The sequence below is a fragment of the Duganella sp. Dugasp56 genome, from assembly GCF_047304105.1.
GTDB classification, from domain to species: Bacteria; Pseudomonadota; Gammaproteobacteria; order Burkholderiales; family Burkholderiaceae_D; genus Rugamonas; species Rugamonas hordei.
This window is the reverse complement of record NZ_JBGLYQ010000028.1, coordinates 1-102,651: the sequence shown is the minus strand read 5'-3', so window position 1 is coordinate 102,651 and position 102,651 is coordinate 1. Positions and strand designations below refer to the sequence as shown.

General features: G+C 64.9%; 94 protein-coding genes and 1 tRNA gene. 35 read left to right on the top strand and 60 right to left on the bottom strand.

The genetic code is table 11. From position 1 onward, the window contains the following. Positions 1–149: 149 nt before the first annotated feature. Positions 150–794, bottom strand: coding sequence for a porin family protein (locus ACCD07_RS20075; protein ID WP_176652962.1), 645 nt, complete (start codon positions 792–794; stop codon positions 150–152). A gap of 139 nt (positions 795–933) precedes the next feature. On the opposite strand from ACCD07_RS20075, the gene ACCD07_RS20070 reads away from it, so the two are divergent. Further along, complete coding sequence (locus ACCD07_RS20070) at positions 934–1,695, top strand: helix-turn-helix domain-containing protein (RefSeq protein WP_176652963.1); 762 nt, start codon at positions 934–936, stop codon at positions 1,693–1,695. On the opposite strand, the gene ACCD07_RS20065 is transcribed toward ACCD07_RS20070, so the two are convergent. From ACCD07_RS20065 to gpmA, 17 genes are all read right to left on the bottom strand, one after another. Further along, entirely contained in the window at positions 1,685–3,937 is a 2,253-nt protein-coding gene (locus ACCD07_RS20065) for a patatin-like phospholipase family protein (RefSeq protein WP_413448357.1), read from the bottom strand. The genes ACCD07_RS20070 and ACCD07_RS20065 overlap by 11 nt on opposite strands. A gap of 11 nt (positions 3,938–3,948) precedes the next feature. Beyond that, on the bottom strand, positions 3,949–4,554 hold the full coding sequence (locus tag ACCD07_RS20060; RefSeq protein ID WP_176652964.1) for a type II secretion system protein N: 606 nt from the start codon (positions 4,552–4,554) through the stop codon (positions 3,949–3,951). 21 nt (positions 4,555–4,575) lie between these two features. After that, positions 4,576–5,796: a type II secretion system inner membrane protein GspF gene (gene gspF, locus ACCD07_RS20055; protein ID WP_176652965.1), complete on the bottom strand. Its 1,221-nt coding sequence runs from the start codon at positions 5,794–5,796 to the stop codon at positions 4,576–4,578. A gap of 10 nt (positions 5,797–5,806) precedes the next feature. Further along, positions 5,807–7,228 carry a type II secretion system ATPase GspE gene (gene gspE / locus ACCD07_RS20050; RefSeq protein ID WP_176652966.1) on the bottom strand — a complete coding sequence of 474 codons (1,422 nt, stop codon included), beginning with the start codon at positions 7,226–7,228 and terminating at the stop codon, positions 5,807–5,809. A 12-nt stretch (positions 7,229–7,240) separates the two neighbouring features. Next, positions 7,241–9,496, bottom strand: a complete 2,256-nt coding sequence (gene gspD / locus ACCD07_RS20045) for a type II secretion system secretin GspD (RefSeq protein ID WP_413448356.1) — start codon at positions 9,494–9,496, stop codon at positions 7,241–7,243. A 14-nt stretch (positions 9,497–9,510) separates the two neighbouring features. Continuing rightward, positions 9,511–10,284, bottom strand: coding sequence for a type II secretion system protein N (gspN, locus tag ACCD07_RS20040; RefSeq protein WP_413448355.1), 774 nt, complete (start codon positions 10,282–10,284; stop codon positions 9,511–9,513). Between the two features lie 16 nt (positions 10,285–10,300). After that, positions 10,301–10,819 carry a type II secretion system protein M gene (gene gspM, locus ACCD07_RS20035; RefSeq protein WP_176652969.1) on the bottom strand — a complete coding sequence of 173 codons (519 nt, stop codon included), beginning with the start codon at positions 10,817–10,819 and terminating at the stop codon, positions 10,301–10,303. Continuing rightward, the gene (gene gspL / locus ACCD07_RS20030; RefSeq protein ID WP_413448354.1) at positions 10,816–12,072 is read right to left on the bottom strand and encodes a type II secretion system protein GspL; all 1,257 of its coding nucleotides are present in this window, start codon (positions 12,070–12,072) and stop codon (positions 10,816–10,818) included. The genes gspM and gspL overlap by 4 nt, the downstream gene beginning before the upstream one ends. 51 nt (positions 12,073–12,123) lie before the next feature. Further along, positions 12,124–13,092 (bottom strand): type II secretion system minor pseudopilin GspK, encoded by a 969-nt coding sequence (gene gspK / locus ACCD07_RS20025; protein ID WP_353403909.1) that lies wholly within the window; start codon positions 13,090–13,092, stop codon positions 12,124–12,126. Beyond that, a complete protein-coding gene (locus ACCD07_RS20020) occupies positions 13,089–13,682 on the bottom strand; it encodes a type II secretion system protein J (protein WP_353403908.1) in 594 nt (197 codons plus the stop codon). Before ACCD07_RS20020 ends, gspK begins: the two co-directional genes overlap by 4 nt. After that, positions 13,679–14,059 carry a type II secretion system minor pseudopilin GspI gene (gspI, locus tag ACCD07_RS20015; protein ID WP_176652973.1) on the bottom strand — a complete coding sequence of 127 codons (381 nt, stop codon included), beginning with the start codon at positions 14,057–14,059 and terminating at the stop codon, positions 13,679–13,681. The genes ACCD07_RS20020 and gspI overlap by 4 nt, the downstream gene beginning before the upstream one ends. Position 14,060: 1 nt before the next feature. Next, a complete protein-coding gene (locus ACCD07_RS20010; protein WP_353403906.1) occupies positions 14,061–14,528 on the bottom strand; it encodes a GspH/FimT family pseudopilin in 468 nt (155 codons plus the stop codon). A 29-nt stretch (positions 14,529–14,557) separates the two neighbouring features. Beyond that, positions 14,558–15,001, bottom strand: coding sequence for a type II secretion system major pseudopilin GspG (gene gspG, locus ACCD07_RS20005; RefSeq protein ID WP_176652975.1), 444 nt, complete (start codon positions 14,999–15,001; stop codon positions 14,558–14,560). A 114-nt stretch (positions 15,002–15,115) separates the two neighbouring features. Next, positions 15,116–15,871, bottom strand: a complete 756-nt coding sequence (locus ACCD07_RS20000) for a HesA/MoeB/ThiF family protein (RefSeq protein WP_353403905.1) — start codon at positions 15,869–15,871, stop codon at positions 15,116–15,118. Between the two features lie 28 nt (positions 15,872–15,899). Continuing rightward, entirely contained in the window at positions 15,900–17,453 is a 1,554-nt protein-coding gene (locus tag ACCD07_RS19995) for a S41 family peptidase (protein WP_176652977.1), read from the bottom strand. Between the two features lie 15 nt (positions 17,454–17,468). After that, positions 17,469–18,929: a murein hydrolase activator EnvC family protein gene (locus tag ACCD07_RS19990; RefSeq protein ID WP_413448358.1), complete on the bottom strand. Its 1,461-nt coding sequence runs from the start codon at positions 18,927–18,929 to the stop codon at positions 17,469–17,471. Between the two features lie 48 nt (positions 18,930–18,977). Then, the gene (gene gpmA / locus ACCD07_RS19985) at positions 18,978–19,724 is read right to left on the bottom strand and encodes a 2,3-diphosphoglycerate-dependent phosphoglycerate mutase (RefSeq protein WP_413448353.1); all 747 of its coding nucleotides are present in this window, start codon (positions 19,722–19,724) and stop codon (positions 18,978–18,980) included. A 107-nt stretch (positions 19,725–19,831) separates the two neighbouring features. Here gpmA and ACCD07_RS19980 point away from each other — a divergent pair, with 107 nt between their 5' ends. The 5 genes from ACCD07_RS19980 (at position 19,832) to ACCD07_RS19960 (ending at position 22,758) form a co-directional block, all read left to right on the top strand. Then, positions 19,832–20,233 (top strand): rhodanese-like domain-containing protein, encoded by a 402-nt coding sequence (locus tag ACCD07_RS19980; RefSeq protein WP_176652979.1) that lies wholly within the window; start codon positions 19,832–19,834, stop codon positions 20,231–20,233. 15 nt (positions 20,234–20,248) lie between these two features. Continuing rightward, positions 20,249–20,509 (top strand): glutaredoxin 3, encoded by a 261-nt coding sequence (gene grxC / locus ACCD07_RS19975; protein WP_176652980.1) that lies wholly within the window; start codon positions 20,249–20,251, stop codon positions 20,507–20,509. 150 nt (positions 20,510–20,659) lie between these two features. Next, a complete protein-coding gene (gene secB / locus ACCD07_RS19970) occupies positions 20,660–21,142 on the top strand; it encodes a protein-export chaperone SecB (protein ID WP_176652981.1) in 483 nt (160 codons plus the stop codon). Positions 21,143–21,235: 93 nt separating this feature from the next. Then, positions 21,236–21,679: an SH3 domain-containing protein gene (locus tag ACCD07_RS19965; protein WP_176652982.1), complete on the top strand. Its 444-nt coding sequence runs from the start codon at positions 21,236–21,238 to the stop codon at positions 21,677–21,679. Between the two features lie 38 nt (positions 21,680–21,717). After that, positions 21,718–22,758 carry an NAD(P)H-dependent glycerol-3-phosphate dehydrogenase gene (locus ACCD07_RS19960; protein ID WP_176652983.1) on the top strand — a complete coding sequence of 347 codons (1,041 nt, stop codon included), beginning with the start codon at positions 21,718–21,720 and terminating at the stop codon, positions 22,756–22,758. A gap of 22 nt (positions 22,759–22,780) precedes the next feature. On the opposite strand, the gene ACCD07_RS19955 is transcribed toward ACCD07_RS19960, so the two are convergent. From ACCD07_RS19955 to mscL, 3 genes are read right to left on the bottom strand one after another with little or no spacing between them, the layout of a single operon-like run. Continuing rightward, the gene (locus ACCD07_RS19955) at positions 22,781–23,473 is read right to left on the bottom strand and encodes a DUF2461 domain-containing protein (RefSeq protein ID WP_176652984.1); all 693 of its coding nucleotides are present in this window, start codon (positions 23,471–23,473) and stop codon (positions 22,781–22,783) included. A 10-nt stretch (positions 23,474–23,483) separates the two neighbouring features. Beyond that, on the bottom strand, positions 23,484–24,653 hold the full coding sequence (locus ACCD07_RS19950; protein WP_176652985.1) for a Do family serine endopeptidase: 1,170 nt from the start codon (positions 24,651–24,653) through the stop codon (positions 23,484–23,486). 37 nt (positions 24,654–24,690) lie between these two features. Then, positions 24,691–25,128 carry a large conductance mechanosensitive channel protein MscL gene (gene mscL, locus ACCD07_RS19945; RefSeq protein ID WP_413448352.1) on the bottom strand — a complete coding sequence of 146 codons (438 nt, stop codon included), beginning with the start codon at positions 25,126–25,128 and terminating at the stop codon, positions 24,691–24,693. 371 nt (positions 25,129–25,499) lie between these two features. Between mscL and petA the strand changes: the two genes are divergently transcribed. The 9 genes from petA to ACCD07_RS19900 all read left to right on the top strand — a co-directional run bounded on the left by petA (position 25,500) and on the right by ACCD07_RS19900 (position 31,493). Next, entirely contained in the window at positions 25,500–26,108 is a 609-nt protein-coding gene (gene petA / locus ACCD07_RS19940; protein ID WP_176652987.1) for a ubiquinol-cytochrome c reductase iron-sulfur subunit, read from the top strand. 3 nt (positions 26,109–26,111) lie between these two features. After that, positions 26,112–27,524, top strand: a complete 1,413-nt coding sequence (locus ACCD07_RS19935) for a cytochrome b (RefSeq protein ID WP_176652988.1) — start codon at positions 26,112–26,114, stop codon at positions 27,522–27,524. Positions 27,525–27,556: 32 nt separating this feature from the next. Next, on the top strand, positions 27,557–28,321 hold the full coding sequence (locus tag ACCD07_RS19930; protein WP_176652989.1) for a cytochrome c1: 765 nt from the start codon (positions 27,557–27,559) through the stop codon (positions 28,319–28,321). Between the two features lie 114 nt (positions 28,322–28,435). Next, positions 28,436–29,047, top strand: coding sequence for a glutathione S-transferase N-terminal domain-containing protein (locus tag ACCD07_RS19925; protein ID WP_008443913.1), 612 nt, complete (start codon positions 28,436–28,438; stop codon positions 29,045–29,047). A 91-nt stretch (positions 29,048–29,138) separates the two neighbouring features. Beyond that, the gene (locus ACCD07_RS19920) at positions 29,139–29,630 is read left to right on the top strand and encodes a ClpXP protease specificity-enhancing factor (protein ID WP_176652990.1); all 492 of its coding nucleotides are present in this window, start codon (positions 29,139–29,141) and stop codon (positions 29,628–29,630) included. A gap of 26 nt (positions 29,631–29,656) precedes the next feature. Then, positions 29,657–29,732 (top strand) — tRNA-Thr (locus ACCD07_RS19915). 152 nt (positions 29,733–29,884) lie between these two features. Next, positions 29,885–30,223 carry a type II toxin-antitoxin system RelE/ParE family toxin gene (locus tag ACCD07_RS19910; RefSeq protein ID WP_176652991.1) on the top strand — a complete coding sequence of 113 codons (339 nt, stop codon included), beginning with the start codon at positions 29,885–29,887 and terminating at the stop codon, positions 30,221–30,223. Next, positions 30,220–30,501, top strand: a complete 282-nt coding sequence (locus ACCD07_RS19905; protein WP_413448351.1) for a helix-turn-helix domain-containing protein — start codon at positions 30,220–30,222, stop codon at positions 30,499–30,501. Before ACCD07_RS19910 ends, ACCD07_RS19905 begins: the two co-directional genes overlap by 4 nt. 107 nt (positions 30,502–30,608) lie before the next feature. Beyond that, complete coding sequence (locus ACCD07_RS19900; RefSeq protein ID WP_413448350.1) at positions 30,609–31,493, top strand: dienelactone hydrolase family protein; 885 nt, start codon at positions 30,609–30,611, stop codon at positions 31,491–31,493. Between the two features lie 3 nt (positions 31,494–31,496). Here ACCD07_RS19900 and ACCD07_RS19895 read toward each other — a convergent pair whose 3' ends face one another. Together ACCD07_RS19895 and ACCD07_RS19890 are read right to left on the bottom strand one after the other, a co-directional pair. Then, positions 31,497–32,240, bottom strand: coding sequence for a substrate-binding periplasmic protein (locus tag ACCD07_RS19895; RefSeq protein ID WP_413448349.1), 744 nt, complete (start codon positions 32,238–32,240; stop codon positions 31,497–31,499). 53 nt (positions 32,241–32,293) lie between these two features. Beyond that, entirely contained in the window at positions 32,294–33,289 is a 996-nt protein-coding gene (locus ACCD07_RS19890; protein WP_413448348.1) for an alpha/beta fold hydrolase, read from the bottom strand. 286 nt (positions 33,290–33,575) lie between these two features. Here ACCD07_RS19890 and ACCD07_RS19885 point away from each other — a divergent pair, with 286 nt between their 5' ends. Then, positions 33,576–33,767 (top strand): hypothetical protein, encoded by a 192-nt coding sequence (locus tag ACCD07_RS19885; protein ID WP_176652996.1) that lies wholly within the window; start codon positions 33,576–33,578, stop codon positions 33,765–33,767. 25 nt (positions 33,768–33,792) lie between these two features. After that, on the top strand, positions 33,793–34,566 hold the full coding sequence (locus ACCD07_RS19880; protein ID WP_176652997.1) for a GIN domain-containing protein: 774 nt from the start codon (positions 33,793–33,795) through the stop codon (positions 34,564–34,566). Between the two features lie 83 nt (positions 34,567–34,649). Here the strand turns inward: ACCD07_RS19880 and ACCD07_RS19875 are convergent, their stop codons facing one another. From ACCD07_RS19875 to ACCD07_RS19825, 11 genes are all read right to left on the bottom strand, one after another. After that, positions 34,650–35,354, bottom strand: coding sequence for a LytR C-terminal domain-containing protein (locus ACCD07_RS19875; protein ID WP_413448347.1), 705 nt, complete (start codon positions 35,352–35,354; stop codon positions 34,650–34,652). A gap of 9 nt (positions 35,355–35,363) precedes the next feature. Continuing rightward, a complete protein-coding gene (locus ACCD07_RS19870) occupies positions 35,364–36,302 on the bottom strand; it encodes a type II secretion system F family protein (RefSeq protein WP_413448346.1) in 939 nt (312 codons plus the stop codon). Positions 36,303–36,313: 11 nt separating this feature from the next. Then, complete coding sequence (locus ACCD07_RS19865; protein ID WP_413448345.1) at positions 36,314–37,291, bottom strand: type II secretion system F family protein; 978 nt, start codon at positions 37,289–37,291, stop codon at positions 36,314–36,316. 5 nt (positions 37,292–37,296) lie between these two features. Continuing rightward, positions 37,297–38,643, bottom strand: coding sequence for a CpaF family protein (locus ACCD07_RS19860; RefSeq protein ID WP_413448344.1), 1,347 nt, complete (start codon positions 38,641–38,643; stop codon positions 37,297–37,299). A gap of 41 nt (positions 38,644–38,684) precedes the next feature. Continuing rightward, positions 38,685–39,857, bottom strand: coding sequence for an AAA family ATPase (locus tag ACCD07_RS19855; RefSeq protein ID WP_413448343.1), 1,173 nt, complete (start codon positions 39,855–39,857; stop codon positions 38,685–38,687). Positions 39,858–39,866: 9 nt separating this feature from the next. Then, positions 39,867–40,145: a hypothetical protein gene (locus ACCD07_RS19850; RefSeq protein ID WP_413448342.1), complete on the bottom strand. Its 279-nt coding sequence runs from the start codon at positions 40,143–40,145 to the stop codon at positions 39,867–39,869. A 13-nt stretch (positions 40,146–40,158) separates the two neighbouring features. Beyond that, positions 40,159–41,580: a type II and III secretion system protein family protein gene (locus tag ACCD07_RS19845; RefSeq protein WP_413448341.1), complete on the bottom strand. Its 1,422-nt coding sequence runs from the start codon at positions 41,578–41,580 to the stop codon at positions 40,159–40,161. A gap of 7 nt (positions 41,581–41,587) precedes the next feature. Further along, entirely contained in the window at positions 41,588–42,430 is an 843-nt protein-coding gene (gene cpaB / locus ACCD07_RS19840; RefSeq protein ID WP_413448340.1) for a Flp pilus assembly protein CpaB, read from the bottom strand. After that, positions 42,427–43,809, bottom strand: a complete 1,383-nt coding sequence (locus ACCD07_RS19835; RefSeq protein ID WP_413448339.1) for an ATP-binding protein — start codon at positions 43,807–43,809, stop codon at positions 42,427–42,429. Before ACCD07_RS19835 ends, cpaB begins: the two co-directional genes overlap by 4 nt. A 96-nt stretch (positions 43,810–43,905) precedes the next feature. Next, positions 43,906–44,436 carry a prepilin peptidase gene (locus ACCD07_RS19830; protein WP_413448338.1) on the bottom strand — a complete coding sequence of 177 codons (531 nt, stop codon included), beginning with the start codon at positions 44,434–44,436 and terminating at the stop codon, positions 43,906–43,908. Between the two features lie 58 nt (positions 44,437–44,494). Next, positions 44,495–44,668: a Flp family type IVb pilin gene (locus ACCD07_RS19825; protein WP_413448337.1), complete on the bottom strand. Its 174-nt coding sequence runs from the start codon at positions 44,666–44,668 to the stop codon at positions 44,495–44,497. Between the two features lie 117 nt (positions 44,669–44,785). On the opposite strand from ACCD07_RS19825, the gene ACCD07_RS19820 reads away from it, so the two are divergent. Further along, positions 44,786–45,112 (top strand): hypothetical protein, encoded by a 327-nt coding sequence (locus ACCD07_RS19820; protein WP_413448336.1) that lies wholly within the window; start codon positions 44,786–44,788, stop codon positions 45,110–45,112. A gap of 19 nt (positions 45,113–45,131) precedes the next feature. Then, positions 45,132–46,175 carry a GGDEF domain-containing protein gene (locus tag ACCD07_RS19815; protein ID WP_413448335.1) on the top strand — a complete coding sequence of 348 codons (1,044 nt, stop codon included), beginning with the start codon at positions 45,132–45,134 and terminating at the stop codon, positions 46,173–46,175. 67 nt (positions 46,176–46,242) lie between these two features. On the opposite strand, the gene ACCD07_RS19810 is transcribed toward ACCD07_RS19815, so the two are convergent. After that, entirely contained in the window at positions 46,243–47,463 is a 1,221-nt protein-coding gene (locus tag ACCD07_RS19810; RefSeq protein ID WP_176653010.1) for an HD-GYP domain-containing protein, read from the bottom strand. Between the two features lie 132 nt (positions 47,464–47,595). On the opposite strand from ACCD07_RS19810, the gene ACCD07_RS19805 reads away from it, so the two are divergent. The 3 genes from ACCD07_RS19805 to icmF all read left to right on the top strand — a co-directional run bounded on the left by ACCD07_RS19805 (position 47,596) and on the right by icmF (position 55,654). Further along, positions 47,596–48,528, top strand: coding sequence for a LysR substrate-binding domain-containing protein (locus ACCD07_RS19805; RefSeq protein WP_413448334.1), 933 nt, complete (start codon positions 47,596–47,598; stop codon positions 48,526–48,528). 203 nt (positions 48,529–48,731) lie between these two features. Then, positions 48,732–52,295, top strand: a complete 3,564-nt coding sequence (locus ACCD07_RS19800) for an indolepyruvate ferredoxin oxidoreductase family protein (protein WP_413448333.1) — start codon at positions 48,732–48,734, stop codon at positions 52,293–52,295. Positions 52,296–52,354: 59 nt separating this feature from the next. Continuing rightward, complete coding sequence (icmF, locus tag ACCD07_RS19795) at positions 52,355–55,654, top strand: fused isobutyryl-CoA mutase/GTPase IcmF (RefSeq protein WP_413448332.1); 3,300 nt, start codon at positions 52,355–52,357, stop codon at positions 55,652–55,654. A 10-nt stretch (positions 55,655–55,664) separates the two neighbouring features. Here icmF and ACCD07_RS19790 read toward each other — a convergent pair whose 3' ends face one another. From ACCD07_RS19790 to ACCD07_RS19770, 5 genes are all read right to left on the bottom strand, one after another. Next, entirely contained in the window at positions 55,665–56,675 is a 1,011-nt protein-coding gene (locus ACCD07_RS19790; RefSeq protein ID WP_176653014.1) for a substrate-binding domain-containing protein, read from the bottom strand. A gap of 9 nt (positions 56,676–56,684) precedes the next feature. Then, positions 56,685–57,953 carry an MFS transporter gene (locus ACCD07_RS19785; protein WP_413448331.1) on the bottom strand — a complete coding sequence of 423 codons (1,269 nt, stop codon included), beginning with the start codon at positions 57,951–57,953 and terminating at the stop codon, positions 56,685–56,687. Positions 57,954–58,052: 99 nt separating this feature from the next. Next, a complete protein-coding gene (pgmB, locus tag ACCD07_RS19780; protein ID WP_176653016.1) occupies positions 58,053–58,694 on the bottom strand; it encodes a beta-phosphoglucomutase in 642 nt (213 codons plus the stop codon). Continuing rightward, a complete protein-coding gene (locus ACCD07_RS19775) occupies positions 58,691–61,015 on the bottom strand; it encodes a glycoside hydrolase family 65 protein (protein ID WP_413448330.1) in 2,325 nt (774 codons plus the stop codon). The genes pgmB and ACCD07_RS19775 overlap by 4 nt, the downstream gene beginning before the upstream one ends. Positions 61,016–61,110: 95 nt before the next feature. Continuing rightward, positions 61,111–62,118 (bottom strand): LacI family DNA-binding transcriptional regulator, encoded by a 1,008-nt coding sequence (locus tag ACCD07_RS19770; RefSeq protein ID WP_176653018.1) that lies wholly within the window; start codon positions 62,116–62,118, stop codon positions 61,111–61,113. Positions 62,119–62,308: 190 nt separating this feature from the next. Here ACCD07_RS19770 and ACCD07_RS19765 point away from each other — a divergent pair, with 190 nt between their 5' ends. Together ACCD07_RS19765 and ACCD07_RS19760 are read left to right on the top strand one after the other, a co-directional pair. Next, positions 62,309–64,786: a TonB-dependent receptor gene (locus tag ACCD07_RS19765; protein ID WP_413448329.1), complete on the top strand. Its 2,478-nt coding sequence runs from the start codon at positions 62,309–62,311 to the stop codon at positions 64,784–64,786. A 133-nt stretch (positions 64,787–64,919) separates the two neighbouring features. Further along, positions 64,920–65,258, top strand: a complete 339-nt coding sequence (locus ACCD07_RS19760; protein ID WP_353403879.1) for a hypothetical protein — start codon at positions 64,920–64,922, stop codon at positions 65,256–65,258. 93 nt (positions 65,259–65,351) lie between these two features. Here ACCD07_RS19760 and ACCD07_RS19755 read toward each other — a convergent pair whose 3' ends face one another. Continuing rightward, on the bottom strand, positions 65,352–66,431 hold the full coding sequence (locus ACCD07_RS19755) for an MBL fold metallo-hydrolase (RefSeq protein WP_413448328.1): 1,080 nt from the start codon (positions 66,429–66,431) through the stop codon (positions 65,352–65,354). 89 nt (positions 66,432–66,520) lie between these two features. Between ACCD07_RS19755 and ACCD07_RS19750 the strand changes: the two genes are divergently transcribed. Continuing rightward, positions 66,521–67,126, top strand: a complete 606-nt coding sequence (locus ACCD07_RS19750; protein ID WP_353403877.1) for a TetR/AcrR family transcriptional regulator — start codon at positions 66,521–66,523, stop codon at positions 67,124–67,126. Here ACCD07_RS19750 and ACCD07_RS19745 read toward each other — a convergent pair. After that, positions 67,123–68,211: a WD40/YVTN/BNR-like repeat-containing protein gene (locus ACCD07_RS19745; protein ID WP_413448327.1), complete on the bottom strand. Its 1,089-nt coding sequence runs from the start codon at positions 68,209–68,211 to the stop codon at positions 67,123–67,125. The genes ACCD07_RS19750 and ACCD07_RS19745 overlap by 4 nt on opposite strands. A 1-nt stretch (position 68,212) precedes the next feature. Continuing rightward, on the bottom strand, positions 68,213–68,482 hold the full coding sequence (locus tag ACCD07_RS19740; protein ID WP_176653024.1) for a MoaD/ThiS family protein: 270 nt from the start codon (positions 68,480–68,482) through the stop codon (positions 68,213–68,215). A 70-nt stretch (positions 68,483–68,552) separates the two neighbouring features. On the opposite strand from ACCD07_RS19740, the gene ACCD07_RS19735 reads away from it, so the two are divergent. Beyond that, the gene (locus ACCD07_RS19735) at positions 68,553–68,873 is read left to right on the top strand and encodes a hypothetical protein (protein ID WP_176653025.1); all 321 of its coding nucleotides are present in this window, start codon (positions 68,553–68,555) and stop codon (positions 68,871–68,873) included. Here the strand turns inward: ACCD07_RS19735 and ACCD07_RS19730 are convergent. Further along, on the bottom strand, positions 68,870–69,406 hold the full coding sequence (locus tag ACCD07_RS19730; RefSeq protein ID WP_176653026.1) for a carboxymuconolactone decarboxylase family protein: 537 nt from the start codon (positions 69,404–69,406) through the stop codon (positions 68,870–68,872). The two genes, ACCD07_RS19735 and ACCD07_RS19730, sit on opposite strands and share 4 nt — an antisense overlap. A 112-nt stretch (positions 69,407–69,518) precedes the next feature. On the opposite strand from ACCD07_RS19730, the gene ACCD07_RS19725 reads away from it, so the two are divergent. Beyond that, the gene (locus tag ACCD07_RS19725) at positions 69,519–70,418 is read left to right on the top strand and encodes an AraC family transcriptional regulator (protein WP_353403874.1); all 900 of its coding nucleotides are present in this window, start codon (positions 69,519–69,521) and stop codon (positions 70,416–70,418) included. On the opposite strand, the gene ACCD07_RS19720 is transcribed toward ACCD07_RS19725, so the two are convergent. The 5 genes from ACCD07_RS19720 to ACCD07_RS19700 form a co-directional block, all read right to left on the bottom strand. Next, positions 70,363–70,683, bottom strand: coding sequence for a 2Fe-2S iron-sulfur cluster-binding protein (locus ACCD07_RS19720; protein ID WP_176653028.1), 321 nt, complete (start codon positions 70,681–70,683; stop codon positions 70,363–70,365). The two genes, ACCD07_RS19725 and ACCD07_RS19720, sit on opposite strands and share 56 nt — an antisense overlap. Before the next feature lie 63 nt (positions 70,684–70,746). Beyond that, on the bottom strand, positions 70,747–72,420 hold the full coding sequence (locus tag ACCD07_RS19715) for a methyl-accepting chemotaxis protein (protein WP_413448326.1): 1,674 nt from the start codon (positions 72,418–72,420) through the stop codon (positions 70,747–70,749). 200 nt (positions 72,421–72,620) lie between these two features. After that, positions 72,621–73,547: an ABC transporter permease gene (locus tag ACCD07_RS19710; protein WP_413448325.1), complete on the bottom strand. Its 927-nt coding sequence runs from the start codon at positions 73,545–73,547 to the stop codon at positions 72,621–72,623. Next, positions 73,544–74,632: an ABC transporter permease gene (locus tag ACCD07_RS19705; protein WP_176653031.1), complete on the bottom strand. Its 1,089-nt coding sequence runs from the start codon at positions 74,630–74,632 to the stop codon at positions 73,544–73,546. The genes ACCD07_RS19710 and ACCD07_RS19705 overlap by 4 nt, the downstream gene beginning before the upstream one ends. Then, entirely contained in the window at positions 74,619–76,160 is a 1,542-nt protein-coding gene (locus ACCD07_RS19700) for an ABC transporter ATP-binding protein (protein WP_413448324.1), read from the bottom strand. Before ACCD07_RS19700 ends, ACCD07_RS19705 begins: the two co-directional genes overlap by 14 nt. A 252-nt stretch (positions 76,161–76,412) precedes the next feature. Here ACCD07_RS19700 and ACCD07_RS19695 point away from each other — a divergent pair, with 252 nt between their 5' ends. The 7 genes from ACCD07_RS19695 (at position 76,413) to ACCD07_RS19665 (ending at position 82,575) form a co-directional block, all read left to right on the top strand. Beyond that, positions 76,413–77,213, top strand: coding sequence for a GntR family transcriptional regulator (locus ACCD07_RS19695; protein ID WP_413448323.1), 801 nt, complete (start codon positions 76,413–76,415; stop codon positions 77,211–77,213). A 105-nt stretch (positions 77,214–77,318) separates the two neighbouring features. After that, the gene (locus tag ACCD07_RS19690; RefSeq protein WP_176653033.1) at positions 77,319–78,173 is read left to right on the top strand and encodes an outer envelope protein; all 855 of its coding nucleotides are present in this window, start codon (positions 77,319–77,321) and stop codon (positions 78,171–78,173) included. Between the two features lie 33 nt (positions 78,174–78,206). Next, complete coding sequence (locus ACCD07_RS19685; RefSeq protein ID WP_413448322.1) at positions 78,207–79,289, top strand: BMP family ABC transporter substrate-binding protein; 1,083 nt, start codon at positions 78,207–78,209, stop codon at positions 79,287–79,289. 29 nt (positions 79,290–79,318) lie between these two features. Further along, positions 79,319–80,296, top strand: a complete 978-nt coding sequence (locus ACCD07_RS19680) for a Rieske 2Fe-2S domain-containing protein (protein ID WP_413448321.1) — start codon at positions 79,319–79,321, stop codon at positions 80,294–80,296. Then, positions 80,293–80,772, top strand: a complete 480-nt coding sequence (locus tag ACCD07_RS19675) for a nucleoside deaminase (RefSeq protein WP_413448320.1) — start codon at positions 80,293–80,295, stop codon at positions 80,770–80,772. Before ACCD07_RS19680 ends, ACCD07_RS19675 begins: the two co-directional genes overlap by 4 nt. An 82-nt stretch (positions 80,773–80,854) precedes the next feature. Continuing rightward, positions 80,855–82,132, top strand: a complete 1,278-nt coding sequence (locus tag ACCD07_RS19670; protein ID WP_413448319.1) for a S10 family serine carboxypeptidase-like protein — start codon at positions 80,855–80,857, stop codon at positions 82,130–82,132. Positions 82,133–82,173: 41 nt separating this feature from the next. Then, positions 82,174–82,575 (top strand): EF-hand domain-containing protein, encoded by a 402-nt coding sequence (locus ACCD07_RS19665; RefSeq protein WP_413448318.1) that lies wholly within the window; start codon positions 82,174–82,176, stop codon positions 82,573–82,575. Between the two features lie 9 nt (positions 82,576–82,584). Here ACCD07_RS19665 and ACCD07_RS19660 read toward each other — a convergent pair whose 3' ends face one another. The 5 genes from ACCD07_RS19660 to ACCD07_RS19640 form a co-directional block, all read right to left on the bottom strand. Beyond that, positions 82,585–83,787 carry an ATP-binding protein gene (locus tag ACCD07_RS19660; RefSeq protein ID WP_413448317.1) on the bottom strand — a complete coding sequence of 401 codons (1,203 nt, stop codon included), beginning with the start codon at positions 83,785–83,787 and terminating at the stop codon, positions 82,585–82,587. Next, positions 83,787–84,398, bottom strand: coding sequence for a chemotaxis protein CheB (locus ACCD07_RS19655; protein WP_413448316.1), 612 nt, complete (start codon positions 84,396–84,398; stop codon positions 83,787–83,789). The genes ACCD07_RS19660 and ACCD07_RS19655 overlap by 1 nt, the downstream gene beginning before the upstream one ends. A gap of 1 nt (position 84,399) precedes the next feature. Continuing rightward, positions 84,400–85,218, bottom strand: a complete 819-nt coding sequence (locus ACCD07_RS19650; RefSeq protein ID WP_413448315.1) for a CheR family methyltransferase — start codon at positions 85,216–85,218, stop codon at positions 84,400–84,402. Between the two features lie 18 nt (positions 85,219–85,236). Next, the gene (locus ACCD07_RS19645) at positions 85,237–88,734 is read right to left on the bottom strand and encodes a response regulator (RefSeq protein WP_413448314.1); all 3,498 of its coding nucleotides are present in this window, start codon (positions 88,732–88,734) and stop codon (positions 85,237–85,239) included. Positions 88,735–88,832: 98 nt separating this feature from the next. After that, positions 88,833–89,597 (bottom strand): TauD/TfdA dioxygenase family protein, encoded by a 765-nt coding sequence (locus ACCD07_RS19640; protein WP_413448313.1) that lies wholly within the window; start codon positions 89,595–89,597, stop codon positions 88,833–88,835. A gap of 105 nt (positions 89,598–89,702) precedes the next feature. Between ACCD07_RS19640 and ACCD07_RS19635 the strand changes: the two genes are divergently transcribed. Beyond that, positions 89,703–90,611 (top strand): LysR family transcriptional regulator, encoded by a 909-nt coding sequence (locus tag ACCD07_RS19635; protein WP_413448312.1) that lies wholly within the window; start codon positions 89,703–89,705, stop codon positions 90,609–90,611. Here ACCD07_RS19635 and ACCD07_RS19630 read toward each other — a convergent pair. From ACCD07_RS19630 to ACCD07_RS19605, 6 genes are all read right to left on the bottom strand, one after another. Continuing rightward, on the bottom strand, positions 90,599–93,325 hold the full coding sequence (locus tag ACCD07_RS19630; protein WP_413448311.1) for a TonB-dependent receptor: 2,727 nt from the start codon (positions 93,323–93,325) through the stop codon (positions 90,599–90,601). The two genes, ACCD07_RS19635 and ACCD07_RS19630, sit on opposite strands and share 13 nt — an antisense overlap. A 34-nt stretch (positions 93,326–93,359) precedes the next feature. After that, positions 93,360–94,718, bottom strand: a complete 1,359-nt coding sequence (locus tag ACCD07_RS19625; RefSeq protein WP_413448310.1) for a glycoside hydrolase family 5 protein — start codon at positions 94,716–94,718, stop codon at positions 93,360–93,362. 74 nt (positions 94,719–94,792) lie between these two features. Beyond that, positions 94,793–96,205, bottom strand: a complete 1,413-nt coding sequence (locus tag ACCD07_RS19620) for a glycoside hydrolase family 30 protein (RefSeq protein WP_413448309.1) — start codon at positions 96,203–96,205, stop codon at positions 94,793–94,795. A 554-nt stretch (positions 96,206–96,759) separates the two neighbouring features. Beyond that, positions 96,760–98,166, bottom strand: a complete 1,407-nt coding sequence (locus tag ACCD07_RS19615; protein WP_413448308.1) for an efflux transporter outer membrane subunit — start codon at positions 98,164–98,166, stop codon at positions 96,760–96,762. Beyond that, positions 98,163–101,456 carry an efflux RND transporter permease subunit gene (locus tag ACCD07_RS19610; RefSeq protein WP_176653046.1) on the bottom strand — a complete coding sequence of 1,098 codons (3,294 nt, stop codon included), beginning with the start codon at positions 101,454–101,456 and terminating at the stop codon, positions 98,163–98,165. Before ACCD07_RS19610 ends, ACCD07_RS19615 begins: the two co-directional genes overlap by 4 nt. Before the next feature lie 10 nt (positions 101,457–101,466). After that, positions 101,467–102,651: efflux RND transporter periplasmic adaptor subunit (locus tag ACCD07_RS19605; RefSeq protein ID WP_413448307.1), on the bottom strand; the 1,185-nt coding region annotated here is incomplete at its 5' end.

The following is a 102,651-nucleotide window of genomic DNA, read 5'->3' as shown; positions in this document are numbered from 1 at the left end:
CCCCCCCCCCCCCCCCCCCCCCCCCCCCCCCCCCCCGGCCCCGCCGGCCCCCACCGCCGGGGGGGCCCTCCACACCCCTCCCCCGGCCCCCGCACGCCCGTACCCCCCCCGGGGGGGGGGGGGGGGCCCCCCGCGCTCGGGTTAATTCGTCAGAAGTTGTAGCCGACGCCGAACGAGACCATGTCGACGTGGGTTTTGTCGTTGGCGCCCAGCTTGACCGGCGTGCGGCGCCAGTCGACGTTCACCGACCAATTCTTGTCCACCGCGTAGGACAGCCCCAGGCCGTAAGTCAGGCCGAAACGGTTGTGGCGCACGCTGCCCGCCGCGCCGTAGTTGTTCAGCGTGAAGGCGTCCGCGTACTGGACGCTGCTGCGCGCCATGCTCAAGCCTGCCCTGCTGACCAGCGACAGCCTGTCGCTCAGCTTCAGCCGCGATGCGTAGTCCAGCGCCAGTCCATACACCTTGCTTTTGGCCGGCAGATGACCGCCATCCGGCGACGACTGCACCACGCTGCGGACATTGCCGAATTCAAAAGTGCTCAGCTCCACCGAGTTGCTGTTGTCCTTGCCGAATACGACGTTCGAACCGAAGGTGTAGCCCCCATAAAGCCGGCCGCTGCGGCCGGCGATGTCGTCGCAGCCTGTCCCATTCCAGCATTCCAGTTTGTACTTGGTGTGGATGCCGAGGTCGGCGCCCACGTAGTAAGGGGACAACTCCTCGGCGCCGGCGCAGCTGCCGGCGGCCAGGGCCACACCGATCAATGCGCCGCACAGACTTTTGAATATTGGGGACATGGTTTTCCTTGGGGATGAGTGAACGTGGCGCAGTGTCCCCCACTTCGGCGCGATGTACTACCTGATTATTCCAAGCCGTGCTTTTCACGCTGGCGGGTACCGTGTTACGATACCTTTTGTTTTTTTACCAAGGCAAGCCATGAGTTCACCGGAATTGCTGCTGCAAGTGCTGCGGACCCAGATGCGGGCCGCCGGCGTCACCTACAAAATGCTGGCCGAGCGCATCGCGATGAGCGAATCGAGCGTCAAGCGCATGTTCGGCCAGCAGGACATGTCGCTGTCGCGCCTGGCGCAGATCTGCAAGGCGGCCGGCGTGGCGATGGAGGACGTGCTGCGCGGCGCCGCCGACGCCACGCCTCAGGCCGACGCGCTGACCCTGACGCAGGAAAAAGCCCTGCTGGCGCAGCCGCACCTGCTGCTGATGGCGATCTGCTGCCTGGGCCACTGGACCATGGAACAGGTGCTGGAAACCTACCAGCTGAGCGAGCCGGAATGCATCATGCTGCTCGCCGAGCTGGACCGCCTGGGCGTGATCGAACTGAAGCCGCTGAACCGCTACCGGCTGCGCGTGTCGAACGCCTTCCGCTGGCTGCCGGACGGCCCGGTGCAGCAATTCTTCCGCGAGCACGCGGTGGCCGACTACTTCAACGGCAGCTTCGACGGCGCCGGCGAAACGCTGCTGTGCCTGCCGGCGCGGCTGTCGCTGCCCAGCGCCGAGGAACTGGTCGGCCGCATCCAGCAACTGGCCGGCGAACTGGCGCGGCTGCACCAGGGCGACCGCAAGCTGGCGCCGCACGAACGCGACGGCTTCACCCTGCTGGTCGGCTTCCGCTCGTGGGAATTCGCCGCCTTCACGGCCCTGCGCCGGGCGCAGACGCCGCCGGCAAAAGCTACCAGATAGGCCCGAGGAACAGATAGGCGCTGCTGTTGCCGCCCTTGGTGGTGCCGGCGCCGAAGTACAGCGGGCCGAAGCGGGTATCGACCGCGACGAAGCCGCTGGCCGCCTGGTGCAGCGAACCCCAGCGCAGCGGATCCTTGGGCCCGTAGGCGCCGCCCGCCTCCAGCGAAAAGCCCAGCCGCACGTCGCCGCCCAGCGCGGCCGGCATCGCGCCTATGCTGCGCGCCATCACCACCCGGCCCAGCACGATGCGGCTGCCGATGATGGATTCCGGCGGCGAGCCGGACAGGCGCAGGAAGCCGCCCAGCGTGTTGTTCCCGGCGGCGGCGCCCTGGCTGCGCGCCCACTCGGCATACACGTGTCCCGCCCAGCGGTCGACGTGGAAGGCCTGCAGCCCCTGCACGCTCTGGCGCGTCGGCACCGCGCCGGCCTCGCCGCTGTGCAGCACGCGCTGCCACTCCAGGTCGAACAGGGTGCCGCGCGTCGGGAAGGCCACCGTATCGAGGCTGTCGACATCGAACGACAGCGTCTGCACCGTGTGGATCTCGCTCGCCTCGGTGCGCACTTCCGGGATGGTCTGGTGAGCGCTCTGCTTTTCCCGCGAGACGCGGTAGCGCAGGTCGCCCCAGTGTCCCAGCTGGCGGCCCAGCGACACGCTGCCCGACTGGTAGTTGTAGCCATAGCGCGCCTGCTTGAAGCCCGACGCGTTGAAAAGATCGACGGAGGCCGAACCGTATTCCAGCTCCGGCGCCACGTACCACTGCGACCCGGCGCCCAGCGGCTGCCAGAACTGCGTGCCCAGCACCCGCTCGGTGCCGACACGGCCGACGGTGCGCAGCTCCGCGCCCCAGTCGTTCAGCGACGACAGCACATGCATCACCTTCAGCTCGAAGGAATTGTTCTCGCTGAAGTCGCTGGTCAGCTCCAGGCCCACGCGCAGGCGGCTGCGCGCCCAATCGGCCTCGGTCGGCTTGATCAGCACGCTGCGGCCGTCCTTGTCGTCGCGGATCTCGGTCTCCACGCGCGCCAGGTCGCCCCGTCCGAACAGCTCGTTGCCGGCGCGCTGCGCCTCTTCGCTGGTGACCATCTGCCCCACCTTCAGGCCGGACTGCACCGCCAGCGCCTCCGGATTGATGCGGCCGCTGGGCGCCACCTCCAGCTTGACCAGCTTGACCGGCTGGTCGATCGGCACCGGCGCCGACAGGCGCCGCACCTCGTACGACGCATACAGCGCCTCCGGCAAGGCCAGCTTGACCAGCTGCTCGCTCATCGAACGCACCGCCGCCTCGCCGGCTTTCATCGCGCGGTCGTAGCGGCCGAAATCGAGGAAGCCGATGCCGCCCAGGTCCGGCGCCAGCAGGATGTCGTTGGGGCGCAGCTCCTTGAGCGAGCGCTGGACGTTCTGCTCGGTCAGGATCTGCAGCATCTGCTGCGCCACGCTGACCGCGCTGACCAATTCCTTTTCCTGCGCCAGCGGCGTGCCGACGTTGACGGCGATGATGATGTCGGCGCCCATTTCGCGCGCCACGTCCACCGGCAGGTTGCGTACCAGGCCGCCGTCCACCAGCAGGCGCTGGTTGACGCGCACCGGCGCAAACACGCCCGGCACCGCCAGCGACGCGCGCATCGCCAGGAACAGCGGGGTGTCGTTCAGTTCCACCAGCTCGCCCGTCACCAGGTCGGAGGCGACGGAGCGGAACGGCAACTGCAGCTGGTTGACCGGCTTGTCGCGCGCGCCGTGCGGCAGCACGCGGCTCAGCGCCAGTTCCAGCGCCTCGTTGCCGGCGGCGGCCGGCGGCAGCGAGACGCCATCGAGCGTGGCGCCGAATTCGATCCGCGACGGCAGCAGCAGGTCCTCCTCGCGGCGGCGGTACACCAGCTCGTCGCGCGGCGGCCGGTCCGCCACCACGGCGTTCCAGTCTGTGCGGCGCACCAGCTGCTCGAGCTGGTCGACCGAGCTGCCGGCGGCATAGGCGCCGCCGACCACCGCGCCCATGCTGGTGCCGACCACGAAATCGACCGGCACCCGCAGTTCCTGCAAGGCGCGCAGCACGCCGATGTGGGCGAAGCCGCGCGCGCCGCCGCCGGACAGCACCAGCGCCACCTTCGGCCGCGCCTTGATTGCTGCGTCGGGCGCAACGGAGGTGGCGGTTTGTGCGCCTGCGGGACCGCAAAACGCGGCCGCCAAGAAAAAGCCGCAGCAAACTGCTGCGGCCAGGGTACGGGTGATAGCTATACGAGCCATACGGTTTCCTGTCATTGTCGGTCGGGGCCGGGGGAGACGGTGGTGGACGATACGCTGGAGCGCGGCGGCGGTTGCTGCGAGGTGCCGGGCATCGGCTGCGTGCTCGGCGTCGGCACCGGCGGCGCGATTTGCGGCAGCGGCGGCTGGTTCGGCCCCGGCAGCAGCGATTGCTGCGGCGGCACGCCGGTCTGCTGCGGCGCCATGCCCGGCGTGCTGCCGACGCCGGCGTCGCTGGCCAGTTCGATGCGCTTGATCGCGCCGCCTTCGGACAGCAGCACGTATTTCGGATGGACTTCCTTGACCGTCACGCCCGGCACCACTTCGCGGCCGACACCCAGCGCCAGCGGCGGCTGGCCGTCGACCACGATGATGGCGGCGCTGTCGTTGCCGCGCGCGGCCACCACGCCGCGCAGCTGGTAGTTGCTGACGGCGGCGACGGTGATCTGGCCGCCGAACAGGCCCTTGGCCGCCTCGATGTTCAGCGGCGCGGCGGCCTGCACCGGCGGCGCGGCGATCGCGCGCTGCTGCGGCTTGAACAACTGCAGTCCCCAATAGGCCAGCGATGCCGACAGCAGCACCACGGCGAGTACGGTTACGAACAAGGGCAAACGCTTCATAATTTCCTTCTAGTTCTTCTGTCAGCGGACCAGTTGATTGATTTCGATGATAGGCATCAGCACGGCCAGCACGATCAGCAGCACCACCACGCCCATCGCCAGGATCAGCGCCGGTTCCAGCAGGCCGGCGATGGTCAGCGTGCGGCGTTCCAGGTCCGCCTCCTGCGCGGCGGCGGCGCGGTCCAGCATGGCCGGCAGCTCGCCGGTGATCTCGCCGGCGCGTATCATGTGGATCAGCATCGGCGGAAAGTGCTTCTGCGCCGACAGCGAACGCGCCAGGCTGACGCCTTCGCGCACGGCGTCGCTGGCCTCTTCCACCAGCTCCTGCATGGCGACGTTGGACAGCGTGTCGCGGCTGGTCTCCAGCGCGCGCAGGATGGGCACGCCGGAACCGGTGGTGATCGCCAGCGTGCTGGCGAAGCGCGCCGTGTTCAGGCTGCGCTCGAACTTGCCGTACAGCGGCGCGGTCAGCAGCCAGGTGTGCCAGCGCCGCTTCAGCGCGGGATTTTGCAGGGCCCGGCGCCACATGAACCAGGCGCCGACCAGCGCGATCGCCACCACGATGCCGTAGCTGCGCACGAAGTCCGAGACGGCCAGCATGATGACGGTCAGGATGGGCAGCTTCTGCTTGGTGTTGGCGAACACCGAGACGATCTGCGGCACCACATAAGTCAGCAGGAAGATCACGATGGAGAACGCCACCACCGTGACGATGGCCGGATAGGTGAACGCCAGCCGCACCTTCTGGATCAGCGCGTTGCGCCGCTCGATGTAGTCGGCAAGGCGCGACAGCACGCGCGACAGCTGGCCGATCTGTTCGCCGGAAGCGACCAGCGCGCGGTAGATCTCGGCGAAGTCGCGCGGATGGCGGCCCAGCACATCGGACAGCGAGGCGCCGCCTATCACTTCCGAGCGGATCGAGGCGATCAGGTCGCGCATGTACGGGCGCTCGGCCTGCTCCAGCAAAGCGGTGAAGGCCTGCTCCAGCGGCAGGCCCGCCTCCAGCAGGCTGGCCAGCTGGCGCGTGAACAAAGCCAGCTCGGTGGCTGACAGGCGCTCGCCGAAGCCGCGGCTCTTGGCCACGCCGGCGGCGTCCACCTGCGCGGCGATGGCGTCGACCTTCAGCGGCACCAGCCCCTGCGTGCGCAGCTCGGAACGGGCCGAGCGCGCGCTGTCGGCATTGAGCACGCCTTTTTTGGTGGCGCCGCCGGCATCGACGGCTTCATAACGGAATGCGGGCATCGTCGTTCGCCTAGTCTTTGGTCACGCGCAGCAGTTCGGCCTGCGTGGTGATGCCGGCGGCCAGCCAGCGCTCGCCGTCCTCGCGCATGGTCTGCATGCCGTCGGCCAGCGCCGCCGTCTTCACTTCCGCCTCCGAGGCGCGGTTGTGGATCTGCGCGCGGATCTGCTCCGTGGTCTGCAGGAATTCGTACACGCCGACGCGGCCCTGGTAGCCGGTATGGCCGCAATGCTCGCAGCCCACCGCGTGCCACTGCTGGCCGTCGAAGGTCTTGCAGCTGCCGCACAGCTTGCGCACCAGGCGCTGCGCCAGCACGCCGAGCAGCGACGACGACAGCAGGAACGGTTCGATGCCCATGTCCAGCAGACGGGTGACGGCGGCGGCGGCGTCGTTGGTGTGCAAGGTCGCCAGCACCAGGTGGCCGGTCAGCGAGGCCTGCACCGCGATCTGCGCGGTTTCCAGGTCGCGGATCTCGCCGATCATGATGACGTCCGGGTCCTGGCGCAGGATCGCGCGCAGCGCCTTGGCGAAGGTCATGTCGATGCGCGGGTTGACCTGGGTCTGGCCGACGCCGTTCAAGTCGTACTCGATCGGGTCTTCCACCGTCATGATGTTGGTGGTGGCCGCGTTCAGCAGCGACAGCGCGGCATACAGCGTGGTGGTCTTGCCGGAGCCGGTCGGACCAGTCACCAGCACGATGCCGTGCGGCTGGTTGATCAGCGCGTCGAACTTGGGCAGCATCTGCTCGCTCATGCCCAGGTGGTTCAAGTCCAGTCGTCCCGCTTCCTTGTCCAGCAAGCGCAGCACGGCGCGTTCGCCGTGACCGGTCGGCAGCGTCGAGACGCGCACGTCGACCGGCTTGCCGCCGATGCGCAGCGTGATGCGGCCGTCCTGCGGCAGGCGCTTTTCGGCGATGTCCAGCTGCGCCATGATCTTGATACGCGAGATCAGCGATCCGTGGATGGCCTTGCGCGGACGGACGATGTCGCGCAGAGAGCCGTCGACGCGGAAGCGCACCACCGAGGTCTGTTCGAACGGCTCGATGTGGATGTCCGAGGCGCTGTCGCGCAGTGCCTGGGTCAGCAGCGCGTTGATCATGCGGATCACCGGCGCGTCGTCGGACGATTCCAGCAGGTCCTCGATGGCCGGCACGTCCTGCAGCAGCTTGGTCAGGTCCAGGTCGGCGTCGAACTCCTCGGCCACCATCGAGGCGTTGCCGCCCGAGCTGGCGTAGGCCGCGGCGATGGCCGTCTCGAGGTCGGCGCGCGTCATGTTTTTCAGCTGGACGCGGCCGAAGCGGCGCGACACTTCGGCGATCGCCGCCGGCGCCGTGGCGCCGCACACCATCACGTCGACCGTGTTCTCGGCCTGGTCGCTCTGCTGCGCCAGCACCACGAAGTCGCGGGCGAAGGCATAGGGAAGAAGGTTGCTCATCTCAGTTGCTCATCACTGCTGCGGTTTGACCGGCTCGGCCAACCCTGGCGTCTTGCCCGGCACCGGCGCCGGCGGAATCGGCCGCGCCACGGTGCCGCCCGACAGCTGGCCGTTGACCACCGTCGGCAGCTGCGGCTGGCCCAGGTCGCGCACCAGGATGTTGTCCGGCGGCTGGATGCCATCCTGCTGGCCGCGCATGTAGTCGTAGCGGTCGGTCGCCAGCGAGGTGCTCTGCTCCTTGTTGCGGATCACCACCGGGCGCAGGAACACCATCAGGTTGGTCTTCTTGCGGCTGCGGGTCTGGTACTTGAACAGGTTGCCCAGTATCGGAATGTCGCCCAGGCCGCGCACCTTTTCCACGCCGTCGCCTTCGGTGTCTTCGATCAGGCCGCCCAGCACGATGATCTGGCCGTCGTCGGCGATGACGTTGTTCTCGATCACCCGCGTGTTCAGCGTGATGCCGGCGGTCGCCGCCAGCGACGATTTGTCGACGCTGGAGGTCTCGTGGTAGATCGCCATCTTGATCGTGCCGCCTTCGGAAATCTGCGGACGCACCTTCAGCGTCAGCCCCACGTCCTTGCGGTCGATGGTCTGGAACGGATTGCTGTTGGTGCCGGACGTGGTGGTGAACTGGCCGGTCAGGATAGGTACGTTCTGGCCGACGCGGATAGTCGCCAGTTCGTTGTCGAGGGTGATCATGTTCGGCGTCGACAGGATGTTGGCGTTGCCGTCGGTTTCCAGCGAGTGCGCCAGCGCGCCCAGGCCCAGGCCGCCGGCGACCTGCTTGAACACGCCGATCGACAGACCGGAGCCGGGCAGCGTCGGCGCGGTGGTGGTGGTGCCGCTGGATGCGCCCAGCAGCCCGGTGGCCAGCGTGCCGATATTGTTGTTGGTGCCGGAGGCATAGGACTGCAGGCCGCCCACGCGATACGTGCTGTTGGCGTTGCCGGTGGCGCCTACCCACTGCACGCCGAATTCCGAGGCCTTGTCGGACGTGACTTCGACGATCAGCGATTCGATGTAGACCTGCGCGCGGCGCACGTCCAGCTGGTCGATCACGGCGCGCAGGTTGCGGTACACCGATTCGGGCGCGGTGATGATCAGCGTGTTGGTGGTGGCGTCGGCCTGGATGAAGCCGGCCGAACCGCCGCCGCCCTGCTGCTGCTGGCCGGAGCCGGTCAACAGCGGATTGCTCGGGCCGCCGCCGGCGCCGGCGCCGCTGCTGCCCGACAGGCCGCCCTGGCCACCGGTGTTGCTGCTTTGGCCGCCGAGGCCGCCCTGGCCCTGCTGGCCGGTGGCGCCGGCGCCGGTGCCGATGGTGCTGGCGGACGAGCTGTCGCCGGACATCACGGAGCGCAGCGTCTGCGCCAGCTTGGCCGCTTCGGCGTTCTTCAAGTACACCACGTGCACGTTGCCCAGTTCCTGGGTCGGCTGATCCAGCTTGGAGATCAGCGACTTGGCCAGGTTGGAGCGCGCCGCCGACGGCGCGCGCAGCACCAGCGAGTTGGTGCGCGGATCGGCCAGCACGCTGACCTTGCTGGCGTCGCCGCCGCCGGCACCGGCGCCGGAGTCCATCAGCTTGTTGACCATCGTCGCCAGGTCGCTGGCGATGGCGTAGCGCACCGGGATCACGTCGACGTCGGCCACGGCCGGCATGTCGAGCGCGGCGACGATTTTCGCCAGCCGCTTCAGGTTGTCGGCATAGTCGGTGACGACCACGCTGTTGTTGCCCGGGTTGGCGTTGATGGTGTTGTTCGGCGAGATCAGCGGCCGCAACACGGTGACCACGTTGGCGGCCGATTCGTAATTCAGGTGGAAGATCTGGCTGATGATCTGGTCGCCCTTGATCGCGGTCGGCGCCGAACCCACCTGGGTCGGCCCGGACTGCAGCTTGGCGTCCGCTTCCGGCACCACCTTGGCGTAGCCGTCGCCGCTGACGACGGCGTAGCCTTGCAGGCGCAGCGCGGAGGTCAGCAGGCTGAAGGCTTGCGACTTGGTCACCGGTTTTTCCGACACCACCGTCAGCGTGCCCTTGACGCGCGGGTCGATGACGAAGGTGATGTTGGTGTAGTGGCCGACGGCCTTGATCACCGATTCGATGTCGGCGCCGACAAAGTTCAGCGCGGCGTCATCGGCCGCGGCCAGCGCCGGTACCGGCAGCAGGAAAGCCGTGGCGGGCACGACGCCCATGGCGCAACACAGCATCGCACCCGCGCTCAGGCGGCGCAGCGCGGGAAGATTGGTTTTGTTCACGGACTGTTTTTTCATTATCTGAGCTTTTATCAATGGAACTCTAATGCGATGACGTTGCGATCACTACCCGGTTTGCGCTGGCCCAGCAGATTCAACAGATTGGCCAGCTGCTCTTCGTATCCTTTTGCTGCCTCGGCCTGCCCGGAAAACTGCAGGCGGCCGTTGTTCAAATTGCCGGAGCCGCTCAGCAACAACGGCCCCTTGACGGAATTCAGCGTCAGCGCAGCAGCCTGGCCGTGCCAGTCCAGCGCCAGCGCATAACTGCCCAGCGGCCGGATCGCCGACAGGCGCGAGCCCATGTCGGTCATCTCCAGCGTGGTGCGGCCGTTGATGGCGACCTGACGGTCCGCCAGCACCAGCTCCAGCGCGGTCCACGACAGGCGCATGATGCCGCTGGGCGCCAGCGTATTCAGCGGCGCCCCCAGGCCGGCCAGGCCTTCCGCCGGCAGCAGCAGCGCCGACGGGCTCAATTGCCATTGCGACCAGCTGCCCTTGAACGTCACCGGCTGCGCCAGCGCCTCGCTGTTCTCCAGCTGCAGGTCGACCATGCCGACCAGCGCCAGCGGCGAGATCTTCCAGCTGAAGCGTCCAGGCAGCAGCGGCGTGACCGGGCTGTTGCCGCTGGCCGCGCCGCCGATAAAGGCCGAGCCGCGCCACAGCGTACCTTGCGCATCCCCCAGCGTCAAACGGCCGCCTGAACGCTGCTCGACCAGCGACCCCAGCCATGCCGCCGGAAAGAACACCGCCAGCGTCAGCGCCACCGTCAGCGCGACGGTCAGCAACCATAGCACGGCGCGCTTCATGGACGGCCTTTTTGCATCATCGGCCGCCCGCGTTCTGGTGCAGCGTCAGCGTGGCGTTGACCATGCCGGCCGTGTCCTGGGCGACGAAGTTCGCGTCCTGCACCGTGATGCGGCTTTCGCTGCGGATCGCGTCCAGCCAGGTGATGACGGCGGCGAACGGCGCGCCGTTCAGCTGCACCTTGGCGTATTCGCCGGTGATGGCCACCGATTGCGGCACCAGGCCGCGCGCGCTCATGCCGGACTTGAGCGACTCGCCCGTCATCGGCGCCGGCGCGATGGTGTTCTGGCCCCGCAGCGAGGCCGCCTCCAGCGCCAGCGACTGCAGCTCCGCCGCCTGCTGGCGCAGCTCCGGCAATTCCTTGCGCAGCTTGGTGCGGCCGTCCAGCGCCGGCGAAATCAGCAGCGAATAAAACAGCGCCAGTCCCAGCACGGCGCCGCCGACGCCGAGGAAGCGGCGTTCCTGCTCGGTGCGTTCCATCCAGAAGGCGGCCGCGCGGCCGCGGTACTCTTGCAGTGCTTGTGCCGGTGTGCTCATGATTTTCCTCCGCCTGTGCTGGTACCGGTGGCCGGGCGTATCTGCCAGGTGCCGGGATTGGCTTCCGACAGGTCCAGCTTGCGCGCGGCCAGCGCGGAACGCAGCTGGGCCATGGCGCCGCCGTCGACGGTGTTCGGCTTGACCTTGACCTGCAGCGCGCGCTCGCGGTACTCCAGCGTGGCGATGATGTCCTTGCGCGGCAGCACGCTCAGCGCTTCGCCGAAGGCGGCGCTCAGCGCGGTGAATTCATCGGCGCCGGGCTGGCCGCCGTCGGCCTTGGCCAGCGAGATATTCTTGCGCATCTGCGCCGCCGGATCGAGGATCACCGCCTCCTTCGGATAGGCGGCCTTGAAGGTTTGCAGCATGGCCACGCGCACGGCGTCGGCCTCGCGCTTGAGGCGCAGCCATTCGACGTTCAGGCCGACCACGTTGACCGCCAGCGCCAGCGCGGCGATGCGCAGCGGCCAACGCCAGCGCTGCCAGCGGCGCGCCGAGGTGCCGCTGGCGCCCAGCGCCGGCGCCAGGTCCAGCCCTGCGCTGCGCGAGGCGGCGACCCAGTGCGCCCAGTGGTCTTCCATCAAAGTGACGCCGTGGCCCGATTCGGCCTCCGCCACCAGCGGCGCGAACTGCGTCATCTGCGCCGGCGCCAGGTACAGCGTGACCGGTTCGTCGCCGGCCAGCGCGCGCAGCGTTTGCAGCGCCGCCTGCGGCTGCGCCGGCAGGGTCAGGCCCAGGCCCATGGTCTGCGACTGGCGCATGATCAGTTCGAAGCCGGCGTCGCCGGTGGTCAGCGCGGCCGACACGGAACCCGGCTGGAACGGCAGGCACAGTTGCGCCGGCACCGCCGAGATGCTGTGCGCGCCCTGCGCCTGCAGGGCCTTGACCAGCACTTCCAGCCAGCTGCGCTGCACCACCGCCACCGTGCGCGCGCCTTCGGCGTCGGCCGGGCCGGCGGCCAGCACGCAGTCGGCCGGATCGCCCAGCACCTGTTCTTCCACCAGCGCCGGCAAGGCTGCCTTCAGGCGCGCGGCCGACAGCGGCGGCACCACGACACGCAGCAAGGTCACGTCGGAGGCGGCCAGCAGCAGTGTGACGCGGCGCGCCGACGCTACCAGGTCGCCCAGGTTGCCCAGCGGCGAAGCGCCTTGCTGCAGCAGGTTGCCGCCGTCGCCGACCAGCGCGTACGGGCAGGTCTGCGCCGCGCCGCTGTCGACGCTGGCCTTGGCCGGATAGCGTATCAATAATGTAGTCAAAGGGTCTCGCTTTCGTTCACGCTCTTATCCATACCGCTTTTATCCATACCATTAATTTTCCCGTATCCACGCCACCGATGTCACGCCGTTGCCGGCGCGTGACAGCAAGGCCTGGGTATCCAGCGCAGCCCGGTCCAGCCGCACCTTGCTATACGCCAGGAAATAACTGCTCTTCACATCGAACGGCACTTCCGGCCGCAAACTGGCCGCCGTCAGCTGCGGCAGGTTGGTGAAGCCCGCCGGGTTCAAAAAATAGATGCGCTTGCGATTATTCACTATTGCCGCCGCGTCCGATAGGGACAGTTTGTCGACCAGCGCCGCCAGCAACTCGGCCGGGGCGGTATTCACGTTCACCGGCGTCGGCGCGGCCGACGGCAGGATGATGATGAAATCGCGCAGGCGCTCGATCGCCTGCGGCGCAAAACCGCTCACCGCCAGCAGATCCTCCACCCGCACCAGCTCCATCGGCTGCGGCCCGCTGGCGCTCTGCTGCGGCTGCGGCGCGCCCGGCACCGCCGCCTGCCCCAGCACCGCCTGCGAACCGGCCACCTGGCTGGCCACCGCCTGTGCCAGATTGGAATCGAGCTGCAGATTGACCAGCAGCCGCTTGAACACCTCCATCTGCTTCTGGTCGACCTGCTTTTGCGTGGCCAGGTTGGCAAGATTGTAACGCGACTGGGCGTCGATCATCTTGCCGGACAGCGTGGCGTTGAAATTTTCCGCTTCGGCGCGTTCGCGCTCGATGTAGTCGTCCAGCCGCGTCTCTTCCAGCGGCGTGGCCCAGATACCGTTGAGCTGCGTCAGATTGGGCGAATCGAGGAAGTCCTGGTACAGCACCAGCCGGCTCAGGTCGAGCGCGCCGCGCAGGATCCAGCGGGTCTGCAGCTGCAGCCGCTGGTTCTCCATCGAGCGCACCTGCACCTGCTGCTGCCAGAACAGGCTGGCGACGATGGTCACCGCCAGCGTGGTCAACAGCAGCGCCGTGATGACGGCCACGCCGCGCTGGCGCCGCAGCTTCATAGCGCCCCCAACAGGAAGGATTTAACCATCGGTATCTGCTGGCCTTCTACCGCCAGCGACACTTCCATGCCGGACGGGTTGTTGGTGGCGGTCGACACCGAGGCGGCGGCGGTCCAGCCGCTGGCCATCCAGTAGCGCATCGTCATGCCCTGCACGCCAGACTGCAGCGCCACGCCGGCCACGGTGTCGGCGTCGCTGACGGCGGCCTGCCACAGCGCGTCGAGCTGCTGCAGGTCGCGCGTGGCGATCGATTCGCGCCGCGTCAGCACGCCGTCGCGCACGCGGTAGGCCACCACTTCCAGCCTGGACGGCTCGTTCTCGGCCAGCACCAGGCGCACCATCGTGATGCGGTTGTTCTCGGCCTGCAGGTAGGCGCGGCCGTGCAGCAGCGTCGACGTGGCCAGGTTTTCGCAATCGTTCTGCAGCTGCGCGAAGGCCAGCTGCATGCCGCGGGTCTGCTCCATCTGCGCCGTCAGCGCGCCGCGCGAGCGGATGATGCCGTCGAGGCCGCGCCAGCCCAGTACGGCGACGATGGCCAGGATCGAGATCGCCACCAGCAGCTCGACCAGCGTGAAACCCTTGGTCTTCATTGGTTCAGCACCAGTTGCACCAGCTTGATGATGCGCCGCTCCGGCACGGCCTGGTCGTAGACGCTGACCTCGACCCGGCGGAAGCGCGGGTTGGGACTGGCGATGACCTCCTCCTCGCACATCAGCTTCATGTCGCCTTGCGGGCACTCGTAGGTCTGCTTGCCGACCGCCGGGAACTGCTTCGACAGCCGCAGCGCCACCAGCCGGTTCTCGGCCGACCAGGTGGCCATCATCGCGCCGCGCAGGCCGTCGCTGTTTTGCGTCAGGCTGCCGACCGCGCGCAGCGAGGCGCCCAGCGCGGTGCCGACGATGACCAGCGCCACCAGCACTTCGAGCAAGGTGAATCCGGCTTGTTTGCTTTGTCTGATAGGCCGCATGCTAGTCCACCGTGAAATGGCCGATGCCGTCGGCGCGGATGACGACGCTGGCGCCGCCGCCGGTCATGGTCAGCACAAAGGGTTTGTCGACCGGCTCGCGGCCGAAGACGATGCGCAGGTTCGCGTCCGGCACGTTGGGCGGCGGGTCCAGCATCAGCGTGACCGGGCCGTGCTTGAATTCGCGCTCGCGCAGCAGATCGTCCTGCACCGCCAGGTCCCACTGCTTGTCGTTGCGGATCAGGAAGCGGTAGCCGTCCGGCCCGGCCTCGAAGGCGATCTGCCGGTTGCGCACGATGGCCTCGTCGCGCGCCAGCTGCAGCAGCAGGGCGATGCGCTGCGCATCCTGCTGCATCGACTGCTTCTGGCCCGGCAGCGCGTTCAGCGACACCAGCCCCAGCGTGATGCCCAGGATGACCATCACCACCAGCAGCTCGATCAGCGTGAAGCCACGCTCGCGGGCGGCGCCCATGTCCGGCTATCCTTGTACGCGGTCGGCGATCAGTTTTCCCACGAGCCGATGTCGGCATCGTCGCCGGTGCCGCCCGGCGCGCCGTCGGCGCCGTAGGAGAACACGTCGACCTCGCCCTTCACGCCCGGCGACAGGAACTGGTATGGGTTGCCCCAAGGGTCCTTCGGCATTTTTTCCAGGTAGCCGCCGGTCTTCCAGCCGTTGGCCGCCGGACCGGTGGTCGGCTTGGTCAGCAGCGCCTGCAGGCCCTGCTCGGTGGTCGGATAGCGCTGGTTGTCCAGCTTGTACAGTTTCAGCGCCTGCATCACGGTCGCGATATCGACCTTGGCGGCCGCCACCTTGGATTCGCCGGTGCGGCTCAGCAGCTTGGGCACGACCAGCGCGGCCAGCACGCCCATGATGACCACCACCACCATGATTTCAATCAGCGTAAAACCACGCGCGGCACGACGGGAAACGGAGTAATTTTTCATAAATTGATAACAGATTGAAGTGAGAGCAGAGTATAAGCCACGATTTATGCGCCGGTGTGCTTAAACCGCGCTTAATTTTGAGGCTTCTTTACCTAACCTTGCCCGATGGCCGCCTCAGTCGCGCCTGAGGGCCGCGCAGACCGGGCAATCGACGTTGCGGCCGACGGCGATGCTGGTCCATTCCATGTGCAGGCCGTCGAGCATCATCAGGCGGCCGGCCAGCGAGCTGCCGACGCCCATCAGCAACTTCAGCGCTTCGGCCGCCTGCGTCGCGCCGACCACGCCGACCAGCGGCGCGAACACGCCCATGGTGGAACAGGCCACGTCCTCGAACTGCTGGTCCTGCGGGAACAGGCAGGAATAGCAGGGCTGGCCGCCGCGCGGATCGAACACGCTGACCTGGCCGTCGAAGCGGATCACGGCGCCGGACACCAGCGGCTTGCCCAGCGCGACGCAGGCGCGGTTGACGGCATGGCGGGTGGCGAAGTTGTCGGTGCAGTCGAGCACCACGTCGGCCTGCGCCACCAGTTCGGCCAGGCGGGCGTCGTCCACGCGCTCGTTCAGCGCGGTGATGGCGATCTCGGGATTGATCTGCCGCAGCGTGGTGCGCGCCGACTCGGCCTTCGAGTGGCCGACGCGGTCGGTGGTGTGGGCGATCTGGCGCTGCAGGTTGGTCAGGTCGACGGTGTCGTTGTCGACCAGCGTGATGTGGCCGACGCCGGCCGAGGCCAGGTACATCGCGGCCGGCGAACCGAGGCCGCCGGCACCGATCACCAGCGCATGCGCGGCCAGCAGCTTTTGCTGGCCTTCGATGCCGATTTCGTCGAGCAGGATGTGGCGCGAATAGCGCAGCAGTTGCGAGTCGTTCATGGTTCTCGTCGCGGCGGCGCGGTGGCCGTTATTGCGTCACCGGCTGTTTCAAGGCCGGCTTTTTTTCGCTGGCCTTGGGTTTGGTGTCGGGCTTGGTCACGGCGGGTTTCGGATCGGTCTTGCTGTCCGACTTGATCTCGCCGACTTCGCCGCCGCCAGCCGCCGGCGTGGCCTCGGCTTTCGACAGCTTGACCGGCAAGCCCTTGAAGTGGTTGATCGCCTGCGCCAGCTGGAAGTCGTCCTTCGAACCGAATTCCACCGGCTTGGCTTTCTTGGCCAGCGCCGACAGGCGCTGGTCATCTTCCAGCTCGTCGCGCTGCGCGCTCAGGGCCTTCTTGACGGCGCCGTCGGCTTCCGGATCCTTGTCGTTGCCCAGGTGCTTTTGCAGATCGGCTTCGCGCACGCGCAGGCTGTTCAAGCCGTCGCCGTCGGCGGTTTCGTCGACCATCAGGTCGGGCACGATGCCGCGCGCCTGGATCGAACGGTTGTGCGGCGTGTAGTAGCGCGCGGTGGTCAGCTTGACGGCGGTGTCGGCGGTGAGCTGGCGCAGCGTCTGCACCGAGCCCTTGCCGAAGGTCTGCGTGCCCATGATGGTGGCGCGCTTGTAGTCCTGCAGCGCGCCGGCGACGATTTCCGATGCCGACGCCGAACCGGCGTTGACCAGCACCACCATCGGCACATCCTTCAGCGCGGCCGGCAGCTTGGCCAGCGGATCGTTCTTGCCGCGCACCGAGTAGAACTCGCTGCGGCCGTAGAAGGTCTGCTTGGAGTCGAGCAGCTGGCCGTTGGTCGAGACGATCACCGAATCCTTGGGCAGGAAGGCGGCCGAGACACCGATCGCGCCCGGCACCACGCCGCCCGGATCGTTGCGCAGGTCGAGCACCAGGCCCTTGATGTGCGGGTCCTGCGCGTATAGCGCGGCGATCTTCTTGGCCATGTCTTCGACGGTCGGCTCCTGGAACTGCGAGATGCGCAGCCACGCGTAGCCCGGCTCGACGATCTTGGCCTTGACGCTCTGGACGCGGATTTCCTCGCGCAGGATGGACAGGATGATGGGCTTGTCCTCGTCCTTGCGGCTGATGGTGACGGTGACCTTGGAGTGCGGCTCGCCGCGCATCTTCTTGACGCTTTCGTCGAGCGACATGCCCTTGATCGGCGTGCCGTCGATGCGGGTGATCAGGTCGCCGGTCTTGATGCCGGCCTTGAAGGCGGGCGAATCCTCGATCGGCGAGACGACCTTGATGTAGCCGTCTTCCATGCCGACTTCGACGCCGATGCCGACGAATTTGCCGGCCACGGTCTCGCGCATTTCGCGGAAGGCTTTTTTATCCAGGTAGACCGAATGCGGATCGAGCGAGGCGACCATGCCGGAAATGGCTTCCGTCAGCAGCTTCTTGTCGTCGACGTTTTCAACGTAGTCGGACTTGATCAGGCCGAACACGTCGGACAGCTGCCGCAGTTCCTCCAGCGGCAGCGGCGAGCCGGTGACTTTTTGCGCGATGGCGGAAAACTGCAAGGAGGCGGCGACACCGGCCACCATACCGAGGCCGATCAGGCCGATGCTCTTGACTTTGTTGCCCATGTTTTTCCGCGAACCTTAAAACTTGATCCAGCCAGCCGGATCGAATGCCGTGCCCTGATGGCGAAGTTCAAAGTATAGCCCCGATTCCTCGTTGCCGCCGCTGTTACCCGCGCTGGCGATCGGGTCGCCGGCCTTGACGATGTCGCCGGCCCGTTTCAGCAGCGCCTGATTATTGCCGTAAATACTCATGTACTGTCCGCCGTGGTCGACGATGATCAGGTTGCCGAAGCCGCGCAGCCATTCGGCAAACACCACCCGGCCGGCGGCCACGGCGCGCACGTCCGAACCCTCGGCGGCGCGGATGAAGACGCCCTTCCAGCTCGGGCCGTCGCCGCGCTTGGTGCCGAACTTGGCGGCGACCTTGCCGGTGACGGGCGCGCGCAGCTGGCCTTTCTGGGCGGCGAAGGCGCCGGCCGGAGCGGCCGGGGCCAGGGCGATGTCTGCCGGAGCGGCCGGTTTTTCGTCGCGCGGCGCCGGCGCCGGGGCGGACTTCGGCGCCTCCTCCGGCTTTTGCTGCGCCACTTTCGGTTCGTCGGCGTCGATCGCGTCGGACTTGGCCGGCTGCGACGGCGCCGGCTTGATCGTGCCGGACTTGGCGCCGTTGGCCTTGGCCAGGCGCTGGCGCTCCGCTTCGGCGGCGGCCTTGGCCCGGGCCTGGGCGCGCGCCTCGGCTTCGGCCTTGGCTTTGGCCTCGGCGCGGGCGGCGGCCAGTTGTTCCTGACGCTTCTTCTCGGCGGCGGCGGCGATCGCCTGCTCCTCGATCAGCTTGGCCAGCTTGTCGACCAGACCGGCCATGCGCTTTTCGTCGCGCTCGACGTTGCCGGCCTCCTTGCGCTGGGCCACCAGTTTTTTCGACAGCGAGGCCAGCAGCTCGGCGCGGCGGCCTTTTTCCTGCTCCAGCTTGGCTTTCTGCTGCAGTTCTTCCTCGGCGATTTCCTGCAGCTCGTCCTTGGCGTTCTGCGCCGCGGCCTGGTTGACCTCGACCGCCTTCAGGTTGGCGCGCAGCGAATCGAGCAGGCGCGCCTGGGCCTGCGACACATAGGCCATCATCTGCAGGTCGCGGTTGATGCGGTTCGGGTTGTCCCCGGACAGCAGCAGTTTGATGCGGTCTTCATTGCCGGCGACATATTGATCGCGCAGCAGCTTGGCCAGCTGCTGCTTTTGCTGGGCGACCGTGGCCGCCAGCCGGTCGTGCTCGGCCGACAGCTGCTGCAGCCGGGTGTTGGTGTCGCCCTGCTCCTGCGCCAGGTCGCGCAGCGAACGGTTGGCGTCCGAAATCGCCTGTTCGGACTCGGCCAGCGTATCGGCCGCGTCGTCCTTGGCGCTTTCGGTCTTGCCGATGTCCTTCTTGAGCGCGCTGAGCTTTTGCTGCAAGCCGGCGCGCTCGGCCTCGGCCGCCGCTTTCTGCTTGCTGCGCTCGGTGGTCTTGCCGAACTGGGCGGCGTGTGCCGGCCCGCCCAACGCGGCCATCAACATCAACGTGACGCTTGCGCCACGCCATTTCCGGAATGAAGAATGCGACAACTACTTGGCCTTGCCCTGGTTGGCGACGGCGGCCTGCGCGGCGGCGATCGCGTCGGCGTCGCCGAGGTAGTAGTGACGGATCGGTTTCAGGTTCTCGTCCAGTTCGTACACCAGCGGCTGGCCGTTGGGGATGTTGAGGCCGACGATGTCGTTGTCGCTGATGCCGTCGAGCATCTTGATCAGCGCGCGCAGGCTGTTGCCGTGGGCCGAGATGATGATTTTCTTGCCGGCGCGGATGGCCGGGGCGATTTCCTCGTCCCACACCGGCATCACGCGGGCCACGGTGTCCTTCAGGCATTCGGTCAGCGGGATCTGCGCCTTGTCCAGGCCGGCGTAACGCGGGTCGTTGTACGAGGCGCGGTCGTCGTTGGCGTCCAGCGGCGGCGGCGGCGTGTCGTAGCTGCGGCGCCATACCAGCACCTGCTCGTCGCCGTACTTGGCGGCGGTTTCGCCCTTGTCCAGGCCCTGCAGCGCGCCGTAGTGACGCTCGTTCAGGCGCCAGTCGTTCTTGATCGGCAGGTACATCATGTCCATCTCGTCCAGCGCCAGCCACAGCGTGCGCACGGCGCGCTTGAGCACCGAGGTGTAGGCCAGGTCGAAGGTGTAACCCGACTCTTTCAGCACCTTGCCGGCCGCCTTGGCTTCGCTGATGCCCTTCGCGGTCAGGTCCACGTCGGTCCAGCCGGTGAAGCGATTCGAAAGATTCCAGGTGGATTCGCCATGGCGCATGAATACGATTTTATACATGTGAACTATCTTCAAAAAGGAGTGAACGGGACTAAAAACCGGTGTTGCGAGAACTCTTGCAGCTTCTATTTTATAATGCGCGGATTGACTTAAACCATTGGAACCCTGTGAAATTCTTCATTGACAATATTTTCATCATCGCCATCGTCGTGTTGTCGGGCGGCGCCCTGCTGTGGCCGGTACTGACCCAGCGCGGCAAACGCGCCAGCGCGCAAGAGGTGACGCTGTTGATTAACCGCGGCAAAGCCACCATTGTAGACGTACGCGACGCCAAGGAATTCGCCGCTGGTCACTTGCCGGAAGCCAAGAATATTCCACTGGGCGACTTGTCCACCCGCATCGGCGAACTGGACAAGTTCAAGAGCAAGAGCATCATCGTGGTCTGCCAGAGTGGCGCGCGTGCTTCGTCGGCCGCTGCTAAACTGGCCAAGGCCGGCTTCGCCGACGTGGTCAACCTGGACGGCGGCATTGCCGCATGGCAAAAAGCCGGCCTGCCGTTGGCTAAATAACAGGGAGAATGCCTGATGACTGCCCGTGTAATCATGTACACCACCGCCGTTTGCCCGTACTGCGTGCGCGCCGAGCGCCTGCTTGAAGCCAAGGGCGTGACCGGCCTGGAAAAGATCCGCGTCGACCTGGACCCGGAACAGCGCATGTTGATGATGCAAAAGACCGGCCGCCGCACCGTGCCGCAAATCTATATCGGCGACACCCATGTCGGCGGTTTCGATGATTTGTATGCGCTGGATCAAGCCGGTGGCCTGTCACCCTTGTTAAATGGCTAACGAACCCCAAATACAACGTGAGGGCGGCGGAAATCCTTGGAAACCATAATGGTTTTGATACAATTGCCCTCGCGTTTGATTTGAGCCTATTTAAAGCAAACTTATTTGAGCGGCCCGTGCCGCTCGTTTTCACTATAACGAAAGCGTTCCATGTCTGACGAAAACCTGCAACCAGTATTCCAAATCCAACGCGTCTACCTGAAAGACATGTCGCTGGAACAACCGAATTCCCCAGCAATCTTCCTGGAACAGGAAGCGCCAACCATCGAAGTAGCGCTGGACGTAGGCGCCGAGCCGCTGGCCGATGGCGTGTTCGAATCGACCGTCACCATCACCGTGACCGCCAAAGTCAAAGACAAAGTCGCATTCCTGGTTGAAGGCAAACAAGCCGGCATCTTCGAAGCCCGCAATATCCCTGCCGATCAACTGGATCCGCTGCTGGGTATCGGCTGCCCGAACATCGTCTACCCTTACCTGCGCGCCAACATCGCCGACGTGATCACCCGTGCCGGTTTCCCACCAGTGCACCTGGCCGAGATCAACTTCGAAGTGTTCTACCAGCAGCGCATGCAAGCGATCGCTGACGCGGCAGCCGCCGCACCAGCCGCCGCCGACGGCGCCACCACGCACTAAGTTGTAGCAAGCAATACCCTGGCTGCCGGACGCCATGTCCGGCAGCTGCATCACCCGACATGCGTTTGCGCTGTCCCCCTGCAAGGTAATTCCATGACTCTTCCCCGTTTGATCGCAGGTCTGACCATGATGCTGGCAGCAGCCGGCAGCCACGCGTTCGACTTCAAGACGGTGGGCTCCGCACCGGTCATCCTGTACGACGCTCCATCGACCAAGGGCGGCAAGCTGTTTGTCGTGCCGCGCGGCGCGCCGCTGGAAGTGGTGCTGGCCTACGGCGACTGGCTGAAAGTGCGCGACGTCAACGGCGAACTGGCGTGGACCGAGGCCAAGGGCCTGACCGCCAAGCGCAACGTCATCATCCGCACGCCCAACCTGAAGATCCGCGCCACGCCGGACGACAGCGCCGCCGCCGTGTTCACCGCCGACAAGGGCGTGCTGCTGGAAGTGACCGAAGCGGCCGCCGGCGGCTGGCTCAAGGTGCGTCATCGCGACGGCCTGGTCGGTTACGTCAAGAATTCCGAAGTCTGGGGCATATAATTGCCGTAGCAGTGCCATCCGGCACTGAATGAGGTCCCATGCAAGAACATCAAAACAAACCCGCGGCAGCAGTCCGCAAGGTGGCCGTGCTGGGCGCGGGCGCCTGGGGTACCGCTGTCGCCATGGCCTTGGCCCAGCGTCATGACGTGCTGCTGTGGGGCCGCAACGACGCCGCCCTGCAGGAAATGGGCCGCGTCCGCGAAAACACCGAATACCTGCCCGGCTATCCATTTCCGCCCGGCCTGAACGTGGCCGCCGGTTTCGACGCCGCGCTGGCCCACGTGGCCGCTCCGGACAGCCTGCTGATCGCGGCCTGCCCGGTGGCGGGACTGCGTCCGCTGCTGGAATCGCTCAAGGGGCGGACCATTCCCAACGTGGTGTGGCTGTGCAAGGGTTTCGAATACGGCACCGGCCTGCTGCCGCACCAGATCGTGCGCGAAGTGCTGGGGCCCGGCGTGGCGGGCGGCGCCTTGTCCGGCCCGTCGTTCGCGCAGGAAGTGGCGCGCGGCCTGCCGTGCGCATTGACGATCGCCTCGAGCTCGGCGGCGCTGCGCGACTGCGTGGTGGCGACGGTTCACGGCGGCAACCTGCGCGTGTATTCCAGCGAAGACCTGGTTGGCGTGGAAGTGGGCGGCGCGGTGAAGAACGTGCTGGCCATCGCCACCGGCGTGGCCGACGGGCTGGGGCTGGGCCTGAACGCCCGCGCCGCGCTGATCACGCGCGGGCTGGCGGAAATCACCCGGCTCGGCACCACCTTGGGCGGCCAGACCGAAACCTTCATGGGCCTGACCGGCATGGGCGATTTGATCCTGACCTGCACCGGCGATTTGTCGCGCAACCGCCGCGTCGGCCTCGGGCTGGCGCAGGGCAAGGCGCTGGACACCATCGTGCAGGAGCTGGGCCATGTGGCCGAAGGCGTGCCGTGCTCGAAGGCGGTGCGCGAGCTGGCGGCCAACCTGGGCGTCGACATGCCGATCACCAACGCGGTGGCCGGCGTGCTGTTCGACGGCGACCAGCCGCAAGCGATGGTGGCCCGCCTGCTGTCGCGCGATCCGCGCGATGAAAAAGTGAAGCGCTAAGTTAAGCTAAGCCAAGTTAAACTTACTCTTCCTCTCCCACGTCTTCTTTGGCTTCCCGCATCCACTGGACCAGCGGGAAGGCATCCTTGAGGCCGGCGGCCAGCGTCGGCACCAGCAGTTCCGGCTTGTTCAGCGGCAGGTCGATCTCGGTCCACACGAAGAAACTCTTCAGCTTGATGTACTCGATGTGCTGGTGCTCGGGGTCGAAACCTTTCGGCGGCCGCATCAGCTTGCCTTCGTTCTGGATGTCGCCGTAGGTCGCTTTCAGCTTCTTGTTCTTCAACACCTTGCTGAAGCCGGCCGCGTCGTCGACCATGTGCTGGCGCAGCGCCTTCAGGCGCGACGCCGGCGGCATGTATTCGCCGGCGCCGAACAGCATGCGGCCGGAGCCGTCGATCTGCATGTAGTAGGTCGGCCCGCCCGCCTTGCTCGGCCGGCGCATGTCGTTCGGCGCCACCGCCGCCGAAAAGCGCGTCTTGTACGGGCTCTTGTCATGCGCGAAACGCACGTCGCGGTTGATGCGGAACATCGCCTTCTTCGGATTGCTGAACTTGACGGCCGGATCGAACTTGCCCAGTTCGGCGATCATCTCCGTCACCACTTGCAGGAATTCTTCGCGCAGGATGTCGTAGCGCGGTTTGTTCATGATGAACCATGGACGGTTGTTGTTGTCCGCCAGCTCCTTGAGGAATTGAGTCAGGTCGCGCAGATGCATTCAGTAATCCTTATTTGGCGCCGGCCGGTCGCTTGCCGACCGTGATGTCCAGCGTGGTCTCGCGGCTCTTGCGCAAGACCCTCATTTTAGCTTTTCCGCCCGGAACGAGTTGGGCGATGACGTTGAGCATGTCGTTGGTGTCGGTGACCGGCTTGTCGTCCACCGACAGCAGGATGTCGCCCGGCTTCATGCCGCCCTTGTCGGCCGGGCCGTTGCGCACCACGCCGGCGATAATGGCGCCGCTCTGGCGCGTCAGCCCGAAGCTGGTGGCCAGCTCCGGCGTGATCTCCTGCGTCTCGACGCCGATCCAGCCGCGCACCACGTGGCCCGACTTGATGATGGCCTCCATCACCGACTTGGCGGTCGACACCGGGATCGCGAAGCCGATGCCGACCGAGCCGCCGGTCTGCGAATAAATCGCCGAGTTGATGCCGAGCAGGTTGCCGTTGGCGTCCACCAGCGCGCCGCCGGAATTGCCGAAGTTGATGGCGGCGTCGGTCTGGATGAAATTCTCGAAATGGTTGATGTGCAGGTTGTTGCGCCCCAGCGCGGAGATGATGCCCATCGTCACCGTCTGGCCGACGCCGAACGGATTGCCGATCGCCAGCACCACGTCGCCGACCTGCGCCTGCTCGGCCTGGCCCAGCACGATCACCGGCAGCTTTTCCAGCGAGATCTTGATCACCGCCAGGTCGGTCTCCGGATCGGTGCCGACCAGCTTGGCGGCGGCCTTGCGGCCGTCGGCCAGCACCACCTCGATCTCGTCGGCCGCCTCGACCACGTGGTTGTTGGTCAGGATGTAACCTTCGCCGGAGACGATGACGCCCGAACCCAGGCTGGACTCTTCGTCGTCGTTCTCGCCGTCATGGTCGCGATCGCCGAAGAATTTCTTGAAGAAGGGATCGCGCAGCAGCGGATGCTTGCCGCGCTTGGGTGTCTTGGTGGTGATGATGTTGACCACGGCCGGCATCGCCCGCGCCGCCGCCGCGCGGTAGGAACCGCCCGCCGAGGCCGGCGCCTTGCCGGGCGCCGCTTCCAGCATCACGGCCGGATGGTCGGCGTTGCCCATCTGCTGCAGGCGCACCGGCGCGCGCCGCTCCGGCCCCACGGCCGCGTAGACAAAATACAGTGCCAGTACGACGGTCACCGTTTGCGCAAACAATAACCAGAGTCGTCGCATAGCTTCCTACCCGCCGTCCGCTGGACGGCGTCCTTGTTTATTTCTTCAGGGAGTCGCGGATTTCGCGCAGCAGCACGATATCCTCCGGCGTCGGCGGCGGTGGCGCCGCCGCTTCGGCCGCCGCATCCGCCTTGGTGCTCAGCGTGCGCGCCTTGTTCATCAGGCGCACCATCTGGAAGATGACAAACGCCAGGATCACAAAGTTCAGCAGGATAGTAGCAAAATTACCGTAAGCCCATACCGCGCCCAGTTTTTTCGCCTCGACCAGGCTCAGGTTCGCGGCCTGGCCGTTCAGCGGAAGATAGTAATTGGCGAAGTCCAGCCCGCCGAACAGCTTGCCGATCGGCGGCATGATGATGTCGGCCACCAGTGAATCGACGATCTTGCCGAAGGCGCCGCCGATGATCACACCAACCGCGAGGTCGACCACATTGCCCTTCATCGCGAATTCTTTAAATTCCTGCATCATTGACATTTTCTTATCCCCGCTGTGTGGTCAATTGTGAACAAAACCGCGTCTGGATCATACTATTTTTTCAATTAGATTCCAAACACGCTTGCCCTTTGCGCACCGGCAACGCAAATTACGCTATAAATTTGTCTTGCATCAATATTACGGGTGAAAAGTCCGCCAGTAGGGGGCGGCCCCGGCAGATTTCAAGCCCAAAACGGTGCGGAAAACCGCCCAATTGGGATTGCGGCAACGTTTTTGCTTTAATTCGTATCACGCTTACCTTATAATTTAAGGTTGCTAGAAGCTATATTCGTGCTTCAACAAGTTTTCAGATTTCAGGTTTTGTTCGCGGTTTTCAGATTTTGTTCGCACTTTGACTGATTGGGGTTTGTATGAGTATCGAAAAGCAGGTCGATTCCGGCCGACGCGGATTGCTCGTCGCTACAGGCGCGGCGGGTGGTGTAGTGGGTCTGGCAACCGCCGGGGCACTGGTAAGCACGTTCCAGCCGTCCGAGCGCGCAAAAGCCGCCGGCGCACCGGTGGAAGTGGATATTTCTACCCTCAACCCGGGCGAAATGAAAACCGTGGAATGGCGCGGCAAACCGGTCTGGATCATCAAGCGCACCCCTGAAATGGTGGCATCGCTGAAGAAGACCGACGGTAAAGTGGCCGACGCCGACTCCAAGCGCAACCCGGAAGAATTCACCCCTGAGTACGCCCGCAACGAATGGCGCTCGCGCAAACCTGAAATCCTGATCGCCGTCGGCATCTGCACCCACCTGGGCTGCTCGCCATCGTCGAAATTCACCCCGGGCCCGCAGCCATCGCTGCCGGACGACTGGGAAGGCGGCTTCCTGTGCCCATGCCATGGCTCGACCTTCGACATGGCCGGCCGCGTGTTCAAGAACAAGCCTGCGCCGGACAATCTGCAAGTGCCGCGTCATATGTATCTGAGCGACACCAAGCTGGTCATTGGTAAAGACGAGAAAGGCGAGGCGTAAATCATGGCGGCTTTCAAAGAGACAAAATTCCCGGCCGATGCACCGGCCGCACAAAAAGCACTGGGCTGGGTCGACGACCGTTTCCCGCTGACGAAGCTGTGGAATGACCAATGGGGCAAGTACTACGCTCCGAAAAACTTCAATTTCTGGTACATCTTCGGCTCGCTGGCCATGCTGGTGCTGGTGCTGCAGATCGTCACCGGCATCTTCCTGACCATGCACTACAAGCCGGACGCCAACCTGGCCTTCGGTTCGGTCGAATACATCATGCGCGAAGTGCCGTGGGGCTGGCTGGTGCGTTATATGCACTCGACCGGCGCGTCGGCCTTCTTCATCATCGTCTACCTGCACATGACGCGCGGCCTGCTGTACGGCTCGTACCGCAAGCCACGCGAGCTGATCTGGCTGTTCGGTTTCGCCATCTTCCTGTGCCTGATGGCCGAAGCCTTCTTCGGCTACCTGCTGCCATGGGGCCAGATGTCGTACTGGGGCGCACAAGTGATCGTCAACCTGTTCGGCGCGATTCCGCTGATCGGCCCTGACCTGTCGCTGTGGATCCGCGGCGACTACGTCGTCTCCGACGCCACCCTGAACCGCTTCTTCGCCTTCCACGTGATCGCGATCCCGCTGGTGCTGCTGGGCCTGGTGGCGGCCCACCTGATCGCGCTGCACGAAGTCGGCTCGAGCAATCCGGACGGCATCGAAGTGAAGGAAAACCTGGGCGCCGACGGCCACCCGGTCGACTCCATCCCGTCGCACCCTTACTACACCGTGCACGACCTGTTCGGCGTGTCCGTGTTCCTGCTGATCTTCAGCACTGTCGTGTTCTTCGCGCCGGAAATGGGCGGCTACTTCCTGGAGTACAACAACTTCCTGCCGGGCGACTCGCTGAAGACCCCGCTGCACATCGCGCCGACCTGGTACTTCACCGCGTTCTACTCGGTGCTGCGCGCCACCACCGCCGACTTCATGTGGGTGCTGATGTTCTTCGTCGCCGCCTACGTGGTGTTCGTGTGGCTGAAGTCGCGCCTGTCGAGCCTGGTCAAGACCGCCATCGCCGTCATCGCGCTGGTCGCCATCATCGGCATGCTGCCGCAGGTGCTGGACGCGAAATTCTGGGGCGTGGTGTTCTTCGGTTCGTCGGTGGTGATCCTGGCCTTCCTGCCTTGGCTGGACAAGTCGCCGGTCAAATCGATCCGCTACCGTCCGAGCTGGCACAAGTATGTGTACGGCGTGTTCTTCTTCTGCTTCCTGGCACTGGGCTACCTCGGCACCCTGCCGCCGACCGAAGGCCGCACGCTGTTCTCGCAAGTATGCACCCTGCTTTACTTTAGCTTCTTCCTGTTCATGCCTTGGTGGAGCGCCATGGGCACGTTCAAGAAGGTTCCTGACCGCGTAGTGTTCCACGCGCACTGATCGACTCGGCTAAAGTACACAAAGGACATTACATGAATTTTTCTAAAAAACTGCTCGCCATCCTGGCACTGCTGCCTGGCCTGGCCCTGGCCAACGAAGGCGGCGTCGCGCTCGACAAGGCACCGGACCGCTCGAACAACATGGCCGCGCTGCAGCATGGCGCCAAGCTGTTCGTCAACTACTGCCTGAACTGCCACAACGCGTCGTCGATGCGCTACAACCGCCTGCGCGACCTGGGCCTGACGGAAGAGCAAATCAAGGCCAACCTGCTGTTCACCGGCGACAAGGTCGGCGAAATGATGACCACCACCATGAATCCGAAAGATGCGAAAGCATGGTTCGGCGTGGTGCCGCCCGACCTGTCGGTGATCTCGCGCGCGAAAGCGTCGGGCGCCGGCAGCGGCGGCGACTACCTGTACACCTACCTGCGCACCTTCTACAAGGACGACACCCGCCCGACCGGCTGGAACAACCTGGTGGTCAACAACGTGGCGATGCCGCACGTGTTGTGGGAACTACAGGGCGTGCAGAAGGTCAAGATGGAAGAAGTGGCCGATCCGCACGAGGAAGGCAAGAAGACGCACCAGTTCGCCGGCTTCGAGCAAGTCACGCCGGGCAAACTGAGCAAGCTGGAATATGACACTGCGGTGGCCGACCTGGTCGGTTACATGGAGTGGATGGCGGAACCTGCAGCGCAGACCCGCAAAAAATTGGGCGTGGCCGTGGTGTTGTTCATGGCGATGTTCGCTTTCCTCGCATGGCGCCTGAACGCGTCGTTCTGGAAAGAAGTTAAATAATCGAGAGCGCCGGCTGGCCGGCGCTTGTTTTGCGATGCCCGCGCTGGCGGGCGATCGATCCGGGGTGATCCGTTCGCGGCGTCACCCCCTTTGTTCTTCTAAGGAACTATAAAAATGATGGTTCTCTACTCGGGTACAACCTGCCCATTTTCGCAACGCTGCCGCCTGGTCCTGTTTGAAAAAGGCATGGACTTTGAGGTGCGCGACGTCGACCTGTTCAACAAGCCGGAAGACATCTCGACCATGAATCCGTATGGTCAGGTGCCTATCCTGGTCGAACGTGAATTGATCCTGTACGAATCGAACATCATCAATGAGTACATCGACGAGCGCTTCCCGCATCCGCAGCTGATGCCGGCCGATCCGTTGATGCGCGCGCGTGCGCGCCTGATGCTGTTCAACTTCGAGAAGGAATTGTTTGTGCACGTGCACGTGCTCGAAAGCGAACGCGCCAAGAGCAACGACAAGAGCCACGACAAGGCCCGCGCCGAAATCCGCGACCGCCTGACCACGCTCGCGCCGCTGTTCCTGAAGAACAAGTACATGCTGGGCGACGAGTTCTCGATGCTGGACGTGGCGGTCGCGCCGCTGCTGTGGCGTCTGGATCACTACGGCATCGAACTGTCGAAGACCGCCGCGCCGCTGATGAAGTACGCCGAGCGCATCTTCTCGCGCCCGGCCTACATCGAAGCGCTGACGCCGTCGGAAAAGGTCATGCGCCGTTAATTGCGGAGCAGGCCGTTTTACTTGAAGTCCTTCGGCGCGTTTGCCGGCCTTAGCGGGCGGCGCGCCGTGTTTTACTGCAGTCTGGAATACCATGTCTGAAATCTCAACCAAGCCCTACATGCTGCGCGCCATTTATGAGTGGTGCACCGATAGCGGCTACACGCCCTACCTCGCCGTCAAGGTCGACGCCTCGACCACGGTGCCGATGGAGTATGTGAAAAAGGGCGAAATCGTCCTTAACATCAGCTTCGGCGCCACCTCGGGCCTGAAGATGGACAACGACAGCATCCGCTTCCACGCCCGCTTCGGCGGCGTCTCGCGCGAGATCTACGTACCGGTCAACAACGTGATGGCGATCTACGCCAACGAGAACGGCCAGGGGATGGCGTTCGAGCCGCAGCTGGGCTTTGCCGAGCCGGTTCCGGACGAGGAAATCAGCGCGCCGGCGCCGGTGCTGGCGGCGGTTCCCGCAGCCGCGCCGCCTGCCGCGGCAGAGGTCAAAACCGAGGCGCCAAGCGCCCCGGACGACGATACCGACCCGCCCAAAAAGGGCGGCCGCCCCACCCTTACGCGAATTAAATAGCGTATAATTCGCCCCGTACAAGTTTCGCCGACTTAGCTCATTTGGTAGAGCAGTTGATTTGTAATCATCAGGTGGCCAGTTCGAAACCGGCAGTCGGCACCAAAAATTAGCTTTGAAAACAATGCCTTGCGTGGAATCCACGTGAGGCATTTGTTTTTGTACGCAGCAAAAAACCTTCGCAGATCGGCGAACGCCAAGGGAATCGGTACGACGCATCGCTTGCCAGCTCATACAATTTTTTGTATATTCGTGACATGACCGATCCAAAGCCAGTAGAGTTTCGCGGTAGCTCCCTGGAGGATTTACGCACCTTTCCAGCGACAGCCAGGCGCGACGCAGGCCACCAAATTGACCTTGTACAACATGGCAAAGACCCTGACGACTGGAAGCCTATGGGCACCGTTGGTCCAGGCGTTAAGGAAATACGGATTCGGGATGAGGCTGGGGCATTCCGAATCATTTACGTGGCGAAATTTGCTGATGCCATCTACGTGCTGCATTGCTTTCAGAAGAAAACCGAGCAGACTAGCAAACACGATATCGATTTGGCAGCACAGCGCTACCGTGATTTAAAGAAGGAGTTGGGAAAATGACCGCGCAACGTTTTACAAGCGTATGGGATGCCATTGAAGCCACCCCGGAGGAAGCAGAGAACATGAAGGTACGCTCCCAACTGATGCTTCAATTGAAAAGTTACATCACCGGCTCTGGACTTAGCCAGGCTGAAGCAGCCAAAGTCTTCGGTGTCACCCAACCACGCGTTTCCGATTTGATGCGCGGAAAAATCAACTTGTTTGCCATCGATGCGCTAGTGAACATGGCTGCTACTGCCGGCCTGCACGTTAAAATGCAGTTGGTGGACGCGGCCTGAGCCAAAAACCAACGTTGAATATGTAGAAATATTCCGCCCGCTCGGGCGGCCACGGGAGCGCCGCTGCGCTACACTAGCCCATCGACACCTACCCGAGGAACCGAGACATGACACGCAAAACCGCCGCCGATTTTGATCCGGAAGTATTGAAGCTGTTCGACCAGTATGTGCATGGCGGCATCACGCGCCGCGACTTCCTGTCATCGGCGGCGCGCTATGCGGTCGGCGGCGCGACCGCCGCCAGCCTGCTCGGCGCGCTGAGCCCGAGCTTTGCCGCGCCCATCGTCACCGCTGACGACCGCCGCATCAAGACCCGCTACGTAGAGCTGCCTTCGCCGCAAGGCAACGGCACAGTGCGCGGCTACCTGGTCTCGCCGGCCGACGCCAAGGGCAAGCTGCCGCTGGTGCTCGTGGTGCACGAAAACCGCGGCCTAAATCCGCATATCGAAGACATCGCCCGCCGTCTGGCGCTGGACGGCTTCATCGCCTTCGCGCCTGACGCGCTGTTCACGCTGGGCGGCTATCCCGGCGACGAGGACAAGGCGCGCGCCCTGTTCGGCAAGCTGGACCAGGCCAAGACACGCGCCGACTTCGTTGCCGCAGCGCGCTGGCTGCAGCAACAGCCGGAAGGCAACGGCAAGCTGGGCGTGGTCGGCTTCTGCTACGGCGGTGGCATCGCCAACTATCTGGCGACGCAATTGCCGGAACTGGCGGCGGCCGTGCCGTTCTACGGTTCGCAGCCGCCGGCGGCCGAGGTGGCGCACATCAAGGCTCACCTGCTGATCAACGACGCCGGCAACGACGAACGCATCCGCGCCGGCTGGCCCGCCTACGAGCAGGCCTTGAAGGCGGCCGGCGTGAACTACCAGTACCACGTCTACCCCGGCGTGGAGCACGGCTTCAACAACGACACCACGCCGCGCTTCGATGCCGCCGCCGCCAAGCTGGCGTGGCAGCGCACGACGGAGTTCTTCCACGCGCGGCTGGGCTAGGGCTTATTCATATCTGGAAACCAGGCGCTGCCACTCGGGATCGTCCTTGAGTTTGCGGATGACAGGGGCGATCTTCTCGTAGACCGCCGCCTTTGAATGGGGCACCAGGAAGCGCCGCTCGGTTGGGCTGGAAGGCAGTCCATACAGCTGGAGTTTGTCTTCGCGAATCCCGTGCACCTTCATGTAGTAGCGCACGACCGATTCGGCGGCGGCAACGCTGTCCACCCGTCCCAGCTGCAATTTTTCCAGGCTTTTATCGTCGCTGGGGGCATCGTTGCGGATCAGGCCCTGCCGGCGTACCCATGATTCCAGGTCGGGATAGCTGTAGCCCAGCACCATGCCGACCGAACGCCCTGCCAGCGCGCCGGGCTTGGCCTGGCTGTATGCCTGTCCCGCCGGTAACACGACCACGTAGCGGTCCAGCGCGAACGGCGTGGTCCACAGGTATTTTTTCTGCGCGGCGTCGTCGAACCAGCGCGGCATCATGCCGATGACGATTCCGTTCAGCTCGCCGTTTTCCACCTTCAGCTGCAGCCGTTTGCGCGGCAGGTATTCCAGCCTGAAGCTCAGCCCGCCTGGCGCGTGCCGGTTTAAATAGCGGATCAGGTCGGGATAAATGCCCTGGTCGTCGGAAACCACCAGCGGCGCCACCCTGGCGCTGGTATAGACGGTGACGACCTCGGCCAGCGCAGCTCCGGGGAGCACGCTAGCGCACAGCATCATCAGCACCGCCGGCAGCTTGTTCATACTTGCAATATAGCATGGACAATTTCCCATTGCGCCGGCGGCCCTTTCTGCATTTAGGACTTGGCGAACGCCAGGAAATCAGCGTTGAACTTGTCCTTGTGGGTGTCGGTCAGGCCATGCGGCGCACCCGGGTAGGTGATCAACTTGGCATGCTTGACGATGGAGGCCGAGGCGCGACCGGAGGCGTCGATCGGCACGATCTGGTCGTCCTCGCCGTGGATGATCAGCGTCGGCTTGTCGAATTTTTTCAGGTCGTCGCGGAAGTCGGTTTCCGAGAACGCCTTGATCGAGTCGTAGGTGTTCTTGTGGCCGGCCTGCATGCCCTGCGCGTACCACGCCTGGATGATGCCCTGCGACGGCTTGGCGCCCGGGCGGTTGTAGTTGTAGAACGGGCCGGACGCCAGGTCCAGGTACAGCTGCCCGCGGTTGGCGACCGAGGCGGCGCGGATGCCGTCGAACACTTCGATCGGCAGGCCGCCCGGGTTGGTGGCGGTTTTCAGCATCAGCGGCGGCACGGCCGAGATCAGGCCCAGTTTGGCGATGCGCTTGGTGCCATGGCGGCCCACGTAGCGCGCCACCTCGCCGCCGCCGGTCGAAAAGCCGGCCAGGATGATGTTCTTCAGGTCCAGCGCCTCGATCAGCTGCGCCAGGTCGTCGGCGTAGTGGTCCATGTCATTGCCGTCCCAGGGCTGGCTGGAGCGGCCGTGGCCGCGGCGGTCATGGGTGATGACGCGGAAGCCGTTGTTGGCCAGGTGGAAGGCCGCCGATTCCCAGCTGTCGGCGTTCAGCGGCCAGCCGTGGCTCAGCACCACCGGCTGGCCGGTCTTCGGACCCCAGTCCTTGTAGTAGATCTCGACGCCGTCGCGAGTGGTGATGGTGCTGCCCGTCTTGCTGACCGCGCCGCCGTGAACCACCGGGGCGGCTTGCGCATTGCCGCCTGCAAATGCGGCGAGCGGAACGGCTACGGCGGCGACTGCGGCACCGGCGCCACCGAACAGGGCGGAACGGCGGGAGGTATTCACTGCTTGGTCTTGGGTATCTTTGCTCATGACGGGCTCCATTTTTAGTAGGTAGTTATTTAATAGCGAACTATGTTTTATGCGGTTTTGGGAGCGTTTTGCGCTGTCCATGTGCTCAATATATATCGCGCACTATTCAATAGCAAGCAATTTTTAAAAATATCTCTTGGCCACGCAGCTTTACGCCGCTAATCCGCATTCTGGCCCCCGGTTTTTGCAGTTCGTCACATGTCGATGGCTGGCCGGATAGCCCTTGTCTATAGTTCACTCAACGCAAGACAAAACGCAGTGAACCACACAACCCAAGGAGCTCAAAATGAACATCGCAAAAAACATGGAAGCCATCTTCGTAGCCGCAATCGTCGTCATCAGCGCTACCTCGTTCGCCACCGCCGCAGTGCCAGCAATCCACGCAGCGCCTGTCGCCGTGAAAGCCGACGCCGCCAAGATGCAAGTGGTGACGATCACCGCCAAGCGCCTGACCGCAGCTGAAAAAGCAGCACTGTAATTCACCGACAACGACGGAGCGCGTGATGAAAAAATATCTGAAGGCTGCGATGCTGGCCACGATCCTGAGCAGCGGCGGCGGAGCTGGTTCCGCGCTGGCTGCCGATGTGGTCAGCGAAAACCGCGGCGTCGATGCGCGTGCCGTCAACATCGACCTCGATGGCGTCATCAGCCTCAAGGTCAAGCAAGGACCAGTCGCGTCGCTGACTCTATACGGAGAGGCTGACGCGCTGAAAAAAGTGACGGTGGAGCAGACGGGTGACACCCTGCACATCGGCACAAGCAAGATGCGCAGCTTCAGCTTCGGCAACAACAAGGAGCTGCGCGCGGAACTGACGCTGCCGAACCTGCGACAGCTGGTGTCGGGCGGCGTCGGCGCCACCGAGGTAAGCGGTTTTAGCGGCGACAATCTGCGCCTGGCGCTAGAAGGCGCCGGCGCGGTGAAGGTCAGCGCGCAGTACCGCAACGTGGATGTGAAGCTCGGAGGCGTCGGCAGCATGACGGTCAACGCCGGCAGCAGCGACAACGTCGACCTGCATCTGCACGGCGCCGGCCATATCGAAATGACGGGCCAGACCAGGCAGCTGCACGCCAGCCTTGGCGGCGTCGGCGGACTCGATGCGCAGCAGTTGCGCGCCGATGTGGTGGACGTCAACATGTCGGGACTGGGCAGCGCATCGGTGTTTGCGAAGAACAGCGCCACGCTGAAATTAACCGGCCTGGGTTCGGCCACCGTATATGGCAATCCGACCAATCGCAATGCCAGCGCCCGCGGCTTGGGCAGCGTCAGCTGGCAGTAACGAACGCGGCGTGAGCCGCAGCAGGAAACACATGGGTGTGTTTTTACCGTCCGGGAGGAGGCCACTCCACCCGGACGGTTTTTTTATTTCAGGTACGGTGCCTGCACAACGTCGCGTCCAAGCACGATGCGCATGTCGGCATAGACGGATTTATCGCTTCTCGCGTGCAGTAGCAAGCCAAGTCGCCGCGCCAGCGCTTGCGCCGGCAGTTGTTGGTCGCCCTGGTATTCGATGCGGCTGATCGGCACGCCGAAATTCTTCACATTGGTCAGCCGTGTGGTCTTGATTCCTTCCGCTTTCAGGATGCGCGCCAGCCGGGCGGCAGCGCCGGCGATGCCGTTGCCGTTGCTGATCTCCAGCCGCAGTCCGGTATTTCCCGGCGTCGGCGCCGGCGTCGGCGCTTGCGTCGCTGCTCCGACACGCATTACCTGCACCAGCGCCGCTCCCAGTTGCCGGATTTCCGTGCGCGGCATGGCCGTATCGGCCGCCTCCGGTGGCGTTTCCGCTTTGTGCTCCTTCAGCAACGCATAGTCGCGCCGGATGTCGTGCGTGCGCAGCGTGGAGGCTTGCTGGTACATCGTCGCCGCGCGCTCGCGCTGTCCATCCGCTTCCAGCGCGGCGGCCAGCCGCTCCCACCTGGCCGCATCCAGCGGCGCCTGCAGGCAGGCTTGTTCCAGCGCGGTGATGTCCGTTTCCGGCGCCGCCGTGGCTACCGGCGGTGCGGTGGACAAGCCGCTGCATGCCATCAGCAGCGCGCCGGCACATACGGCGCCCAGCATCTGTTTCATTGTCGTCTCCTAGTGCGTGAACATGGTCGGCAGCACCATGTGATAAATCTGTATTCCGGCAGGCCCTATCAGCACCAGCATCAACGTCGGGAAGATGCAGAAGATCAGCGGGAACAGCAGCTTCAGCGCGATCTTGGCCGCCGCCTCCTCCGCCAGTACGCTGCGCTTGCTGCGCAAATTATCCGAATGAATGCGCAGGGATTCACCCATGCTGGTACCGAAACGCTCCGACTGGATCAGCATCGCCACCAGCGTATCGACATCCTCCACGCCGCTGCGCAAGGCCAGGTTGCGCAAGGCTTTCTCCTTGCTGAAGCCGGCCCGCATTTCCATCAGCACCAGCTGGAGTTCCTGCGCCAGCGCCACGCTCTTGATATGAATTTCACCGGCCACCTTGGCCAGCGCGCGTTCCAGGCTCAGGCCCGCCTCCACGCATACGGTCAGCAGATCCAGCGCATCGGGAAAGGTCTCGAAGATTTCGCGGCAGCGGTTGGTGGCCCGGCGCGACAACAGCGCGTTCGGCAGGTAGTAGCCTATGCACGCCGTCAACAGCAACAGATACCTCATCGTCTTTTGCACTTCGCTGTCCGCCAGCGTTGCGCAGGCCAGCGCCAGCACGGTGGGAAGGCCCAGCGCCAGCAAGGTCTTGGCGGCAAAGTAAAGCGATGGCGCCGACGCGCTGCGCCAGCCGGCGTTCATGAAACGGGTACGCAGCGGCGAACGCTCCCAGCCCTCCTCCGGCAGCGACATGCGCGTGAACGGCTGCGCCGCGTGCGCGACTTTTTCCACCCAGCCGCCAGGGAGCGGCTGTGCCGGTTGCGCAGGGCCGATAAAATCATTCAGGCGCTCACGGACAGGCACCGCCGAAAAACTCAACAGCGCCACCAGCGCCACGCCCACCACGACGGCGAAGACAATGATGAGAAAAATAATCTGCCGACCATCCATGCCGTCCTCCCTCAGACCCGTATGCGTATCAGCTTGCGCATCCATAGCACGCCGGCTGCCGCCATCGCGCCGGCGTACCACATCAGGCGTATGCCGACCGGATCGGTCCACAGCACGCGCACATAGGCTGGATTGGCCACCACCATCAACCCCATCACGCCCAGCGGAAGCAGTCCCAGTATCCATGCCGACATGCGGCCTTCGGCGGACATCACCCGCACCTGGGCCAGCAACCGGAGCCGGGCACGTATCAAGCGGCTGATATTGCCGAGGACTTCGGCCAGGTTGCCGCCGGACTCGCGCTGGATCAGCACCGCGATCACCAGGTAGCGCAGGTCCGTCAGCGGCACGCGCAAGGCCAGGTTGTGCAGGGCTTCGTTCATCGGTACGCCGTAGTTGATTTCCTCGTAGGCGAATTTGAATTCGCCGGCGATTGGATCCGGCATCTCCTCGCCGACCATTTGCAGCACGTTGGCGAAGGAATGGCCGGCGCGCAGCGCGCGGCCGATGAAGTCCGCCGCCTCCGGCAATTGCTCCTCCAGCTTGAGCAGGCGCGCGTGGCGCGTGCGCATCAACAGCATCGACGGCAACATCAGCGCCAGCACCGGCGTCGCCATGGCCGCCAGCGCCGGCATGCCCAGCATCGCCGGCAGCATCAGGCCGACGGCCAGCATCGCCAGCGAACTGCAGAGGAACTGCGACACGGTCCAGCGCACGCCTGCCTGCAGCAACAGCCGGTCCAGCGCGGCCAGTCGCGTGAATCGTCGCAGCAGCTTCTCCAGCCGGGGATTGCGGCTGTAGGCACGCTGCTTCAGGATGTCGATCCGCTCGGCGCCGCCTTCGCCGCGCGCCGCCATCAGCCGCAGGCGCTTTGAAATGCGCCGCGCCGCGCTGCCGTGCGAACCCGACCACCACAGCCAGGCGCCTTCTATCATCAGGATCACGGCGGCGAACAGCAGGACCGCAAACGCGGAGAAGACGGTATCCATGGCCGCTACTCGTAGATCTTGTCGGGATCGAACACGGAATCCGGCACCGCCACGCCGAACATGCGCAAGCGGTCGGCAAAGCGCGGCCGCACGCCGGTGGCCGAGAAGCGCCCCTGTACCTTGCCGCCGGCGTCCACGCCCTTTTGCTCGTAGCGGAAGATTTCGTGCATGGCGATCACCTCCCCTTCCATGCCGGTGACTTCCTGCAGGCTGACCAGCTTGCGGGTGCCGTCGGTCAACCGCGAGACCTGCATCACCACCGTCACGGCGGAGCATATCTGCTGCCGAGTGGCGCGCGGCGTCAGGTTCACGCCGGCCATGCCGACCATGTTCTCCAGCCGCGACAAGGCATCGCGCGGCGTGTTCGAGTGGATGGTGGCCAGCGAGCCTTCGTGGCCGGTGTTCATCGCCTGCAGCATGTCCAGCGCTTCCGGGCCGCGCACCTCGCCGAGGATGATGCGGTCGGGCCGCATCCGCAAGGCGTTGCGCACCAGCGAGCGCTGGTTGACTTCCCCCTTGCCCTCGATATTCGGCGGCCGCGTTTCCAGCCGCACCACGTGGGGCTGGCGCATTTGCAGTTCGGCCGCATCCTCGATGGTGACGATGCGCTCGGCCGCGGGAATGAAGCCGGACAGCACGTTCAGCATGGTCGTCTTGCCGCTGCCGGTGCCGCCGGAGATCAGGATGTTGATCTTGGCCTGGCCCAGCGCCTTCAGCACTTCCATCATCGGCGGCGTCAGGCTGCGGTAGTCCAGCAGGTTCTCCACCGTCAGCGGATTGACCGCGAAGCGCCGTATCGACAGGATAGGGCCGTCGATCGCCAGCGGCGGAATGATGGCGTTCACGCGCGAACCGTCCGGCAACCGCGCATCGACCATCGGACTAGATTCGTCCACCCGCCGGCCCACGCGCGAGACGATCTTCTCGATGATCTTCATCAGGTGCGCGTTGTCGTTGAAGGTGACGCCGGTCAGCTCCAGCCTGCCGGAGCGTTCGACGTAGACCTTGCCATAGGTGTTGACCAGGATGTCCGACACGCCCGGATCTGCCAGCAGCGGCTCCAACGGCCCGAAGCCCAGCATCTCGTGCTGGATGTCCAGCACCAGGTTGTGGCGCTCGTGCTGGTTCAGTACGATGCGCTCCTCCTCGATGATGCGCTGGACCAGCAGCGCCAGCTCGTGCTTGAACTGCTCCGGCGTCAACCGCTTCAGGCGTTCCAGGTCGATGCGGTCCAGTATCGTCTGGTGCATGCTCTTCTTCAGTTCCTGATAGGCCGCAGCGGCCAGGCCGGGCGGACCGTTGATGCCTTGGCGGCTGTCGTCGCTGGAAGCCAGGCGTTCGCGCAAGCTCATATCGTTCTCCGATGCGTGGTTTTGTCGTGCCTACTCGTTGCCTATTCGTTGTCGTTGCGGCCGAACAGCCGGTCGAACAGCCCTTTGCTTTCAGAGACGCGGCGCGCCGTCACCAGTTCCACCAGCTCCGCCAGGCTGCGCGCCACCGCGCTGCTGCGCGACAGCTGCAGCACCGGTATGCCCTGGTTCACCGAGTCCGTCGCCGACAGGTAGTCGTTCGGCACCGTGTGCACCACCTCCGCGCCCAGCGCCTGCTCCAGGTCCATCAGCCGCAGCTTGCCGCCCTTTTCGTAGCGGTTGACGATCAGGCGCGTGCGCTCGCTCGGATAGCCCAGCGAGCGGAAGATATCCAGCAGCCGGCGGCCGTCGCGGATATCCGGCAGCGCCAGTTGCAGCACCGGGTAGATGGTGTCTGCCTGGTCCAGCGCGCGCAGCGAGATGGCGTCGATCTGGCGGCCGACGTCGAGCACGATGTAGTCGTAGTGCTGGCGCGCCACGCGCAGGATGGTGTCCATGTGCTCGGGCTTCATGTCGACCGCATGATTCGGATCGTCCGCCGCCGCCAGCACGCCGAAGTTCGACGCCACATGCACCAGGCAGGAATCGAGGAAGGAACCGTCCATGCGGCTGATCTGCGCACAGATGTCGGACAGCGTCATCGCCGGCTTCTGGTCAGACACGTACAGCGTCGCATCGCCGAACTGACCGTGCAGGTCGATCAGCAGCACCTTCTTGTCGGCCAGCGCGGCCAGCGCGTAGCCGAAGTTGGTCGACAAAAAAGTCGCGCCGCTGCCGCCTTTGCAGGAGATGAAGGCCAGCACTTTGCCATCGCGCATATGGCTGACGCCGGCCGCCACCTCGATGCGGTCCATCGCCTCGTGGAAGGCGCGGTGCACCAGCGGTAGCGGCAACACCTCGCGCATGCCGGCGCGCATGGCGCGTATCAGCAGGTCCTGCTGCGGTTCGCGCGTCAGCAGCATGAAGGATGCCGCCGGATAAAGCTTGCCCAGGCGGTCCACCAGTTCCGCCTCCTCTTCCGAGACATCGCTGGCATCGAAGATCACCAGTTCAGGAAGTTCCGGCAGCGGGCGCTCCACCGCGTCGCGCAGGCCGTTGCGCGACGCCACCAGTTGCACGCCGGGCATGCGCGCCGATCCCTGTGCGGCGACTTCGGCATGCAGCAGGCTGTCCCTGCTGATCATCAGTGCTTTCATGATCGCTCCTCACTTTGCGCCGCTGACGCCGATGGTGAACGATGACGGCTGCGCCGCCGCTTCGCTGCTGGCCTTTTGATAGCGTTCATATGCGGCGCGCGCGGCGTGGCCATCCATGCCGGCCACCGGATCGAGATTGCGCGCCGCCTCCGGCTCGATGATTTGCCGCGCCAACGTCACGCGCGCGCTTTCGCCGAAGTGCCGGTCCCATTGCGGCGTGGAGGAAGGCGGCTGTAACGCGCAGGCGGTCAACATGCACGCCGCTGGCAAGCTGAATAGGTATCGCATGATCGTTTCCTGTCTATTTGTGTTCGGTGGCCTGGGCCGGCGGCCCTTCCATCCGGCCGCCGATGAAAAGTTCGGTGCGGCTTGGCGTGGTGACGCTGTCGGTCGGCAGCTTGTAGTCGGCCTGCAGCGGCTTCACCAGGTGCGGTGTGACGACGAACAGCAGTTCGGTGCGGTCCTGCTGGAAGTCCGTGCTGCGGAACAGCGCACCCAGTACCGGCAGTTCGCCCAGCACCGGCAGGCCGTGGATATTGGTGGTCTGGTTATTCTTTATCAGCCCACCGATGGCAAAGCTTTGACCATCGAACAGCTCCACCGTGGTGGCCGCGCGCCTGGTCGTGATCAGAGGTAGAACCGAGGTGCCCGAGAAGCCGGCCGCCGAGATGCCTATGCCCTCGCGCGACAGTTCCGACACTTCCGGCGCCACGCGCAGATTAATGCGGCCGCCGGCCAACACGGTCGGCGTGAAGCGCAGGCCGACGCCGAACTCCTTCTCGTCCAGCGTGACCTTGTTGTTGTCCTGTGCGACCGGAACGAAGATCTTTCCGCCCGCAAGGAAGCTGCCTTCCTGGCCACTGATCGCCATCACCGTCGGCTCGGCCAGGATGCGGATCATGCCGTCCTGCTTGTCGGCGGCGATGCCGGCGTGGTTGCCGCCTGCCTTGCCGATGTTGAGCAAGCCTTTCAGCGTGCCGCTTAAAAAATTCGACGTCAGCGTGCTGCTCCAGCTGCCGCCGCCGAAATTCACGGTCAGGCCGGCTTCGAGCTTGTCCAGCAGCGTCTTGGAGACTTCGGCGATTTTCACCTCGAGCATCACCTGCTGCGGTGCGCTGATGTTGAGGAAGTTGACGATGCGCGTGCTGCCACCCCCCGCACTTGGCGCCACCGCGCCGCCCATGCCTTTGTCCCCCTTGGCCGCCTCCAGCGCCTGCGCCGGGCGGCGCACAAAGGCGGCCGCCAGCTCCAGCACGCGCGCGGCGGTTTGCGCATCGTCCACCATGCCGCTGATGACCAGCGTATCGCCGGCGGCACTGACGCGAATGTCCTTCTGTTCCGGCATCAGCGCCGCCAGCGACGCCTGCAGCGCGCCCGGATCGATGCCGACCACCACCTCGATCACGTTGCACATGCCGCTGCGGCCCTGCACGATCATATTGCTGGTGCCGATATCAACGCCGACCAGGTACAGCGTGTCCGGCGCCACCAGCATGGCCTGCAGCACGGCCGGATTGCCGACGCTGCGCGCCTGCACCGCTTCCGGCATGCGCATCAGCGTGGACTTCCCCAGCTGCAGCGTCATATTGCCCGGCGTCGCCGCCTGGCCGCTGCAGCGCAAGCTTGCGCCATCGGCGCCGGCCGCGGCCGGCGTCCCCGCGGAAGCGGCCTGGGTGCCGGCAGCCATCGCCAGCAGCAGCACTGCGCATAGTTGAGTATTCATGGTCCACTCACAGGCATTCCTGCGTGCGCTGAACGCCTGCGATCACGCCGATGCAGGCACGTGATCGCGGAGCGGCTTGCGCCAGCTGGGGGGGCGGCTTGACGGCCACTGGGGCCGCCGCCACCTGCACGGCCGGCTCGGGCCGGACCGGCGCCATGCCGAGCAGGCTGGTCTTGGTTGCGCCGCCGGTCACGCCGGGGCGCGGATCGACCTGGTTGCGCAGCACCAGCGACAGGGTGCCGACGCTGCGCGCGAGATCGATATTTTCAGCCTGCGCCGGCGTCACCTCCAGCGTGACGGCGTTGACCACGCGCGGCTTGGTCTCGTCGCGGCCCACTTCCTGCGCCACCGCCAGCACCAGTATCCGTTCCAGCACGATCTTCGAAATCGCATTCTCGTTGCCGCCCGCCGCCGATTGGGTGTTGACGATGATGTCGACGAAATTACCCGGCAGCGCGAAGCCGGCCACGCCCACCACGTCGTTGACGCGCACCGTGATCGCGCGCTTGCCCTCGGTGATCAGCGCCGACAGGCCGCCCAGCGTGCCGGCCGGCGCCAGCTTGGCTTCGCTCAGCGGCTCGTCGCGCAGCACGCTGGTTTTCAGCACGCGGCCCACCAGTTTGGAGGCGTCGCGCAGCGCGCCGCGCGGCAGGTTGTCGGCCGGCCAGTCCAGCGGCTTGAGCATCTCCGGCGTCAGGCGCTGGCCGAGGTTGACGTCGACCGCCGCGACGATGATCTTGTTGGCCGACGTCGGCGACTGCCGCAGCAGCCAGCGCGAGGCCATCACCACCGCCGCCAGTCCGAGCACGATGGCCAGCGCCATCATCAACAGTGCGCGCTTGTTGTTCATAGGATGTGCTGCTGCAGATGGTCGATGGCGTCGGCGCTGTCGTCAACGCCGGGCGGCAGCGGTTCGGCGGTCGCGAACATGCTGGTCCAGGCCTGGTCCAGCGCGGCGACGGTCAGCCGCGCCGGCTCGCCGAGGAAGCCGGCGAAATCGGCGACGCGGCCGATGATCTCGCGCGGGTAGCATGCCAGCAACGGCAGGCCGCTGCCCGCATGCAGGTCGTCGACCAGGTAGCGCAGCGCGGCATCGTCGAACGCCACGCCGGCGGTCAGGCACTGCTGGCGAAACAAGGTGCGATAGCTGGCGGCGCCCAGCGGCCCGACCGGAATCTTGTAGCCGACGCGGCGCAGCGCCGGCGCGTCGAACAGCGCTTCCGGCGCCAGGCTGGCGACGAACACCAGTTGCAAGCGGCACGGCACGCTGAAGTGGTAGCCGCCCACCAGCGACAACTGGCTGCGCTCCAGCTCCCGCGCCTGCGAGAAGCGGTTCAGAAGATCGGCGGCGGCCATGCGCTGGCGCCCCAGGTCGTCGACGATCAGCATGCCGTTGTTGGCCTTCAGCTGCGGCGGCGAGCGATAGCAGCCGCTATGACTGTCCGGCTGCATATCCAGCATGTCCGCGCTCAGGTCCGCGTCCAGCGCCACCACGGGCCGCTGGCACAACAGCCAGCGCGGATCGCTGCTGCGCTGATCCTGCAGGTGGCGCAACTGACGCAAATGCTGCGGCGACGGCGCGCGGTGCAGCAGCGCGTCGTACACCTGCACGATCTCCTGTCCCACCGCCAGCGCATGCGGCACAGCGATCACGCCCTGCAGCAGCGTGCCGAGGCGGCGCGCCAGCACCGACTTGCCGCTGCCCGATGGCCCATGCAGCAGCACCGTGCGGCCGGCGTGCATGGCCGCGCCCAGCATGCGCTGCACGGCGGGACTGAGAAAATCGTCGGAGAACTCGACCGCCAGTTCGTCGGCGCACGGCAGCGGCGCAAGGCCGGCCTGGCGTTCCACCATGGCGCGGTAGGCTTCCAGCGTCACCGGCGCCGGTCCGACGTAGGGACAGCGATCCAGCCAGGCGCTGGCGCGCTGCTTGCCGCCCGCCGTCAGCTGGTACTGCACGTCGATGTCGGATTCGCCGCGCCACGCCACCTCCACCAGGTGCTCGGCGACCATGAATTCCAGCGCCTCGCGCAGCACGTTGATCGACAGGTGCAGGCGCGTGGTCAGCACCGGCAGGTGGCTTTTGCCGCCGATGAAAATGGCCTTGGCGATCAGCTCGACGATCAGCTGCAGCTGCAGGCCGGTCTCGCGCACCGATTTCGGTTGCGGCGGCAGCACGCCGGCGGCGTCGGCATCGGTGGCGGGGGGAAACGATTCGACGGCTAGCATGAGCATCTCCAGCGAAGAAATTACGTTGAGGAATCAAGTCTATCGGGCCATGCTTTGGGGACATTGACGCGCAGCAAATACGCGGCGGGACGGCGCTCAGCGATGCGCCAGCGCCACAACCACCATCGTCGCCAGCGCCACCGCCAGGCCGTACGGCACGCCGCCGATGCTCGTGCCCGGCGCCAGCGGCACCGGCTGCAGCGGCACGCCCAGGCTGCGCAGCAGCAACGGCTTACCGATCTGTACGAGATTGCGCCAGCCGTCGCGCCGGCGGCCGCTGCACAACAACATCAGCAAGGCCATCACGCCGCCGATGATGTAGGCCAGCACGGCGACCTGCAGCGCGTCGGCGGGACCGCCAAAGGCGCCGACCATGGCCATCAGCTTGACGTCGCCGGCGGCCATGCCGCGCAACAGGTACAGCGGCAGGAATAAAAAAAAGCCGGCCAAGGTGCCGGCCAGCCATTGCGATGCGGGCGCCCACGGCTGCCCGCTCAGCATGTGCAGGAGCAGCGCCAGCAGCAGCCCGCTCAGGATCAGCACATTGGGAATCTTGCGCATGGCCAGATCCGTCACGGCCGCTTGCGCGACCAGGCAGATCAGGATCATTTCGATGGCGTTCAGCATGGCGGCTCTCCGGAGTAGGCTTTCCAGCCCGGTTGCGGCTGGAAAGCCTGGGCGATGACTACGAGAGCTTGGCCGCGATGGCGGTGAAAGCCGTCTGCAGCGCCGTCGTCAACGTGCCGAAGATCGCCACCACCGCCGTCACCATCGTTGCCGCGATCAGGCCGTATTCAATGGCCGTGATCCCCTCCTCGTCGTACGCGAACACCTTTGCAGCTGCAATAAGCGAGTTCATGATTTACTCCCAAGTTGAGTCCATAAAAATACCCCTGGCGCGGGCGGGCGGCCTGCCATGCCGCCGTTACCGCGCCATTGGGTTCACTATACGGATCGCAGCTTTGCGGGAGTTGACGTGAGACAAGTTTTCCGTGTGGAATTATTTCAAACTGTGGAGGAAAATATGCGTCCCGGACACACATCACGGCTGGCTTATGTCAAACTGCATCAGATTTCGGCCCGGTACGCTGGAGCAAGCCGCCAGCTGTCGGAAAAAGGTTGCATTCAGTTGCAAGGAAAGTTCTTTTTCGCACACATGAATTGCCTAGATTGCAAAAAGCTATTATCCTGCTTAGCTGTTCTTTGGAAAGGCCTCGTGTTGCAGTTCACAGTGCGCCTGACTATCAAAGATATTGGCTTGATAGGCGTGAACAAAACGTGGCAAGGCGCAATGGTTGTGTGATTATTTTCCAGAGAAGAAAATGGATTCCCTACTGAAACACATGGTGGACATGACCGGCCACCGCGATCACACGATGCTCGACATCTCCGTGATCTCGGCGGTGCAGGAGCTTGCCCACGCCAGTCAGGCCCGCGTGCTGACGCTGGCCACAGTGAGGGGCAAGATTTTTGTCCGGCCGCGCGCCGTCATCAACGCCGGCGAAGCCGCGCGCATGGTCGACACCACAGACCTGCACAATCCCGGCGAGCCGATCGAGAACACGCCGGCGCTCGCCAAATGCATCGCAAACCACGAATCGGGCGCCGACGTCGCCAACGAGGCCGGCGAGCACACGCTGTGGCTGCCGATCTGGCTCGGCGACAAGGCCGACACCTGCCTGGAAATCGTCAACCCGACGCCGTACACCAGCGACACCATCCACATCATCGGCGGCATCGTCAGCGTCTACCGCAACTTCCAGAACCTGCTGGACTACAGCGAACGCGATTCGCTGACCGGCCTGCTCAACCGCAAGACCTTCGACGACCAGCTGGCCAAGATGCTGGCCGCGTCCACCGAACAGGACGCGCTCACGCTGCCGGGCGAGCCCGAGCGCCGCGCCCACCACGACCAGGAAAAGCAATGGCTGGCGGTGGTCGATGTCGACCATTTCAAGCATGTTAACGACCGTTTCGGCCATTTATATGGCGATGAGGTGCTGATCCTGATCGCCAACCTGCTCACCTCGTCGTTCCGCGCGCAAGACCGCGTGTTCCGTTTCGGCGGCGAGGAATTCGTCGTGCTGCTGCGCTCCACCACGCTGGACCACGCCAAGAAGATCATCGACCGCTTCCGCGTCAACGTGGCGTCGCATGATTTCCCGCAAGTGGGCAAGGTGACGGTGAGTGTGGGCTTCGTCAGCATCAGCGCGCTGGAAGCGCCGGTGATCATCCTGGGACACGCCGACCAGGCGCTGTACTACGCCAAGAGTCACGGCCGCAACCTGGCCTGCCACTACGACGAGCTGGTCGACGGCGGACTGCTGCAGACCATCGCCTCCAACGATACCGCCGAATTCTTCTGACTATTAAGCTGTTTCAAGCTGAGCGCGGCGAGGAGCCGCAACCAGGCAGCGGTCAGCTTGAAGCGGCTTAAGCCAGGGTCAGGAAGCGCATCGGGTCTACATTCCACTTGCCCGGCGATTCGTGGCCGACGATCTTGTCGCCGCCGCCAAAACCCAGTCCGCGCGACAAATCGACGGTTTCCGGCTTGATGTAGAGATTTTTCTTGGTGTTGAAGAAAACATTGACCTTGGGCGCCAGCAGATTGGTTTCGTGTGGTTCAATCACCACACCCAGGCGTCCCGACTCCAGCATCACCATCGTGCCGACCGGGTAAATGCCGACGCAACGCATGAATTCCTGGGCGAACTGCGGGTTGAAGTGGAACTTGCTCCACTCATAAATCTTGCGCAACGCCGCCGCCGCCGACATGCCCTTGTGATAGCAGCGATCGGCCGTGATCGCGTCATAAACGTCGACGATCGCCGCCATCTGCGCCAGCTCGCTGATCTCGTCGGCAGCCTGCTTGTTCGGATAGCCGCTGCCGTCGCGGCGTTCGTGGTGATGCAGCGTGATATCGAGCGGAATCGGGCCGATCTCCGGCGATTGCAGCAGGATCTTGTAACCATCTTCGGGATGGCGCTTGATGATCGCGAATTCCTCGTCCGTCAGCGGGCCCGGTTTGTTCAGCACCGCATCCGGCACCAGCGCCTTGCCGGTATCGTGCAGCAGGCCGCCCAGGCCGGCCTGATGAGTGGTTTCGGCGTCGATACCGCGCGAGCGGCAGAATGCAACCAGCAGCGTACAGACGCTAACGGAGTGCAAAAAGGTGTAATCGTCCTTGTTCTTGATCCGCAGCAGCCCCACCAGCGCGCCCGGATTGCGCAGGATGGATTCGGTGATGTTCTGCACCACCGGCTGCACATGGTCCAGTTCGATGGCCTTGCCGAGGCGGGCGTCCTGCATCACCGTGCGCACCAGCGTCGACGCCTGGTGGCGGATCTGCACCGCGCGTTTCATCTCCTCGCCCAGCGATACCCGGGTAACCACGGGCGTCTTGGCGGCGATCTCGACGATTTCGCGTTCGGTCGCCGCTTGCGCCTCAGCCAGGGTTGGCGCATCCTGCACGTCCAGGCCCTTGGAGCTGTCTATGACAACGTCGTGGATGCCGGCGTGCACGATCTTGCGGATTTCATCTTCGCTGGACAGCAGGAACCGGTTGCGAACAAATGGATGGGTCATCCAGTCGCAGCTCAGATCATGTATGTACATGCCCACTTTCAGCTGGGAGGAGTCGACTTTCTTTAGCATACAGTACCCACAATATGAGAGGCTGAACTGGACAGCGGAAGGGCTGACTTTAGTATAACAAATAGTTTCCTATCGGGATTAAATTTACAGGTGCTACCATCTGTTTGTCCACGCTAACAACGTCACCTATATATGGAATTACGCCAACTTCGTTACTTTGTTGCCATAGTCGATCACGGCTCGCTGTCGCGCGCCGCGCTGGTGCTGCATGTTGCACAACCGGCACTGACGCAACAGTTGCGACAGCTGGAAGAGGAGCTGGGCGTGCAGCTGCTGCACCGCTCCGCCCAGGGCGTGTTGAGCACCGACGCCGGCAAGATTTTTTATGAGCATGCGCAAGCCATCCTCAAGCAGGTGGCCGACGCCCGCTCGGCTGTCGCGCAATCGACCGAACGGCCCAGCGGCAGCGTCACGCTGGGGCTGCCGCACAGCATCTCCGGTGCGCTGGCCCTGCCGCTGCTGACCGCCGCGCGCACCCAATATCCGGAAATCACGCTGCAGCTGACCGAGGAGCTGACCGGCAACCTCAGCGAGCAGCTGAAATCGGGCCGGGTCAACCTGGCGGTGCTGTTCGACGACGGCCAGCTGGCCCAGTTTGCCACCACCCCGCTGGTGGAGGAAGAGCTGCGCTTCATCTGCCGCGCGGACGCGCCTTATGCACAAAGTGAGCAAGCGCTCACACTGGCGCAAGCCTTGCAGACCACGCTGATCCTGCCCGGCCTGCAGCACGGCGTCCGGCCGCGCATCGAAAGCATGGCGCGCGACGCCGGGCTGACGCTGAGCAATGTGATCGAGATCAATTCCATCGCCATCCTCAAGTCCGCCATCCTGGCCGGCATGGGCGCCACCATCCTGCCGTCGGCGCCGGTGCTGGACGAGCTCGAACGCGGCGCCATGCGCGCCCACCGCATCCACAGCCCGTCGATTTCGCGCACCGTGGTGTTGTGCGCGTCCAAGAATATTCCGCTGACCAACGCCGCGGCGGCGGTCAGCCGGCTGGTGCAGCATGTCAGCCGCCAGCTATGCGCCGGCAACACCTGGCCGGGTGCGACCGTCATCGCCTGAGTCATCACTTTTTCTTATACCCCCATCGGCAATCCGTATTTCCGTATACGTCAAGCAGCGCCCATACTTCGCTACAAAGCGGATTTTTTAAGCCTAAAATATCTGTATTGCCGCTAACCATGCGGCCCATGGCCTGATCCTGGCGCGCCTACCCGGCGCCACCAAGTTTGGGCGCAATCTGACACAAAAACGGAGACACCACCATGCCCGATACCACGGCACACGGCCCTGCAACGTCCGCAGGCGACGACATCCCTTCCCGCCTCACCAGCGTAAGCCTCGACGACAAATACACCGCGACCAAGGGCGACATTTTCCTGTCCGGCATCCAGGCGCTGGTGCGCCTGCCGATGATGCAGCGCGTGCGCGACCAGGCCGAGGGCCTGAACACGGCCGGTTTCATCTCCGGTTATCGCGGTTCGCCGCTGGGCGGCCTGGATGAAAACCTGTGGAAGGCCAAGCCGCACCTGGAAGCGCATCACGTGCAGTTCGTGCCGGGCGTGAACGAGGATCTGGCGGCGACCGCCGTCTGGGGCTCGCAGCAGGTCGACCTGATCGGCGAGGCCAAGTACGACGGCGTGTTCGCCATGTGGTACGGCAAAGGCCCGGGCGTGGACCGCTGCGGCGACGTGTTCAAGCACATGAACCACGCCGGCACCTCGAAACACGGCGGCGTGCTGCTGGTGGCCGGCGACGACCACGGCGCCTATTCGTCGACGCTGCCGCACCAGTCGGACCATTTGTTCTCGGCCTCGATGATCCCCGTGCTGTACCCGTGCAATGTGCAGGAATACCTGGACCTGGGCATCCACGGCTGGGCCATGTCGCGCTTCTCCGGCTGCACGGTGGCGTTCAAGGCGCTGGCCGACACGGTCGAATCGTCGGCCTCCGTCGACGCCGATCCGTTCCGCGTCGAAGTCAAGATCCCGCACGATTTCGTCATGCCGGAAGGCGGCCTGAATGCGCGTTTGTCCAGCATTCCGCTGGGCCAGCAGGCGCGCAATCAGGAAGCGCTGATGCAGGACTACAAAATCTACGCCGCGCTGGCCTATGCGCGCGAGAACAAACTGAATCACACCACCATCACCAGCCCGAACGCCAAGCTGGGCATCATCGCCTCCGGCAAATCCTACCTGGACGTGCTGGAAGCGCTGGAAGAACTGGGCATCGACGAGAAGATGGCGGCCGAGGTGGGCCTGCGCCTGTTCAAGGTCGCGATGCCATGGCCGCTGGAACCGGACAGCGTGCGCGAATTCGCGCAGGGTCTGGACGAGATCCTGGTGGTCGAGGAAAAGCGCCAGATCGTCGAATACCAGCTGAAGGAACAGCTGTACAACTGGCGCGACGACGTACGTCCGCGCGTGATCGGCAAGTTCGATGAAAAAGGCGAATGGGTCGCTCCGCGCGGCGAATGGCTGCTGACGTCCAAGGCCGACTTCTCGGTCTCGCAAGTGGCGCGCGTGATCGCCTCGCGCGTCAAGCGCCTGATCTCCGACCCGGTCACCTGCGACCATATCAAGGCCCGTCTGACCTTCCTCGACGCCAAGGACGCGGTACTGAAGAAGGCCATCAGCACGCCGTTCCGCCCGGCCTTCTACTGCTCCGGATGTCCGCACAACACCTCGACCAAGGTGCCGGAAGGGAGCCTGGCATTGGCCGGCATCGGCTGCCACGTGATGGCGACCTCGATCTACCCCGAGTTCAACAAGCTGACCACGCACATGGGCGGCGAAGGCGCGCCATGGATCGGCCAGGCCGCGTTCTCGAAGATCCCGCACGTGTTCCAGAACCTGGGCGACGGCACCTACTTCCACTCCGGCTACCTGGCGATCCGCGCCGCCGTGGCGGCCAAGGTCAACATGACCTACAAGATCCTGTACAACGACGCCGTCGCGATGACGGGCGGCCAGCCGGTCGACGGCATCACCTCGGTGCCGATGATCGCGCAGCAGATGGCGGCCGAAGGCGTCAAGCGCATCGCACTGGTGACCGAAGACCTGAACCGCTACACCGACCGCAGCGCGCTGCCATCCATCGTCAGCCTGCATGACCGCAAGGACATGGACGCGGTGCAGCGCGAGCTGCGCGAAATCGGCGGCGTGTCGGTGCTGATCTACGACCAGACCTGCGCGGCCGAGAAGCGCCGGCGCCGCAAGAAAGGCGAGTTCCCCGACCCGGCCAAGCGCATGGTCATCAACGAAGCCGTCTGCGAAGGCTGCGGCGACTGCGGCATCCAGTCCAACTGCACGTCGATCCTGCCGAAGGAAACGGAATTCGGCCGCAAGCGCACCATCGATCAATCGTCGTGCAACAAGGACTACTCGTGCGTGAAGGGCTTCTGCCCGAGCTTCGTCACGGTCGAAGGCGGATCGCTGAAGAAGACAAAAACTGGCGTGACCAAGGATAACGCCGACGACGGCTTCGGCCCGCTGCCGGAACCCGTGCTGCCGTCGTGCGACCAGCCGTACAACATCCTGATCAACGGCATCGGCGGCACCGGCGTGATCACCGTCGGCGCCTTGATGGGCATGGCCGCGCACCTGGAAGGCAAAGGCGCGTCGGTGCTGGACATGACCGGCATGTCGCAGAAAAACGGCTCGGTCACCTCGCACGTCAAAGTGGCGAAGACCCCGGCCCACCTGCGCGCGCAACGCATCGCCACCGGCGAGGCGGACGTGATCCTCGGCTGCGACATGCTGACCGCCGGCGCCGCCGACGCGGTATCGAAGATGCGTCCAGGCCGCACGCTGGCCGTGATCAACCTGCACGAGCAGCCGCCCGGCACCTTCGCGCAGAACGCCGACTGGCAGTACCCGGTGGCCGAAGTGCGCGCGCTGATCGAGGAGTCGGTCGGCGCCGGCGCCGCCGATTTCATCGACGCCACCAAGCTGGCCACCGCGCTGATGGGCGACTCGATCGCCGCCAACCTGTTCATGCTCGGCTACGCATGGCAGAAAGGCCGCATCCCGCTGAGCGAAGCCTCGCTGCTGCGAGCGATCGAGTTGAACGGCGTCGGCATCGCGTCGAACAAGAAGAGCTTCCTGTGGGGCCGCCGCGCCGCCGTGGACCTGAAGCGCGTGGAACGCGTCGCGACGCCGGCGCAAGCCATCGTCGTGCAGATGCCGCAAAGCCTGGAGAATGTCCTGGCCAAGCGCGTCGAGTTCCTGACCGCCTACCAGAACGCCGCCTACGCCTCCACCTACGAGCAGTTGGTATCGCAGGTGCGCGCCAAGGAAACCGCGCTGGGCCTGGGCAACAAGCTGTCCACCGCCGTCGCCAGGTACTACTTCAAGCTGATGGCCTACAAGGACGAATACGAAGTGGCGCGCCTGTACACCGACGGCCGTTTCGTCGAGCAGCTCAAGCAGCAGTTCGAGGGCAGCTTCTCGGTCAAGTTCAACCTGGCGCCGCCGATGTTCGCCAAAAAGGACGCCAAGGGCCACCTGGTCAAGGCGGAATTCGGTTCGTGGATGTGGAGCGCGTTCAAGCTGCTGGCCAAGTTCAAGGGCCTGCGCGGCGGCGCGTTCGACATTTTCGGCTACACCGAGGAGCGCAAGATGGAACGCGCGCTGATCGCCGAGTACCGCGAGATGGTTGTCGCGCTGATGGACAAGCTGACGCCGGAAAACCACGCGGTGGCCGTCGAACTGGCCGGCCTGCCGGAAAAAGTGCGCGGCTTCGGCCACGTGAAGGAAAAGGCCGTCGCCACCTTCCGTACCGAGAAAACCCGCCTGCTGGCGCAATTCAGCCAACAGCGCGCCGCATAATTCGCTTGACTTGACGTTAACGTAAACGTCATATAATGAAGAAAAGCATAAGGGACACCATGAACGACCTCTCCGCTCCGAAAATTACCGCCGTGCCGGACCAGCCGCGCCTGAACAACAAGGTCCGTTTCGTTACGGCCGCCTCGCTGTTCGACGGCCACGACGCCTCGATCAACATCATGCGCCGCATCCTGCAGTCGAACGGCGTGGAAGTGGTCCACCTGGGCCACAACCGCTCGGTCGACGAAGTGGTGACCGCCGCACTGGCCGAAGATGTGCAAGGCATCGCCATCTCCAGCTACCAGGGCGGCCACGTCGAATACTTCAAATACATGATCGACCTGCTGCGCCAGCGCGGCGGCGCGCACATCAAGGTGTTCGGCGGCGGCGGCGGCGTGATCGTTCCCGACGAAATCGCCGACCTGCATGCCTACGGCGTGACCAAGATCTTCAGCCCGGAAGACGGCCAGCGCATGGGCCTCGTCGGCATGATCCAGTGGATGGTGCAGCAGTGCGACATCGACCTGTCCCAGTACTCGCCGACGTCGCTGGCGCCGCTGAAGGATGGCGACATCGCCGAACGCCACCGCCCGCTGGCCCAGTTGATCACCGCGCTGGAAAATGAAAAAGCCTCCCCCGCCCTGCGCGCCGAGCTACTGGCGGCCGCCGAAGGCCTGGCCGTGCCCACGCTGGGCATCACCGGCACCGGCGGCGCCGGCAAATCCTCGCTGACCGATGAACTGATACGCCGCATCCGCCTCGACCAGGGCGACTCGGTCAACATCGCCATCATCTCGATCGACCCGTCGCGCCGCAAATCCGGCGGCGCGCTGCTGGGCGACCGTATCCGCATGAACGCGATCAATCCGTGGAACGGCCAGGCCCGTGTCTTCATGCGCTCGCTGGCCACGCGCGAAGCCGGTTCCGAAATCTCGCAGGCACTGCCGGACGTCATCGCAGCCTGCAAGGTCGCCGGCTTCGACCTGGTGATCGTCGAAACCTCCGGCATCGGCCAGGGCGACGCCGCCATCGTGCCGCACGTCGACGTCTCCATGTACGTGATGACGCCGGAATTCGGCGCCGCCTCGCAGCTGGAAAAAATCGACATGCTCGATTTCGCCGACTTCATCGCCATCAACAAATTCGACCGCAAGGGCTCGCAGGACGCATTGCGCGACGTCGCCAAGCAGTACCAGCGCAACCGCGAACTGTGGAGCAAGCGTCCGGAAGAAATGCCGGTCTACGGCACGCAGGCGTCGCGCTTCAACGACGACGGCGTGACCTCGTTGTACCAGGGCCTGCTGCCGAAGCTGGCGCAATTCGGCCTGCAGGCCAGGCCGGGCAAGCTGGCGCCGGTGGACGTGCGCTTCTCCAGCGGCAAGCACGTCATCGTGCCGCCGGCGCGCGCGCGCTACCTGGCGGAGATCGCCGACACCGTGCGCGGCTACCACCGCTTCACCCGCAAGCAGGTGACGCTGGCGCGCGAACGCCAGCAGCTGACCGAATCCAAGCGCATGCTGGCCATAGCCCACAAGACCGCCGACTTCGCGGTTGAGCTGAATGAGTTGATCGCCGAGCGCGATGCGGAAATGGACGGCGGCGCCAAGAAACTGCTGGCCCAGTGGCCGGACATGCAGGCCGCCTACGCGGGCGATGACTACGTCGTCAAAATCCGCGACAAGGAAATCCGCACTCGACTGATCCAGCACACGCTGTCCGGCACCAAGATCCGCAAGGTATCCTTGCCGCGCTATGAAGACCACGGCGAAGTGCTGCGCTTCCTGATGCTGGAAAACGTGCCGGGCTCGTTCCCGTTCACGGCCGGCGTGTTCGCCTTCAAACGCGAAGGCGAAGACCCGACCCGCATGTTCGCCGGCGAAGGCGACGCCTTCCGCACCAACCGCCGCTTCAAGCTGGTCTCGACCGGCATGGACGCCAAGCGCCTGTCCACCGCCTTCGATTCGGTGACCCTGTACGGCGCCGATCCCGCGCTGCGTCCGGACATCTACGGCAAGGTCGGCAACTCCGGCGTATCGATCGCCACGCTGGACGACATGAAGGTGCTGTACGACGGCTTCAACCTGTGCAGCCCGAGCACCTCGGTCTCGATGACCATCAACGGCCCCGCGCCGACCATCCTGGCGATGTTCATGAACACCGCCATCGATCAGCAGGTTGAGAAGTTCGTCGAAGAGAACAAGCGCCAGCCGAGCGCCGACGAAGCGGCCAAGATCAAGGACTGGGTACTGCAGAACGTGCGCGGCACCGTGCAGGCCGACATCCTGAAGGAAGACCAGGGCCAGAACACCTGCATCTTCTCCACCGAGTTCTCGCTGAAGGTGATGGGCGACATCCAGGAATACTTCGTCCACCACCAGGTGCGCAATTTCTATTCGGTGTCGATCTCCGGCTATCACATCGCCGAAGCGGGCGCGAATCCGATCTCGCAGCTGGCGTTCACGCTGTCGAACGGCTTCACCTTTGTCGAAGCCTATCTGGCGCGTGGCATGCACATCGACGACTTCGCGCCCAACCTGTCGTTCTTCTTCTCGAACGGCATGGACCCGGAATACACTGTGCTGGGCCGCGTGGCACGCCGCCTGTGGGCCGTGGCGATGCGCGACAAGTACGGCGCCAACGACCGTTCGCAGAAACTCAAGTACCACGTGCAGACCTCGGGCCGTTCGCTGCACGCGCAGGAAATCGACTTCAACGACATCCGCACCACGCTGCAGGCGCTGATCGCGATCTACGACAACTGCAACTCGCTGCATACCAACGCCTACGACGAAGCGATCACCACGCCGACCGACGAATCCGTCCGCCGCGCGCTGGCGATCCAGCTGATCATCAACCGCGAATGGGGTCTGGCGAAGAACGAGAACCCGAACCAGGGATCGTTCATCATGGAAGAGCTGACCGACCTGGTGGAAGAAGCCGTGCTGCAGGAATTCGAACGCATCGCCGAACGCGGCGGCGTGCTGGGCGCGATGGAAACCGGCTACCAGCGCGGCAAGATCCAGGAAGAGTCGATGCTGTACGAGCACCAGAAACACGACGGCACCTTGCCCATCATCGGCGTCAACACCTTCCGCAATCCGAAGGCGACGGGCGAGCCGCAGAAGATCGAACTGGCGCGTTCCACCGACGACGAAAAGCAATCGCAGCTCAAGCGCCTGGAAGACTTCCACGCCCGCAACGCGGAGGCATCGCCGGCAGCCCTGGCAGCCCTGCAGCAGGCGGCCATCGACAACGCCAACGTGTTTGAGAAGCTGATGGACGCGGTGCGTGTCTGCTCGCTGGGCCAGATCACGACCGCGTTGTTTGAGGTCGGCGGCCAGTACCGCCGCAATATGTAAGACCAGGCAGTCAGCCGACGGTGGGACCGACAGTGGAGCCGGGCAGCAGAACCGGCTGCCACAATTCCTGCAGTTCGCCAGCGGGCTTGCCATCCACCAGCTCCATCAGCATGGCGATCATGCGGGCGCCGGCCTTGTGTGGGTCGGGCTGGTCGATGGTGGTGACGTTGGCGCCGGCCAAGGTGTCGGCCATATTGCCCCAAACGATGAGCGATATCTCCTTGCCGATGTCGATGCCGGCATCGAGCAGCGCGCGCACGGCGCCTACGCCAGACAGATGATTGTCGACGATGACGGCCGTCGGCCGCGGCGAACATGCCAGCAACTGCTGCATCGCCTGGTAGCCGCTGCGGCGGTCCAGCGTATTGTCGATCAGGTGGCGCGGATCGGCGCTCAGGCCCGCCGCGGACATCGATGCGATGAAGCTGTCCTTGCGCTGGCGGGCGAAGTTCAATTCCAGCGGTGCGCTGATCAGGGCCACGCGCTGGTGGCCCAAGCCCAGCAAGCGCTCCATGGCCATGCGGATGCCGGCCGCGTTGTCGTAGTCGAACCACGCATATGCCGCATCGAGCTCGGTGCGGCCATGTGCGACAAACGGAAACCTGGATTTGCTCAGGAACGCGATGCGCTCGTCGCGCACCAGCGTGCGGCCCACCACCAGGCCGTCGACCCGCCGTCCGCGCACGATCTGCTGGTAGGAAGGCAGCTCGTTGGACGGCGACACCGGCGCGATGATCAGGTTTTTATTCACCTGCTCCAGCGCGGCCGACATGCCGGCCACCACGTCGAGGAACATCGGATCGCCCAGGTCCGCCGGCAGCAGCGGATAGATGATCCCGAATACGTTGGTGCGTCCCAGCGCCAGCGAACGCGCCATCGGATTGGCCTGGTAGCCGTTCTCCTTGGCCGCCTTCAGCACGCGCTCGCGCGTCCGGCCGTTGACCTCGGGGTAACCGTTTAACGCCCGGCTCACCGTGGTTTTCGACATGCCGAGTAAGTTTGCGAGGCGCTCCAGATTCATAGTAAACGATCAATGTTGACCGCTGATTATAGCGGACGGGTCGAAACCGCCACCACCGTCATCGACAGCTTTTTTGAAAAAATACAACATAATCAAGACGATAGAGATGGGCACCAGGGTCAGGTAGAAGGCGAAATGGCCGCTGAAATTGCCGAACACGTAGCCGGTGATCAGCGACCCGGTGGTGCCGCCCAGCGCCGAAAAAATCACCAGCAGGCCGGTCATCGCCGAGTGCTGGTTCTTCGGCAGGGAACTGAGCATCACCGAGTTGATGCCCGGATAGATGGGCGCCATGAACAGTCCGATCAGCGGGAACAGGAAGGTGGCCACCGGCGCGCTGGACCAACTGATGTTCGGATCGGCCACCACGTTGTGCGTCAGCGGCAGCGCCAGCAGCACCATCGCCGCCATGCCGATCACGCAGGCGTTCATCACCGGATACCAGTTCAACTTGCGCATCAACACGCCGGCCGACAGACGGCCGATCGCCAGGCAGGCGGCAAAGATGCTGGTCACCTGCACGCTCATCGCCGCCGGCAGCTTGAGGATTTCGTTGTTAAACGTCGGCAGCCAGGTACCCACGCTTTGCTCGATCAGCACATACAGGAACGCGGTGATGACGAACACGCACACCAGCGGCTTGCAGAACAGCTTCAGCATCGCGGCGAAATCCTGCGCGATGCCGCGGCCTGCCGGCAGCGCGGCCATGTCTTCGTTGAAGGGGGTCGTCAGCAGCAGCGCGAACGTCAGCGCGCACAGCACCGCCAGCACCCAGTAGACCTGCAGCCAGCTTTGCGACAGCGGATCGTGCGAATCGATGAAGTAGCCGAACACCCAGTAGGCGCTCAACACGCCGACCATGAAGAAGCCTTCCAGCAGATTCATGATGCTGGCGTGCTGCTTGCGGTCGGCCGCGATCAGGCCCAGCGTCGAATACACCGACACCTTGACCAGCGCGAACGACACACCGACGCAGAAGAACAACAGCTTGGTGGTGGCGAACGACGGCAGCACCGGCATCGCCACGCAGGCGGCGGTGACGACGGCCAGCCCGGTCAGCATCGCCTTCTTGTAGCCCAGGCGCGGCAGGAACGACGCCACGAGGAAGGACACCACCGCGATCGGCAAGTCCTTGAACCCTTCCAGCACGCTGGCGCTGGACTTGGTGATGCCGTAGTTGTTGATCACCTGAAGGATGACCGTGCCCACGCTATTGAGCAGGATTGCAAATACAAAGTAAATCAGAAATAGCGCAAATAGGATGCGATTGTTCTTCATGTTGCTGTCTCCATTATTTTTATGGCCGGCACGTCATTCCCGCGCAAGCGGGAATCCATGCGGCGTATGGACTCCCGCTTGCGCGGGAGTGACAACGTGCTAGTACGATTCCAGATTGAAGTCCGTCAAGCTCGTGATGACCACATCCGCCTCGGTCAGCACAAACGGATGGCCTATCCCCAGCGCGAACATGCCGGCCGACTTGATCGACGCCACGCCCGCCACCGCGTCCTCCACGCCGAGGCAGTCGGCGGGCGCCACGCCCAGTTCCCGCGCCGCCTTCAGAAAAATCTCCGGATCAGGCTTGCCGCGCGCGATGGTCGCGGCGTCCACCACGTAGTCGAATTTGTCGGTGATGCCCAACCGGCCCAGCACCGTAAAGGCGTTCTTGCTGACCGAGGCCAGGCCGATGCGCAAGCCCGCGCGCCGCACCGCGTTGAGCGCGTTGACGGCGCCCGGCAGCAGATCCGACGACGACATCGTGGAAATCAGTTCCTGATAATGCAGGTTTTTCTCGTCGGCCAGCGCCAGCTTCTCCTGCGGCGTGTACGTGCGCGACGACGACGCCAGGATCAGGTCCAGCGATCCCATGCGGTCGATGCCCTTCAGGTTCTCGTTGAAGGCCTGGTCGAAATGTACGCCCTGCGATTCCGCCAGGCTTTTCCACGCCAGGTAGTGATAGTGGGCGGTGTCGGTGATCACGCCGTCCAGGTCAAAGATAACGGCTTTAAAGCGGCTCATGAAAAACTCCTCGATTGCATCGGTTGCGACAGGGTCAGCGCGACTTGCTCGCCGCCGTGGGTAAAGTCCAGCAGCTCGCCTTGCAGCAGGCGGTAGTCCGTGCGGCCCGGCTCCACATGCACCTCCAGCAGCGCACCCTTGAAATGAATCTTGAACGTGTAGTGCTGCCACTGCCTGGGCAGCGACGGCGCGAAATGCAGTTCGCCGCCGACCACGCGCATGCCGGCGAAGCCGTACGCCACGCCCATCCAGGTGCCGGCCATCGCCGCCGTGTGCACGCCGTAGTGCGTGTTGCCGTGCGTGTCGTCCAGGTCGAGGCGCGCGGTCTCCATGAAGTAGTCGTAGGCCTTGTCCTGGTAGCCCACTTCCGCCGCGATGATGCTGAAGATACAGGACGACAGCGACGAATCGTGCGTGGTCACCGCCTCGTAGTAATCGAAGTCGCGGCGCTTGTCTTCCAGCGTGAACTGGTCGGACAACAACAACAGCGCCAGCACCACGTCCGCCTGCTTGCACACCTGGTGGCGGTAGATCACCATCGGATGATAGTTCAGCAGCAGCGGGTAGTTCTCTTTCGGCGTGTTGGCGAAATCCCACACTTTCTTCGACAGGAAGCTGTCGTCCTGCGCGTGAATTTGCAGCGCCTGGTCGTACGGAAGATTCATCAGCGACGCGGCGCGGCGCCATGCGGCCGGCTCGTTCGCGTCCAGCGCGGCGGCGGCGGCGATGCGGGCAAACTCCGCCGGCTGGCTGGCCTGCAGCTGCTCCGCGATCGATGCCGCGAAGTTCAGGTGCATGCGCGCCATCGCGTTGGTGTAGTAGTTGTTGTTGACCAGCGCCGTGTATTCGTCCGGCCCCGTCACCTGGTTGATGCAGAAGCGGCCTTCGCGGTCGTAGCTGCCGATGCCCATCCAGATGCGCGCCGTTTCCATGACGATTTCCGCGCCATGTTTGACCAGGTATTCCTGATCGCCTGTCGCTTCCATGTACAGCTTGATCGAATAGGCGATGTCGGCGTTGATGTGGTACTGCGCGGTGCCGGCCGGGAAATAGGCCGAGCACTCGTCGCCGGCGATGGTGCGCCATGGGTACAGCGCGCCGGTGGCGTGCGACATCTGGCGTGCGCGCTCGCGCGCCTTCGGCAGGCCGGCGTAGCGGTACTCCAGCAGCTTGCGCGCGATCTCCGGTTTCGAATACAGGAAGAACGGGAAGATGTAGATCTCCGTATCCCAGAAGTAGTGGCCTTCGTAGCCCTCGCCCGTCACGCCCTTGGCCGAGATGTTGGTCTTGCCGTCGCGGCCCACCGATTGCAGCAGGTGGAACTGGTTGAAGTGGATGCCTTGCTGGAGCGCGTCGTCGCCGGCGATCTGCACGTCGGCCTGCTGCCAGAAGTCGGCCAGGTACTGCTCCTGCGCCAGGCGCAGATCGTCGAAGCCTGCGGCCCTGGCGCCGGCCAGCGTGTCCTTGCTGCGCCACATCAGTTCCGTCTCGGCGTAGTCGCGCGAGGAGAAGTAGCTGCCGTACTTGGTCAGCGTGACGGCCTGGCCGGCTTGCGCGGCCAATTCATAGGTCTGCGTCAGGCGCTGCTCCACCTGCGCGATGGTGATGGTCGCATCGGCGCCGGTCAGCTCCGTATCGGTGGCGCTGACCAGCATGAAGCCGCTGTTGTGCGTACGCTGCACCAGCGCCGCGAAGCCGACATTCTGTTCATGACCGACCATGTGCAGCGACTGGCCCGAAACCGCGGAACCCACGCGCGGGTCGTCGCCGGCTTCCTGGTTCTTCACCGCGCCGTCGAGCGCCGACACCAGCCGCATGCGGCCGGCGAAGTTCAGCGGGGTCACCTCGAACTCGATCGCGAACAGGTGCTTGTTCTCGAAGCACACCAGGCGGCGGCTGTTCACCTTCACGCTGCGGCCCTGCGGCGAGGTCCACTCCACGGTGCGCGTCAGCACGCCGGTGCGGAAGTCCAGTACCCGCTCGTACGTCTGCACGGAACCGGTCAGCAGGTCGAAACGCTCGTCCTCGAGCCACAGCTCGATGCCTTTCGCGTTCGGCACATTCAGCATGAACTGGTTGACCTTGGCCAGGCCGTAAGCCGCCTCCGGATACTGGATGGGCTCCGATTCATAGAAGCCGTTCAGGTAGGTGCCGTCGAGCGAGGTGCCGGCGGGGCCGTTGTAGCCCTCCTCGCCGGTGCCGCGCAGGCCGATGTAGCCATTGCCCAGGGCGAACAGCGTCTCGTCGAGAAAATGGGAGTCGGTATCGAAGCTGGTCTCGCGGATGCACCAGGCTTCCAGGGGATAGGTGTGTTGTTGCACAGCGTATTCCTTACAAAATGCGATTCAAAGCGGTTTGAATTTTGAAAAACACCGGTTTTAGAAGGTTTTTAGCGTTTTTCAGGGGAAAGCGAAAACTAGGTCTGGCGCACCATCAAAGTGGTCGGCAGCATTTCCGAGCCGACCGGCTGGCCTTCGATCAGGCCCAACATCTTCTTGGCCAACAACACGCCGCCGTCGCGCAGATACTGGTGCACGCTGGTCAGCGGCGGCACGAAACTGGCGGCGCCGGGCGTATCGTCGTAGCCGATGACGGAGACATTCTCCGGCACCCGCAAATTCTTTTCGGCCAGCGCGCGGATCGCGCCCATGGCCAGCAGATCGCTGGCGGCAAACACGCCGTCGAAGCTGGCGCCCTTCTTTTTCAGCAGCGCCGAAATACTGTCGAAGCCCGCCTCGAAGGTGAACGCCTTGGGACGGATGATGTGCACTGCCGCCCGTCCGCCCATCGCGTCGATGAAGCCGGCGCAGCGTTCCTGCACCTCGGCGTGGTCGACGTCGCCCAGGAACACCAGCTTCTGCCGGCCCTGCGCGATGAAACGTTCGGCGGCGCTGATGCCGCCCTTCCTGTTGTCCGAGCCGACCACGATGTAGTCCATGTCCGGCTCCGGCGCGCCCCACACCACCAGCGGCATGCCGGTCTGCTGCAGGGTGCGCACCGCCTCGCCGTGCGAACCCTGGCCCAGCAGGATCAAACCGTCGGCGCCCTGCACCGGCGCGGTGTTCATCAACTGCTTGGAGGTCAGCACCACGCTGTAGCCGGCGGTCGTCAATTCCTGCGTGATGCCGCCCAACAGCTCAAGCGGATACGGATCGGACATCGGCCGGCCGCGCACGGGTGTCATTTCCACCACAACCGCCACCGAATAACTGCGGCCCATGCGCAAATTGCGCGCGCTCACGTTGAAGCGGTAGCCCTGCTCGTTGGCCAAGGTGCGGATCTTCTCGCGCGTCTCGGCCGTCACCAGCGGGCTGTCGCGCAGCGCACGGGAAACTGTGATCTTGGAGACTCCGGCCAGCTTGGCCAGGTCCTCCATTGTCAATGCCGTGTCGCTTTTTCGGGCTACGTTCTTATTCGAGGGCATCGATCGCTCATAGGGTTGAATACATGGTTGCGAACGCATTATGACAGAAATTTTTGTTTTGTCGCGAAAAATGACATCGATAACATTTTGATTGACATCGATATCATTTCTTGTTTCAATGGCTCATCTTCGCGAAAACCCGGAAGATCCAGGAGACGATTTCAGTCCAATAAGAAAGCACAGAGACCACATGAAAACCCAGAATCCGTTCTTGTTATCCGCAGTCACGGCTGCAGTCCTCACCCTCGTCAACCAGGCCGCCGCGCAAGCCCAGACCGCCGCACCGGCTGCCGAGCAGGCCACCTCCAAGGAAGTCACCGCCGAAGTCCAGCAGGTCGTCGTCACCGGCGTGGCCTCGGCGCGCGGCGTGCGCAAGGTCGATTCGGCCTTCTCGATCACCACCGCGACCGAAGAGCAACTCAAGCAAGCCTCGCCAAGCAGCACCGCCGACATCATGAAAATCGTGCCGGGCGTGTATGCGGAATCGACCGGCGGCCAGTCCGGCGCCAACATCGAAGTGCGCGGCTTCCCGTCCGGCAGCGATTCGCCGTTCGTCTCGGTGCAGCTGATGGGCAACCCGATCTACCCGCCGCCGACGCTGTCGTTCTTCGAAGGCTCGTCCGCCTTCCGCCTGGACGACACGGTCGAACGCGTTGAAGTGCTGCGCGGCGGCCCGTCCACCATCTGGTCCAACGCCCAGCCCGGCGCGACGATGAACTTCATCCTCAAGGAAGGCACGGACACGCCGGAAGGCTCGGTACGCTTCACCACCGGCACCGGCAGCCTGCGCCGCGTCGACATGTTCTACGGCGGCAAGATCAGCGACGGCTGGTACGGCTCGGTCGGCGGCTTCTACCGCAAGACCGACGGCGTGCGCGACGCCGGCTTCCCTGCCGACGACGGCCACCAGATCACCGCCACCCTGACCCGCAACCTGGACCAGGGCAAGCTGACCCTGTACGCCCGCAGCACCGACGACAAGAACGCCTTCTACACCGGCGTGCCGCTGATCTCCAGCAACGGCGGCCACACGATCAGCGAGTTCCCCGGCTTCAATCCGCTGACCGGCACCCTGATGAGCGGCGAAATGCGCAACTTCACCATCGAAGCGGCGCCCGGCAAGACGCTGACCAAGGACCTGGCGGACGGCCGCGGCCTGAAAGCCACCGTCTTCGGCGCCGATTTCGACCAGAAGATCGGCGACTGGAGCGTATCGAACAAGTTCAACCGCTTCGACGGCGACCTGAACACCAACGCCATGTTCACCGGTAACAACCCGCTGTCGATGAACGATTACCTGAAGGCCGCCATCGCCTCGGCCAACGGCAACGCGGCGACGGTCGCGGCGGCCGGCGGCAAGCTGGCCACGGCCGGCACCGCCACCTACGTCCACGGAGGCGCGGTCGACGGCAACCAGCAAGTGGTGCAGGCCGGCCTGTGGTCGGTCGAGAAGCAACTGAAGTCGTTCACCGACGAACTGCGCGTCAGCAAGGAAATCGGCAAGGACAACACCGTCACCGTGGGCGGCTACTTCGCCGACTACTCGTCGCATGACGTCTGGTACCTGGGCAACAGCCACCTGATGACGGCCGTGCCGCAAGCCAGCCTGATCAACGTGACGCTGAACAACGGCGTGGTCGTGTCGAAAAACGGTACCGACGGCAATGTGTTCTACGCGCCGGTCGCCTCGTACGACGGCCGCAACACCGCCGCCTTCGTTTCCGACGAGTGGAAAGTCAACGACCGCATCAAGGTCGACTTCGGCGTGCGCCACGAACAGCAAAAGATCAGCGGCACGATCTCCAACCTGACCTCGGCCGACACCGACAACAATCCGCTGACCGTCTACAACAACGGCACCTCGATGCCGGACGGTTCGAACACCTACCTGAGCCGCACCGACAGCGCCAACTCGTTCACCATCGGCGGCAACTACAAGCTGGCCAAGGATACGGCCGTGTTCGTGCGCGCCAACCGCGGCCACACCTTCATCTCGTTCGACGACCTGCGCGGCGCCGGCAACCAGAAGACCGCCAACGACAGCAGCATCCTGCCGACGCCCAAGGTCAGCCAGTTCGAGATCGGCTTCAAGACGGCAACGCAGCTGTACAGCGCCTACATCAACGCCTTCCACACGGAATTCGACGGTATCGCGTTCACGCAGATCCTTGCCGACGGCCGCGAGCTGCACTCGATCAGCGGTTCGAAGGGCAACGGCCTGGAATTTGAAGTGGCGGTGCGTCCCATCGAAAACCTGCAACTGGCGTTGACCGGCGATTACCAGAAATCGGAATACCGCGACAATCCTGACACCGCCGGCAAAACCGTGCAGCGCCAGCCTAAGCTGCAGTTCCGCTTCACGCCGACCTACCGCATCCCGTTCGGCGACGGCAACTCGGCCAAGATCTACGGCACCTACACCTCGATCGGCGAGCGCTGGGCCGACCAGGCCAACCAGCAATACCTGCCGTCCTACCGCACCATCGATGCCGGCGTGCTGTTCTCGCTGGGCGAGAAGATCGAAGTGCGCCTCAGCGGCACCAACCTCAACAACGAACTGGGCCTGACGGAAGGCAACTCGCGCCTGACCACCGGCGGCTCCGGTCCGATCAACGCACGTCCGCTGTTTGGCCGTACCTGGGAAGCGTCCGTGCTGTACCGCTTCTAACCTGTTCCGTCCCTCCTCACAGGCAAGGCGCAGTCAGCCTTGCCTTTTTTGTTTTTCTGGCCTAATCTGCAAGTGATCGTGCTCATCACGATTCTGCCTTACCATGCCCAGAATATTGTCGAGGGGAAATTTCGTGGCTACCGTAACGTCCGTCAGTGCGCTGCAAGCGTCGATTGCACAGGCCGAAAGGCAAGTGCAACAGGACCAGTCACGGGTAAGCCAGGATGCCAGCCGGCTGGAGCAAAGCCGCCAGCAGCTGACCAAGGATAAGGAGACGCTGAGCGATACCCAGCGCCAGAGCGATCAGGCGTCCGCGCCGCCGGTGCAGGCGGCGCCAGCCATTAATTTGAGCAATGCAATTGAAAAGCCGTCGCGCGCCGAGCAAACCCTGCCGGCCGACCTGACGCCGCCCAAGCCGCAGATCAACGCGCAGGGCGAGACCATCGGCAAGCTGATCAACGTCGTCGCCTGATCCGCCGTCATACCCGCGAAAGCGGGTATCCATAGAACTCCTGCATGGGCGCTCAGCATGGATTCCCGCTTGCGCGGGAACGACGTTGGTTCTTTACAGTGGCTGAGCAACCATTGCGGCTTCCAGCTCTTTCACCCGCTCCCACCACTTGCCGTCCGCCATAGGCAGGCGGATATCCATGGCCTGGCCGATTGCCGGCGTGGCCAGCGGCAGGCGGCGCTCGCCGGCCAGCTCGGCGATGCGGTCGAACGGATCGTGCCACGCGTGCAGCGACAAGTCGAAGGTGCCGTTATGAATCGGCAGCAGCACCTTGCCGCGCAAGTCGATATGCGCCTGCAGCGATTCCTCCGGCTGCATGTGCACGTCCGGCCACTGCGGATCGTAGGCGCCGGTTTCCACCATGGTCAGGTCGAACGGCCCGTGCTTGCGGCCGATTTCCTTGAATCCGTCGAAATAGCCGCTATCGCCGCTGAAAAACACTTTGACGTCGCGGTCCTCGATGACAAACGACGCCCACAAGGTCTTGTTGCGGTCGCCCAGGCCACGGCCGGAGAAGTGCTGCGCCGGCGTCGCCACCAGCTTGATGCCGGCCACGTGGGTGCTCTGCCACCAGCTCAGCTGCTGCACCTTGGCCGCCGGGACGCCCCAGGAAATCAAGCGCTCGCCCACGCCCAGCGGCGTGATGAAATGCTCGGTCTTGACGGCCAGCTTCATCACCGCCGCGTAGTCCAGGTGGTCGTAATGATCGTGCGACAGGATGATGCCCTTGATCGGCGGCAGTTCCTCGATGCTGATCGGCGGCTGGTGGAAACGCTGCGGCCCGGCCCACTGCACCGGCGACGCGCGCTCGGAAAACACCGGGTCGGTCAGCCAGAAATGGCCGTTGAGTTTGAGCAGCACCGTCGAGTGGCCGAGGCGGAACAGGCTGCGATCCGGAGCATCCAATAACTGCTGCTGCGTGATCGCATGAACGGGAATGGCCTGGCGGGGCACGGTGTCTTTAGGCTTGTCGAAAGCAAAGCGGAGCATGATGCCCAGCGCCTTGAAGAAGCCCATCTTGTGCATCTTCACCGGATTGCGGAACTTGCCGTCGCGGCTGCGCGGCGCGCTGGGCACGGACAGGCCATCGAGGCTGTTGACGGCGGATTCGGCGATAACGGATTGATAAGTCATGATGAACGACTCCAGAGAGTTAGAATGTACACTACACAGTGTAGTTCTTATTTTTTCAAAAGTAAACCAGTCGGTGTAAAATAAAAGCCATGAACACACCACTCAAACTGACCGACCGCAAGCGCCAGGCCATCGTCGAAGCGGCGATAGCCGAGTTCCGCAGCAGCGGTTTCGAATCGACCAGCATGGACAAGATCGCCGCGACCGCCGGCGTGTCCAAGCGCACCGTGTACAACCACTTCCCCAGTAAAGACGAACTGTTCGCGCAGATATTGCATGAGTTGTGGAATAGTTCCGCGTCGCAGGCGGAGCAGCCCTACGATCCGGCCGTGCCGCTGCGCGAGCAACTGATCGGCCTGCTGTCGAAAAAAATGGCGATGTTGCAGGACAGCTATTTCCTCGACCTGGCGCGGGTGGCGATCGCCGAGGCGATCCATTCACCCGAGCGGGCGCAGGAGATGGTGTCGCGGATGACCCGCAGGGAAGAGGAAGCGGCCGTCTGGCTGCGCGCGGCCCAGGCCGACGGCAAGCTGCTCAAGGCCGATCCGGCGCTGACCTCGCAAATGCTGCCGGGCCTGCTGAAGACCTTCGCCTTCTGGCCGCAGGTGACGCTGAACCAGCCGCCGCTGGACCCGGCCATGCAGAAAAAAGTGGTCGAGATGAGCGCCGATATGTTCCTGGCTTACGCTTCCTAAGCGAAGCTGACCGAATAAATCGGCGGCAAGGTGGTGGACACGGTCTGCCACTGGCCGCCGCCGTCCTCCGACAGCCAGGCGCCGCCGGTGGTCGATCCCATCAGCAAGATCTGGCCGTCGTCGCTGACCGCCAGGCCATGGCGGTAGACCAGATCGTAGCAATAGTGCTGCGGCAGGCCGCCGCGCCAGGCGGTGAAAGTCTTGCCGCCGTCAGTGGTGCGGGTGACCGCCAGCGCCGCATGGGAGGCGAAGCGCTTGCTGTCCGCCTCGGCCGGCACGAACCACGCCGTCTCGCCGTCCTTCGGATGCACGGCCGTGACGAAACCGAAGTTCGACAGGGGCTTGCTATGCACCTCGGTCCAGTTGGCGCCGTTGTCCACGCTGCGCCAGATGCCGTTGTGATGCTGGCACCACAGCTTGTCCGGCTCCGACGGGCAGCGCACGATGCGGTGCGGATCCTGCACCGCCTGGTTCTCCGCCAGTTCCGGCGGCATGTAGCTGGCGACCATGCCCTTGGCCCGCATCGACCAGCTGGCGCCGCCGTCCGTGGTCAGCCAGGCGCCGCCGCAGGACACGCCGACCAGCACCGAATTGCTGTCGCGCGGATCGACGCAAATGCTGTGGATGCCCGGCACGTCATAGCCGCCGCCCATCCACTGCGCGCGCTCCGGCACGTTCCACAAGCCCTCCACCAGATGCCAGGACTCGCCCCGGTCGTTCGAGCGGAACAGGCCGCCCGGCAGGGTGCCGGCCCACAACACGCCCGGCTGGTCCGGCCCGCCGGCCGCCAGCGACCAGATCTGCTTCATCGTCCATTCGACGGGGTCGGCGCTGTCGATCGGCTTGACGGGGAACGCCGGCACCGCCACCTCCACCCAGTCGTTGCTACCGGCGTCGCGCCGGTGCAGCTTGGCGCCGAAGTGGCCCAGGTTCAGCGCCGCGTACAAGCTGCCGTCGCGCCGGTCCGGCAGCACCATCGACACCGGATCGCCAAGGAAATGTTGCTGGTCGATATGCCACGCCTCGTGCGTGCGGTAGATCTCGAACAATCCCTTGCGTGTGCCGATATAGGCGCGGTCGGACATGTCAGCCTCCTGAAAGAGCTTGCAGAATATAGACTTTGGAATGGGGCGCGAGTTCGTCGTCGAGCAGCTTGCGCTCGCGGGTGCGCTGGCCGTCGATGAAGATGACGACGTTCTCGCGCAGATGGCCCTGCTCGTCGAGCACGTAGCCGCGCAGCCGGGGATGATCGGCAAACGCCAGGTCGAGCGCGCCCCGCAGATCGGCCGCGTCGGTTTCCACCTGCGGCACGGTCATGAAGCGACCCAACTGCTGTGTAAATATCAATTGCGCCATGCCGCAGATTCTAACGCGGAATCGCTGCCATTTCGTTAAAATGAAATCGCATCAACTACCGGAGCGCCGCATGACGATCACACCGCAAGAGCTGGAATTGCTGATGGAAGAAGTGGAGAAAGAGGATCCGATCGACTTCGCCGACCTGCCGTTCGACGAACACGACCTGCGCGGCCTGATCTCCAACCATCTGTGCGAGATGGCGGAGGCGATGGAAAACTTCAGCGAAGAGGACAAGCACCTGACCTTGCTGGCCGTGGCGGCCAAGCTGGTGCTGGAAAACATGGTGCTCAACATCCAGCTGATGCGGCGCCACGGCGTGCCGCTCAACGAATCGACCGAGGCCCTGCTGAGCCGCCTGCGCAAGGGCGAAGGCGGCTCGGAAGGTTAAGGCGCCGGCGGGAAATCCAGCGGCGTCGCGTTGACGCGGTTGAGCAGATTGGTGAAGGTGATGGCGGCCACCGCCAGCAGCGTGTCGACGATCTGCGCATCGCTGTAGCCGGCCTCCTTCACCGCGATCACCACCGGCGCCGGCACGTCGCCGCTGGTGCGCACGATGGTGTGCACAAAGGCCGCCAGCGCATCCAACTTGGCGTCGCCGCCGGGCGTGCCATGGCGCGCCGCCTGGATGGCGCCGGCGCTCAGGCCCGCCTTGCCGCCCATCAGCGTATGCGCGGCAAGGCAATAATCACATTGCGCATCCTGGCTGACGGCCAGTTTGACGACTTCCACTTCTTTGGCCGACAGGCTGCCTTTGCGCAGCGCGCCATCCAGGTTCAATGCCGCTTCCAGTGCGACCGGGCTGTTGCTGCCGGCCGTGGCGTAGGCGTTCGGCACCTTGCCGATCGCTCCCTTGATGGCGGTGAACAGTTGGGCGGCGTGGCCGGTGGCTTCCGAAACAGGCTGGGTGAACAAGCGGGACATGATGTTTCCTTTCAAAGTGAGTTGGTATGGGAAGCAGTGTAGGCCCGTTGAGAGAGATTATTAATGCTCAATCCGCGCTACAATTTGCTCATTCGTCTCAATCAATCTGAATATGGATACGCTCAGCCATTTGCTCACGCTGTACCCGGTGCGTACCGCGCTGGACGTCCGCTGCCACTTTGGCGCGCCCTGGGTGCTGGATCAGCCGGCGTCGCCGGACGGTGTCGCGCCCTACCACCTGATCGCGCGCGGTTCGGCGCTGGTCGATGGCACCGACGGACTCGAACTGCAGGCCGGCGACATCATCGTCTTCCCGCACGGGGGCGCGCACCGGCTGTACATCGGCGACCCGGCGCAAGCCTCGTCGGCGCACAAGGAAGCCGGTCTGCTGCGATTTGAAAGCAACGACGGCGACGGCCCGGCCACCGACATCCTGTGCGGCGAGTTCCGCTTCGACCCGGACGGCGGCGGCCTGCTGGCCGCGCTGCCGGCCATGCTGGTGGTGCGCACGGCGGACCAGCCGGACGCGCAAGCGCTGCGCCACCTGATCGGCATCCTGCAAGCGGAAGCGGAAACGCCGCGCGCCGGCTCGGCGGCGGTACTGCGGCAGTTGTCCTCGGCCTTGTTCGCACTGCTGATACGCGCCTGGCTGGAGCAGGCGCTGGCGGTGCCCGGACTGTTTGCCGTGATGGCCGAGCGGCGGCTGCAGGCGGCGCTGAACGGCATGCTGTCCACGCCGGAGAAAGCCTGGTCGCTGGAGCAGTTGGCGGCGGTGTGCCACATGTCGCGCGCGACGTTCGCCCGCCTGTTCAAGCAGGCCGCCGGCGCCACGCCGGCCGACGTGCTGGCGCAGCTGCGCATGGCGCAGGCGGCGCGCCTGCTGGACGCCGGCAGGCAAGCCGGCGATGTCGCGGAATCAGTCGGCTACCAGTCCGAAGCCGCGTTCAACCGCGCCTTCAAACGTCAGTACGGAGTGGGGCCTGGCGCCTGGCGGCGGCGGGCGCCTCAATGACCAGGTCCGATACGGCGATGGCGACGCAAGGCAGGATGTAGCCTTCGCGCTTTTCGTCGGCGCTCAGACCCGGCCATTCGATCTTGTAGCGCACCGTGCCGCTGGTCTTCAGGCAGATGCAGGTGCGGCAGGTGCCGTTGCGGCAGGAGCTGGGCAGCGTGATGCCGGCCCGCTCGGCGGATTCCAGCACCGTCGCCGGCGCCGCCGTTTCAAACGTCCAACCTTGCCCGTGCAGGGTCACGCTCGCCGTGTCGGTCTCGCTCATGCCAGTGCCGCGCCATGTGGTGAAACCAGCATGATAACCGCAGTTGCCCCCTCCCCGGCAGCATCAGGCCATCAGCTTGAGCCTGGGCTTGGCGATGCGCGCGGCAGGCGGCGGCGCTGCGGGCCGCAGCGGCATCGCCGAACCATGCCGGTCCGCCAGTCCGCCCTGCAGCTTGAACACCGCCATCGCCTGCGACACGCACAGCGTCTGCTGCGCCAGATTGCCCGCCGCCGCAGCCGCCTCCTCCACCAGCGCCGCGTTCTGCTGCGTGATGTTGTCGATCTGGATCACCGCCTGGTTGACCTGGCCGATGCCGGTGCTCTGCTCGCGCGTCGAATTGGAAATATCTTCCATCACCTGCGACACGCGGCCCACGGCGGCGATCAGTTCGGTCATGATGACGCCGGCGCGGTCGGTCAGCACCTCGCCCGCCTTGACCCTCTCGATCGACACGTCGATCAAGGCCTTGATTTCCTTGGCAGCCGTGGCCGAACGCTGCGCCAGGTTGCGCACCTCGCTGGCCACCACGGCAAAGCCGCGTCCCTGCTCGCCGGCCCGCGCCGCCTCCACCGCGGCGTTCAGTGCGAGGATATTGGTCTGGAACGCGATGCCGTCGATCAGGCCGATGATGTCGAGGATCTTGTTCGACGAGGTGCTGATATCGCCCATCGTCGACACCACCTGCGACACGATGCTGCCGCCCTGCGCCGCCACCGTCGCGGCGCGCTCGGCCAGCCCGTTGGCGCTGGCGACATTGCTGGCACTCTGCTGGACGGTCGAAGTGAGTTGCTCCATGCTGGCGGCAGTCTGCTGCAGGCTGGAGGCCTGGGATTCCGTGCGGCCCGACAAATCCATATTGCCGTTGGCGATTTCGCCGGTGGCCGTGGAAATCTCGGCGAAATTGGCGCGCACGTCGCCGATGATGCTGTGCAGGTTGATATTTGTCTGCCGCAACGCCGCCAGCAACTGGCCGACCGCATCATCGCGCCGCACCTCGATCGACGCCGTCAGGTCGCCGCCGGCCATCACGCGCGCGGCGCGGGTGGCCTGTTCGAGCGGCATGGCAACATGCACATAGAGATTGCGGCCAAACCACGCCATGCCCAGCATGGCACACAGCGCCAGCGCACCCAGCCAGCCGCGCGCGGCGTCGATGCCGGCGCCCTCCATGCCCAGCAGCGCGGCGGCCAGCAAGGCCAGTACGCCGCCCGTCAGCGCGGTGGCGGCGGCGACCTGGCGCGCCAGCGACATCCGCAGCAGATCGCGCACGCGCGCGGCCAGGCCGGTCGACACGACGCGCCCGTTCACAATGCGCAGGCGCTTGGGATTGCCGGACTTGAACTGCCGGTACAGCGCGTCCGCCTGGCGCACCTGCTCGCGGCTCGGCTTGGTCCGCACCGACAGATAACCGACCGGCTTGCCGCGCTCGATCACCGGCGTGACGTTCGCCAGCACCCAGTAAAAGTCGCCGTTCTTGCAGCGGTTCTTCACCAGCCCCGTCCACGGCGCGCCGCTCTTGATCGTGCTCCACAGATCGGCGAACGCCTCGACCGGCATGTCGGGATGCCGCACGATGTTTTGCGGCGCCCCCATCAGCTCGGCTTCGGTGAACCCGCTGACTTCAATGAAATAGGGATTGGCGTAATTGATATTGCCCTGCAAATCGGTGCTGGAAACGATGGTCTTGCCGTCTTGCATGACGTATTCATTTTGCGTGATTGGACTGTTGGTGCGCATGACCATTCCTTTTATATTTGTTCATATGAAAGGGCGAGCCGGGGTTTGGGGAGCGCCACCGGCGGCAGTGGCCGGCGATTCCAGAATAGACGGGTTCTCCGAGCAAAACTCTCACAAACTGTCACACGCAGGCATTAGCAGCAGCTTAGTTGCTGCTTTTTGATCCAGATCAAATTTCTTGTGCGGCATCGCAACGGAATCTAATCGGGCTTGAAATTTTGCCCCAACGACATCGGCTTGTTCAGCAAGATCGTCTGAGGATTGCGGCAGATGATAACCAGCACCACGATCGTCGCGACGTAAGGCAGCATCGACAGGAATTCCGCAGGAACGTCCAGTCCCATGCCCTGCCCGTGGAACTGCAGCACCGTCACGCCGCCGAACAGGTAGGCGCCCACCATCACGCCGCGCGGCTTCCACGTCGCGAACACCACCTGCGCCAAGGCGATCCAGCCGCGCCCTGCCGTCATGCCCTCAACCCACATCGGCGTCAGCGCCAGCGACAGATAGGCGCCGCCCAGACCTGCCATCGCGCCGCCGAACAACACCGTGCCGTAGCGCAGGCCGATCACCGGATAGCCGATCGCGTGCGCGCTACGCGGCGACTCGCCGACCGCGCGTATCACCAGCCCCAGATGCGTGCGCGCCAGTATCCAGCCGACCAGCACCACCAGCGCCACCGAGCCGTACACCATCGCATCGAAGCGGAACAGCAGCGGTCCGACAAACGGCATATCCGACAGCAGCGGAAAATGCAGGTGCGGCATCGGCTCCACCGTCTGCCCCACCAGCCCGCGTCCGATGAAGGCCGACACGCCGATGCCGAACAAGGTCAGCGCCAGCCCGGTGGCCACCTGGTTGGTCTGCAGGGTCAGCACCAGGAAGCCGAAGATCAGCGACATCAGCATGCCCGCCGCAATCGCCGCCAGGAGTCCCAGCCACATCTGCCCCGTGCCCAGCGTGACGCCGAAGCCCACCACGGCGCCGACCAGCATCATGCCCTCCATGCCCAGATTGAGCACGCCGGAGCGCTCGGTCACCAGCTCGCCCATCGAGGCGACCACCAGCGGCGTGGCGGCACCCGCCGTGCTGGCGAGGAAGGCGATCATCAATTCGGTGGTCATCATGCTGGCTCTCCTGCGGCAACGGGCAAGCGGCGCTTGCGCGGCTTGAAGCGGTAATGGATAAACAGGTCGGCGGCCAGCAGGTAAAACAGCAGCAGCCCCTGGAACATGCCGGTGATCGCGGACGGCACCTGCAGTTCGATCTGCGCCGTCTCGCCGCCGATGTACAGCAGCGACATCAGCAACGCCGACAGCACCACGCCCAGCGGATGCAAGCGCCCGACGTAGGCGACGATGATGGCCGCGAAGCCGTAGCCGGCCGACACCGACGGCTGCATCTGCCCCAGCGGCCCCGCCACCTCGCCCACCCCCGCGATGCCGGCCAGCGCGCCGCTGACCATGAACGCCAGCCACACATTGCGCGGCTCGCTGAAGCCGGCGTACAGCGCGGCGGCCGGCGCCATGCCGCTGACCTGCATGCGGTAGCCGGCAAAGGTGTGCTTGCAGAAGAACCAGGCCGCGCCCGCCGCGATCAGCGACAGGATGAACGCCGCGTTGAGCCGCAAGCCTTCGATCAGCAACGGCAAGGTGGCCGACTCGCTGAACATCTTCGACTGCGGGAAGTTGAAGCCGGCCGGATCGCGCATCGGACCGTGCACCAGATAGCTGAGCAGGTGATACGCCACATACACCAGCATCAGGCTGACCAGGATTTCGCTGGTGTTGAAGCGCGTGCGCAGCAACGCCGGTATCGCCGCCCACAACATGCCGCCCAGCGCACCGGCGACCAGCATCAGCGGCAGCACCCACCATGCCTGCACCTCGTCGAAATACAGCGCGACCGCGCCGGCGGCGATCGCGCCGACGGTCAGCTGGCCGTCGGCGCCGATGTTGTTGACGTTGGCGCGGAAGCCTATCGCCAGGCCGACGCCGCACAGTATCAGCGGCGTCGCCTTCAGCAGCAGCTCGCCGATGCCGTACAGCGTGGTCCAAGGCTTGATGAAGTAGACAAAGAACGCATGCAGCGGCTCCTGCCCCAGGAAGAAGAACAGCACGGAGCCGGTCAGCAGCATGGCCGCCGCCGCGATCAGCGGCGAGGCCAGCATCATGCGGCGCGATGGTTCGGGACGTCGTTCAAGCCGCGACATGTTCCGCTCCCTGATAGTTGAAATCGCCGCTCATCCAAACGCCGATCTGGTTGATGCCGGTGCTCGCCGCAGGCACCGCCCGCGACAGGCGCCCGTCCGCCAGCACGGCGATGCGGTCGCTCATCATGAACAGTTCGTCCAGCTCCTCCGACAGCACCAGCACCGCGACGCCCTGGTCGCGCATGTCGATGATGGCCTGCCGTATCAGCATGGCGGCGCCGATGTCCACGCCCCATGTGGGCTGGGCGAACACCATCACCTTGGGCGCCAGCGCGATCTCCCGGCCGACGATGAACTTCTGCAAATTGCCGCCGGAGAGCGACGCCGCCGCCGATTCCTCGCCGCCGCATTTGACGTTGAAGCGTGCTATCACCTTGCGCGCGAACTCGCGCACAGCGCCGCGCTGTATCAGGCCGCGCTTGACCATGCCGGTGTTGGCGGCGGGCAGATAGCCAGTCAGCAGCGCGTTATCGGCCAGCGACAGGTCCGGCGCGGCGCCGCGTCCAAGACGCTCTTCCGGAACGAAGCCCAGCCCCAACTGGCGGCGCTGCGCCGCGTCCAGCACGCCGACGTCCTGTGTGCCGAGGCGGATGGCGCCCTGACCGTGCATCAGTGGACGCTCGCCGGAGATCGCCTTCAGCAGCTCCTGCTGGCCGTTGCCGGAGATGCCGGCGATGCCGACGATCTCCCCGCTGCGCAGCTCCAGGCCGATGTCCTTCAGCCGCGTGCCGAACGGATCCTCGCTGGCCACATTCAGCTTGTCGATGGCGAGCATCACCTGTCCCGGCTCGCGCGGCTTGTGCACGCACACCGGCAGCTCGCGGCCTATCATCAGTTCCGCCAGCGACTTCGCACTTTCCTCCTTCGGGTTGGCGGTGCCGGACACGCGCCCAGCCCGCAGCACGGTCGCCTTGTCGCACAAGGACTGGATTTCATCGAGCTTGTGGCTGATATACAGGATGCTGACGCCCTCGGACGCCAGCCGCCGCAGCGATTCGAACAGCTTGAGCACCGCATCGGGCGTCAGCACCGACGTCGGTTCATCCATGATCAGCAAGCGAGGCGACTGCAGCAGGCAGCGCACGATCTCCACCCGCTGCCGCTCGCCGACCGACATGCTGTGCACCAGCCGCTGCGGATCGAGCGGCAGGCCGTATTGTTCGGAGACGGCGCGGATGCGCGGCGCCAGTTCGGCCGGTGTCACCTTGTCGTCCAGCGCCAACGCGATGTTCTCGGCCACCGTCAGCGTCTCGAACACCGCGAAGTGCTGGAACACCATGCCGATGCCCAGCTTGCGCGCATCGTGCGGCGAGTGGATGTTCACCTGCCGCCCTTCCCACATGATCTGGCCCTCGTCCGGCCTGGTGACGCCGTAGATGATCTTCATCAGCGTGCTTTTGCCGGCGCCGTTTTCGCCCAGCACAGCGTGGATCTCGCCCGGCATGACGGTCAGATCGACTTCGGCGTTCGCCACCACCGACGGATAAATCTTGGAGATGCCCAGCATCCGCAGGCGCGGCTCGTTCATCGGCGTTTTCCTTCATCGTATACAAATTGAATACCAAACCAGACGCAATTTGCATGCCATCGCAATGCGCCGGGAACGCTCTGTTTTGGGAAGACAAGTGCACTAAATATGCCACAGATGTTCACCAAAAACGTGCAAAGCGCTCAAAAATGAGGACAAAACAAAGTAGTTTCGTACACAATCATAGACAAGAATAGTTAGCACGGTTCCTGCTTTACGAGTATCAGCACTACTCTCACGGAGAATCGAACAATGCCATCACCAGGTCCAGCGCGCCCACAAGGCAAGCGCAAAACCACCAGCAAGGCCGCACCCGCGGCCAAGCCCGCGATTGCGCGCGCCGTTGCATCAACCGTTGCGCCAGGCGCCGCCATCAAACGCGGCACCACCGCCGTCGACATGCGCATCTACCGCGCCGTGGTCAACGCCGTCATGAGCCATCGCCTGCCGCCCGGCACCCACTTGGGCGAGGCCGATTTCTGCGAGCTGTATCAAGTCAGCCGCACCACCGTGCGCAAGGCGCTGCAACGGCTGGCGCACGATCACATCATCGAGCTGCGGCCCAATCGCGGCGCCGTCATCGCCTCGCCGACGCCGGAAGAAGCGCGTGAAATCTTCGCCGCGCGGCGCGCCATCGAAAGGGAGATCGTGCCGCTGGTGATACGCAACGCCACCCCGGAATCGCTGCGGCAGATCCGCGCCGCGCTGCAGGCCGAGGACGACGCGCGCCGCACCGGCGACCGCGCCGGCTGGATACGGCTGGGCGGCGAGTTCCACATCCTGCTGGCGGAACTGGCGGGCAACCGCGTGCTGCAGCGCTTCATGGCGGAACTGGTGTCGCGCTGCTCGCTGATCATCGCGCTGTACGAAACGCCCGGCGCCCCCATGTGCGAGAACGACGAGCACCAGGACCTGGCCACGCTGATCGAAAAAGGCAAGGTGGCCGAGGCCACGCACCTGATCGAGCACCACCTGCTGGAAATCGAAGCGCGCCTGCGTCTGGGCGTAGTGGACAAGAAAGTCAGCCTGGCGGAAGCGCTGTCGGGGTTTTAAGGTGGCCCGCAATTTGCTAGAGAAGTTGAATGAGATTGAATTCAATCATCAAACAAGATTGGATACAAAAGAAGTCCTTACATAACCAACCTGACTGGAGTTCACATGCCTCATCTCATCGCCCGCGGTATCTCGCTCACGCTGCTCGCCGGTTGCGCATGTCTCGCACAAGCAGCCGACTGGAGCGACACCTCGCTCAGCTACCGCTACGGCACCAAGTTCGCCGAGCCGTTCAACAACAACGACATCACCAAGAACATCGTCAACTTCAGCAGCGTATCGGGCTACAAGTACGGCAAGAACTTCTTCAGCGTCGACCTGCTGATGTCGTCCGAGCTCGATCCATCGGCGGCCGGCTCGAACAGCGGCGCGCACGAGGCGTATGCGCTCTACCGCCACACGCTGGACCTGGGCAAAGTCACCGGCGGCAACTGGGCGTTCGGCCCGGCGCGCGGCGTCGGCATCACCGGCGGCTTCGATTACAACAGCAAGACCGACGCCGGCTACAACTCGAAGAAACGCATGCTGGTGCTGGGCCCCACGCTGATGCTGGACGTACCGGGCTTCCTGGACGTCAGCCTGCTGGCCCTGTGGGAGTCGAACGCGCCATACAACACCTTCACCAACCAGGCCACGCCGCGCTATTCGTACAAGACCCACGCGATGCTGACCGGCGCCTGGGGCATCCCGTTCAACATCGGCATTCCGCTGTCGTTTGAAGGCTACGCCAACTTCATCACCGCCAAGGGCAAGAACGAATTCGGCGGCGGCACCTCGCCGGAAACCAACATCGACATGCAGATCATGTACGACATGAGCGGCGCGGTCGGCGCGGCAAAGAACACCTTCAAGGTCGGCGTCGAATACCAGTACTGGAAAAACAAGTTCGGCAACCCCGACAAGAACAACCCCGGCGCCACCGCGAAAACCCCGATGGTGCGCGCGGAGTACCACTTTTAAACCGCTTCCAAATCTCACTTCCAAGGAAACCGTATGATGAATCGTCGCAAAGTATTGGCCCTGGCCGCGCTGGCCGCCGCAACCATCGGCATGTCCGCTTCCGCTTTCGCCGCGGATCCGCTGAAGATCGGCTTCGTCTACGTCGGCCCGGTCGGCGACGCCGGCTGGACCTACGCCCACGACCAGGCCCGCCTGGCGATGGAGAAGGAACTCGGCGCCAAAGTCAAGACCACCTACGTGGAAAACGTGCCGGAAGGCGCGGACGCCGAACGCGTGATCCGCAAGCTGGTCGCAGAAGGCAACAAACTGATTTTCACCACCTCGTTCGGCTACATGAACCCGACCGAGAAAGTCGCCAAGACCACGCCGGGCGTGGTGTTCCTGCACGCCACCGGCTTCAAGACCGGCAAGAACCTCGGCACCTACGAATCGCGCTTGTACGAAGGCGCCTATCTGAACGGCGTCATCGCCGGCAAGATGACCAAGTCGAACACGCTGGGCTTCATCGCCTCCTTCCCGGTGCCTGAAGTGATCCGCAACATCAACGCGTACACGCTGGGCGCGCAGAGCGTCAATCCGGCCATCAAGACCAAGGTGATCTGGGTGAGCTCGTGGTACGACCCGGCGAAAGAGCGCCAGGCGGCGGAAACCCTGGTGGCGCAAGGAGCCGACGTGATGGCGCAGAACACCGACTCGCCGGCCACGCTGCAAGTGGCGCAGGAAAAAGGCGTGTATGCATTCGGCTGGGATTCGGATATGTCCAAGTTCGCACCGAAGGCGCACCTGACGGCGGCCACCAACAACTGGGCCACCTACTACACCGAGACCGCCAAGGCCGTACTGGCCGGCACCTGGAAAACCGGCGAATACCGCGGCGGCATGAAGGAAGGCATGGTCAAGATGTCGGCGCTGAACGCCGTCGTGCCGGCCGCCGCCGCCAAGATCTTCGAAGAGAAGAAGGCCGCGCTCACCGCCGGCACCTTCAATCCGTTCACCGGTCCGATCAAGGATCAGTCGGGCACGGTCAAGTACGCCGCCGGCGTGCCGGTGCCGCTGAAGGAACTGCTGTCGATGAACTTCTACGTGCAAGGCGTGGAAGGCTCGATTCCAAAGTGAGCATTTAAGTGACCCCGGATCCGGTCCTGTTGAACGACTGGCACCCGGTCGCGATCTCGCAGCAGATCGCGTCCGGCGCGGTCGCGGCCACCGATCTGCTGGACACGCGCCTGGCCCTTTGGCGCGACAGCGCCGGTGTGCTGCACGCGTGGGAAGACCGCTGCCCCCATCGCGGCACGCGCCTGTCGATGGGCTCTTTGCGCAACGACACGCTACGCTGCGCCTACCACGGCTGGACCTTCGGCAGTGAAGGCCGCTGCAGGCATATCCCCGCCCTGCCCGCGCTGGGCGAGACCAACCTGAAGGCGCAAGTCGCCACCTTCAACGTGCGCGAACGCTACGGACTGGTATGGGTCTGCCTCGGCATGCCCGCCCGGCCGGAGCCGCCGCGCTTCCCCGAATTTGCCGACGCCGCTCTGCGCAAGGTCTGGTGCGGGCCGTACGACGTGCAAAGCAGCGGGCCGCGCATCGTCGAGAACTTCCTCGACATGGCGCACTTCGCCTTTGTCCACGAGGGCATCCTCGGCGCGCAGGAGCAGGCAGCCATCGCCGACTACACCGTCGAAAGCTTCGACGATGCCGACTACGGCAGCGGCGTCTGGGCCAAACAGTGCCGCGCATGGCAGCCGCAGGCCAGCAAGGCCGCCACCGGCGGCAGCAACATCGAGTACAGCTACCGCGTGGTGCGGCCGCTGACCGCAGTGCTGACCAAGCATCCGCCGGACAGCGTGCGCGAAGCGATCGCGCTGATGCTGCAGCCGCTGACCGAAACCACCACGCGCGTCTGGATCATCCTTTCGCTGAACGACTTCACCTCCAGCGACGACGACCTGCGCGCCTTCCAGGACACCATCTTCCTGCAGGACCAGCCGATACTGGAAAGCCAGAGCCCGGCCAAGCTGCCGCTGATCCCCGGCGCCGAAGTGTCGGTGGTATGCGACCGCATGTCGCTGGCCTACCGCGCCTACCTGAAGCAGCAGAACCTGCACTACGGAGTACTACGATGAGCGCACCGACACCGCAAGACCACGAATTCCTCACCCGCGTGCTGGCGCTGGCGCAGCGCTCGCGCGACGAAGGCCACCATCCGTTCGCCGCCATGGTGGTCGCCGCCGACGGCACCGTGATCTCGGAGGCGATGAACGCCTCCAGCAGCGACCGCACAGCGCACGCCGAGATGAACGCGCTGCGGCAGGCTTCCCAGCGCCACAGCCCCGAACAGCTGGCCACCGCCACGCTGTACGCCAACGCCGAGCCGTGCGCCATGTGCGCCGGCGGCACCTACTGGAGCGGCGTCGGTCGCGTGGTATATGCGATGTCGGAAGCGAGTCTGCTGGAACTGACCGGCAGCGATCCGGAAAACCCGACCTTGTCGCTGCCCTGTCGCGACGTGTTCGCGCGCGGCCAGCGCCCGACTGTAGTCATCGGCCCGATGCGGGAAGACGAGGCGCGCGTCGCGCACGCCGGATTCTGGCATAAATAGAGGCGCAAATAGCGGCACAAATAGCTGATGCATTCCATACCGTCGAGGATCATAATTGTGATCCGGCGTGACGGAGATCGACGTGGCAAATCGGACAAAATTGCGGGGCGTGGCTGCGCTGTATGCGCTGATGCTGGCGGCTTGCGGCGGAAGCGGAGGCGGCAACGGCGGCCCCGGCTCGGCGTCCGCCTTCCTGCATCTGGGTTCGTTCGGACCGCGCCGGCTGGTCAGCACCATCCCCAGCGCCAGCATCGCACCGGTGCAGCTGGTCGACAACCAGGAAACCCTGCTGGCGCAGGCCGACCTGGTGTTCGTGGACGCCATCGGCACCGGCTTCTCGCAGGCGGTCGCGCCCAGCGCCAACCAGGATTTCTGGGGCGTCGACAGCGACGCCGCCGCCTTCCGCGATTTTGTGCAGCGCTACATCGCCGTCAACAAGCGCGAAGCCTCGCCCAAATTCCTGCTCGGCGAATCGTACGGCGCGCCGCGCACCGCGGTGCTGGCCAACCTGCTGGAAATCGCCGGCGTCCAGCTGGCGGGCGTGGTGCTGCACTCTGCCATCATGGACTACAACAGCAACTGCGGCGTGCTCGATCCCGGCGCCATCAGCTGCGAGGGCTACATCCCGACCTACGCCGCCACCAGCGCCTATCACGGCCGCGCCATGCCAACGCCAACGCCGGCCGATTTCGGCGCCTTCGTCCAGCAGGCGCGCAGCTTCGCCGCCGGCGACTATCGCAGCGCCATCGCGGCTTATCTGGCGAACAAGGTTGCTCCGCCGGCCAGCGTGATCGCGCAACTGGTCAACGACACCGGCATGCCCACGCTGACCTGGCAGCAGAACTTCGACATGGGACCGGGCTACTACCAGGCCAACGCCGTCCCCGGCCAGCTGCTGGGCCGCTATGACGCCCGGGTCTCGGCGCCCGCCGGCAGCGCGCTGACGGTGGACGGCGATCCGTCGCTGACGGTGATCAACGCCGCCTTCACCAGCAGCATCGCCACCTACCTGGCCGGCGAGCTGCATTACAGCGCGCGCTCGGGCTACGTCAGCTTCAACGACATCGTCAACCGCTGGAACTTCAGCCACGACGGCAGGCAGCTGCCGGACACCCTGCCCGACCTGGCCGCCGCCATGGCGCTGAACCCGAAACTGAGGGTCATGGCCGTCAACGGCTATCACGACCTGGCCACGCCCTTCCACCAGACCGAGCTCGATTTGGCGCGCTTGGGCGCAAATCCGTTAATTGTGCTGAAATATTATGCAAGCGGCCATATGACGTATCTGGACGACACTGCACGCCGCTTGCAGCAAAGTGATTTGATTAATTTCGTTAATAGCGTCACAGTTGCACAATAAAGCCGCGCATCGGGCTAAAAGGCGATGCTGGGGAGACAACCATGAAACAGCTTTTCCAGTTGGCGATGTTGATCGCCGCCGCCGCGTACACCGGCGCGGGCGCGCGGGCGCAGGCACCGCAGCCCGAAACCGCGGCACCCACCGTGCTGTCGGCGCCCGTACATCCCGACCCGTATATTCCGCCCGGCATGCGCAAGCCGCCCCGCGACGGCGCGGCCGGCCCGGTGCTGCAGTTCCATGCGATGCAAAAGCTGAAGAGGCGCTTTGAAGAGGCCGACCTCAACGGCGACGGCTACCTGAGCCGCGACGAGGCGCACAAGGCCGGCCTCGGCTTTGTCGAAAAGAACTTCGACCATATCGACAGCGCCCAGCGCGGCAGCGTCAACTTTGAAGACTTGAAAGCCTTCATCATCCAGCGCCGCGAGGAAGCGCGCTCGCGCTGAACTTCACTCTCAAGCGGCCGGCGGGGCGTCGCGGCGCGGCAGCGTCAGCGTGAAGACCGAGCCCTCGCCGGGACTGCTGCGCAGGGTCAGGCTGCCCTCGTGCACCTCGGCCAGCTGGCGCGAAATGTACAAGCCCAATCCCAGTCCGGCCGGCGCCGACGTGCCGGCGCCGCGCTCGTACGGCTCAAAAATCGTTTGCTGGTGTTCCGGCGCCACGCCGGCGCCCTGGTCGCGCACATCCACCCGCACCTGGTCCTGCTCCACATGCAGGGTCACCGTCACCGGCTGCGCGGCGCCGTAGCGCAGCGCGTTGGTCAGCAGGTTGACGACGATCTGCTCGATGCGGAACTCGTCCCACCAGCCGCTGACCGGCGTGGCCGCGTCCAGCGTGATGCTGCTGCCGGCGATGCTGGCCTGCGGCGTCAGGTCCTGCACCAGCCGGCGCAGCAGGCCGGACAGCTCGACCCAGCCCGGCCGCAGCGACAGCTTGCCGCTGCGGATGCGCGACACGTCCAGCATGTCGTCGATCAGGCGGATGATGCTCTGGATCTGGCGGTCGTCGCGCGCCACCATGCGCTGCAACTGCTCGGCGCCGAAGGCCGCCATGTTGCCGCGCTCCAGCTGCATCTTGCGCAGCTGGGTTTCCAGGTACAGCGTGTTGAGCGGCGTGCGCATCTCGTGCGACACCATGGACATGAATTCGTCGCGCATCGCCAGCGCGCGCTGCAGCTGGGCCTGCGCGGCGTTCAACTCGGCCAGCGTGGCTTCCTGCTGATGGCGCGCCAGCTCCAGCGCCTCGACCTGGCGCCGCATCGCCTCGCGCTGCTCGTACAGCGCCACGAACACCTGCACCTTGCCGTTGACGGCGCGGGCATCGAGCGGCTTGTACAGCACGTCGACCGCGCCCGCCTCGTAGCTCTTGAACGAGTAGTTCAGCTCCTTGCCGGCGGCCGTGACGAACACGATGGGGATGTGCCGCGTCTTGTCGGTGCCGCGCATCAGCTCGGCCAGCTCGAAGCCGTCCATGCCCGGCATCTGCACGTCGAGGATGGCCATGGCGAAGTCGTGCTGCAGCAGCAGCGCCAGCGCCTCCTCGCCCGAGCCGGCCTGGTGGATCTCGCGGCCCTCGCCGCGGATGATCGCGTTCAGCGCCTGCAGGTTTTCCGGCAGATCGTCGACGATCAGCAATTTGGTCGGGTGCTCGGCTTGCATTAATCATTCTCCAGCATCAACAGCAGTGTATGTATGTCGTTCAGCGGCAGGATCAGGTCCGGCGCCCGCAAACGGATGGCTTCCCGCGGCATGGTCGCCACTTCCGCCTCGGCCGGATCCTGCACCACCGTCAGGCCGCCGGCGCGGCCGATGGCGGCCATGCCGGCGGCGCCGTCCTGGTTGGCCCCCGTCAGCAGGATGCCGGCCAGCGCCGGGCCGTAGGCGTCGGCCGCCGATTCCATCAGGTAATCAATCGCCGGCCGCGCGAAGTGCAGCGGAGCCTCGCAACTGAGTGAAAAACTGCGATCCGTCTCAACAGACAAATGGTAGCCGGAACCGCCAAAATACAGCGTTCCGGACGACACCGGCTCCTTGTCGGCAGCCTCCCGCACCGGCAGCGCCATGCGCTGCTGGAACACCTCGGCCAGGTGGCTTTGGCGGCCGTCCGGCATGTGCAGCAAGGCCACCACGGCACGGCCATAGCCCGTCGGCAAGCCAGGCAACAGGCGCAGCAGCGCACCGACGCCGCCGGCCGAGGCGCCGATCACCACCGCCTCGATGGCGCGTCCGGCCAGCGCGGCCTTGATGGATTCGGCGGCGGTCGGCGCCATGTCAGCGCTTCCGGAACAGCCGTTCGCGCTTCACCACCGGCTCGAAGTTCGGCGCATAGGCGGAGAAATCGATGCTTTCCTTGCTGCCCAGGCCGAGGAAGCCGCGATGGCACAGCGATTCGTAAAACAGGCCGAAAGCGCGCTCCTGCAACTTTTTCTTAAAGTAAATCATGACGTTGCGGCAGCTGATCAGATGGGTTTCCGCGAACACCGCGTCGGTGGCCAGGCTGTGGTCGGCGAAGGTGACGTTTTCGCACAGCGCGCCGTCAAACAGCGCGGCGTCGTAGGCCGCCGTGTAGTAGTCGGAAAAACTGCGGGTGCCGCCGGCGGCCTGATAGTTCTCCGTGTACTCGCGCACCGCGTCCAGCGGGAACACGCCCTTGCGCGCCTTGTCCAGCGACTGCGGATTGATGTCGGTGGCGTAGATCATGCTGCGTTCCAGCAAGCCCTCTTCCTTCAGCAGGATGGCCATCGAAAACACTTCCTCGCCGGTGCTGCAACCGGCGATCCAGATCTTCAGCGACGGATAGGTGCGCAGCACCGGCACCACGTGCTCGCGCAGCGCCGCGTAGTAGCTTGGGTCGCGGAACATCGACGTCACCGGTATCGTCAGGAATTGCAGCAGCTGGCTGAACGCGGCCGGCTCGTGCATGATGCGCGCCTGCAGCGCCGAGATGCTGGCGCAATCCATCTCGCGCAGGGCGTGCAGCACGCGGCGCTTTTGCGAGGCGCCGGTATAGTCGCGGAAGTCGTAGCTGTATTTCATGTAGATGGCTTCCATCAACACTTTGAGCTCGATGTCGGTGTCGCTATGTTGCATGGTAAGACCCTTGCATCGTCAGGTCCGTTCACCGTTCGGCATCCACACCCGCAGCAGCGAGTACATGCGCGACAGGTCGATCGGCTTGGCCAGGTAATCGCTGGCGCCGGCCGCCAGGCACTGCTCCTGGTCGTCCTTCATGGCCTTGGCCGTGATGGCGATGATCGGCAGGCGGGCAAAGCGGGCTTCGGCGCGGATGCGGCGCGTCGCCTCCAGGCCGTCCATGCCCGGCATCATCACGTCCATCAGCACCAGGTCGATGTCCGGCACCTCGTTGAGCTTGGCGATCGCCTCGAAGCCGTTGCGGCCCACCTCGACCAGCACGCCTTTCTGCTCCAGCGCGCTGGTCAGCGCGAAGATGTTGCGCACGTCGTCATCCACCAGCAGGATGCGCCGTCCCTCGAACACGCGGTCGCGCGAGCGCACCGTGCGCAGCATGCTCTGCCGCTCGGACGACAGGTCGGCCTCGACCTTGTGCAGGAACAGCGTCACCTCGTCGAGCAGGCGCTCCGGCGAGCGGGCGCCCTTGATGATGATGGAGCGCGAATACTTGTGCAGGTCGGCCTCCTCGGCGCGCGACAGGTTGCGGCCGGTGTAGACGATCACCGGCGGGAAGGCCGCCAGCGACTCGCCCGCCATGCGCTGCAGCAGCTCGTTGCCCTGCATGTCGGGCAGCTTGAGGTCGATGATCATGCAATCGTAGACGGTGGTGCGCAGCAGCGCCAGCGCTTCCTCGCCGCTGCCGACGGCGACGATCTCGACATCGTCATCGGAGATCAGCTGCACCACGCTGTCGCGCTGGCGGCTGTCGTCCTCGACCAGCAGCACGCGCTTGATCTTCTGCGTCAGCTTGCCTTCGATGCGGCGGAACACTTCCATCAGCTGCTCGCGGGTGGTCGGCTTCAGCGCGAAGCCGATCGCGCCCAGGTGCAGCGCCGCCTCGCCGTTGTCGGAACCGGACACCACGTGCACCGGGATGTGGCGCGTCTGCGCATCGTCCTTCAGCAGTTGCAGCACCGACAGGCCGGAACGGTCCGGCAGGCGGATGTCGAGCAGCACCGCGTCCGGCCGGTATTCGCGCGCCAGCGCCAGCCCCTCGTCGGCGTCGAAGCCGACCAGGCAGCTGTATTGTTTTTCGTGTGCCAGGTCGTACAGGATGCGGGCGAAGGTGGCGTCGTCCTCGATCACCAGCACCAGGCGGCGGCCGGCCGCGGCGCCCTCCTCCAGCAGCGCGCGGTCGTCGTCGAAGGCGCGTTCGCGCGGCGGTGGCGGCAACGGAGATGGCGACGGCGCCGCGGCCTCGTACTCGACCGCCCAGGCCGGCGGCGGCGCCGGACTGGCGGCGGCCGTGCTGCCGGACCTTTCCGCCGGTGCGGTCCACACCAGCGGCAAGGTCAGCGTGAAGCAGCTGCCCTTGCCCGGTTCGCTGATCAGGCCGATGTCGCCGCCCAGCAGCTGCGCCAGGTCGCGCGAGATCGACAGGCCGAGTCCGGTGCCGCCGTACTTGCGGCTGGTGGTGCCGTCGGCCTGCTGGAAGGCGTTGAAGATGCCCTGCTGGTCTTCGGCGCGGATGCCGATGCCGCTGTCCTGCACCGAGAAGGCGACACGTTCGGCGCCCGCCGCGCGCACCGCCAGCGTGATCTGGCCGGTGCTGGTGAACTTGAGCGCGTTCGACAGCAGGTTCTTCAGGATCTGTTCCAGCCGCTGGCGGTCGGTGACCATGTCGTGGGCCAGCTCGTCGGCGATCCGCACGTGGAAGGCCAGTTTCTTTTGCTGCGCCAGCGGGTCGAACACCATCGCCATGCCTTCGACCACGTGGCGCACCGACAGCTGCTCCGGCACCAGGTCCAGCTTGCCCGCCTCGACCTTGGAGATATCGAGGATATCGTTGATCAGGTTCAGCAGGTCGTTACCGGCCGAGTAGATCGTGTTGGCGAAGCGCACCTGCTCCTCGTTCAGGTTGCCGGCCGTGTTTTCCGACAGCAGCTTGGCCAGGATCAGCGAGCTGTTGAGCGGCGTGCGCAGCTCGTGCGACATATTGGCCAGGAATTGCGATTTGTACTGGCTGGCGCGTTCCAGCTCGGTGGCCCGCTCCTCCAGGTCCAGCTGCGCCTTGCTCAGCGCGGCGTTCTTCTGGTCCAGCGCCACGCCCTGCTCGGCCAGCTGCTCGTTGGTCTGTTCCAGCTCGGCCTTCTGGTTTTCCAGGCTGGCCTGCGACTCTTCCAGCACGCGCGACTGTTCCTCCAGCTCCTCGTTGGCGGTACGCAGCTCTTCCTGCTGCACCTGCAGTTCCTCGTTGAGCTGCTGGGTTTCGACCAGCACTTCCTGCAGGCGCTGGCGCGACGAACTGGCTTCGATGGCGTTGCCGACGTTGCCCTTCACCATGGTCAGGAAATCGACGTCGCGCTCGGAGATCGGGCGCAGCAGGCCCAGCTCGACCACGCCGACGATCTCGCCGTCGTTGTCGAGCGGCGCCAGCAGCACGCTGGCCGGCGCGCCGCCGCCGAGGCCGGAACTGACCTGGATATAGTCGGCCGGCACATTGTCCAGTCGGAGCACGCGGCGTTGCAGCGCCGCCTGCGCGACCAGGCTTTCCGCCGGCTTGATACGCTGCTCGCGTTGCGCCCACTCGTCGCTGAAGCCGTACGAGGCCACGCGCTGGAAACTGCCGTCGTCGGCCCGCAGGTACAGCGCGCCGACCACCACATCCATGTAGCGCGCCATGAATTGCAGCAGCGCCGCCGACAGCTGCGGCAGCGCCAGCTGGCCTATGCCCTGCTGCGCCAGCTCGCTCTGGCCGGTGCGCAGCCACGCCTGCCGCGCCAGCGTTTCGGCATGCGTGGTGTGCTCGCGCAGCGCCAGGTCATAGACCTTGGACAGGCCCATCAAATCGCGCCGGCCGAACCAGGCCAGGATGCCGCCGACGCCCAGCGTCAGCAGCAGATAGGTGGCGGCCACCCAGGTGGTCACGCTGCGCGCGCTGTCGTTGCGGTCCTGGCGCATCCGTTGCTCCATGCCGATGAAGGCATCGACCTGGCGGCGGATTTCATCGAACTGGGTCTTGCCGCGGCCGGTCTTGGCGGGACCGGTCACGTCGCCGTTGGCGGCGCGCAGCCGTATCATTTCCTGCGCATACTGGTCCCACTGCAATTGCTGGGCGCCGATGACGCTCAGCCGGTCCAGCTGAACCGGGCTGTCCTCGACCAGCTGCCCCAGCGACTTCAGGCCGGTGGCGACCTTGGGCTTGGCCAGCGTGTACGGTTCGAGAAAACTTTCATCGCCGGTCAGCATGTAGCCGCGCAGGCCGGTTTCCATGTCCACCATCTGCTTGCTGATTTCGTTGGCGCTGCCGATCACGCGTTCGCTGTGCTCGACCCAGTTCATCGTATTGACCAGGTAAGCGAGCAAGACGACAAACACCCCGGCGCTGACCACGCCGGCGGCCAGCGGCAGCGTGACGTTGCGCGCGAGGATGCGGCGGAAGCCGCTTTCATCCATGGACGACAGATTGGGCATGGTTCGGCCAGGTAGCGAGGAAAGCTGGAAGTTTAGCTCAAACACAAAACTGCTATACCGGCAAAAACCAATCGTGCGCTAGGGAAATAACATAAAAATCAGGCCGCCTCGGGCCAGATCACGCCGTCGGCGCGCACCGTGGTGCGGTTCAGGATGCGGCGGCCGGGGCCGACCGGCGTCGCCTTGTGCGCGACGTGCAGGTTGTCAGCCACCACCACATCGCCGGGCAGCCAATGGTGGCGGTAGGTGGCGCCGGGGCGGGAGTAATGGCGGTCCACCGCCTGCATCAACGCCTGCGAGCGTTCCGGCCCGTAGCCCAGCACGCCGCCGGTCAGGCCCAGGTTCAGGTACAGCGCCGGAATGCCGGTTTTCGGGTGCTTCAACACCAGCGGGTGCACCACGCCGTTGCGGTGCGCGGTCCGCAGGGCGTCGAATTCCTCGCGGATTTCCGGCTGCAGCTCGGCATAGGCTTGCTGCAAATCGGTGAACAAGGTGTCGCCGCCCTCGCTCGATTGCGCCACCGAGTACCAGAAACTGATCGGCGTCGGCTCCGCGCGGAACGAGCCGTCCGAATGCCAGTAGCGGCCGACGTCGACGTGGCCATCCTCGGGCCGGCTGGCGACGCGGAAAATTTCCGGCAAGCCGTCCAGCTGGCCGCGCATGGCGGGAAAAGTCTCCAGGCTGCCGAACAGTTCGGTGGCGGCGACCTGCTCCGGCGGCGTCAGCGACTGGCCGCGTATCACCAGCATGCCGTACTGCAGCAACGCCGAACGCAGCAACTGCGCGGTGCCGGGACCGGCCTGGCGCAAGTCCATGCCTTCGATGGTGGCGCCAAAGCTCAAGGGTAAGGGGGTAATGTTCATACGGCCTCCAGGGCTGAAAAGTATGAAATCACTATAATCCCGCACAACTCTGCTGATAATATAGGCGAATCTGCAATCACCTTTGCGCCAGACGCAAAGCCTGCCATGGACCGATTCGCTGAACTCAAAGCCTTCTGCCTGGTCGCCAGCAATGGCGGCTTTTCCGCCGCCGCCCGTCACCTGGGCGTGGCCACGTCCTCGGTCACGAGGCTGGTCGACGCGCTGGAAGTGCGCCTCGGCGCCCCCTTGCTGAACCGCTCGACCCGCAGCATCACGCTGACCGACAGCGGCCGCAACTACTATGAGCACGCGACGCAGATCCTGGCCGCGCTGGACGAGGCCGACGACGCCGCTTCCGGCCGGGACAGCGAAGCGGTCGGCGTGCTGCGCGTGGCCGCGCCGGTGACGCTGGCGATCCGCACCATCGGCCCGCTGCTGCCGGAGCTGGTGCGGCGTTACCCGAAGATGGCGCTGGATATGCGGCTCAGCGACAACTACACCAATATGGTCGACGAGGCGATCGATCTGGCGATCCGCATCGGCACGCCGGAGCGGCAGCCCAACCTGATCGCGCGCAAGCTGGCCGGCCACCGGCGCCACATCTGCGCCAGCCCCGCATACCTGCGCCAGCACGGCAGGCCGCACGCGCCGGCCGACCTGACCGGCCACAACTGCCTGCAGTTTTCCTACGGCGCCAGCCGCCAGACCTGGAAGCTTCGGCGCGGCGGCCAGGAGGCCGAGATCGAGGTGCACGGCAGCCTCAGCGTGAATAATTCGGAGATGCTGCGGCAAGCCGCGCTGAGCGGGCTGGGCCTGGCGCTGCTGCCGGCCTGGCTGATCCACCAGGACCTGGAGCAGGGCATGCTGGTGCCGGTGCTGGACCTGTACGAAACCAACCCCGGCGACATGGATGTGGGAATTTATGCCTTGTATCCGGCCAGCCGCCGCGGCTCGGTGAAGATACGCGTCTTCACCGAACTGCTGACGGCGGCGCTGCAAACTTACAGCTTGTAGTTCAAGCCCAGCAGCAGCTGGCGGCCGTAGGTGGTGTAGCGCTCGGGCGCGTAGGAGCCGCCCGAGAACGGATCGCCCTGGCGGGTCTGGTAAGGCGAGTTGTTCAGGTTATTCACCTGGAACAGGAAGGACAGGCCCTTGTAGCGGCCCTGCTCGATCGCGTAGCCCAGCTGCAGGTCGATCTGGCGCTCGGCCAGGATCTCGCTGAAGGCGCGCTGCGCGAACAGGCCGGTGACCTCGCCACGATAGGCCGAGCGGTAGCGGCGGCTGGCGCGCGCCGAGTAGCCCGACTGCTCGTAGTAGACGGTGAAGTTGGACACCACGCCCGACAGCCCCGGCAGCTTTTCCTTGGTGCCCGGACCGTTGGGATGGATGGTGCTCTCGGTGCCGGACATGCTGCCGGTCACGCCGAAGCCTTCCAGCGGCGCCCACAGCAGGCCGCCGTCCAGCGCGCCCGACAGTTCCACACCCTTGACCATGCCGCCGGTGCCGTTGGCCGGACGGTTCAAGGTGCCGATATCCTGGATCGGCACGACGGCCGACGGATTCGGGAAGCCGGCAAAGCTGAACGCGGTCTGCTGGTTGTAGATGTAGCTTTGCAGCTTCTTGTACCACAGCGCGCCGGCGATGTAGCTGCGCTTGCCCATGTACTTTTCCATCGACAAATCATACGAGTTGGCGCGCCACGGTTCCAGCTGTGGATTGCCGCCGCTGCCGTTCCACATGCGGGTGGTGGCGTCGACGCCGCCGGAGATGCCGGCGCGCATGTCCGACATCTGCGGACGGGCCACCGTCTTGGCCGCGCCGAAGCGCAGATTGGTGGTGCTCAGGTATTTGTCGAGGTCGAAGTTCAGGTTCACGCTCGGCAGCCAGTCGGTGTAGCTGGCGCCGCCGGTGATCGAGCCCAGCTTGCCGGAGTTGACGGTGGTGCCGCGCGATTTCTGGTCGACGTTGACGGCCTGCACGCCGATGTTGCCGCGCAGCGGGAACGGACCGACGTCGGTGTCGATGCCGACGCGGCCATAGGCGGTGGTGACTTTCTCGGTCACGCCCCAGTCCTGCAGCGCCTGGTCGTCCGGGCGGGCCGGCTGCATGGTGTAGTACTTGTTCAGCGCGCCCAGCACATCATAGGTCAGCACGCTCGGGATGCCGGCGAAGGCCAGCGAGGTCGACGGCTCGATCAGGTCGGACGACACCGTGGCCGGCGCGCGGCCGTTCTTCAGGTTCCAGTAGTTGTTGGTGTCGGCGTGGGTCTTCTCGCGCTTGCTGTAGTTGACGCCGCCTTCGACGTTGCGGAACATGCCGTCCAGGTCGCGCTTGGCCGACAGCTTGAGCGAACCCAGCGAATCTTCCACCACCGGATGGTGCATGTCCGCATCCTTGCCCCAGCCGCCGACGTCGGTCAGCTTGATGATCTGCGGATCGGCGAAGTTCAGGCTGGGCGTGAAGGTCGGCAGGCCGCTGGCGGTCGGGATCTTGAACTGGAAGTTGTTGTCGGTGATGTGCGAGCCGGCAGGGCCCAGGCCGGCGTAGGTTTCCAGCACCATCTCGCGCCGCTTGGCGGTCGAGTACGACAGGTCGCCGACCAGGGTCCAGCGGTCTTGCTTGAACTGGTTGTTCCAGCCCACGGCGCCGAGCTGGTCCTTGCGCTGGTTGAAGTCGTTGCGCACGATGGGTTCCAGGTTGACCAGCGCGCCGCCCACCAGCAGGCGGGTGCCGCCCTGCGTGACGATCTGCGGATTGTTGTAGGTGACGTCGCTCCACTGGTGTGAGTTCCACATCATGCCGCGCATCGTGGTGTCTTCCTTGAACTCGGAATAGTACAGGTCCAGCGAGGTGCGGAATTCCTTGGACGGGCGGTATTCGATCACGCCCATCAGGCCGTCGCGCTTCTGTTTGCGCGAGGTCGCCGTGACTTCGGCGCCCTTCAGCGCCACCACGTCCTCGTCGCCTTTCGGCAGCTTGTTGTCGGTGCCCCACCACCACGATTTGTATTCCTGCTGCTGGCCCGGCGAATCCAGGTGCGCGTAGCCGATCGCCACGCCCAGCGTGTTGTTCATGAACTGGTCGACATACGACGCGCTGAGGCGGTTGCCGTTGGCCGGCGTGTTCGAGTTGAGCTTGCCGTTGGAATTGTGCTCGCCGCGCGCGTTGAACACGATGCTGCGCTCGCGCAGGTCCAGCGGACGCACCGTGTGCAGGTCCACCGTGCCGGACAGGCCGCCGCCGGCCAGCGAGGCGTCCGGCGTCTTGTAGACGGTGACGCCGTTGATCAGCTCGGACGGATACTGGTCGTATTCGGCGCCGCGGTTGTTGCTGGTCGAGACCAGCTCGCGGCCGTTCATCAGCGTGCCGGAAAAGTCCGGCGCCAGGCCGCGGATCGAGATCGACTGCGCGCGGCCTTCGACGCGCTGCGCCGTCAGGCCGGCCAGGCGGGCGATCGACTCGGCGATCGACACGTCCGGCAGCTTGCCGATGTCTTCGGCCGTGACCGCCTCGACGATGGAATCGGAGTCGCGCTTGATCGCCATCGAGGTCTCGATGCTGCGGCGGATGCCGGTGACGACCACCGACTGGACTTCCTTGTCCTCGGCCGCGGCGCCGTTGGCCGGTCCCTGCTGCGCCCAGGCCGGGCTGGCGGCGAGGGCCCAGGCCAGCGTGGCGCAGGCGGCGGCGATCGGGGTCAATGCGAGTGGATGTGTCTGCTTTCTCATGTTGTCTCTCTCTTTATAGTTTTACTGGTTACGACTAACGGAACGGCTGTGGTGCGGTGCTGCTGGTCATCCAGTCCTGCGCGGACTGGTGGACCTCATAAACCTGCGTGCCAAACGACTGGAACAGGGATTCGATATCGGCCACCGGCGCCTTGGTGAAATCGAGCGCCGGCACCGGCGCGGCGGCGGCGTTGGTGACCAGGCCCCAGGTGCCGTTGCCCTGCCCGCCCTTGTTGTTGACCACCTTCCAGGTCCACGCCGTGGCGGCCCAGCCGTACTTGGCGTAGGTATCGAAGGAAGCGCGCGTGACCTGGCCGCCGAGGTCCAGGCCCAGCCCGGTCCACGGCTGCGTCTCGCCGATGAAGAACGCGGTGTCGACCGCCTTGATCTTGTTGTCCCACTCGCACACGCCGCTGTTGCCGCCGCCGCTGCAGGTCAGCCAGTCCTTGTGCACCTGCAGGCCGATCTGGCCCCAGCCGAACAGGCCCGGGTAGAAGTGCATCTCGAACGCGACATTGCTCATGCCCTGTTCGGACGGCTTGCCATAGGCGCTGATGTTGCCGCTGTTGTGGCCGGGCAGGATGACGACGTGGTTCGGGTCGACCGCGCGGATCGCCGTGTACAGCGTCTTGACCACGGCGGCCAGATTGGCGGCGGTGGTGCCCCACGGCTCGTTGAGCACGCTGTAGCCGGCGACCGACGCGCGGTCCTTGTAGCGGCCGGCGATCTGCTGCCACAGCCAGACGGTGCGCTCCTGGTATTCCGGCGTGCTCCAGTACAGGTTCTTGTTGGCGCAGCCGCTGTGCTGTTCCCATCCCTGCGCGCCGACGGCGCCGTGCAGGTCGAGGATCACGTACATGCCGCGCTTTTCGGCCTGGGCGATGGCGTCGTCCAGGTAGCGCCAGGCGTCGGCGCGCAAGTGGCGTGGATTCTTTTCATCCTCGACCACGCTGTGGATGAACGGCAGGCGCACCAGGTTCAGGCCGAACTTCTGCATCTGGTCCCAGTCGCGGGTGGTGATCCAGTTGTCGCGGAACAGCCGCATCAGGCGCTGGCGCTCGGCATAGCCGAAGCGGCTGTCGAAGTTGGCCTCCAGCTTGCACTCGTCGTCGATGCCGGCGCTGCCCTGCCCCATCATCCAGAATTCATTGATCAGCCAGTTGCCGAGGTTGACGCCCTTGAGCGCGGCCTGGCTGCCGTCGGCCTTCAGCCACTTGGTCCCCTGCGTGTGCAGCATGGTCGGCGTCACCGGCACCGGCGTGACCGGAGTCGGCTTGATGGCTTCCGCCACCGGCGGCGCGGGCGGCACGGGCGTGGACGACGGACCGGCGCCACTGCCGCCGCCGCAGCCGGCAAGCGCCAGCAAGGTCACGAATATAGATCGGTATGACATGGCATCCTCTTGCGTGGAAGCGCTTCCATTTTTGTTCTGAAAAAACTGCCGCGCGATGACGCGGCAGCGCTTTTTTATTTCCAGGTGAAGGTGGCGACGCTGGCCGCCGGCAAGGTATAGCTGAAGCTCTGCTTGCCCTGGCGCACCGCGAAGCTGCGCGGCTCCTTGGCCGAGTTCACCACCAGCAGCGCCACCGAACCGTCGTCGGCGTTGCGGAAGGCCACCGTGTCGAGTTGGTCGTAGCCGCTGGTCGACGCGACGCGGCGCGCGCCCTGGCGCACGAAGCGGCTGGCGTGGGCCAGCGCGTAATATTCCTCGTTGCGGGTGACCTTGCCGTCGCGGCTGTCGATGGTGACGACGCCGCGGCAATCGTTGCAGCCTCCCAGGTGCGGGCCGTCGTGTTCGTCCAGCGCCAGGTTCCACAGCAGCACGCCCCTGGCCCAGCCGCGCGTGGTGCCGATCACCAGTGTGCGGGCGAAGTGCTGCAGATTGTCCGACCATACCGGCGCCCATTTGCCGCCCGAGCATTCGGTGAAGTAGGTGTCCTTGTCGGGCCAGCGGTCATGCAGCGCGGCCTGCACGCGCACGTCGCCGCCGTAGCAGTGCCAGGCGATGCCGTTGACGTATTTGTTCGCCACCGGATCCTTCAGCACGTCGGCCGGCGAGCCCGGCTCGTCCCAGTTGTGGTCCCAGTCCAGGATGCGGGTTTGCGGATGTTCCTTCGCCAGCAACGGCCCCAGGTGGCCGCCGATGAAGGCGGCGCGCTTGGCCGGATCCACGCGCATGCCGGGATAATCCTTGGGCTCGAAGTGCGGCTCGTTCTGCAAGGTCAGCGCGTAGATCGGCACGCCCTCCTTCTCGTAGGCGCCGACATAGCGCGACAGGTAGGCGGCGAACGGCGCGAACGCTTCCGGCTTCAAGGTGCCCTGGATCAGGCTGTCGGTGGACTTCATCCAGCCCGGCGCGCTCCACGGCGACGCCATCACGCGCAGCCTGGGATTGATCGCCAGCGCGGCCTTGGTGATCGGCAGCACGTCGGCGCGGTTGGGTTCGATGGAGAAATGCGCCAGCGTGGGATCGGTCTGGCCTTTCGGCATGTCGTCGAAGCTGTAGTGCTGGCGCGAGAAATCGGAGGCGCCGATGGTCAGGCGGGTGAAGCTGAAGCCCAGCCCCGGCGCCTTGCCGAACAGTTCGTTGAGCAAGGCGCTGCGCTGCTGCTCGTTCATGCGGTTCCGCATCAGCCAGGCGGAAGCGTCGGTGATGGCGGCGCCGAAGCCCACCATTTCCTGGTAGCGCTGCGACGGATCGACCTCGATGATGGTGGCGGCAGCGGCGCCCGGCTTGAACTGGGCATCGGCGCCGCGCGCCAGCAATTGCGTCTGGTCGCCGGTGGTGATCCATGCCTGCACCCTGGCCTGCGCCTGAGCGGACGCGTGCACGCACAGCAGCAAGGCCGGCACCGCGAGCAGGCGGGAAAGGCGTTTCAAGACATGCTGCAAAGGCGAAGGGGGCAAGGCTCCATCGCCCGGCATAGCGGGGCTGGCTGTCAACATTCTGTCTCCGTGCAGAAGGATCGTTGCCCTTCCGTCTATCGTTTATTCACTTATGAATTAAATGGAATCGTTTCCACTTATTGAATTAACTATAGCACCGGCAATTCTTGAATGTCAACGAAAGCGAATGAAGTGTTGCGCGGAAGTGCCGCAGGCTGCAACAGCAGCCATGCGGTTTAACGAGGTGAAACTCCTAGCTGTGTTGCAGCGTCTCGACGCATTGTCGAGTATCGCATCCCGAGCTGTTGAGCACGCGCTCGGACACCTCGGGCGGGATGCTGTTGCTGGCCATGTAAACGGCAGCATCCTCCACGCTCAGCATGTCCTTGAAAATGCGTCCTACTTCGACCTTAGCGGCGACTAGAGGGTCTTTTCTTCTGCACGGGCTCATAATGTTCCTATTAAAAGGTCAAATGGCCAGTCCAGTTTATGCTGCAACGCACAACTCTGCAATTTCTTCTTTTCTATTGCAAGTCGCTGTTTGATTGTTATTGTGCAGGCACCTCCCAGCCGCCGCCCAGGGCCTTGTAGACCGCCACCAGCGAGGTGGCGGCGCCGGCCTGGGCTTGCGCCAAGCGGTCGCGCGCGGACAACAGTTCGCGCTCGGCGTCGAGCACCGTCAGGAAATCGGTCGAGCCGACCTTGAAGCGCTCGCGCGCGATCACGGCGGCCTGCTCCGACGACTGGGCCGCCTCGAACAGCAGCTCGGTCTGGCGCTGGGTGCGGGTGTAGCTGGCCAGCGCGCCTTCCGTCTCCTCCAGCGCGCCCAGCACCGCTTTCTCGTAGCCGATCACCACCGCGTCGTTGCGCGCATCGGCGGCGCTGATCTGCGCGCGGATGCGGCCGAAGTCGATCAGGTTCCACGTCAGCTGCGCGCCGAGGTTGTAGACATACGATGCGCCCTTGCCCAAGTCGCTGAAGTGCGACGAGTTCTGTCCCAGCGTGCCGCCCAGCGACAGCACCGGGAACAGCGCGCTGCGCGCCACGCCGACCTGCGCCGCGGCGGCCGCCACCTGCGCTTCGGCCAGCTGGATGTCCGGCCGGCGCCGCAGCAGCGAGGCCGGCGAACCGATGCTGGACAACTGCACCGCCTTTAACCCGGGCAGCGGCTGCACCGGCCCCAGTTCCGCGTCGAGCGCGGTCGGCTGCAGGCCGCACAGCACCGCCAGCCGATAGCGCGTGCGTATCAGGGCCGCCTCCAGCGCCGGGATATTGGCCGCCGTCGATTTCACCAGGGCCCGCGCGCGTTCGCTGTCGAGCGCCGTGCCGCGCCCCACGTCGAGCCGCGCGTCGACCAGCTCCAGCGCCGCCTGCTGCGTCTCCAGCGACGCCACGGCCACGCGCAGCTGCTCCTGCAGACCGCGCAGGTCGAAGTAGTTGCGCGCCACCTCGGCCGTCACGCTGACCTGCGCCGCCCGCACGCCGGCCGCGCCGGCCAGCACGTTGGCCTGCGCCGCCTTGCGCGCGTCGCCGAGACGGCCGAACAGGTCGGCCTCCCACGCCACGTCGAAGCCAACCGAGTAGTTGTTGTTGGTCTTGACCACGCCGGCGTCGTTCGGCGCGCGGATGCGTGCCGCGCCGGCATCGAGGCCGATGCTGGGCAGCAGCTGCGCGTCGGCGTAGCGGTTCAGCGCGCGCGCTTCGCGCAGGCTGGCGGCGGCGCTGCGGATATCGGTATTGGCCTTCAGCGCCCGCTGCACCAGCGTGTCGAGCAGCGGGTCGTTGAAGGCGTGCCAGAATTCACCGACCGGTTCCCCGGCGGCGGCCGACGGCGCGTTGGCGAAGCCGCTGTCCAGCGCGGGCTCGAATTTCTTGACCGGCGGCGCGCTGGAGCACGCCGTCAACACCAGCGCGACACCGATGACGACGGCCGGATGGCTACGATGCTGGCTCATACTTCCCCCTTGCGCGGCGGATCGGCATCGTCGATGCCGGGATGGAATGGATGGGCCGCGGCCTCGATCTGGTGCCGCAATTCGGCCGAATGCGCGCGGCGCTTCTCGGTGCCCTTGCGCAGCAGCGAGTAGAACACCGGCGTCAGGAAGATGCCGAACGAGGTCACGCCAACCATGCCCGAGAACACGGCGATCCCCATCGCGCGGCGCATCTCGCTGCCGGCGCCGCTGCCCAGAATCAGCGGGATCACGCCGGCGCAGAAGGCGATCGACGTCATCAGGATGGGCCGCAGGCGCAGATGGCAGGCGTTGACGATGGCCTCCATCATCGGCTGCCCCTGCTCCTCCAGCTCCTTGGCGAATTCCACGATCAGGATTGCGTTCTTGCACGCCAGACCGACCAGCACCACCAGCGCCACCTGCGTGAACAGGTTCAGGTCTCCGCCTTGCGAGAACGGCGGGAAGTGCGATATCCACACGCCGAACAGCGCCGACAGGATACACATCGGCACGATCATGATGATGGCCAGCGGCAGGCTCCAGCTTTCATACTGCGCAGTCAGCACCAGCACCACCAGCACCACGGACAGGAACAGCACCGCCGCCAGCGTCGGTATCTTTACGTTGATGCCGGGCAGCGTGATGTCGCGCGTGAGCCGGTCCTGGTAGGTCAGGTCGGTCCATTCGTACGACATCCCGCGCGGCAGCTGCTTGACCAGGCGTTCGATCTCGGATTCCGCCTGGCCGCTGGAGAAGCCCGGCTTGGCGGCGCCGTTGACGTCGGCCGAGGGGAAGCCGTTGTAGCGCGTCACGCGCGTCGGGCCGAAGGTCGGATTGACCTGCATCACGGAACCCAGCGGCACCATCTGGCCCGCCGAATTGCGCGTCTCCAGGTTGGTGATGCTGTCGGCGCGCGAGCGGAACGGCGCGTCGGCCTGCACCACCACCTGGTAGGTCTTGCCGAAGCGCGTGAAGTCGTTCACGTACAGCGAGCCGAGGTTGATCTGCAGCGTGTCGTAGATCTCCTGCAGCGGCAGGCCCATTTGCTTGGCCTTGGTGCGGTCGACGTCGGCGAACAGCTGCGGCACGTTGATGTCGTAGTTCGAATACGGCGTGCCGATGCTAGACTTGGGATTGCCGTAGATCGGCCCGAGTATGCCGCCCCAGACCGCGCCATACAGCGCCTGCTCGCCCTGGCCGCCGCGGTCCTGCACCTGCAGCTTGAAGCCGCCCGCGTTGCCCAGGCCGTCCACCGCCGGCGGCGGCACGACGAACATGCGCGCGCCCTGGATCGCCTGGATGGCGCCATTGACCTTGCCGAGGATGGCGTCCTTGGACAAGGCGCGCGTGGTGCGCTCCTCGAACGGCGCCAGGCCGAAGAAGACGATGCCCTCGTTCGGCGACGACGAGAAGCCGGCGATCGACAGGCCGGGGAAGGCGATCGAATCGACGATGCCCGGCACCTTGAGCGCGATGTCGCTCATGTCGCGGATGACCTTCTCGGTGCGCGCCAGCGACGAACCGGCGGGCAGCTGGGCGATGCCGATCAGGTACTGCTTGTCCGGCGCCGGCACGAAGCCGCTGGGAATGCGCGTGAACAGCAGGCCGGTGCACAGCAGCAGCACGCCGTAGACCACCAGCGCCAGCGATTTGCGCTGCAGCAGCCCGGTCACGCCGCGTCCATAGGCCTTGCTGCGGCGCTGGAACATGCAGTTAAACCAGTGGAAGAACTTGCCGAACAGCTTGTCCATCACCACCATGATCTTGTCTTTCGGCGCGTCGTGTGGGCGCAGCAGCAGCGCCGCCAGGGCCGGCGACAAGGTCAGCGAATTGAACGCCGAGATCACCGTGGAAATCGCGATCGTCGCCGCGAACTGCTTGTAGAACTGGCCGGACAGGCCGGGCACGAAGGTCAGCGGGATGAACACGGCGCACAGCACCAGCGCGATGGCGATGATAGGTCCGCTCACCTCGCGCATCGCGCGCACCGTGGCGTCGTGCGGCGTCAGGCCGTCGGCGATGTTGCGCTCGACGTTTTCCACCACCACGATGGCGTCGTCGACCACGATGCCGATCGCCAGCACCAGCCCGAACAGGGTCAGCGTGTTGATCGAGTAGCCCAGCAACAGCAGCATCGCGAACGTGCCGATGATGGAGATAGGCACCGCCAGCAGCGGGATCACCGAGGCGCGCCAGGTCTGCAGGAAGATGATCACCACCAGCACCACCAGCAGCACCGCCTCGATCAGCGTGTGCACCACTTTCTCGATCGAGGTCTGCACGAAGCGCGTGGGGTCGTAGACGATGTCGTAATCGACACCCTTGGGGAAGTTCTTCTTGGCGTTCTCCATCGTCGCGCGCACGTCGTTCGACAGCTTCAGCGCGTTCGAGCCGGGCGCCTGGAAGATACCGATGGCCGCCGCCTCCTTGTTGTTCAGCAGGCTGCGCAGCGAATACGAGTTGGCGCTGATCTCCACCCGGCCGACATCCTTGATGCGCACCAGCGCACCGGTCGCGGGATCGCTGCGGACGATGATCTCGGCGAAATCCTCCTCCTTGATCAGCCGCCCCTGCGCATTGACCTGCAGCTGGAAGTCGGTGTCGTTGGGCGCCGGCGGCGAGCCGACCACGCCGGCCGCCACTTGCGCGTTCTGCTCGCGGATCGCCGCCACCACGTCGCCGGCGGTCATGTTGCGCGCCGCCAGCTGGCGCGGATTGAGCCAGATGCGCATCGCGTAGTCGCCGGAACCGAACAGCAGCACCGAGCCCATGCCGGGCACGCGCAGCAGGTCGTCGCGCACGTTCAGGTTGGCGTAGTTGCGCAGGTAGAGCGCGTCGTGGCTGTTGTCCGGCGAGACCATGTGCACCACCATGGTCAGGTTGGGCGACTGCTTCTCGGTCGTCACGCCGATCTGGCGCACGATGTCGGGCAGGCGCGGCAAGGCGCGGTTGATGCGGTTCTGCACCGCCGTCTCGGCCTGCTCCGGCACCGTGCCGATCTTGAAGGTCACCGTCAGCGTCATGCTGCCGTCGGCGGTGGCCTGGCTTTCGAAGTACAGCATGTGTTCCAGGCCGTTGATCTGCTCTTCCAGCGGCGCGGCCACGGTTTCCGAAATCACGCGTGGATTGGCGCCGGGGAACTGGGCCCGCACCACGATCTGCGGCGGCGCCACTTCCGGATACTCGGAGATCGGCAGCTGGAAGATCGCCAGCAGGCCGACCATGAAAATGAAAATCGAGAGGACGGTGGCGAAGCGCGGGCGGTCGATGAAAAATCGCGAGATATCCATGCGCCGCTCCTCAGCCCTTGGCCACAGCCGGGGCGCCTGGCGGCGGCGCCGGGATGGGTTGCCCCTGCTCGTCCACCTTCAGCACCTGCGGCGTGACCGGCGCGCCGGGGAAGGCGCGCAGCAGGCCGTCGACGATCACCAGTTCGCCGGCATTGATGCCGGTGACGACGCGCATGCCGCCGATCAGCGCGCCGGGCTTGATCTCGCGCTGCTCGACGATGTTGTTCTTGCCGACCACCAGCACCACCTTGCGCGTCTGGTCGGTGGTGATGGCGCGGTCCGACACCAGCGTGGCGGAATAGCTGCCGCTGCCGACCAGCTGGATGCGGGCGAACAGGCCGGGCGTGTAGAGGCCCTCCTTGTTGTCGAACACGGCGCGTCCGCGCATCGAGGCGGTGGCCGGGTTCAGGCGGTTGTCGACGAAGTCCATGTGGCCTTCATGCGGGAAGCCTTCCTCGTTGGCCAGGCCCAGGCGCACCGCGTTCGGCACGTCGCGCGACGATGGACGGCTGCCGTCGCGGGCCGCGCGCATGTATTTCAGGTAGAGCGCCTCGCTGGCGTCGAAGTAGGCGTACATGCGGTCGTTCGACACCACGGTGGTCAGCACCGGATCGCCGATATTCACCAGGTTGCCGACCGTGACATTGGCGCGCGACGTGCGGCCGGTGACCGGGGCGACGATGCGGGTGAACTCCAGGTTCAGCCTGGCCTGCGCCAGCGCCGCCTCGTAGGCCTTGACGTTGGAGTTGGCGTTGGCGACCGCCGCCTTCAGCTGGTCCAGCTCCTGCTGGCTGACGCCGCGCACGGCGACCAGTTTTTCCGCGCGCGCCAGCTCGGTCTTGCTCAACTCTCCGGAAGTGCGGGCGGCCACCAGCTGCGCCTCGACGCGGGCCGCTTCGGCGGCGAACGGACGCGGATCGATGGTGAACAGCGGATCGCCCTTGCGCACCATCTGGCCTTCGCGGAAGTGCACCTGCATCAGCGTGCCGGCCACCCGCGAGCGGATGTCGACCGTGTCCGGCGCCTCGAGGCGGGCGGTGAATTCGTCGAATTCCTTGACGTCGCGCTTGACGGCCGGCGCCACCGATACCGCGGGGGGGCCCCCCCCCCGGCGCCCCCCCCCCCGCCAGGGGGGGGCCGCCCCCCCCCCCCCGCGGAGGTGGTTATTTTTTAAGAGGTGTTGGGCGAACCCCCG

Excerpts from the sequence above, each read along its gene's own strand:
- ACCD07_RS19870 (WP_413448346.1), bottom strand. The coding sequence starts at position 36,302 with ATGGATGGTCGGCAGATTATTTTTCTCATCATTGTCTTCGCCGTCGTG.
- ACCD07_RS19690 (WP_176653033.1), top strand. The coding sequence starts at position 77,319 with ATGCCTCATCTCATCGCCCGCGGTATCTCGCTCACGCTGCTCGCCGGT.
- ACCD07_RS19740 (WP_176653024.1), bottom strand. The coding sequence starts at position 68,482 with ATGGCGCAATTGATATTTACACAGCAGTTGGGTCGCTTCATGACCGTG.
- ACCD07_RS19645 (WP_413448314.1), bottom strand. The coding sequence starts at position 88,734 with ATGCCCAATCTGTCGTCCATGGATGAAAGCGGCTTCCGCCGCATCCTC.
- ACCD07_RS19990 (WP_413448358.1), bottom strand. The coding sequence starts at position 18,929 with ATGTTGATGGCCGCGTTGGGCGGGCCGGCACACGCCGCCCAGTTCGGC.
- ACCD07_RS19665 (WP_413448318.1), top strand. The coding sequence starts at position 82,174 with ATGAAACAGCTTTTCCAGTTGGCGATGTTGATCGCCGCCGCCGCGTAC.
- ACCD07_RS19770 (WP_176653018.1), bottom strand. The coding sequence starts at position 62,118 with ATGCCCTCGAATAAGAACGTAGCCCGAAAAAGCGACACGGCATTGACA.
- ACCD07_RS19950 (WP_176652985.1), bottom strand. The coding sequence starts at position 24,653 with ATGCGACGACTCTGGTTATTGTTTGCGCAAACGGTGACCGTCGTACTG.
- ACCD07_RS19910 (WP_176652991.1), top strand. The coding sequence starts at position 29,885 with ATGACCGATCCAAAGCCAGTAGAGTTTCGCGGTAGCTCCCTGGAGGAT.
- ACCD07_RS20020 (WP_353403908.1), bottom strand. The coding sequence starts at position 13,682 with ATGAAGACCAAGGGTTTCACGCTGGTCGAGCTGCTGGTGGCGATCTCG.
- ACCD07_RS20060 (WP_176652964.1), bottom strand. The coding sequence starts at position 4,554 with ATGAAGCGTTTGCCCTTGTTCGTAACCGTACTCGCCGTGGTGCTGCTG.
- ACCD07_RS19925 (WP_008443913.1), top strand. The coding sequence starts at position 28,436 with ATGATGGTTCTCTACTCGGGTACAACCTGCCCATTTTCGCAACGCTGC.
- ACCD07_RS19930 (WP_176652989.1), top strand. The coding sequence starts at position 27,557 with ATGAATTTTTCTAAAAAACTGCTCGCCATCCTGGCACTGCTGCCTGGC.
- ACCD07_RS19785 (WP_413448331.1), bottom strand. The coding sequence starts at position 57,953 with ATGAAGAACAATCGCATCCTATTTGCGCTATTTCTGATTTACTTTGTA.
- petA (WP_176652987.1), top strand. The coding sequence starts at position 25,500 with ATGAGTATCGAAAAGCAGGTCGATTCCGGCCGACGCGGATTGCTCGTC.
- gspK (WP_353403909.1), bottom strand. The coding sequence starts at position 13,092 with ATGAAGCTGCGGCGCCAGCGCGGCGTGGCCGTCATCACGGCGCTGCTG.
- secB (WP_176652981.1), top strand. The coding sequence starts at position 20,660 with ATGTCTGACGAAAACCTGCAACCAGTATTCCAAATCCAACGCGTCTAC.
- gspM (WP_176652969.1), bottom strand. The coding sequence starts at position 10,819 with ATGAGCACACCGGCACAAGCACTGCAAGAGTACCGCGGCCGCGCGGCC.
- gspN (WP_413448355.1), bottom strand. The coding sequence starts at position 10,284 with ATGAAGCGCGCCGTGCTATGGTTGCTGACCGTCGCGCTGACGGTGGCG.
- ACCD07_RS19745 (WP_413448327.1), bottom strand. The coding sequence starts at position 68,211 with ATGTCCGACCGCGCCTATATCGGCACACGCAAGGGATTGTTCGAGATC.
- ACCD07_RS19920 (WP_176652990.1), top strand. The coding sequence starts at position 29,139 with ATGTCTGAAATCTCAACCAAGCCCTACATGCTGCGCGCCATTTATGAG.
- ACCD07_RS19995 (WP_176652977.1), bottom strand. The coding sequence starts at position 17,453 with ATGGGCAACAAAGTCAAGAGCATCGGCCTGATCGGCCTCGGTATGGTG.
- ACCD07_RS20065 (WP_413448357.1), bottom strand. The coding sequence starts at position 3,937 with ATGGCTCGTATAGCTATCACCCGTACCCTGGCCGCAGCAGTTTGCTGC.
- ACCD07_RS19875 (WP_413448347.1), bottom strand. The coding sequence starts at position 35,354 with ATGAAACAGATGCTGGGCGCCGTATGTGCCGGCGCGCTGCTGATGGCA.
- ACCD07_RS19710 (WP_413448325.1), bottom strand. The coding sequence starts at position 73,547 with ATGATGACCACCGAATTGATGATCGCCTTCCTCGCCAGCACGGCGGGT.
- ACCD07_RS19865 (WP_413448345.1), bottom strand. The coding sequence starts at position 37,291 with ATGGATACCGTCTTCTCCGCGTTTGCGGTCCTGCTGTTCGCCGCCGTG.
- ACCD07_RS19630 (WP_413448311.1), bottom strand. The coding sequence starts at position 93,325 with ATGAGAAAGCAGACACATCCACTCGCATTGACCCCGATCGCCGCCGCC.
- grxC (WP_176652980.1), top strand. The coding sequence starts at position 20,249 with ATGACTGCCCGTGTAATCATGTACACCACCGCCGTTTGCCCGTACTGC.
- ACCD07_RS19640 (WP_413448313.1), bottom strand. The coding sequence starts at position 89,597 with ATGAACATTACCCCCTTACCCTTGAGCTTTGGCGCCACCATCGAAGGC.
- ACCD07_RS19635 (WP_413448312.1), top strand. The coding sequence starts at position 89,703 with ATGGACCGATTCGCTGAACTCAAAGCCTTCTGCCTGGTCGCCAGCAAT.
- ACCD07_RS19610 (WP_176653046.1), bottom strand. The coding sequence starts at position 101,456 with ATGGATATCTCGCGATTTTTCATCGACCGCCCGCGCTTCGCCACCGTC.
- gpmA (WP_413448353.1), bottom strand. The coding sequence starts at position 19,724 with ATGTATAAAATCGTATTCATGCGCCATGGCGAATCCACCTGGAATCTT.
- ACCD07_RS19625 (WP_413448310.1), bottom strand. The coding sequence starts at position 94,718 with ATGTCATACCGATCTATATTCGTGACCTTGCTGGCGCTTGCCGGCTGC.
- ACCD07_RS19960 (WP_176652983.1), top strand. The coding sequence starts at position 21,718 with ATGCAAGAACATCAAAACAAACCCGCGGCAGCAGTCCGCAAGGTGGCC.
- ACCD07_RS19895 (WP_413448349.1), bottom strand. The coding sequence starts at position 32,240 with ATGAACAAGCTGCCGGCGGTGCTGATGATGCTGTGCGCTAGCGTGCTC.
- ACCD07_RS20075 (WP_176652962.1), bottom strand. The coding sequence starts at position 794 with ATGTCCCCAATATTCAAAAGTCTGTGCGGCGCATTGATCGGTGTGGCC.
- ACCD07_RS19810 (WP_176653010.1), bottom strand. The coding sequence starts at position 47,463 with ATGCTAAAGAAAGTCGACTCCTCCCAGCTGAAAGTGGGCATGTACATA.
- ACCD07_RS19675 (WP_413448320.1), top strand. The coding sequence starts at position 80,293 with ATGAGCGCACCGACACCGCAAGACCACGAATTCCTCACCCGCGTGCTG.
- gspG (WP_176652975.1), bottom strand. The coding sequence starts at position 15,001 with ATGAAAAATTACTCCGTTTCCCGTCGTGCCGCGCGTGGTTTTACGCTG.
- ACCD07_RS19850 (WP_413448342.1), bottom strand. The coding sequence starts at position 40,145 with ATGCGATACCTATTCAGCTTGCCAGCGGCGTGCATGTTGACCGCCTGC.
- ACCD07_RS19720 (WP_176653028.1), bottom strand. The coding sequence starts at position 70,683 with ATGAGCGAGACCGACACGGCGAGCGTGACCCTGCACGGGCAAGGTTGG.
- ACCD07_RS19885 (WP_176652996.1), top strand. The coding sequence starts at position 33,576 with ATGAACATCGCAAAAAACATGGAAGCCATCTTCGTAGCCGCAATCGTC.
- ACCD07_RS19650 (WP_413448315.1), bottom strand. The coding sequence starts at position 85,218 with ATGCAACATAGCGACACCGACATCGAGCTCAAAGTGTTGATGGAAGCC.
- ACCD07_RS19860 (WP_413448344.1), bottom strand. The coding sequence starts at position 38,643 with ATGAGCTTGCGCGAACGCCTGGCTTCCAGCGACGACAGCCGCCAAGGC.
- ACCD07_RS19725 (WP_353403874.1), top strand. The coding sequence starts at position 69,519 with ATGGATACGCTCAGCCATTTGCTCACGCTGTACCCGGTGCGTACCGCG.
- pgmB (WP_176653016.1), bottom strand. The coding sequence starts at position 58,694 with ATGAGCCGCTTTAAAGCCGTTATCTTTGACCTGGACGGCGTGATCACC.
- ACCD07_RS19805 (WP_413448334.1), top strand. The coding sequence starts at position 47,596 with ATGGAATTACGCCAACTTCGTTACTTTGTTGCCATAGTCGATCACGGC.
- mscL (WP_413448352.1), bottom strand. The coding sequence starts at position 25,128 with ATGTCAATGATGCAGGAATTTAAAGAATTCGCGATGAAGGGCAATGTG.
- ACCD07_RS19755 (WP_413448328.1), bottom strand. The coding sequence starts at position 66,431 with ATGACTTATCAATCCGTTATCGCCGAATCCGCCGTCAACAGCCTCGAT.
- ACCD07_RS19890 (WP_413448348.1), bottom strand. The coding sequence starts at position 33,289 with ATGAGCAAAGATACCCAAGACCAAGCAGTGAATACCTCCCGCCGTTCC.
- icmF (WP_413448332.1), top strand. The coding sequence starts at position 52,355 with ATGAACGACCTCTCCGCTCCGAAAATTACCGCCGTGCCGGACCAGCCG.
- gspF (WP_176652965.1), bottom strand. The coding sequence starts at position 5,796 with ATGCCCGCATTCCGTTATGAAGCCGTCGATGCCGGCGGCGCCACCAAA.
- gspI (WP_176652973.1), bottom strand. The coding sequence starts at position 14,059 with ATGCGGCCTATCAGACAAAGCAAACAAGCCGGATTCACCTTGCTCGAA.
- ACCD07_RS19790 (WP_176653014.1), bottom strand. The coding sequence starts at position 56,675 with ATGAATCTGGAGCGCCTCGCAAACTTACTCGGCATGTCGAAAACCACG.
- ACCD07_RS19695 (WP_413448323.1), top strand. The coding sequence starts at position 76,413 with ATGCCATCACCAGGTCCAGCGCGCCCACAAGGCAAGCGCAAAACCACC.
- ACCD07_RS20010 (WP_353403906.1), bottom strand. The coding sequence starts at position 14,528 with ATGGGCGCCGCCCGCGAGCGTGGCTTCACGCTGATCGAGCTGCTGGTG.
- ACCD07_RS19845 (WP_413448341.1), bottom strand. The coding sequence starts at position 41,580 with ATGAATACTCAACTATGCGCAGTGCTGCTGCTGGCGATGGCTGCCGGC.
- ACCD07_RS19800 (WP_413448333.1), top strand. The coding sequence starts at position 48,732 with ATGCCCGATACCACGGCACACGGCCCTGCAACGTCCGCAGGCGACGAC.
- ACCD07_RS19615 (WP_413448308.1), bottom strand. The coding sequence starts at position 98,166 with ATGAGCCAGCATCGTAGCCATCCGGCCGTCGTCATCGGTGTCGCGCTG.
- ACCD07_RS19700 (WP_413448324.1), bottom strand. The coding sequence starts at position 76,160 with ATGAACGAGCCGCGCCTGCGGATGCTGGGCATCTCCAAGATTTATCCG.
- ACCD07_RS19660 (WP_413448317.1), bottom strand. The coding sequence starts at position 83,787 with ATGCAAGCCGAGCACCCGACCAAATTGCTGATCGTCGACGATCTGCCG.
- ACCD07_RS19730 (WP_176653026.1), bottom strand. The coding sequence starts at position 69,406 with ATGTCCCGCTTGTTCACCCAGCCTGTTTCGGAAGCCACCGGCCACGCC.
- ACCD07_RS19905 (WP_413448351.1), top strand. The coding sequence starts at position 30,220 with ATGACCGCGCAACGTTTTACAAGCGTATGGGATGCCATTGAAGCCACC.
- ACCD07_RS19735 (WP_176653025.1), top strand. The coding sequence starts at position 68,553 with ATGACGATCACACCGCAAGAGCTGGAATTGCTGATGGAAGAAGTGGAG.
- ACCD07_RS19750 (WP_353403877.1), top strand. The coding sequence starts at position 66,521 with ATGAACACACCACTCAAACTGACCGACCGCAAGCGCCAGGCCATCGTC.
- ACCD07_RS19705 (WP_176653031.1), bottom strand. The coding sequence starts at position 74,632 with ATGTCGCGGCTTGAACGACGTCCCGAACCATCGCGCCGCATGATGCTG.
- ACCD07_RS19830 (WP_413448338.1), bottom strand. The coding sequence starts at position 44,436 with ATGCTGAACGCCATCGAAATGATCCTGATCTGCCTGGTCGCGCAAGCG.
- cpaB (WP_413448340.1), bottom strand. The coding sequence starts at position 42,430 with ATGAACAACAAGCGCGCACTGTTGATGATGGCGCTGGCCATCGTGCTC.
- ACCD07_RS20070 (WP_176652963.1), top strand. The coding sequence starts at position 934 with ATGAGTTCACCGGAATTGCTGCTGCAAGTGCTGCGGACCCAGATGCGG.
- ACCD07_RS19815 (WP_413448335.1), top strand. The coding sequence starts at position 45,132 with ATGGATTCCCTACTGAAACACATGGTGGACATGACCGGCCACCGCGAT.
- ACCD07_RS19880 (WP_176652997.1), top strand. The coding sequence starts at position 33,793 with ATGAAAAAATATCTGAAGGCTGCGATGCTGGCCACGATCCTGAGCAGC.
- ACCD07_RS19965 (WP_176652982.1), top strand. The coding sequence starts at position 21,236 with ATGACTCTTCCCCGTTTGATCGCAGGTCTGACCATGATGCTGGCAGCA.
- ACCD07_RS19765 (WP_413448329.1), top strand. The coding sequence starts at position 62,309 with ATGAAAACCCAGAATCCGTTCTTGTTATCCGCAGTCACGGCTGCAGTC.
- ACCD07_RS20000 (WP_353403905.1), bottom strand. The coding sequence starts at position 15,871 with ATGAACGACTCGCAACTGCTGCGCTATTCGCGCCACATCCTGCTCGAC.
- ACCD07_RS19900 (WP_413448350.1), top strand. The coding sequence starts at position 30,609 with ATGACACGCAAAACCGCCGCCGATTTTGATCCGGAAGTATTGAAGCTG.
- ACCD07_RS19855 (WP_413448343.1), bottom strand. The coding sequence starts at position 39,857 with ATGAAAGCACTGATGATCAGCAGGGACAGCCTGCTGCATGCCGAAGTC.
- ACCD07_RS19955 (WP_176652984.1), bottom strand. The coding sequence starts at position 23,473 with ATGCATCTGCGCGACCTGACTCAATTCCTCAAGGAGCTGGCGGACAAC.
- ACCD07_RS19685 (WP_413448322.1), top strand. The coding sequence starts at position 78,207 with ATGATGAATCGTCGCAAAGTATTGGCCCTGGCCGCGCTGGCCGCCGCA.
- ACCD07_RS19835 (WP_413448339.1), bottom strand. The coding sequence starts at position 43,809 with ATGCTAGCCGTCGAATCGTTTCCCCCCGCCACCGATGCCGACGCCGCC.
- ACCD07_RS19935 (WP_176652988.1), top strand. The coding sequence starts at position 26,112 with ATGGCGGCTTTCAAAGAGACAAAATTCCCGGCCGATGCACCGGCCGCA.
- gspD (WP_413448356.1), bottom strand. The coding sequence starts at position 9,496 with ATGAAAAAACAGTCCGTGAACAAAACCAATCTTCCCGCGCTGCGCCGC.
- ACCD07_RS19655 (WP_413448316.1), bottom strand. The coding sequence starts at position 84,398 with ATGGCGCCGACCGCCGCCGAATCCATCAAGGCCGCGCTGGCCGGACGC.
- ACCD07_RS19825 (WP_413448337.1), bottom strand. The coding sequence starts at position 44,668 with ATGAACTCGCTTATTGCAGCTGCAAAGGTGTTCGCGTACGACGAGGAG.
- ACCD07_RS19715 (WP_413448326.1), bottom strand. The coding sequence starts at position 72,420 with ATGCGCACCAACAGTCCAATCACGCAAAATGAATACGTCATGCAAGAC.
- gspE (WP_176652966.1), bottom strand. The coding sequence starts at position 7,228 with ATGAGCAACCTTCTTCCCTATGCCTTCGCCCGCGACTTCGTGGTGCTG.